Below are 115,343 nucleotides of genomic sequence, written 5' to 3'. Positions count from 1 at the left end.
TTTCTAATTTGTGTCTAGCTTGTGAGAAATGCAATATCAAAAAAGGTACTCAAGATATTGAGAAGTTTTTAGCAAAAAAGCCTGAGTTGTTGAAGCAAATTTTATCCCAAGCCAAGCGTCCACTAAAAGATGCGTCTGCTGTAAATTCAACGAGATGGGCTTTATTTAATAAGTTAAAAGAAACTGGATTACCTATAACAACAGGTTCAGGAGGTTTAACTAAGTTTAATAGAACTCGTTTAGGATTGCCTAAAACTCATTGGATTGATGCTGCTTGTGTAGGAAAAGTTGAAACTCTCAAAATACTGACAACAAAAATTTTAACAGTAAAAAGCACGGGGCATAGTTGCAGAAGATTCTGTAGGATCAATAAATTTGGTTTTCCTTGCACTGAGCCTAAAAAAATATTCACTCATGTTTCTACAGGAGATTTTGTTAAGGCTACTTTGCACAAAGATCGTAAAAACATAACTTCTGGAAAGTATGTAAGTCGTGTTAAAACTCCCACAAAAAACGGATGTGAGATTGTTATCAATGGTTTTAGAGTTGAATTTTCAACAATGAAAGATATTACTAAGGTTCATTGTAGTGACGGGTATAGCTACGTTTGACTACGGACAACTACAATTTTATGAGATTAAATGCAAAGACAACTGAGGCAATGGAATAATACGCCACCCTCACCTCCTCTTACTATTCGTGAGGGACTTCCAATTAAAAAATACTCAACCATCTAACGCAAAAACCTCTGAAACTTTTATTCCTCCGTGTCCTCTGTGTCTGGTGTGGTATGCGCTTCGCGCACGTTACGCTAAAGCGTAGCTTTTGCTTTAGGGATAGGTTCAATTGGAGAATTTATTTCTTGGAAGTCCCTGAGACATAAAGCCCCCGTCATTCATGTCGGGGAGTATGTCAATTTCATTGTTGAGGACTATTTGCAACTAAACCTATCTTTTTGCCGAATATTGGGGCGCTGGTTTAGCGATCGCATTTTTTACCCTCACAGCATTAGGAAATGTAATACATCTGCGTTCCATTGCCGTTCCCTATTGGAGAACTGATCGCCAAGTTAATGCTGATTTTTTTGGGTTTATATTGAGAAATCTTCTCTAAATTTTGCTAATCTAGGTGGTGAATGAACGAAAACTGAAGCAGGGTTTTCGGCAAATATTTGGGACTACAGTTTTTGGCTACCTGCATGATCATCGCATGGAACAAGCTAAACAAATGTTAGCAGAACAAAAATTGTCTGTTGCCGAAGTTGCCCATGCTGTGGGCTATTCTCACCTGAGTCACTTTGCATCTGTCTTAGGAGCTACTGTGTACACAAAAGTCGAAGTAAACTACTAGGGGCTAATATGTACACACAAGCTTACTAAGGAGAGGGGTGAGGTTTTTATATGTATCTCATGCACCTAGTAAACACTATGCTTTCTCAATACTCGCGTAGCGGCCTTCCCGGAGGGAAGAAGGTACATTTCATGCCTGTGTAGCAGTGATTTTCACTCGCCTGTGGCAAGATGCAAGCGCTTATCGCGCAGCTTTTATAACTTCTGCAACGTCTAATTCCAGTGCTTCTGCTACCTGCTCTAAAGTTAACCCCAACTTCAATAACCGAGGTACTGCTTCAAGTTTACCTTCAAGTTTACCTTCAAATTTACCCTCAAGTTTACCCTCAAGTTTACCCTCAACGCGCCCCTTACGCTCTCCGTCTTCCAAGCCTTCTTGGTAAACCCTTGTTTGTTTCAAATCGCCTAATCCTAACATTGCCTGAATCTCCGCTTGACTCTTTTGAGGAAACTTATAAACAATGATTGTCTCTATTAATTCTACTAATTTTCTACTCACCTGTTGATCAATAACTTGTCTACTCCTCTCAATTAAAATCCGCGCTTTTACACTGGCTTGTTCTGGTGGTTCTAGTACCAACGTAAGAGTTGCTAAACCGATTGACTGATTAGCCAAGTCTCTCAACTCATCTAGGTAAATGACTTGCACTCGTTGACTATCAAAAAACTCCCAGTAGCGCATCGGTACACCAGGGTCGAGACGGCGACTCATCCAGATAACAGTTCCCCGCCAATCGTTGAGTATTTCCGTTTTATCCAGATACATAAAAATTTCCGTGAGGAGACGGGAATAAAGTCCGGGATCAGGTTGAAATTGAAATTCAGTGAAATGAATCGGACGGTCTAATTCTGGTTGTTTCGGCAAAAACGCTCCATCAATCCGAAAAGCCGTTTGTTTGACTTCCACTGATAAAAATTCATAGGCTTCCGCTTCAATTGGAGATTGACCCAGCAGTTCAAAGAAAACACCGGGAAACGTTTTAAACAGTCGATAGAGAATTGAATCAGTTTTCACTTACTCAAAAAAGCAACAAAGATCAATACATATATCAAGATATATTCGCATTAAATAGGCATAATTAAGCGTAAAATAGGATAATTAGCTAAAAATTATTCTCTTTTCTTCTCCACAATCCGCCTTGCTGACCGCTAAAGCTTTATGAAAATTGGACTACGGCAATACTGGAATTTACTTGTAGATTATCTTCAACCCCAAAAGGGCAGGGTTCTTAAGTTTGCGATCGCACTCTTAGCCAGCATCGGACTACAATTAGTCAACCCCCAAATTCTGCGCTATTTCATTGACACAGCCGTAGCAGGAGGTTCTGGGCGAAACCTACTCATATCAGCCCTACTATTTATAGGTGTAGCCTTAATAACTCAACTAATCACCATTGCTGCTACCTACTACGGTGAAAACGTCGCCTGGAGAGCCACCAACGCCTTACGCGCTGACTTAGTTGAGCATTGTTTGCAACTAGACTTATCCTTTCACAAATACACTACACCCGGTGAATTACTAGAGAGAGTAGATGGTGATGTTCAGACTCTTTCGCAATTCTTCTCCAAATTCACCGTTTACATCTTGGGCAATTTGCTGTTGATGTCAGGTGTCATTGTAGTGCTATTTGCTGAAGATTGGCGTGCTGGGATTGCGATCGCCTTTTTTTCCCTGACAGCATTAGGAACTTTAATACGTCTGCGTTCCATAGCCGTTCCCTATTGGAGAACCTATCGCCAAATTAGTGCTGATTTCTTTGGTTTCGTCGGGGAACAATTAGCCGGAATGGAAGACATTCGCGCCAATGGTGCTAAAAGCTATGTGATGCAACGCTTCCACAAAATTTTGCAAGGCTGGCTACCCATCTTTCATCAAGCCCGCTTTGCCAGTACAATTCTTTGGAGTACGACAAACGGTATCTTTGCATTAGGAACTGCGATCGCTTTAACCGTTGGTGCTTACCTTTGGAGTCAAAATATTATTACTATCGGCACAGTATATTTACTATACTACTACACAAACTTACTCAGCGAACCCATTGAACAAATTCGCAACCAATTTGAAGACCTGCAACAAGCAGAAGCCAGTATTTACCGCATTCAAGACTTACTGCAAGAAAAATCCCAACTCAGTGCAGGAGGAGAACAAAGACTTCCTCAAGGCGCACTTTCGGTAAACTTTGATCACCTTTCCTTTAGCTACAATGACCGAAAATCCCAAGATGAAGATTTGGTACTGCAAGACATATCCTTTAATTTACCTGCTGGACATATCTTGGGTTTATTGGGGCGGACAGGTAGCGGTAAATCTTCCCTAGCACGGTTATTACTGAGATTGTATGACCCAAAATCAGGCTCAATTCACTTGGGTGGCGTACCAATTAACCAGACATACTTAACAGATTTACCTCAAAAAATAGGATTAGTCACCCAGGATGTACAACTGTTTCAAACAACAGTACGAAATAATCTCACCTTTTTTAACCAGAATATTAGCGACGAACGCATCTATGAAACCTTAGAAATATTAGGATTATCACAATGGTTGCATTTATTACCCCAAGGCTTAGATACAAATTTGGGGACAGATAGTAGCGGCTTATCTGCGGGACAAGCGCAGTTACTCGCATTTACGCGCGTATTCCTCAAAGATCCTGGTTTAGTCATATTAGATGAAGCCTCCTCACGCCTTGACCCCATTACCGAGAAACTAATTGAAAAAGCCGTTGATAAATTACTAACTGGACGTACAGGCATCATTATTGCTCATCGTTTAGCCACCGTACAAAAAGCAAATCAAATATTAATTTTAGAGCAAGGTCGAATTAGAGAATATGGTCAACGAGAAGAATTACTTAAAAATCCCGAATCACGTTTTTCCCAGTTACTACAAACTGGCTTAACCGACTTATTAACCTAACACCGCAGCGCGGAAGTCAAAAATCAAAAGTCAAAAGTCAAAAATTTGATTTTATAGGCTTTTCATCAGATGAGAATAGTTGATTTATTTACGCCCTCCCTTCTTCCTTTGTGTAGTTCTCCCAAAGGGAGAGGCTAGCGCCAATGCGTACTTTGCGGTTCGTAGTTCTCATATAATTCATCCAGCACAGCCGCAAAAAAATCATGCTCCCTCTCCTTACTAAGGAGAGGGCTGGGGTGAGGTTCTTCTCTTTACTAACTATCATGACAACAACAAAAAAGCCTAAACATTGGGAACTAATATGGCAACTTATTCGCTACAAACCAAAACTATATATCCTTGATAGCATCTACTGGATATTAATTATGGGTTTGCCAGCCCTACCCGGCTTAATCATCCGCGAATTTTTCAACCGTTTAACAAACGAGACACAGTTAGGACTATCACCTCTAGCCTTAATTGCATTATTACTAGCACTGAACTTAGGACATATAGTAGTTATATTTGCGGGGCGAGTTACCAAAACCCAACACCGTTTTCTGATGCGGTCATTACTGCGCCATAATTTGTTAGACCGCCTGTTTGAAAATCCCACATCACAGCCAATAGTTGTGAATGAAAATTCAGAAAAAACCGTATCTCAAGGTGAAATAATTAGCTATTTTCGTGATGATGCTGAACAAATAGAAGACAACGTAGCATGGATATCAGAAGTTTCAGGAGAAGGAATATTTGCTGTTATTTGTTTAGTAGTTTTATTGACTATTAATGTGCGGATGACACTGTTTGTATTTCTGCCTTTAGTAGGAATGGTAGCAATTCTGCAACGAGCCGAAACGCGGATCAAAAAGTACAGAAAAGCCAGCCGCAAAGCCACCGAAAAAGTTACAGGAATATTAGGTGAAATATTTGGTTCAGTTCAAGCGATTAAAGTAGCTGGCGCAGAAAAAAATGTGTTGGATTATTTTCGCACCTTAAATGACCAACGCCGTCAGACAATGATTAAGGATAGTTTGTTTAACGCTATTCTCAATTCTTCCTTTCAAAATATGGTTAATTTGGGGACAGGAATAATTTTGCTGTTAGCTTCTCAATTAATGCAGAGTGGTGTGAATCAATTAACAGTAGGCGACTTTGCTTTATTTGTATATAACCTCTCATTTGTAACCAGCTTTTTTACTTCTGCTGGTGGTTTTATGGCGTTGTCTAAGCACACAGAAGTGTCTTTTGAAAGAATGGCTAGTTTACTCTCTGGTGCATCAGTATATATTTTAGTAGCTCCCAATCAACTTTATTTAAATGATTTGAATGGTCTTCAGAAAGATTTACCAGTAATAAAACAACCTGGTAAAAGTGAGACAGATAATCTCCAATCTTTGAGAATATCTCATCTAACTTATATTTATCCTGGTACTAACCAAGGAGTTACAGATATCAGCTTTGAAATTCAGCGTGGTAGTTTAACTGTAATTACTGGTCATATTGGTGCTGGTAAAACTACATTACTGCGTTTGTTATTAGGATTGTTACCTAAACAAAGTGGGGAAATTTACTGGAACGGGAATATTATAGAAAATACCGCCAGTTTCTTTGTTCCACCTCGCAGCGCTTATACTCCCCAAATTCCGCAACTATTTAGCTATACCCTGCGCGAAAATATTTTGTTGGGCTTGTCTAAAAATGAAATAGATATCGCCACAGCTTTAAATATGGCTGTATTTGAACAAGATTTAGCTACTATGAATGAAAGCTTAGAAACATTAGTTGGTTCCAAAGGTGTGCGACTTTCTGGTGGACAAATGCAACGAGTAGCAGCAGCGCGAATGTTTATCCGTCAACCGGAATTATTAGTATTTGACGACCTTTCCAGCGCTTTGGATGTGGAGACAGAATTGGCGTTATGGTCGCGGATATTTGTGAATAGTTCTGAACAGCAAGATAATTCTTGGACACCAACCTGTCTTGTAGTTTCGCATCGCCCTTCTGTGTTGCGTCGCGCCGACCAGATTATTGTCTTGAAAGCAGGAAGAATAGAAGCCCAAGGTAAATTTGATCAAATTTTCCAGTAAGAAGGTTTGTAGTAAGGACTTTAGTCCTTTCCATACTGGGGTGATTTCTTCGGGTAATTTGTTTCCAGATAAAACCCCACCCCTAGCCCCTCCGGTGCAAGCGAGGAGGGGAGATAAAGCAAAAGTTTGGCAAGTTTTCGCGTTTCGTAAGTATTCAACCGGAATTGATATAATTTACCTTGTCTCTGGTGTGGGAGGGATGCGGACTAAAAGATGAGAACGAAGTGTTCCAGGTAATTTCCCAGGTAAAACATATCCATCTTGACTCTCTTGATAAAGCTGGCTGAATTGAAACAAATCAGTGATGCTGTTCTGTGTCAAATCCACAAAGTGATATGTATATTTTTGCGGACAAACAAAGCTGACAGCACAAGAATATTTTTTAACGCAAGTCCACAAACACCCCACCGGCTGTATATTGAGAGTGCTGTAAATTGAATCGTTTTTTTGCACTTCCAGCAGCTTCAGCAATAGTTGATTTCCTTCGGCGCGTTCGTCTGCTTCTTCGTGAGAGAGAACAGCACTACACGATTTACAAACAAATAAGGTATGAAGTGTCATGGCGACTTGATAAAAAATAAATAAACAAAATATTTAACCCTAAATTCACATAAATAAAGCTTTCATCAATATTATGATTGATTAATGAGATACTTAAATAAATCATCAATAATTGCGTTAGCAGCTAACATACCACTACCAATCCAGTATCTTGGGACTAAATAAACTTTATTTTCTTGCACAGCTTTTAAATTTTGCCACAGGGGATTTGATTTGAGATTTTCTAAATTTCTTTGCGCTGTTAGATTGCCTTTAGCATCACTTTCTTCATTTGTCCAGATAAATATAACATCACCATCGGCTTTTTCGATTAATTCTTTACCTATAGACATTTGAATCGGATTACCAAATAATTTTACAGACTCTGAAGCAGTATAATTTTGGGATTCTGGACGAGATAATCCAGCATCTTGCAAGACTGTTCCGCAGAAGGAATCAAGTAGGTAAAGGTTGATTTTATCTGGATAGACACGCACTACAGAAACTTTGATTTTTGATAAATCTTTGCCCATTTGCTGCTTAAAATCTTCAAGGCGACGGTAATAACTCTCTATTACTTCTTGAGCAGTTTTTTCCTTATTTAATGCCACACTAGTATTGTTAAATACCTCTTTCCATGTACCACTATGTGGAAATCCCAACAAAACTGTTGGTGCTATTTGTGAGAATAAAGAATACAATGATTGCTGATAGGCAAACCCTAAAATAAAGTCTGGTTTGATGCCAAGAATGCTTTCTAAATTAGGCTCACCACTTTTGCCGATGTTATTGACTCCTATTAGCTGATCCTGGAAGTATGATGAGAATTCGGAAATAACAGCACCAATAGGTTTAACCCCTAATGCGATCGCATTTTCTAAGGAAGCATTATCTAAAGTCACCAGTCGCTCAAATTTTTCGGGAACACAGGTGATTCCCACAGCGTGTTTAACATCACGACAAGCTGTGTTTGTTATTTGTTCATTAACAGGTAGAGAACCACCATGATGACAAGCTACAGTTAGCAATAAAGTACAAAATATTGCGATCGCCAATCGCCAGCAGCGAGTTAAGCGTTTGAATTTGATATAACTGTCATTCATGATGGTTACTAAATACCTGATTTTCCTCAGAATTAAAATGTCACAGAAAAACTACCAATAACTGTTAATGGTGCGCCCGGTTCTATGGCTACTCTCCCAAAATTTGCTCCTTGGAAATACTTTTCATTAAACAGATTTTGGATATTAACCCCAGCCCGCCAATTATCACGTTGATAGTAAATTGCTGCGTCTGTTCTGAGATAACCAGGGATGATATAGGTATTGTTGAAGTCACCTTGGCGATCGCCTACATAAAATAAACCAAAACCAAAACCTAACCCTTGCAAATCACCCTGTTGCAATTCGTAAGTTGTCCACAAACTAGCTGTATTAAATGGGACATTAGCTGGACTATTTCCCAGCAAACCGTCATTATCTTTGGTAATCTCGGCATCAATATGGGAATAAGATGCGATCACATTCCAACCAGGACTAATTTCTCCTGCCACATTGAGTTCAATACCTTGGTTGCGTTGTTCACCTATAGAATTGAAAAAGTCTGGATTAGCAAGATCAGTTGTGGCAATATTTGTTTTTGTAATACGATAAGCTGCCAAAGTAGCTGCTAATCTACCATCCAAAAATTCACCTTTTACTCCTACTTCATACTGAGTTCCCCGTTCAGCTTCTAGAATTGAACCATCTGGTCTTGTACCAAAGTTTGGTTGAAATGATTGGCTATAACTAGCATAAAGAGAAATAGGTTCAATAGGTTGATAAACAATACCCAATCTGGGAGTGAAAGCGGAATCATAGCGACCAAATTCAGAACCATCCCGTAAATCTGTACTGTTTTGATCGACAGTATCAAACCGTCCACCGACAAGCAATTTTAAATTATCTGCAAACGCTATTTGGTTTTGCAAGAAAATTCCTAGACCATCGGTGCTACCCTGGCTATTACGCACAACGTTAGTTAATTCGTCTAAACCAGGTCTAGGTGCGGCGTTGTAAACTGGATTGAATACATCAATACTGGGTGTAATTCCTCCTGGCGCTCGGCTTTGAGTTCCTCCTGATGTGGATCTAGCTAAGTCAACACCAAACAAAAGAGTATGATTAATCGAGCCTGTAGCAAACTTACCAACTACATCAGTTTGTAAAGTATAATTTTCTTGATAATCATCATTGGATCTAAAGTTCCGTGTGAGAATGCCTGTTGTTTCATTTAATCTGACAGGTTCAGCACGATAATCAGAAGTATCTGAACTTTGATATCTGAAAGCATTACGGACTTTCCAATTATCGTTAAAGTTATGCTCTAAACGATAGCTCAAACCTATTTCTTCAATTTTGCTAACATCATCTGGTTCGCCCAATATTCGTTCTAAAGGTATATCCAGAATACCCTCACCAAAGGCTAAAAATCCCCGATCAAACGGACGCTCATCGTTGAGATAGTCAAATTGAACCGTTAAGTTAGTTGCTTGCCCAATTTCCCATTTTAAAGTGGGTGAAATAAAGAATCTTTGAATATCTTGATCAAAATCACGGAAACCATCGGAAGTTTCGTAAACAGAATTGAGCCTATAGAGCAGAGTTTTATCAGAATTTAGTGGACCAGAGATATCAATACTAGGGCGGAATGTGGAGAAACTACTCACTGACAATTCAGCATTATAGTAGGGATCTTTTAGAGGCTGCTTTGTAATTAAATTAATTACTCCTCCCGGTTCAACACCACCATATAAAATTGAAGCTGGACCTTTAAGAACTTCTATCCGTTCAACGTTGGCGGTTTCTCTAATACCACGTCGTCCATCTTTAAAACCATCAGTTAAAATACTTCCACCCAAAGTACCACCAGCAAAAAATCCCCGAATGCCAATTTGGTCTGATGTACCACCAAACCCACCATCTTGAACCACACCACCAATATTCAGCAGCGCATCTCTTAAACGAGTGACTCTTTGATCTTTGATCACTTGTTCAGGAACTACTTGAATAGTCTGAGGAATGTCTCGGATGAGAGTATCAGTTCTAGTTCCAGTGGAAGCACTGGGTACACGGTATCTATCTTGCTCACCTGTGACTAATAATTCAATCGGTTCTTGAGTTTCAGTAGTTGCTTGTTCTTCTACTGGTGGTGTTTGAGTAGTAGACACAGTTGAAATAACACCAAAAATCAAACCTTCGTCACTATCAAATAACTGAACTTGTGGCGCACTAGCTTCACCCGTTACAGTGACGCGAATTGTGTTCGCATTCAAATTGCTAACTGTAAATTCAGTGATTCCCGCAGTGGGGTTTTCTTGACGGACAACATCACCATTAGGTAAGCTTAATTGGGAATTAAGAAGATCAACAATATAGCTATTGCCTTCACTCAGATTTGTGAGTTGGAGTTTATCTGATTGATTAGTTACTAAGATTACTTCTATCCCTGTGTCTGTTGCTTGTAAGTTGACACCCGTTACCTGAATCAGAGACTGAGCCAGCAACTGCTGAATACTTGTCGCAGATTGTTCTATGTTATTTAATTGAGAAAGTCTGCCTATTGGTTTTTGGTTCTCTTCAGCCGAAACAGGTGGGTTAACCAATACCAAAGCTAAACTGACCATCCAAGCTAGTTTTTGTAACTGATTTGACATCACTCTACTCTACTCACCACACAAATAGGTAACTGGGGGTAAAGGACTGGGTACTGGGGACAGGAATTAAGAAGTCCAATTAATTAATATCTAATATCTAATACCTAATACCCAATAACCTTTACTTTTCTAATTTATAATTCCTATCAAGAAGCTTACAGGAAATCTCTCGAATGTGGATGAGTGCTTTGAACGCTAGACGGAATTTTTTGAACGCTAGACGGAATTTTGGCATTTTTTGTTGTATAGCTGGGGAGTGGTCCGTGGTCCGTGGTCCGTAGGGTAAAAACCTTTCGGTGTCTAACTTTTATGATCAGTTTATTTCCTAACGTCCTTGGCGGTTGCTATAAAATCACCTTATGCTTGTATTTGCATATTTGAATTTATGCGTAAAGTTTAAAAACTAAAAATAAAACTGTTTATTTAATTTTCCTGTCCTTACACTGCCAATTCATCAATTTTAAGAGATAATCGTGAATTACGAGTTAAAAATTCTTTGGGATTGATGCCAAATTTTTTTCTGAAAGCAGTAGCGAAGTAACTACGGCTAGAAAAACCAACGCTACGAGCTGCTTGAGAAATACTTAATTCTCCTGCTGCTAATAATTTTCGTGCTTGTTCTAATCTATGATGATGTAAATAGCCGAATACTGTCGTATCAAATATCAAACGAAAGCCACGTTTGAGAGTGCAGTCATTTAAGCCGACCTGTCTTGCTAATTCCAATAAAGAAGGAGGATTATTTAAATTTTGCAATAAAATTTCTTTGGCGTAGTGAATACGTTCCACATCATCAGGCTTGAGTGCAAAGGTGTCATTTTTACCTTGACGTGCGGTCAAATCTTCTTCAACCAGCAATACCATTAGTTCCAAAACTTTACTTTCTAAGTACATCCGTTTCATCATTTCCTGATAGGGACAATTTAAAATTTGCTGTAATACTACTTGCATTGCTGGAGTTGTAGTCCCAGGACGAGAATAATATTCTTGATGAGGCTTTCTCACTAAATGAGTTAATTCTGGTGGAAGTTGCTGCTGTTCTTTACCCATGAACAAGCAAAAAATTTCCGGTTTCATGTGAACACTAATCTCAATAAGTTTTTCTGACTTGAATGATTTAAATTTCTCTTTTGGTGCTAGTCCACTACCCCATAATCTGTGATTTCCGCTACTAACAGAAAAATGGTTATCTTGTTGATATCCTGAAAGATAAAAATTGTATTCTAAAGGATGCTGTCGTTCTGGATTCTGCATAATTAAATCGTCATATAATTGGACTTCTGAAAATGCTAAAGATAATCCATTCCGAAGTTCTATTTCTCCCCAAATTCCTGTACCTAATTCTTTTGGGAATTGACAAATAGTGTCAAATATGTACCAGCGATCTTGTAGGATGTTACATAGCCCATCGGACTTTTTTTCCGTTTCTGGTATTTCTACAAATAAATTCCAAAAATCTTTTTGCGAAATTGTGATTGTCATCATGTATTAGCGATAAATTTTCAGTTTTTGCCAGTTTTTAACTATGATTTCTCATCCCTAAGCACAAGCAATGCAAAGTCAATAGGACTTACGCAATAACTCTCTGCAACCCTCTTTCCTTCGTGTCCTTCTCCCTTGGCGCTAGCCTCTCCCTTTGGGAGAAGGGGAGAGGCTAGCGCCAACGCGTTCTTCTCCCTTGGCGCTAGCCTCTCCCTTTGGGAGAAGGGGAGACGCTACGCGAATGTGGTTCGTTTTTTCATGATTTTGCGTAAGTCCTGGTCAATTTGAGCAGTATTTAATTATAAATACTGCAATTATCGGCTTATTGAGATATATTAGCACTAATATGATGAGAATAATATATTTTTATACCGCAAGTTTGTGATTAGATATACAAAAAATTATATAATTTTCTCCGCTATAGCAGTAGAACAATACTTAATTATGGAAACTGCACAAGAGGAGATATGTCAATGGAAAATAAAAAACAAGCGATGCCTGAAGTAGGCATCGCTTACGCCCAAATTTAACTCAGGCGATCGCTTATTTTTCCTATTTAAAAATCTAGCTTAAGTAGCCACAGATTACAACAGTTTCAGGTTAGAGAAAACAAACTCTTGAGTAGAAGTTTTTCCAGATGTTTCAGTGCGAATCTCCCGACGATTTAAAATGAAATATTCACCAACTTTTTCATATTCATCAGTAAACTCACTTCTACCACCCTTTTGTTCCCCTGTTTTCGGGTCATGGTATACAGAGTCATAGGTGTGAGACAAATAACCTGCTCCGGTATCATGACTGCTGAAAGTGTCAATGGTCACAAAAGTACCGTGGATTAAACGGTGAACGTGGCAAACTTCGTTATTGCGAACTTTATATTTATCGCCTTCACCTTTACCACCGACTAAAATTTCAGTTGCACCAGTTTCATCAGTGTTACCATAGCTGAATTGATTGGCGCTGTGGGTATCTTCAAAGCTGCGACGGACACGGTGAATGGCAATTTCCCAAGCTTGACCGTGGATGGCTTTTTTTGCAGCCTCATCTTCTACGTCCAAAACTTCCGCCTTGAGTTCACCGTTAATGACTACTTTACCTGTAAATACTTGGTCATCATATTTATAAGTAATATCTGCGGTATAACCGGGAAAAGATTTGTCCCAAGTGTAGCGATTTTCATAAGCAGCCCGGAAAAGTTCCTGAGCAGAAAGTTTTGTAATTGTCATCAGCTTCTCCTAGCGTGACTAGCTATATTAGCGTTTTATCTTTGCTGGTATTAGCATAGAAGTAAATATGAAGCTTCGCATAGTCCCCAAGTGGGTACACTTATGCCTAATTCTCTTTACATTGTATTTCAAGCGATCGCCAATGTCAGCAACGAGCAGCAACTAAGACTAGCTCTCATGGATAAAATTGGTGAGTATTTTGGCGTACAACATTGCGGTATCTATCTCATCGATGAACAGCCAAGTTCGGAAATTAATGTTCAGACTATTCCCGCAGTCTGTATGGAGAACAACCCAGTCGGGCGCTATGTGGTAGAACGACACGCTCCCACCCATGAACAATTAATATTATCACCCGGAGACTGGAAACATTTCTGTTCCCGTCATGACCATGAACACGTAATGACGGGGCCGATTGTGTGTGATGGTCAGCTTGTGGGAACATTAAACTTAGCCCGCAATCAAGGAACTGAAGCTTTTAATGCCGATGACATCGCTGATTTAAGCGCTTTGTGTATTCATTTATCAGCCAAACTTGCGACTCTGCGAGCCAAAGAAGCAAGAATCTCCAACTCGCTGTTAGTCAGTCCTTTAACCGCCCGTGAGCTAGAAATTGCTGAGTTGGTAGCACAGGGGCTAACGAATGCCGAAATTGGTCGCAGATTGTGGATAACGCAAAATTCAGTTAAGCAAGCCTTGAAACGGATGTTTCGTAAGCTTGGTGTTTCAGCGCGGAGTGAGATGGTAGCAAAACTACACTTGATAGCTCTTAATTAGTCAATTACCCTGGGGGTTGAGCAGTCCCCCAAATTTTGACACTACGGGGGCTTGCGTCATTTTAATTAACCGATTTGTTTTCATGTAATTGTTGCATGAAAAAATCTTCTAAGGAATGACGAGATAATCTCATAGAAATAATTTGCCCCTTCATCAACCGGAGACTAGCCAGAAAATCATAGTAATCTTCTTGTAATGTCCCTTGCCAAGAACCATCACCCTCAAAAGCGAGATTATGTATCCACTGTTTCAACACCTCAGAGTCACCACCGCGACCTTTGATGTAGTATGTTTGATCACTGCCTAATAGTTCCTCTAGAGAACCAGAACAAATAACTTCACCTTTAGAGAGGATAGCAATGCGATCGCAAATTTGTTCCACTTCACTCAGAATATGGCTATTGAAGAAAATCGTTTTACCTGCGGCTTTCAGCGATAGAATAATTTCCCGCATTTGGTAGCGCCCTATAGGATCTAAACCAGACATGGGTTCATCGAGAAATATCAATTCCGGATCATTAATCAGCGCCTGTGCCATACCCACACGCTGTAACATTCCTTTAGAATAGCGACGCATCTGCTTTTTCCGAGCATCGACTAGGGATAAACCGACTAAATCCAGCAGTTCGGGAATGCGTTGACGTTGCACACTTGGGGGAATTTGGAACAAGCCCGCAGCTAGCTGAAGAAATTCCCAGCCAGTCAGATAGTCATATAAATAGGGATTTTCTGGAAGGTAGCCAATAAGTTGCTTAGTATGGCGATCGCCTAATGGCTTACCCAATAATAAACCCTTTCCCGAACTGGGGCGGATAATTCCCAACAACAGTTTTAAAAGGGTCGTTTTCCCAGCCCCATTTGGTCCTAATAACCCAAAGGTTTCCCCTTTGTAGACCTGAACAGAACAGCTTTTGAGAGATAAAACTTTTTGATTCAGCCAAAAACCCGTGCGATAAACTTTTCGCAAATCAGCAGTTAGGACTACTGGCGGGTTATCAATAGTATTCAGTTGATTATCAGGGATGTCTACACCAGTCTTCATGTCACAATTACCACCAACTTTGTCAATCATCACAAATTGAGTAGCTCAGTGGTTCCTTTAGCCTCACTATCCTATAGGATACCCTTAGAACTGGGAATTGTACCAGCACGACGGGGGTCAATTTCCACCGCCATTCGGGTAGCCCTAGCAAAAGCTTTAAATGTCGCCTCAATAATATGATGGGAGTTAATGCCATCCAATTGACGAATATGCAGTGTCATTTGGCTATGGTTGACCAATGCTACAAAGAATTCGCGGACTAGCTGGGTGTCATAGGTTCCCACGCGCTGGGTAGGAATTGCCAAACCATAGCTCAGATGAGGTCTACCAGAAAAGTCCAGCGCCACTTGCACTAAAGCTTCATCCAATGGAGCCAGAAAATTACCAAACCGAACGATACCTTTTCTGTTACCTAGAGCTTGACTAAAAGCTTGTCCTAAAGTGATACCCACATCTTCATTCGTGTGGTGGTCATCAATTTCCCAGTCTCCTTGGGCTTGGACATTTAAATCAATCAGCCCGTGGGAAGAAATTTGATGCAACATATGATCCAAAAACGGAATCCCGGTGGCTGCTGTACAGATACCTGTACCATCCAAATTGATAGTAACTTTTATATCAGTTTCGCCCGTGGTGCGATGAACAGAGGCAACACGAGCAGTGTAACTTGAATTTAGGCGATCGCTTGTTTGCATAGCTGGGGAATTTTAGATTTTAGATTTTAGATTTTAGATTTTGGATTGAACTGCAATCTAAAATCGCAAATCCAAAATCCAAAATTGATTGACCAATGACTACATCCCCATTATTTCATAGCCTGCATCTACGTACAAAACTTGCCCTGTAATGCCACTAGCTAAATCGCTAGACAAGAAAGCCGCAGTATTGCCTACTTCTTGCTGCGTCACAGTGCGTCGCAGGGGAGCTACTTCTTCTACATGGTGAATCATATCTAAAATTCCGCCTACTGCCGAAGATGCCAATGTGCGTATCGGCCCAGCAGAAATGGCATTTACCCGAATGTTTTGCGGTCCGAGTTCCGCCGCCAAATAACGTACACTAGATTCTAAGCCGGCTTTCGCGACTCCCATGACGTTGTAGTTAGGAATTGCCCTCACACCGCCCAAATATGTCAGGGTAATGATGCTACCTCCTTCTGTCATCAGAGGTTTAGCCGCACCACTTAACTGCACTAGCGAATAGGTGCTGATTTCTAAAGCAGTTTTGAAACCAGAACGTGAGGTTTCGCTAAAACCACCAGTCAAATCGTCTCTGTTAGCGAAGGCTAAACAGTGGATGAGGATGTCCAATTTTCCCCACTTATCCCGGACGGCTTCAAAGGTAGATTCGACCTGTGCGTCGTCTTGGACATTACAGGGAACAAATAAGCTGGGGTTGAGTGGTTCTACCAATTCCGCCACTTTTTTCTCCATTTTGCCTCGCTCATCTGGTAGGTAAGTAATACCCAAGTTGGCTCCGGCTTTGTGCAGTTGTTGAGCAATCCCCCAAGCAATGGAGCGGTTATTGGCAATTCCTGTAACTAAGGCGTTTTTTCCAGTCAGATTAAGCATATAAATTATGAATGTGATCAATCATTAGGAGCATATTTACAATACTAGAATCTGAGGCGAGTTTGTCTTGCTTCTGCACATAATTTGCAAAAATGATCATCAGGAGAACTGTTTTCTGAAAAGTTTCTCCAGATAATCCTGAAGATATTCTCAAGATATCGTGAACTTTTTGGGAAAAAACCTGACGACCACAACTGTGCGAGAACTTATAACAACTACTAGCTAAAAACAGCAAAAATTATGTATCATTATGAACAAATAACTATGAAGTTATGGATTTGAGTATAGGAATGTACAGAAAGGTTGACGGTGCTTTATTGATTTTTCAGGTGTATTCTTAGGTAATCAGTTTTTGTTTTTCCGGCATTGGGTAGGGGAAGGGAGATGATCGTGACACAAGATAAAGCCCTAGCAAATGTATTTCGTCAGATGGCGACCGGAGCATTTCCTCCAGTTGTAGAAACGTTTGAACGCAATAAAACAATATTTTTTCCCGGCGATCCTGCTGAACGAGTTTATTTTCTTTTGAAGGGTGCTGTGAAACTTTCCAGGGTGTACGAGGCAGGAGAGGAAATAACGGTAGCACTGCTGCGGGAAAATAGTGTTTTTGGTGTGCTGTCATTACTGACAGGAAATAAGTCAGATAGATTTTACCATGCAGTGGCATTTACGCCTGTAGAGTTACTGTCAGCGCCAATTGAACAGGTAGAGCAAGCGTTTAAGGAAAATCCAGAATTATCAATGTTGATGCTGCGCGGCCTTTCTTCGCGGATTTTACAAACAGAGATGATGATTGAAACCTTGGCTCACCGGGATATGGGTTCGAGATTGGTGAGTTTTTTGTTAATTCTTTGTCGTGATTTTGGTGTTCCTTGTGCAGATGGGATTACGATTGATCTGAAGCTATCTCATCAGGCGATCGCTGAAGCAATTGGTTCTACTCGTGTCACCGTGACTCGCTTACTAGGGGACTTGCGTGAAAAAGAGATGATTTCTATCCACAAAAAGAAGATTACTGTGCATAAACCTGTTACCTTAAGTAGGCAGTTCACTTAAAAGCAATCTCGGAGGTGGAGTGGCAAGTGTTGTGTTCTTAAAAATGACACCCATAGCTGGAGGTAAGTCTACAATCGTGAGTAATTTCAGCTATTGCCTATTTTCCATCCTCTGCAAGGTAATGAATGAAAGTAGTAGGCTGTATCTGGAACCAATTCGGTAGCTAAAGATGACCACCGGGTACATCCTGATCGCAGCGATTTTAATTTTGGGGGGCGTAATTGCCACCGTGGGCGATCGCATTGGCACACGAGTTGGCAAAGCACGCCTCTCACTGTTTAACCTGCGTCCTAAAAAAACGGCTGTATTGGTAACAATCTTTACGGGGGCATTGATTTCGGCCTCAACATTAGGCATATTATTTGCTGCTGATGAAGGATTGCGGCAGGGGGTATTTGAGCTAGAAGATATTCAAAAAGACCTGCGAAACAACCGGGAACAGCTCCAAATTGCGGAAACTGAGAAAAGTCAGGTAGAGACTGAGTTAAGCACCGCTAGAATTGAAAAAAACAAGGCACAGCAAGCGTTGCAGGTAATTAATCAGTCTTTGCAAGCAGCTAACGCTAAACAAAAAGCAACAGAAACTCAACTTCAACGTACCCAAAAGCAGTTAGGTGAAGTAGTAAATCAATATAAACAAGCCTTAACTGAACTGCAAAGCGTTTACGATCAAAGAGAGACTTTGCAGGGGGCTATTGAAGAACTGAAGGCAGAACGGGAACGACTTTATGCCCAAGCGAAAACAGCCATTGAGGAAGCTAAAACAGCTATTGACCAGCGCGATCGCAAAATTGCCCAACTCGATGGACTAATCAAACAACGCAATCAAGAAATTGCTTCGCGAGAGCAAGTGATAGCCACAAGGGAATCTCGCCTGAAAGAATTGGAAAAACAACAGAATTATTTAGAACAAGAAGTGGCAAGGCTGGAACAATATTATCAGTCATACCGTGACTTACGTCTAGGTAAGCTCGCCCTAGTTCGCAATCAAGTGCTAGCTGCAAACCTGGTTCGCGTCAATCAAGCCAGTGCAGCCCGTCAAGCGGTAATAGAACTTTTGCAAGCAGCTAACCAAAATGCCAACATTCAATTAACTGAACCTGGGGAAAATCCCACAAATAAAGAGCTGCTGCGCGTTACCCAGGAAAGAGTAGAACAACTCAGCCAGCAGATTAACGATGGTCAAGAGTACGTTGTGCGAATCTTTTCTGCGGGTAATTACGTGAGGGGAGAAAACCAGATAGAATTTTTTGCGGATGCAGCCCGAAATCAATTAATCTTTTCCGAAGGCGAGGTACTAGCTACAACTACTGCTGACCCCAAAACTATGACATCCTACCAGCTATCACAAAGACTGGATTTGGTGATTTCTGCTTCGGAATTTCGGGCGCGTAATGCCGGAATTGTCGAGGGTGTGTTAAGAGAAGGTTCTCATTTACGCTTTTTCTTACAATTAAGACAGTATGAGCAACCGTTAGAAATTAAAGCGATCGCCAGGGAGGATACTTATACCGCAGGGCCTTTAAGAATAAAGCTATTGGCAATTTTCAACGGTAAAGTGATTCTTAGCACCTAAAAATTTAAAAATAATTACATAAAAATATTACTCGAATTTAAGTGTATCTATTATGACTTTTAGTGAATTTTCACCAACACAACCAGTGATCTTGGGCTTCGATCCCGGTAAAGATAAATGTGGTCTAGCAGTCATGGGACTAGATAGGCAATTGTACTATCACCAAGTGGTGACGGCACAAAAGGCGATCGCGACCATTGAAACACTGCGTCAACAATTTCCCGTTTCCTTGCTAGTCATGGGTAATCAAACCACATCTAAACAGTGGAAGCAACAACTGCGAGAAGCATTGGTAGAGCAACTAAGTATAATTTTAGTAGATGAGCGCTACAGTACCTTAGAAGCACGCGATCGCTATTGGCAGATGTACCCACCCAAAGGACTCACAAAACTCTTACCACAGGGCATGAGACAGCCACCACGACCCATAGATGACATAGTTGCCCTCCTCCTAATTGAAAGATACTTAAATCGCCTAACTAGCAATAACCAATGACCAATGACCAATGACTAATGACTAATGACTAATGACCAATGACCAATGACTAATGACCAATGACTAAAGTTCAGCCCTAATAGTAAAAGCATAATCTCCCCCAGGTTCTAGCTGATAATCCTGTTTTTCTAAGAAGCGACCGAGTGGTTCTTTAATCAGGGCGCGACCTTGGGAAGGCTTAACAGACAGTTCTCCTCGGCGAAAATGCCATTGGAAATGCCACTCGAAGTTACCCGCACTTACTTCCCCCTCAAGAAAGCCGAGTTGCCACGATTGACGGATAATTCTGACATGGGCGGTAGTTTCTGGCAGACGTTTGGCACTCACAATGCTTTTTGTCACGTGTGGGATCACAGCCAAATAAATAGGCTACTTCTTTTATTTACCAAAAATTTGGGTTTAAAGCCTCTCTGCGAGACGCTACGCGAACGCCCTTGCAGGGCGACTTTCATTATGTTATCTTATTTTGCGTAGGAGATGTTGACGCAAATGATAGTTTTAGAATTTAAACTACGAGGCAAAACAACTCAATATGCTGCTATAGATGAGGCGATAAGAACGGCTCAATTTGTCCGCAACAAAGCTATCCGGTTTTGGATGGATAATAAAGGAGTAGGACAAAAAGAATTATATCGTCTAAGTAAAGCTATCAGACAAGAGTTTTCTTTTGCTAATTGTTTAAATTCTAGTGCTTGTCAAGCCGCGATAGAAAGAGCTTATAGCTCAATATCCCGTTTTTATGACAATTGCAAAAAAGGTATTCCGGGGAAGAAAGGTTATCCAAAATTTCAAAAAAATAACCGTTCAGTGGAATACAAAACTTCTGGATGGAAGTTGTCAGAAACGAGAAAACAAATAACTTTCACAGACAAGAAAGGAATTGGCAAGCTTAAGCTAAAAGGAACGTGGGATTTAAATTTTTACCCCATAGAACAGGTAAAACGAGTTAGGTTGGTACGTCGCGCTGACGGATATTACACCCAATTTTTAATTAGTGTAGAGAACAAAGTAGAAACAGATCCAACTGGTAAAATCATAGGCTTGGATATGGGTCTGAAAGAGTTCTACACTGATAGTAATGGGCATAGTGAACCTAATCCTAGATTTTATCGCACAGGAGAAAAACGATTAAAGTTTTATCAACGTCGTGTTTCTCGTAAAAAGAAAGGCTCTGCTAACCGGAAAAAAGCCATTAATAAATTAGGGCGAGTACACCTCAAAATAAGTAGGCAACGTCAAGAACACGCCAAGCGAGTGGCGCGTTGCGTAATCCAGTCTAACGATTTGGTAGCCTATGAAGATTTGAGGATTAAAAATTTGGTGAAAAATCATTGTCTCGCTAAATCTATTAATGATGCTGGTTGGTATCAATTCAGGAAATGGTTAGAGTATTTTGGTGTTAAGTTTAGCAAGATAACTGTAGCTGTTAATCCTGCTTATACTTCTCAAGAATGCTCTAGTTGTGGGGCAATGGTCAAAAAGTCTTTATCAACAAGAAGTCATATTTGTGAATGTGGGTTTGTTTTAGATAGGGACTGGAATGCTGCTATCAATATTCTGAAATTAGCCTTGAGTACCGTAGGGCATACGGGAACTTGGATGGATGCTGACCGAAGTCGAAGCATAGATCCGAACGCTTTGGGAGATTCGACCGCTACTCATGTTGGAGAAATCCTGTATGAGCAAGTTGGGTCTGTGAACAAAGAATCACCGCGCCTTTAGGCCGGTGAGTGTCAACAAACTTATCTAAAATATACAAATTGACATGGACAAGACCGTAGCAGACCTTCGCAAAGATTACACCTTGGAAGGTTTGAGTGAAACCGAGATTAACCCTAATCCCTTTATTCAGTTTAAAAAATGGTTTGAGCAAGCATTAGCAGCCCAACTTCCTGAACCGAATGCTATGACTCTGGCTACTGCTACACCAGATGGTCAGCCTTCAGCCAGAATGGTATTGCTGAAAGATTTCGATGAACGGGGCTTTGTTTTGTTCACTAATTACAACAGTCATAAAGGACAAGAACTAGCAGCAAATCCCCAAGCAGCTTTAGTCTTTTGGTGGGCGGAATTGGAACGTCAAGTCAGAATTGTGGGGACAGTCGAGAAAATTTCCCCAGAACAGTCTGATAGTTATTTTGAAATGCGACCGCCCAATAGTCGTTTAGGTGCGTGGGCTTCTAATCAAAGTGAGGTAATTGTGGGGAGGGAAGTTTTAGAGCAACAATTGCAGGAATTTCAGGACAAATATAAAAATCAGGAAGTTCCCCGTCCACCTCATTGGGGAGGATACCGAGTCATCCCCAGAGAAATTGAGTTTTGGCAAGGTCGCTCCAGTCGTCTGCATGACCGCTTGCTGTATACTCGCGGCAATAATCACAATTGGAAAATTGAGCGCTTATCACCTTGAGTAGTAGGGGCAATTAATTTTGGATTTTGGATTGGCAATTTTAGAAGTAGGGTGTGTTGTCGCGTAGCGCAACGCACCATCCTAACTTATCGGTGCGTTAGTCCTAACGTCCATAACGCACCCTACCTGCTCACCCCTGCTTCTTACTCGGTCGCTGCTACTTTGGTATCAGGTGCAAATTGAACTCTGGGATCTGGCATAAAAGTATATCTTAGGTAAATTCCTCCCCAGATGAACAGGATAATTAATAAACCACCAATACCGAGGGGATTAGGTAACCAGAAAACTACTTCTATATGGTTGAGTTCACCGGGTTTGAGCTGCCATACTAACTGCTTTCCTTGCTTTTGGGGACTGATAGCAGTTTCGGTTTGTTGCATATTTCTGGCTCCCCAAGGGGTTTTTAAGCTAAATTTGAGGTTGAGAATTGATTCAGTATCAGACAGGACGTTACCTCGGCTGGCAATTAAGGAGAGCGATCGCAAGTCTAAATCATAAATTAAGCGATTCTTCACTAACAGCACAAAATTGTTTTGATCTATCAGTAAATTAGATTCAATTTTCGGTGTTGCTGATTCAGGTGCTTTCTGCACAGCCTCTGCTTTTTGATTAGTCCGAGAGTTAAAAAAATCGTTGAATTTCTCTTGCAACTCTTGACCATTACTGAAGGGAATTTTGACAATAATTTCTTCTGGAGAAATCCGTTGGGTTTTGCCTTCTAGTTGACGGGCGCGACGTTCTATGCTGTGTAACCATTCATATACATAATCACCACTAAAGCTGGTGAGTCGTTCTCCCAATTTAATATGCTGTACTATTTCGCCACTATTTGAGTTATTAAACTTCACTCCTGCATCGTAATCGACACAACCAGTTAGCAGCAGTGACGATAACAGAACCAGCCACAAAATAGGATTTTTTATCGGAAAGATTCGATGAATGAGATTCCGACTCATCAGCTTGATGAATAATCTTATTTTTATGAACACAAAACTCAAGGCTCTAATGAATTTCAGTAAAATCTTTCTGAAAATAGAAGCATTCATTATATATCTCCCAAAAAGTCAAATATTCGTAACTAATCTTGACTAATACTAATTCTGGATGATAGCTTGTGTGGCTTAATGGAAAATCCTAAAAACTTAACCAAGCCAAGTATGAGAGTGTTAGCACAATCACAATTAGTGACACCCAAATAAAGCGATTATCTTGGGTATTCACCTGGCTGAGGTCTACTAATTCTGGTTCAGCAGGTGCTTGGCGAGCCGATTTCGGGGAATTTCCAGATGCTCTCATTTTGGCATCATTATCAGACAATGTGCCTAAATCGGGGATTTCGGTCATCCACTCACTGGGGCGTTGGAGTTTCGGAGCTTTTAAAATATAAAGTAAATCCTTTGCTTGTTTGCTCGTTTCTGGGAAAGGATGACGTTGGAGTTGTTGACAAAGAGCGATCGCTTCTTCGGTCTGACCGGCTGCTTCATAAGCTGTTACCAGCCAAATTTCAACTTCACCCCCAAGGCGAGAATTTCGAGATAACAGGGCGCTGGCTTTTTCCAGATTTTCCACAGCTTCTCGATATTTCCCATTTTCAAAGTTAAGTTTTCCAGCCTGATAACGACTTCTGGCAATTTCTAAACTTTCTGTACTCACGTTTTACACACCAATCAGCACTGCTTTAAATTTTGCCATTTCAGCCAACTTTTGAGAACTTTATTAAAAGCTGACACAATGGAAGTTGATAAACGTTTAAAATTCTAACTAAGTAGCTACGGATATTTACTGAGAAACAATTCAAATTATCAAATACAGGTAAGCAAAAATATGCTAAAAATCAAGCATTTACAACTGAATTGGCTGGTAATAGGAATAATTTTCCCTGTAATCAGCGCTACAATGACCCCGGCTGCTGCCGGGAGCGTTATTATCATTAATAACACTGTGAGAATTAATCAGCCGCCTGCTGTTGGTTCTTTTATTTATGGTAGTCCGATTTCTACCCCCATGCCTGTAGATCCAAGAACCGGGCTAATTCCCACCAGACGCAGCGATCGCGATTATCACTCCTATCCTGTAGTTAAGCCGAATGTGAACCCTAATTCTGGGTTGATTAATCCAACTTTAATTAATCCCGTAATTCAGAACTCAACCCTAGTTAATCCAGTGATTTTCCATAATAATTCACAGCAACGTACATTATTGAGAGGGCGATCGCAGGTGAAGATGAATCGGCATCGTGTAAGATCCACAGGGCGCTCACGCGTAATTTTCAACTATCCCAGGTAGGTAAAAATCAGAATCCTCCCGGTTTTACGTAAACTGAGAACCAAGGATCATCGTCCCAATACCACCATCAGTAAATACCTCTAGTAATAGAGCGTGGGGAATGCGACCATCAATAATATGTGCCGCACTTACGCCTTGGGCAAGCGATCGCACACAACAATTCACTTTTGGAATCATCCCACCGCTAACGATACCATTAGTAATCAGTTCACGGGCTTGACGAATATCTACCTTCGGAATCAAACTAGATGGATCTTTGTAATCCTTAAGAATACCTGGCGTGTCAGTCAGTAAAATTAACTTTTCCGCACCCAAAGCGGCCGCAATTTCCCCAGCCACAGTATCAGCGTTAATGTTATAAGCTTGACCCTTCTCATCAGTAGCTACACTAGACACCACCGGAATATAGCCATTACTAGAGAGAGTTTCCAAAATTTTGATATTGACACCACTCACTTCCCCCACAAAACCGATACCTTCTTGATCCTGGGGACGGGCTGTAATCAAATTACCATCCTTACCACAAAGTCCCACCGCCAAACCCCCAGCGCGGCTAATCAGAGAAACAATTTCCTTATTAACTCGACCAACCAAAACCATCTCCACCACATCCATAGTGGGCGCATCTGTCACCCGCAGACCATTTTTAAATTGTGCTTCAATACCCAGTTTAGTTAACCAACTATTGATTTCCGGTCCACCACCATGTACCAGAATGGGACGTAAGCCAACGCAGGATAAAAAGACAATATCCCGCATTACTTTGTCTTTGAGGGTGCTATCTTTCATAGCTGCACCACCATATTTGACAACAACAGTCCGACCCACAAATTGTTGAATGTAAGGTAGTGCTTCACTGAGTACACGTACACGAGTAGCTTCCGTTTCCCTGATATATTCCGAATCGTTATCCATCACGAGGAGCTATTGAGATTTAAAACTTATTTAGTCAGTTTAGAAGAAATTGGAACCTGCAACAATCTTTCAGCATTCCTGGTTCTTCTCTGGGGCTTCCTTTGCTGCGAGGAGAGTTTTCCATTACAGGATTAGAAAAGATTCCGGCTCCCTCTCCTTACTTTCGCGTAGCGTCTCCCTTTGGGAGAAGGAGAGGGTTGGGGTGAGGTTGTCTAGGGATTTCTACAAAATCCAGATGCTCCCAATCCCATCAACCGCCGCCCATATTCATCGCTGCTAACATAGCTTGCTGACTCACCTGTTTATAAACAGTATCTAAATATTTCGTCACCACATCAGCATTGGTTAAACTGACTGTACTTTCTTCAGTTTTGGCTAAAGGAATCGCCCCCAATACATCTAATACCGTTTCGCTACCCGACGGCGTAATCACCACTAAGGAAGACTCTAGAGGTTCATGATATTGCCAAAAATCATTAAGGTTAACAGAGGTTTGGGGCTGAGTCGTCGGCTGTGTAATTTCAGATGTCTCCGGTGCTGTGACTTCCACCTTAGCACCGCGTAATTGACGTAAATCGCTGATAATTTGCTCTTTAGTGCGTCCGCGTAACTGAAACAGCACAAACGGGTCTTCACTGAAGCGATCGCCTAACTGATAGTATACAGCACCAATATGTTTACAAGGATTTGCCTTATCAGGACAAGAGCATTTACTGTGAACATCAGAAAGTGTAAACGGAAACAAAGACAAACCATTGGCTGTAAACACCTCCTCAATATTTTGAGGCATTTCCCCCGCTAACAGCTTCGCTGCAAAAATAGCTCTTTGGGACATAGTTTCAATCACATAACCCCATTCCTCCTCAGTAAAATGGTCAATAGAAAGAGAAACCTTATAAGGTTCAGGTTCACTACCTTGAACTCTCGCTAAAACCTTTGCCCCTTTAAACTCAATATTTAAAACATTACCCTGACGAGAATAATTCCTCGCCCGTTCCAAACGCTTTTTAAACCGATAAGAATCCAGTAACTCTAGCCACTTTTGTGACCACCATTCTCTACTTGCTTGTAAGGTATCGTTATTCATAAATAAATGCCAACATTTGGTTGGATCAGGTATACAAGCAAAATCCTAGCAATATAGCGGTATGCACTAGAATGAATTACATCATAGCCCCCTCCTCGCTTGCGGGTGGGGTTCTTATATATATCTCACTTAACTGATAACCGCTATAAAATGATTTGACTCTATAACAAAAGGCTTATGATCAGCAATATCTACCTATTCTAAACTTGTTATAAATTATTTACCCAACTTTGCAAATTTTCTACAGTATTTAAATCAAATATTGCCTCTCCTAAAGCCTCAATAACTTCTATATTTAAACTTCTGATTTCAGTTTCTAATTCTCTATCAATTTCTCCAAACTTTTTATTAATTAACCTGAGAATCAAATTTTTTTCTCTTTCAATGCCTCTTTCAATGCCTGTCTCAATTCCTTCTTCCATCCAACTGGTGACAATTTGCATAACTTCCTCCTTCTCTTCTTTGATTAATGTACCTATTTCTGCTTGAAATTTCTCTTCTTCTATTTTATTCAATCTCAAATACGTGTCAATGAACCCTGATATCAATTGCATTTTGGCTGGATTTAATTTTAAGGTAACTAATAACCTTAAACATTCCGCTTTGACTTTTGGCCTATCTTCTGGTGCTATATTCATTTTTGACATCAAAGCCGATGCAACTGGATTTGGACGAATTAAAAAGTCTCGCCAGTTGAGTTGATTCAGTTGCACTACTTGATAATTAAATTTTAGCACTTCAAAATCGGGAAAGTTGATTTGATAGTTATTCACGGCTACGGTTTTGGGTGAGTCGTAGGAAAATATAACTATCGGATATATTGGTAAGTCCAATTTTTCATCTAATCTCGCAAAATAACGAAACATTCTTTGATTAAATTTCGGTCTTGCACCTGATTCAGCTTCAATATGAATCACAAAGTAAGACGGTTGCCCTAGAAATTTTACTTTAACTATTAGGTCTGTTTCATATTTGTCTCCTGCGGTGACATCCGTAAATATTTCTTTGTCTAAAAATGTAATTGATGTGGTGTCTATATATTCAATCACTTGAGGAAAGAATAATTCTATAAATTCTATGAAAAAGTTTGATATTAGTTCTTTGAATAAGCGGTCATGGTCTATCTTGTTTGTCATCTTGTTTTCTGAGTAAAGAAAATTGGAAAAAAAGCTTTAATTGCGGTGCTATTTTCATATAGCTTTTCCTAATCATATAAGGTATATCATAGCCCCCTCCTCGCTGGCGGGGAGGGGGTTGGGGGTGGGGTTCTTATACTACTTTATTATTCTTTAAACTTCATCCTCATCAATTATGGCACTGCGATCAAGAATGAGTAAATCACGCAATTGGTCAGTATTCATTTCAGTCAGCCACTCCTCACCAGCACCAACTACTTGTTCCGCTAATTGTTTTTTACTTTCAATCATGTCATGAATTTTTTCTTCTAATGTGCCAGTACAGACAAATTTATGCACTTGCACATTCCGGGTTTGACCAATACGAAATACTCTATCTGTCGCTTGATTTTCCACTGCGGGATTCCACCATCTATCAAAGTGAAATACATGATTAGCCCTGGTTAAATTCAAGCCTACCCCACCCGCTTTTAAAGAAAGAATCATAATCGGAGGTCCTTGGGGGTCATGTTGGAAACGGTCAATCATTTCCTCGCGTTGTTTTTTACTGCTACCACCATATAAAAAGAATATTTCTTTCCCAAGTGTTTGTTGTAAATGAGCTTTTAATAACTTACCCCATTCAGCAAATTGAGTGAAAATTAAAGCCCTATCTCCTTCCTCCAAAGCTACCGTTAACATTTCATCTAGCCGTTGCAGTTTAGCAGAACTATGTTCTTGTAATGTCGCGGCTTTCAAATATTGGGCTGGATGATTACAGATTTGTTTAAGTTTCACAAGTAAAGCTAAAATCATCCCTCGACGTTGCAAACCCTCAGCAGATTCAATTTCTACTAAAGATGCTTCAACTACTTGTTGATAAAGTGCAGCTTGTTCAGCCGCAAGCCCACAAAAAACCGTCATTTCTTGCTTTTCTGGCAAATCTTGAATAATATCACGATCTGTTTTCAGACGACGTAGAATAAACGGTTGAACTAAACCCCGCAATTGATTTAAAGATGCTGTATCACCATACTTTTCAATTGGCATAGCAAACCGTCTCTGGAAAAATTGACGATTTCCCAAATACCCAGGATTAAGAAAATCTAAAATAGACCACAATTCTTGCAGTTTGTTTTCTACTGGTGTCCCTGTTAAAGCTATGCGAAATGTAGTTTTTAATCCCCTCACAGCCTGCGATTGTTTAGCTTCAGGATTTTTCACATTCTGGGCTTCATCTAATACAACTGTTTGCCAATCGACACTCTGCAAAGATTTAATATCCCGGTGAACGAGTGAGTAACTGGTAATAATTACATCGTGTTTTTTGACTGCTTCTACAAACGCTTTACCTTTGAGACGTTTATCGCCGTGGTGCTGTAAAACTTTGAGAGTAGGAGCAAATTTTTTAATTTCCCGTTCCCAGTTACCTAAAATAGAAGTCGGACAAACAAGTAATGTGGGATTTTCCAGTGCGTCTTGTTCTTTGAGGTGCAGTAAAAAGGCAATTAACTGAATTGTTTTTCCCAGCCCCATATCATCAGCCAAACAAGCACCTAAACCCCAACGTTCTAAGAAAGCCAGCCAAGCCGCCCCTCTTTCTTGATAAGGTCGTAACTGTCCTTGAAAATTTGCAGGTGTTGGGAGGGGTGAAATGGCTTGATTATTGGTTAACGCCCCAATTAACTCTTGCAATGTCCCAGATGCTTCAAAACTGACCACAGGTAACTTTTCAATCGCTTGGGTATCGCCAGAACTGAGGCGTAAAGCATCTTCCAAAGAAAGCGTCATTTCGTCTTTACGAGAAGCAAAAAATGTCTGTGCTGTTTTAATATCCTGGGGTCGCAATTCCACCCATTCGCCGTTAATTTCTACCAGTGGGCTATTTAAAGCTACCAGTTTATTAAACTCGGTTTTAGAAATTGTTTGTCCACCAATTGCCAATTGCCATTGAAAATTCAGTAAACTTTGTAAACCCAAGCGTCCCTGTTTTTTCTTTTGAGTTTCAGCACTAATTTTTAACCCCAAACGGTTCGCCCATCCTTCGCGGTTAGTCAAACTAGGAGGTAAAATTACCCCCAAACCACTATCTTCAAATCGCCAAGCTACAGACTTGATAAATTCATAAGCTTGTAATGGGTTGAGGCGACAACATTGGGGATATTCTGTTTCTAAACTCGGTGTAAGAACTGGATATAATCGCGAAGCTAAACCCAAGCCCCGCAATAAAGTTTCTTGGGGTTGATCAATGGTGCGATTTTGATAAACTAATTGTTCAACTGGGTGATGCCAAATAGTTGCCGCATCCACTAATAAATTTTCATCATCCGCAGCTTGGAGAAAATATGCCAATATCCAATCTGTTGCCCCAGAAGCAGGGGGAAGCAGTTGAAAACAGGCGCGAAACGAGGGTTTTCCTACCAGTTGATATTGCAACGGCATAGTCCAAGATTTCAGGGCTGCTTCTAATCTTTCTACTTCCATTGCATCTGCATTCACTGTGTGAGATGCACTGGTTAAACCTTGCAACCACTGTCGCACCGCAGATGGTAAAGATGCCATCACTCTAGTTTCTAGTAGAGGTTGAGAAGCTAACATTTCTCGCACTTGGGCATCTATGGTACTGTTGAGAAATCCTAATAATAGTTCCTGGGGTTCAGTTGGAAAATCTACATACATTATGGATGGGGAAGATTCCTCCCCACTCCCCACTCCCCACTCCCCACTCCCCATTCCCTTCCGATAAGTACGACAAGCTAATGGCATTTTTGCAGAAAATTTTTCCAGGCGTGTTCCATCTATTGCACTGTCTAAAAGCACTTGCCACCTAGCAACAATAGAACTATCAAACTGTCTTTGAATAGTTGGCAAAAACTTACACCGAGAGATTAAATCCAAACTCCAACGGGCAATTTGTGACCAAAAACGTAAATCTCCACCGAACAAAGTATCTTCTTCTCTAGCAGCATTTAAAGGAACAGCAGCGAGAAATTTTATCGCTTCAGTGGGGTTGAGACAAAAACCCTCGACTCGCCACGGTTGGAGATATTGGGGTGAATTTATTTCAGAACCCAAAGTAGCAGAATGCAAAGGGGAAATAAATTCTATTTCTTGGGGATTATTTTCTGAGATATGAGTTGGTAAATCAATGATTAGAGAGTGAGTTGTCCAGCTAAATTTAGTAGTACTTGTACTTTTACGAGTTCGCCCAGTGCCAGATAAAGCAACTTGGGATTGCTGTATTAAGCTAGGAATTTTGATATTATGATAACTTAACAACTCACTCAAATCAATTGGTGACATTACCAATGGATGTAGTGGTATATCTTGAGATACATTCAGAGCAAAATCGACTCGTGATGAACGCCAAGTTTCACCCCAAATAAATAAACAACCATTTTGATTTCTTACTAACCAATTACCGTGTAAAATTGCCATGTACTAACTACTCAAACTTTGATTAAACTAAAATTATTAATTATCTAATTTTTCTGTAATATGAATAGACATAATTACTTCTATGTTGTAGACTTTGCCTAATGGAAAAATAAGTAAGTGGGCGAGGATAAACGTAACTATAGCAATCCTAAATCATTTCTGAACCTCTTTACTTGTTCACTTGGCGATCTTCTCCCTTGGCGCTAGCCTCTCCCTTTGGGAGAAGGGGAGACGCTACGCGAAGGCGACTTGGCGGTATGCGCTTCGCGCACGCTACGCGAACGATAAATTCATAAATCAAATAGGATAGTTATATGTGAAGCAATGTGAAAATATTGTTATTTAACCCTTAATTCAGGACTAAAGTCCTGACTACAAGCCTTGAATAATTTACGACGAATTACTGATTGCATATCGGACAAAATACAAAAATTCAAATGTTGGATATGGTAAATTCAAGTAATAATCAACATTCATAAAATTTGTTGCTAATGAAATTCCCTTTTGAAAAAGTTTTAAAAAATGACTTAGCCATCGAACTAGATTATATGAAACCCGAAGAACAGGAGGAAGTGAGGTCATTACTAAATTGCGTAATTAATGAAGGCAAAACCTACCCCCAAAATAAACCTTTGTCGCAGCAGGCATTTGCAGCTTACTGGTTGAGTCAGGATGCCTTCGTGGTGAGGACATCTGCTCAAGATACGACACACAAGCCAAAAGAAGTGCTAGGGGCATTTTATCTAAAGCCTAACTTCCCTGGTATGTGTAGCCATATTTGCAACGCTGGTTTTATTGTACAACCTGGGTTACGCGGTCAGGGTATTGGACGGTTAATGGGCGAGGCGATGCTAGTCATAGCAGCAAACCTGGGGTACGAAGCAGTGATGTTCAATTTGGTCTTTGCAACTAATATACCTTCAGTTAAACTTTGGCAGTCCTTGGGATTTGATATTATTGGCAATATTCCGCGTGCAGTGAAGCTAGGAGATGGACAGGTAGCAGAGGCGCTAATTTTCTATCGGGCTTTGCGTTGAACGACTTGTTTATCTTTGTGTGTACCAGAAGTCAGTCTGAGGGCAGAAATGTTAGGATTGCCACAGAAAGAGAAAAGCGAAAGAGAAGGAAAAAAAACTGAATGGCAGAAGTTGATAAGTCAATATCCTTCGATGGCAGGGATATTAGACTGAAAGTAGGCTTACTAGCTCCCCAAGCTGGTGGGTCGGTTTTAATAGAATCAGGGGACACATCTGTTTTAGTGACCGCTACTCGTTCCAAGGGCAGAGAAGGAATTGATTTTCTTCCCCTGACAGTAGATTACGAAGAAAGATTGTATGCCGCAGGTAGGATTCCCGGAGGAATCATGCGGAGAGAAGGTCGTCCACCAGAAAAAACAATTCTGACCAGCCGTCTCATAGACCGCCCCATGAGACCTTTATTTCCTACATGGTTGCGGGATGATCTGCAAATTATCGCCTTTACGCTGTCGATGGATGAGTTGGTACCACCTGATGTCCTAGCAGTGACTGGCGCTTCCATTGCTACCTTGATGGCACAAATTCCGTTTAATGGACCAATGGCCGCAGTGCGAGTTGGTTTAGTGGGTGATGATTTCATTATTAACCCCACCTATGCCGAAACAGAGAACGGAGACTTGGATCTGATTGTGGCTGGTTCACCCCACGGTGTAATCATGGTGGAGGCGGGAGCCAATCAATTGCCAGAGCAGGATATTATTGAAGCAATTGATTTTGGTTATGAAGCGGTAAGAGATTTAATTCAAGCGCAACAAGATTTGTTAGCGGAAATGGGTCTGAAAGTTGTGCAAGAAGCACCACCAGAGGAAGACCCCACTCTGAGCAATTATATCCGCGATCGCGCCAGCGATGAAATTAAGAAAATTCTGTCTCAATTTGAATACACCAAAGCCCAACGGGATGAAGCTTTGGATGTTGTCAAGGAGCAAGTCGCGAGTGCAATTAATGAATTGCCAGAAGAAAACGAAGTGCGAGCTGCTGCAACGGCAAACAGCAAGGCACTTGGTAACACCTTTAAAGACATCACAAAACACTTCATGCGCCGTCAAATCGTTGACGACAACGTGCGCGTTGATGGTCGCAAACTCGATGAAGTCCGTCCAGTTTCTTGTCAAGTTGGTGTGTTACCCAAGCGAGTCCACGGTAGTGGTTTATTTAACCGGGGATTAACCCAAGTATTATCCACTTGTACCCTGGGGACTCCTGGAGATGCTCAAAACCTCAACGATGACCTGCAAACAGACCAATCCAAACGTTACCTGCATCATTACAACTTTCCTCCGTTCTCAGTTGGGGAAACTAAACCGATGCGTTTTCCAGGTAGGCGCGAAATCGGTCATGGTGCTTTAGCAGAACGAGCGCTGGTTCCTGTGCTACCGTCAAAAGAAGCATTTCCTTACGTGATTCGCGTAGTCTCAGAAGTGCTTTCTTCCAACGGTTCCACTTCGATGGGTTCAGTGTGCGGTTCCACTCTATCTTTGATGGATGCTGGTGTCCCAATCCTCAAACCCGTAAGCGGTGCAGCAATGGGTTTGATTAAAGAAGGTGACGAAGTGCGAGTCCTGACTGATATTCAGGGCATTGAGGACTTCTTAGGCGATATGGATTTTAAAGTCGCCGGCACAGATACCGGGATTACCGCCTTACAAATGGATATGAAAATATCCGGTTTGTCGTTGGATGTAATTGCCCAAGCTGTGCATCAAGCGAAATCAGCCCGGTTGCATATTCTGGATAAAATGCTCCAGACTATCCAAGAACCACGGGTTGAAACCTCACCCTATGCCCCACGTCTATTGACTATCAAGATTGATTCAGACATGATTGGTCTGGTCATTGGACCCGGAGGTAAAACCATCAAGGGCATCACTGAAGAAACTGGTGCGAAAATTGACATCGAAGACGATGGGACCGTGACGATTTCTGCTGTGGATGAAAGTAGAGCTAAGAAAGCTCGTAACATCATTCAAGGTATGACTCGTAAGTTACACGAAGGTGATGTTTATGCTGGGCGTGTGACTCGGATTATCCCTATTGGTGCATTTGTAGAATTTCTGCCTGGAAAAGAAGGCATGATTCACATTTCTCAATTAGCTGACTATCGCGTTGGCAAAGTTGAAGATGAAGTAGCTGTTGGGGATGAAGTCATTGTCAAAGTGCGAGAAATTGACAATAAAGGACGAATAAATCTCACACGTTTGGGTATCCACCCAGACCAGGCGACGGCGGCGCGAGAAGCTGCGGCAGTGAATCGATAAATCGATTGGGGATTTTAGATAAAAATCTAAAATCCGCGATGCCTAGTTTCAAGGCATCGCCGTGGGTTTCTGAAATTTAAAATAACAGCCGAAGGACTGAAGTCGCGCCATAGAAACAAAGCCTGCTACACAGGCTCGCTGCATTTAAATTAGCAAAACATAACTCTTGACCGGAACTATAACAGGGATTGTTTAGCGATCGCTCCAAATCACTTACTGTATATATAGTAATCCGCTTTGATTTTTGATAGCTTGCGTGGCGTAGCCATACTTACTTGCGTAGGTGGGGAGTGGTCCGTAGGGAGTGGTCCGTGGGAAACAGCTTTTTGAGTTGTAAGCGCAAAGCGCAGGCTACGCCAACAGAAATCAAATAGGAGTCCTATATATTCAGAAAATCTTTCATTAAGGTTTTTGTCAAAATTTTATGCTTGCTTCCGAGTTATTAGAAACAATCACACACCTGATTGCTCAGGCAGAACAAGGCGACATCGATCCTTGGGATGTGCAGGTAATTGAGGTAATTGACCGTTACTTAGAACTAATGGCACCGGTGGCCACAGTTAAAGGAGCTATTGAATCCGACTTGTCGCAATCGGGACAAGCTTTTTTGTCAGCATCAATGCTAGTGTTATTCAAAGCTAACACTTTGATGCAATTGTCTACAGTAGATAACCTACAGGATGATGTGGCAGATGATGCCCTCTCTCTAAGTGAAAATGGGTTATTACATCATGCTCATCGTCTACAATTAGAGCGACACCTGAGCCGCCGTCCTTCAGCAATGCCACCACCAAAGCGTCGTGTAACTCAGCAAGAGTTAATCAAGCAATTGCAAATTATGGCGAACCAGCTCAAACTTGTGCAGAAATCCAGCAAACCTGTTCGCCCCAAGCGTCAGTCCAGCGACCAAAATATGCGACAGGCGCTAGAATTAGCTCACCAAGAAAATCTGACGGAAGTAGCTGGGGAACTAGAGCAAGTGTTGCATTGTTCCGCAAAACAGCTATTTCTAGAACAGAATTGTTTAAATCTAGAACAGCTGGTAGATTTGTGGACTCAAAAAAAACAACCACACCAAAATAATTCGCCTCATGAGTCAGAAAATAGCCACATGGTTAGTGTTTTCTGGGCGCTACTACTGCTCTCATCTCAATCTAAAGTCGAGTTATTACAAGACGAATTTTACCAGGAAATTAAAATTCGGCTACTTACAGATTGAGCTAATTGACATCGGGGGAAAATGGAATATGCGTTTCCACTATTATGAGTATAGCAGCATATTGGTACACTAATGAATTGAAAGCCGTCGTTTTACGACGGGGTTTTAAACCCAAATTTTCGGTAAACTGGCTTGTGTTTGAGGAATAAAATTTTATGAAAGCCATGATTCTCGCGGCGGGTAAGGGTACTCGTGTGCGTCCCATTACCTATACAATTCCCAAACCGATGATTCCTATCCTGCAAAAGCCAGTGATGGAATTCCTCCTGGAACTTTTGCGCCAACATGGATTTAACCAGATTATGGTTAATGTTAGTCATTTGGCGGAAGAAATTGAAAACTATTTTCGTGACGGTCAACGGTTTGGCGTAGAAATCGCTTATTCTTTTGAAGGTAAAATTGATGATGACGGCAAACTAGTCGGAGAAGCCATTGGTTCGGCTGGTGGAATGCGGCGTATCCAAGACTTTTCACCATTCTTTGATGATACCTTTGTGGTGTTGTGTGGTGATGCTCTGATTGACCTAGATTTGTCTGCGGCTGTGAAATGGCATAAATCCAAAGGGTCAATTGCCACCATCATTACAAAATCTGTTCCACTCGAAGAGGTTTCCAGTTACGGTGTAGTAGTCACTGACGAAGATTGTCGTGTGATAGATTTCCAAGAAAAACCCTCGCAAGAGGAAGCTATTAGCACCAACATCAACACTGGTATTTATATTTTTGAACCAGAAGTGTTTGAGTACATACCTTCTGGGGTGGAATTTGATATCGGTGGCCAGTTATTTCCCAAATTGGTCGAAGTTGGCGCTCCTTTCTACGCCATTGCTATGGACTTTGAATGGGTAGATATTGGTAAAGTACCAGACTACTGGCGGGCAATTAATGGTGTACTGCTAGGCGAAATTAAAAATGTGCAAATTCCCGGCAATGAAGTCGCTCCTGGTATCTATACTGGCTTAAATGTGGCGGTGAATTGGGACAAGGTGGATATCACAGGCCCAGTGTACATTGGTGGCATGACCAGGATTGAAGACGGGGCTAAAATTGTTGGACCGGCGATGATTGGCCCGAATTGCTGGATATGCAGTGGCGCAACTGTCGAGAACAGTGTAATTTTTGAATGGTCGCGATTAGGCCCAGGAGTCAGACTGGTTGATAAGTTAGTGTTTGGACGTTACTGCGTAGATAAAACGGGTGATGCCATAGATGTTCAAGCTGCTGCTTTAGATTGGCTGATTACTGATGCTCGTCAGACTCCGCCTTCTGAAACACCTTTTGAACGGCAAGCGATTGAGGACTTGCTGGGAACGAATGTAATTTAGGGAGTAGGGAGTAGGGAGTAGGGACTGGGGACTGGGGACTGGGGACTGGGGAATGTGGGATATAAGGCTACCTCTTCCCCCCTGCACCCTGCACCAGTACCCCCTGCCTCTTCCCCCCTGCACCCTGCCCCCTGCCCCTCTGCCTCTTCCCCCCTGCTTCTTGAATCCTCTAGCTATTCAGATAAGTATATCTTCCTAGACTCTGCTCGTAGGTTTGTAACAGGCGCTGAGATTCAGCTAGGGTGATGTGTTTTTCTTCTAAGGCTTTCTCACAACGTTGACGGATACTTTCGACCATATCTTCAGAGTCATACTGCACGTAGCTGACTACTTCGCTCATGGTGTCGCCTTTGACAATGTGCTGAATTTGGTAGCCTTTGGGTGTCAACTGAATGTGAACTGCGTTGGTATTACCAAATAAGTTGTGCAAATTACCCATGATTTCTTGATACGCTCCATTGAGGAACATTCCCAGATAATAGGGTTCTCCTGGCTTGAAGGTATGCAGTTCTAAAACTGATTTGACATCGCGCAGGTCTATAAAGCGATCAATTTTGCCATCACTATCACAGGTGAGGTCTGCTAATATTCCTCGTCGTATGGGTTCTTCGTCGAGGCGGTGTATGGGCATGATGGGGAATAGTTGGTCTATTGCCCAACAATCTGGTGCTGATTGAAACACTGAAAGGTTAATGTAATAAATGGAAGCCATAATTTTTTCTAGGTCTTCCAATTCATCAGGTACGTATTCCTGCTGTCTAGTGATGTTCAGAATTTTTTGACAGCAAGCCCAGTAGAGTCGCTCGGCTTTGGCTCGTTCTTGGAGACGCAAAATTCCTAAGTTGAATCGGCTGATGGCTTCTTCTTTAAATTGGGCTGCGTCGTGGTAAAATTCTTGATAATTATCTTGGTTGATTGATTGGTAGGTTTCCCACAAGTATTTGATCACCGGGGATTCTTCTTCTTCTGGGGGTTCTGGTAATTCTAGTGGTACATCGCTAGTGCTGAGAACATCAAAAATTAGTACGGACTGGTGGGAGGCGATCGCACGTCCACTTTCGCTAATCAGTGTTGGTACGGGAATCTGCCGCTCTGCACAAGTATCTTTTAACTCTGCCACGATGTCGTTGGCATAGTTCTGCATATTGTAGTTTTTCGAGGCGTAGAAGTTGGTTTGGGAACCGTCGTAATCTACACCCAAGCCGCCGCCAACATCGAGGTATTTCATATCTGCCCCCAACATGGCTAACTCTACGTAGATGCGGCTAGCTTCTTGAATGGCATCTTTAATCACATTGATGGCTGAGATTTGGGAGCCAATGTGAAAGTGCATCAACTGCAAACAATCCAGTAAATTAGCTTCACGCAGCTTGTTAACAGCTCCCATGATTTCGGGAATTGTCAGACCAAACTTAGCGCGATCGCCTGTGGAAGTTCCCCAGCGTCCCATACCTTGGGTACTCAATTTGGCACGAACTCCCAAAATCGGCTTAATGCCTAATTGACGGTGTGCCGCAATTACCAAATCAACTTCTTCAATCTGTTCTATGACGATAATTGAGGTTTGTCCTAGTCTTTGGGCTAACATTGCCGTTTCGACGTATTCCCGGTCTTTGTAGCCGTTGCAAATCAGCAATGCGCCTGGTGTATCCAACAAAGCTAGAGCAATCATTAATTCCGGCTTAGAACCGGCTTCTAAGCCAAACTGATGCGGTTTGCCAAATTTGACTAAATCTTCAATTAAATGGCGTTCTTGGTTGCACTTGACAGGAAACACGCCACGATATACCCCTGGGTAGTTATAACGGGCGATCGCTTTGTTAAAACAAGCATTCAACCGCTCAATTCTGTCTTCCAAAATATCGGAAAAGCGAATTAACATCGGCAGCCCCAAGTTACGCTGCTTCAAGGCGTTGACCAATTCAAACAAGTCTAGAGAACCGCCGCGATCGCCTTTGGGAGAAACTGTAATATGACCAGCAGCATTAATGGAGAAATATGGCTCTCCCCAACCTTCTATCCGGTATAAAGCTTCGCTCTGTTCAATTTTCCAAGACCCAGGCAAACCTCCTGTAATATTACTAGGTGGTAGCAGCTTTTTTTGCTTGTGATTTTTCAATTCCGATTTATGTCCATTGGAAGGCATGACCACCTCTTCAGATGTAGCAATTGATTCAGCACCCATTTGTCGTGACCTCTGTTTTGCACCCACGAATTAACAATTTAGCGCATTCGACTTGCAACTGATATGCACTTAGAGATAATTTCTGAGATAAACTCTGATTGGTTAGTAGTCATTAGTCATTTGTCATTGGTCATTTGTCAAGAGTGTGAAATCTTGATTACATGAACAAAAGGCAAATGACAAGAACTAAGACCAGATAAAAAACGTATTAAGTTTTGGGAGATAGCTTTGGAACGCACATTTTTAGCAATTAAACCTGATGGTGTTCAGCGTGGACTGGTAGCGGAAATCATCCGTCGCTATGAAACTAAAGGTTTTACCCTCGTTGGGATGAAATTCATGAAAGTCAGCCGCGAATTAGCTGAACAGCATTATGATGTTCACAAGGAACGACCATTTTTTAGCAGTTTAGTGGATTTCATCACCTCTGGCCCTGTCGTAGCGATGGTTTGGGAAGGTGATGGTGTTGTGGCTTCTGCGCGCAAAATTATTGGTGCTACTAACCCCTTAACGGCAGAACCTGGAACCATTCGGGGCGATTTTGGTATTAACATTGGTCGCAATCTGATCCACGGTTCTGATGCTTTGGAAACTGCACACAGAGAAATAGCTTTGTGGTTTAAAGAGGAAGAATTAGTTAGTTGGCAACCACATTTAACACCTTGGTTGCAAGAATAATTTAGGGAATGGGGAGTGGGGAATGGGGAGTGGGAATAAGGGAACACCAAAGAATTAATTATCCGATATTGTGGGATGGGCATCTTGCCCGTCCTTGGTGATTAGCGGGCAATCTTTGCCCGCTCCACAAGAAATTTTTGGGTATTTTTTTTGTTTGTTAATCCCTGATTCTCTAGCCTCTAGTCTCTACTTCACTCTTTTCGGGTTCTACTTCGGGTACTTCTTCAATCTCATTACGCACAGAGAATCCCCAAACTAGAATGATCGCGATCGCTGAAATTACGATCCATTCTGGTGGAACTAAGTTTTCGTTGATGACTCTCATTAACAGGCGCAAACCGACAAAGGCCACAGTGATATAGCCTGCATCTTCGAGGTTTTTAAATTCATCTAACCACCGGATAAATAAACCGGTCATAAATCGCAGGGTGATGATCCCAATGGTTGCACCGGTCAGAACTAGCCACTTTTCTTGAGAAACCGCGATCGCAGTTGTCACACTATCCAAGGAAAATGCTAAATCTGTAAAGGCAATTACAGGGATGGCTTGCAACAATGAGTTAAACCGGGGGCCATGATGATGGTCGTCTTTGGCTTCTTCTGAGGTAAAGTGTTGAAATACCAACCACAGCAGATAGGCAGCACCTAGTAATTCAAATTGCCAATATTTCTGTATCCAAGTGGCAGTGAGAATCAGGCTAATTCGCAACACATAAGCAACGACTAAACCGAAGTTGAGGGCTTTGCGTTCGAGTTCCTTGTCTTCTAATCCTTGGGCGATCGCAGCGAGGGCGATCGCATTATCAGCAGATAGCACAGCCTCTAATAAAACCAGGATTAGCAGCACTATCGGGGCTTCAACGCTGAAATGAAAGTGAAGATAATCAAAAATTTGGTCTAGCATTCCGGGTTTCTCAAGCAGGAAAAATAAAAATTATCTGAAAAGTGCAACAAAATGCTACTCTTATCCAGCTTAACGCGTTGGTGTTGCATTCTCATGGGGAGGATATCCAGGCGATCGCTTTACGGTTCAGGATTTATAAGTATTATTCAATACACCAAAAGTTTTAACATTTACTTTGCGGTGTAAAAAGTGTAAAAAGATCCCCGACTTCTTCAAGAAGTCGGGGATCTGAGCCTCGCGGTGTTTCCAAATCAAATATGATTGCTATCAAAGTTTTCAGATTGAGGACTATCACTCAAATTAGCCCGAAGATGTGCTAAATTTTGGCGAACAGTCACCGTCTTTGGATGGTCAACTCCTAACACCTGCTGACGAATTTTAAAAGCTTGGAGATACAGGGGTTCGGCTTGGTCGTACCTTCCTTGGGAATAGTAGAGTAATGCCAAGTTGTTGAGGCTGGTGGCGACATCGGGATGATTGTCTCCCAGCAGGCGTTTTCTCAGTTCTAAAGCTTGGAGATACAGGGGTTCGGCTTGGTCGTACTGTCCTTGGGAATAGTAGAGTAATGCCAAGTTGTTGAGGCTGGTGGCGACATGGGGATGATTGTCTCCCAGCAGGCGTTTTCTCAGTTCTAAAGCTTGGAGATACAGGGGTTCGGCTTCGTCGTACCTTCCTTGGGAATTGTAGAGTCCAGCCAAGTTGTTGAGGCTCATGGCGACATCGGGATGATTGTCTCCCAGCAGGCGTTTATAGAGTTCTAAAGCTTGGAGATACAGGGGTTCGGCTTGGTCGTACCTTCCTTGGGAATTGTAGAGTCCAGCCAAGTTGTTGAGGCTAGTGGCTAAGTCGGTTTCTAAACCGAATTCTGTTTGCAAATTAATCGCTTGTACATAATATTTAATAGCTAGATTCTCTTCTTGTTGATAATCTTGTGCTTCTCCTTTTTCTACTCTTCTTCTATAAATTTTACCTAACTGCGAATATAAACTAATGAGTAGTTTTGGGTCTTTGTGATTATCTTGCTGTTCTAATTGCTCAACTAATCTTTCCAAATCGGCTATTGGTAAACCCGAATATTTACTATCATCTAAATTTGATAACTCACCATTTTCTAATATATTCCTAATTTGTTCAAAGTCTTGAATATGAACAATATTTTTAGGTTTGCAAATAAAATGAAATACACCATTGCGCCAACTCCAAAAATCGGGGGCTTTTTTAATTAAGTTAACTAAAACTTGATTTGTTACCCAAAGGACAATTGCAAAGGGAAATTCTCGCAGTGCTTCCCTTGTCCATTGCAAATAACCAAAAAACTTTTCTTGTTCAGATTGTGACTCGCCTAGCCTCAAAAAATAAAGTTGTTCTACACCCGTAACTGTAATCACTGCGGGTTGATGTTGCTGTAAATATTCTTCGCTTTCAACTAATTGCTGAATTGCAGCTTTTAAACTGGGTTCATTTCGTGCTAAGGTGACATGATAGCAACGGATATCTGGTTGTAATTCCGCTTGATAACGAGAAATAATTTCTTGACGATAATTTTCATAATCGCAAACTGCAATTAATAAATTTAATCGTCCCACACCAGCTTCAATGGAGACAATTAAATCATCGTAAGCATCCTGATTTTGCTCATCTAGATTATTTGATGCTGGATTTGTCATTATATCAAACCCTCATCGCGCAACAATTCCACCACTATGGGATGTACGTCATACCAGTTTTTACTATTGCGATATTCCAGAACGTACAAACCATGTAATAAATCGAGAAATTCTTGTTCTTTGGGGTCTTCAGGTTTAAAATTTTGATAAGTATTTTGCAATATTTGATATTCTGCACTACCCAAAGGTAAAGAAAAGTCGTTGCGGATTTTATTAATGGCTTGATCTAAAATATCTGCATTAATCACCACAGTTTCGTTTGATTGGCGACGAATTAACCGCAAACAAATTCGGCAACATTCGTTAGCAATCCGAATTAATTCCCGCAGTACACCACCACTATTTAAAGCAATATTTTTGGCTATTTCCGGTTCAATTAACTCTGAGGGAATACGTTTTTGTAGAATTTCACAGAGAATATCAAACGTTTCTTGACGTGGTTGGGCATCTGGCTGGCGACTATCACCTTTAGCAAATAACTTTAAAACAGGCATAACCACAACTTGGTCATTCGTTTCATTTTCAATAATTGGCTTGAGTGCAGTTTCTCGCAGTGCCGCAATCGGAATTGTGTAGATAATCCGAAATCCTGGTAAACACAGGGCTTTAATGTTATCCTTGTAAATATTATTAACAACACTCAAGTCAAGTTTATCTAAATCATCGATAATCACTAAGACATCTTTTTTATATGCTGCTTGAATCGATGCAGCGATAATATTTAACTGGGCAACTAATTCAGATATTTTGCGTTCAAATTCCTGTTTAATTTCGTAGCGAATTGTCGAATCTACTTTTAATTTAGTGCTAAGTATTTTTAATATACTGTTGTCGCTAGTTGCTTCAGCTTGGATGCTATTAGCTTCAGTGCGAGTGCGGGTAGCAAACCATTTTTCTAAAGCATCTTTTGTAGATTGGGGAATATTGACTTTACGTGCTTCTGCCTCTAGCATTAAATTAAGGCCGATAGCAAACAGAATGTTGATGTGATTCACATCAGACATTTCGATAGTGTCAGCAATGGAGAAAAACACCACAAAATATCTATCGTGAATGTTACGGCTAAATTCCGCCAGCAAAGTTGACTTACCACAACCCCGATGTCCGGTAAAAATAATTTTGCCATCACTGCTAGGGCTATCTTCCACTAGCTGTTCTAATTCATCAATAGTATCCCCACCATAATCAACCCGGAAATCTCTTAAATCTTTTTCCTGGGACAAAGGAAGCAATTCTAAGTTGCGGTAGGCTTCTTGAAAGGACTTTAACAAATCTTTAGACATGGAAATACAGCTTTTAAAATGGCTATCTATTCATATCATGGCGGCAAACGTCGTAAAAATAGTAATTTAATAAATTTATTGTAGAACTCATATAATAGATTCCTATTCCTGCTCCCTCTCCTTACTAAGGAGAGGGTTGGGGTGAGGTTTCATGAAACTCAGTGAAAAAATGAGATGCTTCCTTGTTCTCTCAGCTTCCTTGACGTTCTTGGGGGTATGCGCTACGCTAACGTTAAAAAATATAGAGAGGACTGAAGTCCTCACTACTAACTTTCACTACTTACTCAGAAAACTCTGCCAATTTTCCCAACAGACTCTCTGCTAAATTTAATAATTCCCCATTATTTAAATCAACATTGTCCTCACCAGCCAATAGATTTCTCACCAGACATAACCTGTCATTTATTTCACCAATTCTCCAACATACTTCTAGATTTACTGCTAAATCAAACAGAGAACGCTCTCCTAAATTTTGCCTGACTCTGATAGCTACATCATCACTGCTGACTAAAAACTCCTTAATAGCATCTAATAACTTATTAGCTAAAATTTCATCATCTCCCCAACTTTCTAACCAATTACTATCTGCATCTTCAACATAAAAATGAACATAATCTACCCCGTAAGTTAGCCAGTCATGCTGCATTCTGCGGGCTGTTGTTAAAGCTTGAGCAAATTCTTCCACAGAAGTTTCGTAGCTTTGAGTTTCTTGTAAGTTAGCCATAAAAGCTGTGATGATCTGATGAGTATGTAGGGGGACAAACACAAATATTGAAGTATTGAACTGTTGAGAGCATCAATCAAATTTCAAATACTTTCCACCAGAAAGATAGTCACTATTGTGCAGTGCTATATTGACTAACTGCTTAATGAAATTCGCATCTTTGGGATTGTAACTTAAAAATATTCCTCTCTCTATCTCCCATGAATGCAATGTATTTTGCCAAAAATGATACTTTTGATGATTAAACTCTTCGGACACGCTGGTAACTTGAATACATAGTGGTTTGTGCTGACGACTACTAACAATCAAATCTGTTGCCATCGAAAGGTCGGCAATATAACGCTTCCACACACTACCTTCACGCTGCACGATATCTTGGGCTATAGCTTTAATGATATCATCATCTCCCTGATTAAATTCCCCTGCCATGAGTTTTTGTTTCCAAATGTAAAATTTGGAGTCGTTTGCATTTATCCATCTGGGAAAAAGATAGCTATACCAATATTTCTCATTTGGGGTCATCTGATCGAACTTAGCTTTTTGTTCTGCTTCCGAAGATGATGATTTAATCATCAGCCAAATGGTAGAATCTGTAATTACTTCTAGGAGAAAGGCGAGGACAAAGGGTTTAGCAGTCAAAGAACCTGGCCTAGTATTTTTTACCCAACGATTAATTTCATCTAATTTTTTAGACAAGTTAGGGTCTATCGAGGAAGCTTGCTCGATGAGGGATTTTAACTGCTCCTTAATCTCTTGTGCTTGCAAACGATGCCCTACTTTCAATAACTAACGCTTGGTTGAATAATTTACAACTAACTGATCTGGTAAATGTCTCTGTTAAAAAAAACAACACACCATAGATTGTATATTCTATTCTATTCTGGGTATGACAACGATTGTTGCTTTAGCCCCCTCAAGAATTTTGGGCTAATTGCTACACCATATCGGTTCGTTGTGGAAGTGCTTATGCCTAGAATACTGTATCTCTTAACGAAACTCAAAGCAATTCAGCATAACTTTGCGTATAAAATAGTTCTCAGTTACAACGCGATTACAGAGAAAGGTGAATTATGTCTCAGCCAACCATCGAATCAATCCTACAAGAGAAGCGCTCGTTCCCTCCCACAAGGGAATTTGCCCAGAATGCCCAAATCAAAAGCTTGGCAGACTATCAGCGCCTCTATGAGCAAGCCAAAGCCAATCCGCAGCAATTTTGGGCGGGATTAGCGGAAACTGAATTAGAATGGTTCCAAAAATGGGACACGGTGCTAGATTGGCAACCTCCTTTTGCTAAATGGTTTGTCGGTGGTAAAATTAACATTTCTTATAATTGTCTGGATCGACACCTGACTACTTGGCGTAAAAATAAGGCGGCGCTGATTTGGGAAGGAGAACCAGGAGATTCCCGTACACTAACTTATGCTCAATTACATCGGGAAGTGTGCCAGTTTGCCAATGTGCTGAAGCAATTGGGAGCGAAAAAGGGCGATCGCATTGGGATTTATATGCCGATGATTCCCGAAGCGGCGATCGCCATGTTAGCCTGTGCGAGAATTGGCGCACCCCACAGCGTCGTATTTGGTGGTTTTAGTTCCGAAGCTTTGCGCGATCGCCTCAACGATGCAGAAGCCAAAATAGTCATTACTGCTGATGGTGGTTGGCGTAAAGATGCGATCGTTCCCCTCAAAGTAGAAGTAGATCAAGCCTTAGCCGATAACGCTGTCCCCTCCATTACAGATGTGCTAGTAGTTAAACGCACCTGTCAAGAAACACACATGGAACCAGGGCGTGACCATTGGTGGCATGATTTACAACAAGGCGTATCAGCCGATTGTCCGGCGGAACCGATGGATAGCGAAGATATGCTGTTTGTTCTCTACACTTCTGGTAGTACCGGCAAACCAAAGGGTGTTGTCCACACCACTGGTGGTTATAACTTATATAGCCACATGACCACCAAATGGATCTTTGACCTGCAAGATACAGATGTATACTGGTGTACTGCCGATGTCGGTTGGATTACTGGACACAGCTACATCGTTTACGGACCCCTTTCCAACGGTGCAACAACTTTAATGTACGAAGGTGCGCCCCGTGCGTCTAATCCTGGCTGCTTCTGGGATGTAATTGAGAAATATGGTGTAAATATTTTTTATACAGCACCTACAGCAATTCGGGCATTTATCAAAATGGGTGAACACCATCCCAAAAGCCGTAATTTGTCTTCTTTGCGTTTGTTAGGAACAGTCGGCGAACCCATTAACCCAGAAGCTTGGATGTGGTATCACAAAATCATTGGTGGTGAACGCTGTCCCATTGTGGATACTTGGTGGCAAACAGAAACCGGCGGTATTATGATTACACCATTACCCGGAGCCATTCCCACTAAACCCGGTTCCGCAACTCTGCCCTTCCCTGGTATTATTGCAGATATCGTTGATTTAGAAGGTAACACCGTACCCAACAACGAAGGCGGTTATTTAGCGGTACGTTATCCTTGGCCGGGGATGATGCGGACAGTTTACAATGATCCAGAACGCTTCCGCCGCACTTATTGGGAACATATCCCCCCCAAAGATGGTAACTACATCTACTTTGCTGGGGATGGCGCGAGACAAGATGAAGACGGTTATTTCTGGGTAATGGGTCGGGTTGATGATGTCTTGAATGTCTCAGGACACCGCTTGGGAACGATGGAAGTCGAATCAGCATTAGTTTCCCATCCAGCCGTTGCAGAAGCTGCTGTAGTGGGTAAACCGGATGAAATTAAGGGTGAGGAAGTTGTGGCTTTTGTGACTTTAGAAGGCACATATCACGCCAGTGAGGAACTGAGTAAAGAACTCAAGCAGCACGTTGTTAAAGAAATTGGGGCGATCGCCCGACCGGCAGAAATTCGCTTTACAGATGCTTTACCTAAAACCCGATCTGGTAAAATAATGCGGCGCTTGTTGCGGAATCTCGCATCTGGTCAAGAGATATCTGGTGATACTTCCACCTTAGAAGATCGCAGTGTTTTAGATAAATTGCGCGAAGGCGCTTAAATAACCTGCAAATCGAGTTTTTCACCCTGCAAAATCTCCCCTCTCCTTAGAAAGGAGAGGGGTTGGGGGGTGAGGTTCATCGCTGATTCTTCTCGCCTACCCCATATCTACTCATTTTGAATTTAACATGGGTATCAGAACATCATTGAGGTAAATAGCCAAATGAAATCAGCATTTGTTTCCACTCTGAGCTACATAACGCTGAGTATCATCACTACAATTGCTATATCACCATTAGTGTTAGCGCATCCTGGAAAAGTCGCGGTAAATTCACCCGAACTGGTAAAAAGTAGAGTTGAAAAACTAGCACAATCTCGCGGGACACCAGAAGAAGAGCGATCGCAACTCATACAACAAGCTAAGACTTTATCCAGTCAAGGGGATTTCACAGGAGCAGAAGAAAACTTACGCACATTAATTAAAAAATTCCCCAGATACGCCTTTGGACACTTTGAATTGGGAAATGTGTTGTTTCGACAAGAAAAGCCAGAGGAGGCTATTAAGGCTTATCGAGAAGCCATTCGCCTCAATTCAAATCATGCTCTGGCTTACAACGGTATCGGTCTGGTTTATGCTAGTCAAAGTCTTTGGGAAGAAGCTATTGCAGCTTATCAGAAAGCTTTAGAAATTAATCCTAATTATGGTGATGCTCTGGCTAATTCGGCTGTTGCATTTTTACAAACAAATCAAGAAAGTGAAGGGATCGCTTCTTTAGAAAAAGCTTTAGATGTCTTTAAATCACAAAGTAGAAATGAAAGGGTTATTCAAATTGAACAAATTTTGCAGAAGCTCAAAACTTTAGATCAGCCTAGTATTTCATGAAAATTGCTGATTCCGCAGGTTTCACTTCCTATATATACAATTATTTATCTGGAAGTGCTTTGAATTAGTACAATATTTTTTTGCTCATAAACTGCCCGGATAGTTTGTTTTAATACGGGGAGTTTTCTGTAAAACAATATAGACCCTAAAATACAAACTATTCCATCAATAGCTAATGTATTGGGTGCGCCGATACGATTTGCTAAAAAGCCTCCTAGTAAATGTCCTAAAGGTAATATTCCTAAAAATGACATGGTGTATAAGCTCATCAATCGCCCGCGTTTATCATCTTCGACAATTGTTTGGAGAAATGTATTGCTAGCAGCAACTTGCAAAAATGTTCCTAAGCCCACAAACAGCATGATAAATAAAGACAGTGGTAAAAAGCGAGAATAAGAAAAGGCTATTAAAGCAATTCCTAAAATTGCTGGTGCTAAGGCGATTAATCTGCCAATTCCTAGTATGCTTCTGCGTGTAGCTAGATAAATACCCCCGGTGGAAGCTCCTACTCCCGAAGCTACCATTAAAAATCCCAATGTTTCGGCACTACCTTTGAGGATGTCTTCTGCAAAAATTGTCAGCAGAATCATATATTGCAGTCCCATGAAGCTGACTAAAGCTGATAATAATAAGATGGCGCGAATTGATGGAAAGCTAAAAGCATAAATAAATCCTTCGGCTACTTTTTGGAAAGGATTACCAATTGTCATTACCATTTGTCTGGGTTTAATATTCATTACTAATAATGCTGTGATTACAGCAATATAGCTCAATCCATCAATTAGGAAACAATAAGCAGCACCAATACTGGCTATCAGTAAACCTCCCACTGCTGGACCAATTAATTGCGCTGCATTAATCATAGTTGAATTTATGGCGATCGCATTAGCTAAATCTTCTCTACGTTCCACTAATTCCGGCGCAAATGCTTGTCGCGCAGGTGAATCGACTGAATTAATCAATCCTTGAAACAAGCTTAATCCGATAATATGCCATACCTGAATCGTACCAGTTAACGCCAGCACTGCTAAAGCTAATGACTGAATCATCGAAAATATTTGTGTCCCAATTAAAGTCCGATATCGCGAAAACCGATCTACAAAAACTCCCCCAAAAGGCGCAAGAAAAAAACTAGGAATTTGACTACAAAATCCCACAATTCCCAACATGACTGGGGAGTTTGTTAAGTAATATACTAGCCAAATTGTAGCAATATGTGTCATCCATGAACCAATCAAGGAAAGGCTTTGTCCGGCAAAAAACAGACGATAGTTTCTTGACATCAGCGCTGGTAATAGAGGCTGCTTTGGGTTTGCGTCTGTATTAGCCATGCAATATTTCCTATTTGAATCAACTAGGTGATACTTTCTGCTGTAATTTTTCACGCCTGATTCATTGATGGAAAACCCTTTTTAGTATCTGTATTCAGCCATTTTTTCATCAAGGGAATCAATAAACCAGAAAAAAATTATCGGTGAATGAACTGGACTCGATTTTTGTTTAATGGTAGAATGATAAAAATATACTCACCTGTAAATAATCTATCTATGGTCAGAGTACCTCTCCACCGCAGTTCTCTATTTGGCTGGGCTTCTAAGATAGTGGTTTTCCACTTCATTCCTCCACTGTCTGAAGGCTGAATAAAAACTGTCTATTTTTGTCCTTTGTTTATCTCACCCTGTGCTTTCCGCATAAATAAATCGATTCCATTGGGGATAGCTGTCAAATTTGGTGAGTAATTGCTATAGGGTTTCAGAAGTCCCATTAATTCCGATTTCAGTTGTGATTCTTCGGAAAACTCACTCAAACTATATTTGACTTAGGTCAGTTGAATGATTTTGTAATGATCTTAGGAAAGATTAGCGATCGCACTATGCATATATGAGAGAATAATTCACACTCAGGGTAGGAAATGTTCCGGTTTTGCGCCGCAATAGTCAACGCGGACAAATCCTGTGGAAATATCAAAAAATTAAAGCCAGCAGTCGGATTTGAACCGACGACCTTCCGATTACAAGTCGGATGCACTACCACTGTGCTATGCTGGCGGGCATGGTTATTGCTTTCAAAGCCTTAACCGACATCCTATTGTAGCATACATAATTTAATTGTCTATAGTCAAGGCCAAAAAAACTGAATCTGCCGGAATAACTACTAAAAGCGCAGTCAACCCGAAAAAAATTAGTGAATTTAATGACTGATAAAGTTGCTAAATTAATATGCATAGCAAAAACTAACTCAAATACTGGGCTGGATGCCAAAATATATGGTACTGGTTTAAAACTGTACTTTTTTTGACCCAGCTAGGTCAAGGAACAGAAATCGATGATTGTTCTTTATAGATCAAAAGCATGGTAGCGTTGATAGGACGAGATTTATTAAGCCTAGCGGACTTCAGTCCCCAGGAACTTCAAGAACTCCTGCAACTCGCAACTCAACTCAAATCACAAGAGTTGAAATTGCATTGCAACAAGGTGTTGGGTTTGTTATTCTCTAAAGCCTCAACTCGCACGCGAGTTAGTTTTACAGTAGCAATGTACCAATTGGGTGGACAGGTAATTGATCTTAACCCTAATGTGACTCAAGTTAGCCGTGGGGAACCTTTGCAGGATACCGCACGGGTATTAGACCGATATTTAGATGTTTTAGCAATTCGCACCTTTGCACAGCAAGATTTGGAAACTTTTGCTAGTTATGCCAAAATTCCTGTAATTAATGCGCTGACCGATTTAGAACATCCTTGTCAGATCTTAGCTGATTTATTGACAATTCAAGAATGCTTTGGTGATATCTCTGGCTTAACTTTGACCTACGTCGGTGATGGCAATAATGTTGCTAATTCTCTGATGCTGGGTTGTGCTTTAGCAGGTATGAATGTGAGAGTTGCTACCCCTAAAGGATATGAACCTGATTTGAGTATTGTAGAACAAGCACGAGCCATTGCAGGTGATAAAACTGAAGTGATGCTGACTGATGACCCAGAATTAGCCGCCAAGGGTTCTACTGTACTTTATACTGATGTTTGGGCTAGTATGGGGCAAGAAACAGAAGCTGATAATCGCTTGCCAATTTTCCAACCTTATCAAATTTCCGAAGAGTTATTAAGTCTTGCAGACCCAGAAGCAATTGTTTTACACTGCTTACCAGCCCATCGTGGTGAAGAAATTACCGAAGCAGTTTTAGAAGGTTCTCAGTCACGAGTTTGGGAACAAGCCGAAAATCGTTTACACGCCCAAAAAGCTTTACTCGCTAGTATTTTAGGCGCAGAGCAAGTCCTAAGTTGACAATTTCATAGACAAAACTATACTTATATTGACAAAAATCAATATATATTTTAGGAAAAAATCAACTACTTGATATATAATACGGTGATATCAAGTATTGAATTGAGACTATTGCCGACGCGAAAACCAAGCAATGATGGTGGTAGTCTTTTTCAGAAACTTAATTGGAACACAATCGCGTCTGGCTAAGGCGTGAAAGTCTACTGAGGGATAACTGCTCCCATGCTCCCGTTGAAGTAGAAAGTAAAGTCTAGTTTTGTCTAGGTTTTATATAGCAGTAACAATCTATAGGGCAGAAGCAAAGAGATTTGTCTTGCTTTTGCCTTTCATATTTTTACTTTCATCTTGTGATTTGGGATTTTTTGTAGTACTAATGTTCTAAAGACATTTGTATTTAATTCCCAATAAATTTATGGAACGTCTCACAGAAGCTCAACAACAATTATACGATTGGTTGGTAGAATATATTAAAATTCACCAGTATTCTCCTTCAATTCGGCAAATGATGGAAGCAATGAAGCTGAAATCACCTGCACCAATTCAAAGTCGTTTAGAGCATTTACGTACCAAAGGTTATATAGACTGGAATGAAGGTAAGGCGCGAACGATTCGGATTTTGCATCCTGTGAAGCAAGGTATCCCAATTTTAGGCACAATTGCGGCTGGTGGTTTAATTGAACCTTTTACTGACGCTATAGATCATTTAGACTTTTCTCATGTTTCCTTACCTCCTCAAAGCTATGGTTTACGGGTAGCCGGCGATAGCATGATTGAAGATTTAATTGCTGATGGCGATTTAGTATTTCTGCATCCAGTGTTAGAACCAGACCAGTTAAAAAATGGAACTATCGTCGCTGCGAGAGTTGATGGCTACGGTACTACTTTAAAACGTTTTTATCGCCAAGGCGATCGCGTAACTCTCAAGCCTGCCAATTCTAAGTATAAACCCATTGAGGTACTCGCTACACAAGTGCAGGTGCAGGGTTCTCTAGTGGGAGTTTGGCGCGGTTATTAAATAGGGAGTGGTCCGTAAAGAATTTTGGATTTTGGAGAAAGCGATTTTAGATTGTAGTCTAATCCAAAATCTAAAATCTAAAATCTAAAATTGATTGACTAATGACTAATTATCAACAACAATCTACTTTTAGGCTAAAATTTCCATTTGTTCGGGAAGGTAAGGGGAGTTATCAAACTCGTCAGCCATTACCAGGATGCCCAATTTTGCCTGCATCTCTGCAATTACGTCCATATCAGCGACAGGCTATTACTAGCTGGTTTGCTAACAATGGCAGAGGAACGCTAAAAATGGCTACTGGTAGTGGTAAAACTATTACAGCTTTAGCGATCGCTTGTGAATTATACCAGCAAATTAATTTACAAGTGTTATTAGTGGTGTGTCCTTATCGTCATCTTGTCACCCAATGGGCGCGAGAATGTGAGAAGTTTAACTTACAGCCTATTTTAGCTTTCGAGAATTTACGCACTTGGCAAAGTCAACTATCTACCCAACTGTATAATCTGCGTTCCGGTTCGCAAAACTTTGTTACGGTAATTACTACCAATTCCACATTAATTGGTGATGGTTTTCAGTCTCAACTTAAGTATTTTCCCCCTAAAACTTTAATTATTGGTGATGAAGCGCATAATTTAGGCGCACCGAAATTAGAGGAAAATTTACCTCGTCGGGTGGGGTTACGACTGGCTTTATCGGCGACACCAGAAAGGTATTTCGATGATTATGGTACGCAATCGTTATTTGATTACTTTGGTTCAGTGCTACAACCAGAGTTTAACTTAAAGGATGCGATCGCTCAAGGGGCTTTAGTACATTATTTGTATTATCCCATACTTGTAGAACTGACCGAAACGGAAAGTATGGCTTATTTAAAGTTAACTAAAAAGATTGGGCGATCGCTATTATATAGAGAACGAGAAAATAGCCAAGGGGGAAACTTTGAAGACAACGAAGACTTAAAACCATTATTAATGCAACGCGCCAGGTTAATTGGTACAGCAGAAAATAAATTAACCGCTTTGCGAGAATTAATGACAACTCGGCGAGAAAGTACCCACACACTATTTTATTGTAGCGATGGTTCCCAAGAAACCGGACAACGTTCATCCTTGCGTCAACTCAAAGCCGTAGCCAAAATCCTCGGTGTAGATTTAGGATATAGAGTCAGCACATACACAGCCCACACCTCCCTCAAAGAACGGGAAACCTTACGCTGTCAATTTGAAAGTGGAGAATTACAGGGTTTAGTAGCAATTCGTTGTTTAGACGAAGGAGTTGATATACCAGCCATTCAAACAGCCGTCATATTATCAAGTTCTGGAAACCCGCGCCAATTCATACAGCGCCGGGGGAGAGTATTACGTCCTCACATTGGTAAAGAACGCGCCACCATATTCGATATGATAGTCCTACCACCAGACTTAGATAGAGAAACCATAGAAATAGAACGCAACCTCTTAAAAAAAGAACTCCGCCGCTTCGTAGAATTTGCCGACCTAGCCGATAACGCCGGCGAAGCTAGAATGAAACTACTAAACTTACAAAAACGTTACGGATTATTAGATATTTGATAATACTTCCTCCTCCTCCTCCTCCTTGGCGTTCTTTGCGTCTTGGCGGTTCGTTCCTCTTTCAGGACTTACGCAAAATTATGGAAAAACGAACCACGTTCGCGAAGCGTCTCCCCTTCTCCCAAAGGGAGAGGCTAGCGCCAAGGGAGAAGGACACGTTCGCGAAGCGTCTCCCCTTCTCCCAAAGGGAGAGGCTAGCGCCAAGGGAGAAGGACACGAAGTTAAGAAGGTTTCAGAGAGTTCTTGCGTAAGTCCTACTCTTTAACAAAAATTTTTTTTAAATTTGTAGTAAATAGCAGAAAGTGTGGGAGAATAATATTAAGGTTGATCATAATCGGCTGTACCTTGCTCTAAAAATTTAGCTTATACACGATTATAATGTAAATCCATCTTTAATTTACCACACCCAAAACGCAAAATCAAGCATTCTTTTTGCCGAATAAATTGCAAAAATTCCAGCCAGACCTCAAACCAAGAGTAATAGTAGCTTCACGGATGTAAATGCAGGACTTATAGCAGCTAAAATATAAAGAAAACCTATTGAAAAGCCGCCAAATGCTCCCAGACACAAATATTGAAGATGTGCAGGAACCAATTTCCAGTGCGTCGCCAGAAGTGCGACAGATTATTGAGCGAGTTTGGAAATTGGAAAAAGGCAGACTAGATAAAAAAATCAATAGCCATATTAACGAAGAGATATTAGATATTGTCAAGGAAGAAGTGCAATGAAGCTAACTTCAATTAAGCTGTGCAACTTTCGCTCCTTTTATGGTACAACCCCAGAAATATTCCTCGCCGTGGGAGATACCCTGAACACCACAATTATTCATGGTAATAACGGTTCTGGAAAAACCAGTTTACTCAATGCCTTCACTTGGGTATTATATGAAAAATTTAGTGCCGCTTTCGCCTCCGCCGAACAGTTAGTTAATAAACGTTCCATAGCTGAAGCCCAAAAAGGTCAAGCTGTAGGATGTTGGGTAGAAGTTGGCTGGGAACACGAAGGTAAACGCTATAAAGTTAACCGTTCCTGTCGGGTTTATAAAAATGACAGCGACTTTGAAGCTGGTAAAACAGAATTACGGATGTGGGTAGGTGAAGACGATGGTAGCTGGTACATACCACAACAACAACCAGATGATATTATTAATCAAATTTTACCTGCAAGTTTACATCAATATTTTTTCTTTGACGGTGAACGCATAGAAGAAATCGTGCGTTCTGATAAAAAAGCGGAAATTGCGGAAGCGACTAAGATTTTCTTGGGTGTGGAAGTAATTAACCGTTCTATCCGACATTTAGGAGAAGCGAAAAAAACTTTAGAGAATGAGTTGAAAGCCATTGGTAATGCAGAAACAAAGAAACTGCTAAAACAGCAAGAACAGATAGAACAAGAAAGTGAACGCATCACCAACCGCCAAACAGAAATTAAACAAGAGTTAGAATATCAGCAAACCTTTAAAAAAGAGACAAGTAACCGTTTATTGGAACTTGTTAAAGCCAAAGAAATAGAAGACAGGTGGCAAAATTTAGAATTGCAGAAAGCCGAAAACCAGGAAGCATTCAAAAAAAATAAAGAAGCCCTGAAAAAAATCATTTCCTCACGGGGTTATACAGTGTTACTGGGGGAGACGACATCACAATTTCGGAAAATTGTTGATGATTTAAAACAGCGAGGTGAGTTAACCTCTGGAATTTCGCGGGAATTTGTCAACGAATTATTAAAAACTCAACGCTGTATTTGTGGTGCAGACTTAAGCGCAGGTACTGATAATCATGAAAATGTCCGAACTTGGCTAGATAAAGCTGGTTCTTCAGCCGTAGAAGAAACCGCTATTCGCATGGGTGTTCAAGTCGATGAAATTGATAAACAAGCTGGGGCTTTTTGGGAAGAAGTTGATAGAGAACAAGCCAGAATTAAACAGTTAAGAGAAACTATATCCCAAGTTGAAGGTGAATTAGATAACCTTCAAGACAAACTACGAAAAGATGCAAATGAAGAAATTAGCAGCTTACAAAAACGCTTAGATGAGATTTCCAGCAAAATTGACGAACTAAATCGAGAACAAGGTGCAAACCAGCAGAAAATTATTCAATTAAAAACACAAATTGATGCTTTAGGTAAACAAATATCCAAGCAGAAACTAAATGAAGAACGACAAATTTTAGCACAGCGACGCATTAACGCTACTCAAGATGCAATTGAACGGTTAACCGAAGTTAAAAATCGGCAAGAAAAACAATTTCGTCTGCAACTAGAAAAACGAGTCCAAGAGATATTTAACCAGCTTTCAGTCAAACCATATATTCCCAAAATTAGCGAAAAATATGAATTAACCTTAGTAGAACACACTGCGGGAATAGAAGCACCAGTTGCAGCTTCTACAGGAGAAAATCAAATTCTCAGCTTATCCTTCATTGCCAGCATCATAGATAAAGTGAGAGAGTGGAGTCAAAAGCGCAAAATGATGATGCTTCCCGATAGTAGCACATTTCCTATTGTTATGGATTCCCCCTTTGGCAGCTTAGATGAAATGTCACGGAGACATATAGCGGGGACAATTCCCAAATTAGCTAATCAATTAATTGTCTTAGCCAGTAAAACTCAATGGAGAGGTGAAGTAGAAGAAGAAATGACAGAAAGAATTGGTAAAGAATACGTACTTACCTATTATTCCTCAAAACCAGATTGTGAACAAAATTATATCCAATTAGCAGGACAAAGATACCCCTTAGTCAAGCAAAGTCCCAACGAATTTGAATATACCGAAATCATAGAAATAATTCGTAATTAACAGTTATCAGTTATCAGTTATCAGTTATCAGTCAAAAGAATTGATTGACATTCTTTCCCACTGTACGCTTCTCTATTCTTCTCTGCGCCTCTGCGCCTCAGCGTGAGACAATCATGAACCAATATACCCTAGCAATACTCACCTTTCTTCTCACCTTATCCCACACCCACACCCTCGCCTTTTTTGACACCCAAAACCACTGGGCAAAGGCGCGGAGGGAAGAGGTAGAGTTAAGATGGGTGGTTGTTTTTGAGGTGGGGTTATGATTGCGAGTCGAGAAGGAAGTTATATGTCTCCCCAGGAGTATTTGGAATGGGAGGAGACACAGGAGGTTAAGTATGAATATATCAATGGTGAAGTTTTTGCCATGACTGGGGGGACTATTCCTCATACTACTATTGCTCTTAATTTAGCTGCGGCGTTAAAAGGACATTTACGAGGGGGTAAGTGTCGTGCTTTTATGGCAGATGCAAAGCTGGGTGTATCGGAAAATGGCCCCTTTCATTACCCGGATGTGATGGTGAGTTGTCATCCCAGGGATAAACAAGCTATTAAGTTTATTCAGTATCCTTGTCTGATTGTTGAGGTTCTTTCCCCAGGTACGGAAGCTTACGACAGAGGGGGTAAGTTTACGCAGTATCGTCGGATAGCAACTTTGCAAGAGTATGTGCTGATTGATGCTCAAAAAATGAGTTTGGATTGTTTTCGATTGAATGATAGGGGTTTATGGGAGTTACATCCTTACGCTGAGGGGGATAAGGTTCATTTAACTAGTGTTGATTTTCGCTTTCCTCTGTCTCTGGTTTATGAGGATGTGGAGTTGACGAACCACAGAGGCGCAGAGGACACAGAGAGGAAAGGGGAATAGGCGATCGCATCTAATATTCGGTTAAAATAGTCACAATATAAATATCATTATTATGGCTGCAAACAGAATCAGGGTTGCTAAAGATAAGGCTGAGTTGGTGAAACAGTTATTAGCATCAAAAGACACAACTGGTCCTTTTCAAACTTATGTAGAAGTAATGGTATTTGCCGCAGCTTTGGGAGTCAAACATAAAAAACGTGTTCCTCTAGGCGAATTTACAAAAAGGGAACCTTCGCCAATTCCACAAGAAAATTTTGCCTCTCTAGGACATGACCTCATTATCAACTTATTAGGAATAACTGAAACCAAAGATATACAAATACTTTCTTCTAGAGAAGAAGAGTATGAAGATCAACGTACCCAAATATTTGAAGAGTATGCTAATGGAGGGCTGGAAATTTTACAAAATGAATTACGAGGAGCCGTTGATTATTCAGAACGTCTGTTATTGCTTCTCATTTCCGAAAAAGATGCTCAAGAACAGTCAGACGAAGAATTTGATCTTAGTAAATTTTTAAGTTAATTTATTTCTTCAAATAAAGCTTTAAAATGAAAAATTTAGAACATTATCGGCAAAAATTTTCACAATTAAATGTTAGCGTTAGCCGGAAGCTTGGGAATGCTTTATATAAACCTATATTACTTTTATCTGTAGTTGACTTAATTAGCAGAGGTATTATTAACGATAATAAAATTTATATTTCAGACGAATTAATTAAAACATTTACGAATTACTGGAATGTTATAGGATCTGCGTATCACAAAGGTGGTTTACACTATCCTTTCTACCATCTCAAAAATGAAGGATTTTGGTACTTAGCGTTTACACCTCATTTTAATGGGTTGCGTCCAAAAACGACTAAAAGACTGAAAGAAACTATTGAATATGCCTATTTAGATATTGAATTATTTAACTTCCTCCAAGATGAAACTTCTCGAAAATATTTAATTGATGCACTCGTGGTAGCCTTCTTTTCTGAGAATGAAAGTGATATAGAAGTTATTTTGAAAATCAATGAGACTTTTGATGACCAAACTGTAGAAATAGAAAAATTACTTAAATCTGAAAATGCAGATTATGAGCCAAGATGGCAGTTAAAGCGAGCAGCAATTAGAAATGCTTTTTTCAGGAAAGCTATTGTATATGTTTATGATTCTAGGTGTGCTTTTTGTGGACTGAAAGTAACTAAAGCCATAAATCAAAATATTATTGATGGCGCACACATTAAACCATTTTCCCAGTTTTATGACAACAGAATCCATAATGGAATAGCACTGTGTAAAAATCATCATTGGGCATTTGACCGTGGTTGGTTTACCATAGACGAGCAATACAAAATCATTGTGAGCGAAGATTTGGCAGAAGTTTCTCCCTACGCTAAACCTATGAAAGATTTTCATGGGGAAAAAATACTTCTACCAAATACAGAACAATACTTTCCAGAATTAGAAGCACTTCAATGGCATCGCCAAAATATATTTCAAGCCTAATTACAGCACTGGTGGAAGTCCTACTTGCTTGGGTTCGACAAACTTACCATCAAAACCTATTGTTTTATTTTCTATAGTTCTCGCATCAGCCAAAGCCTTACGCAGTTCAGCGCGTTCCATTTGATCCTGAACTCCACCCAGAATATAAATTAGTAACTTCGCCGCTAATTCCCGTCCAGAAACCTGGACTCGCTTTTTATTGGGGTCATACAAAACGCCATACCATAAAGACTGGGGATACTCCATACCACTTAAACCGCCTTGTTGGTCGAATTTCCGCAACTTTTTAAAGACATTTGCTAGTGTAAAACCTTTTTGAAAAACCAAGATTCCCAAAGCTTGCGCTAAAGCCACTTGTGCAACAGGACGAAAAAGCAGATTTCCTTCTCCCCCATCCTTTTCAAAACTAAAGCGTCGCAAAGTTGGAGTGTCTTCTTCATCCAGCAGCTTATAACTGGGAAGGCTGGCTAAATGATCAAATAAATTGCTAAATTCCGCAATTCCCTCCTCAAGTTCTTCATCCTCTGGACGCATGGGAATTAAGCCTTTTTCCAGAGGTTTCCAGTGAGGGAACTTTTGCCCCAAATATCGCTCACACATATCATGGAGAGCTTGCAGGGTGGTTAAAACAGTAGAATTAGATGCCACTGTTCCACTATTCCAATTAACACGAGGATTGCGCTCTTTTCGTTGTTCCAAAAGCGGATGAGTAACAGCAATTTTTCTCGCCACAATGGAAAACCCATCATCCTCATTTAGCTGTGCTAACTGACCTTTAGTCAATGGTGCAGCCATTAAGTTAACATGAACAAAGATAGACCTTACTCTTCGCCTAGCTTCGGTGCGAGTTTCCCCAGCCGCAACCGCACAGATAAATTCAATTCCTATTTTTTCTTTGGGTAAGCTTTGCAAGTAATCAAGGTCTACTTGGTACTTATCTCTCAAATCATCTAAGGTAATAGAATTATCATCAGCAGTTTTATCTTTTTTATAGCGCTGCAATTTGCGAGTTTTGATTAACTCCATCAACCCTTGTACACTCATGAGTCGGTGCTGACCATCCAAAGCATAAATTGTCACATTTTCTTCAGAAATATTCAGCAGACCAACTTTACCATCTTTATCTAAAGGGGTGAAATCAGTAGTAGATTTTAAAGCTATTCCCTGACTATCCCACTCAGCCGCTTTGGGGTTATCTACCCAAGGTTGATTAATTACTACCAGCACAGGTGGGAATTTATGACTTTTCCGCGCTGCTAAATACTGTACTAGTGGTGCTTGACGTGTCCAGTCAATGGGACGTTGCTGAATTTCATCAATGCTATCTGCGTCAATCTCAATGTTACCAGTGTCTGGATTGTACTTTTTCTCAAGCAAGGGTAAACCAGAGGCGAAGTGAACACGACCAGCCAACCATTCCAAGGTAACAGAACCAACAAAAGCCTCAGTACCGCCCATCTCGGTTTTTTGGACTAAAATCTGGTCTTTCTTCCCCATGAACTTCTCTAGCAGTAAGGCGAGTACCTGTTTATCCTTGTTTTCCCGTTCCAGATACTCTTGAGCGATGTCAGCAGTTTGATCTGATACATTCTTCTTCATATTAATTTTTAAAAAGTAAATGGTGTTAGGATAGTCTAATTGTCTAAAAATTGAGTAATAGTAGTAAGGTTTTTAAAAAAATTTTGCACCGACATAGGTAAATTTTGCCTGTATACCAGCTAATTCCATTCACTGGGATACTAAAAATCAAGTCACACCCATATTTAAAAATATAGAGAGATTATGACTACAGCACAACAACCAGAAAATAAAGTTCCGCAAACACGTACTGTAGCAGAGTTAGTGGACTATATCCAAGTTCTCACCACTGAAATACAAGAATTATATTGTTTAGACGAGATACCTTGGGTTGTGGGGTATTCCGGAGGTAAAGACAGCACGGCGACCTTACAGCTTATCTGGAACGCAATACATGAACTTCCACCAGAAAAACGGATTAAACCAATTCATGTAATTACAACTGATACAGGTGTCGAGAATCCTTATGTTGCTACTTGGGTACGTAATTCATTAGAACAGATGAAAGTAGCGGCTCAAGAGCAAAAAATGCCCATAAAACCGCATTTATTGAAACCAGAGACTAAACAGAGTTACTGGGTAGGTTTGATGGGTAAAGGCTATCCAGCACCACGTCACAAATTCCGTTGGTGTACCGGAAGATTGAAAATTGACCCTTCTAACAACTTCATTCGTGATGTTGTCCGGGCTAGTGGTGAAACAATTGTAGTCTTGGGAACTCGCAAGACGGAAAGTACTAATCGTGCGGCTATTATGGCCAAGCGTGAAATTGGTAGAGTCCGAGAGCGCCTTAGTCCTCATCCTAGTCTGGTTAACTCACTGCTTTATACTCCCATCGAAGATTGGCGTACTGATGAAGTTTGGCTGTATTTGATGCAATGGTCAAATCCTTGGGAATACAGCAACAAAGACTTATTTGCTATGTATCGAGGTGCAACAGCAGATAATGAATGTCCTTTAGTAGTTGATACTTCTACTCCTAGTTGTGGTAGCTCTCGTTTTGGATGCTGGGTCTGTACATTAGTTAATAGTGATAGGTCTATGCAAGCCATGATTCAAAATGATGAAGAGAAAGAATGGTTGCAACCTCTGATTGATATTCGTTTAGAAGAATTAAATATTGACCAAGACCGAAGTAAGCGAGACTTTCGCCGCATCTGGGGAGAAGTTCAACTATTTGAGCGCAACTTGGAAGGGGAAGTTTCTATTGAACCAATACCAGGCCCCTACGTTAAATCTTGGCGAGAACATTTGTTAAGAAAGTTACTAGAAGCACAAACTAAAATCAGGCGTACAGCACCAGAAAATATGCGCGACATTACGCTAATAAGTCCAGAGGAACTTAGCGAAATTCGCCGCATCTGGCTAGAAGAAAAGCACGAATTTGATGATAGTTTACCGCGCATTTATCAAGAAGTGACTGGTGAAGTTTTCAAAGACCCCCGTCCTGGTGCTGGCTACAGTCTACTGGGTAGCGATGAATGGGAAGTGTTAGAGGAAATTTGTGGCGATGATGCTATGCACTTAGAACTGATGTCTAAGCTGTTAGATACAGAACGCCAGTATCGGAAAAAAGGTCGTCGGGTGGGAATATATGACAGTTTAGAGAAATGTTTTGTCACCAGTTCCCATTCTCCAGAGGAAGCGATTAAAAATGCTCATTTGAAACGTGATTTAAAAACAGCCGTTGACCAAGGGGATGTGAAAAAGGTCAAGCAGTTGACTTTGGGCGACGCTGTGGATGAAAGCGACGACGCAAGCGATAAACCGCCAAGTTGGGGAAGTATGAAGTTTAAAAAGAGTTAAGTAAAAATGAATATTGATTATAAAATACCGGGTGAATTCATTCGCCCGGTCTTCTCTCGCCCCGTATCTTAAAAACTCAAAAATAAATGATATTTCTTGAACTCGTATTACAAAACTTTGGCCCTTACTGTGGTCGTCAGGTAATCAACCTTGACCCAAAAATTGATCAGGAAAATTCCTATCCAATTATTCTATTAGGTGGGATGAATGGGGGCGGAAAAACTACCCTGATGGATGCAATTCGCCTAGCATTATATGGACATCGCGCCCAATGTTCTACCCGTGGGAACTTGAGTTATAATGATTTTCTTAACCAATGCGTTAATAGTCACAGTTCACCCACTGAAGATACTCGCATTGAATTAGTTTTTGAACATATTGAAAATGACCAACCAGTAAAATATAGAGTTGTTCGACGCTGGACAAAAAACCCTAAAGATGGTAAAGACCAATTAGGGATTTTAGATGCTCAAGAATGGCTGGATACGGCTTTAGTTAATATTTGGGATGAGTATATCGAAAATCTCTTACCTTTAGGGATTTCTAACTTGTTTCTATTTGATGGTGAACAAGTTAAGGAACTCGCAGAACAAGAAACACCTCCATCGATTGTAGTTGATGCAATTCGCGGACTTTTAGGTTTAGAACTAGCTGAACGTTTAGGCGGTGATTTAGAAATTATCGTCAACCGCAAGCGCAAAGAAATTGCGGATACTCAAGATTTGGCTAATTTAGAAGAAATTGAACATCAACTCAAGTTAGAACAAAAGGAATATCAGGAAGTTGAAGTTCAATTAAAGGAACTGACTGATAATTTAGTAGTAGCAGAAAAGAAGCAGCAAGAAGCTGTGGATAAATTCATCTCTGAAGGTGGTAAAATTGCAGGCGATCGCACTTATTTAGAAAAACAAAAATCTCAAATAGTTGCTGAGTCAGAAAATAGCCGTCAAGCCATGCGCGGATTAGCTGCTGATATTTTACCGTTAGCTTTAATTGAACCTTTGCTAAATCAAGCTTATCTCCAAGGACAAAAGGAATTTCGGACTCAACAAGCTAAGGTAGCATATAATTTATTATTAGAACGAGATCACCGCTTAATTGAATTAATTAAACAATTAACTATTGCTGACCAACAAGTAGAAAAAATTCAAGATTTTATTGACGAAGAAAATAATCTCATTAAGCAAGATACTACAGGGGAAGTTTGGCTATTATCTGATACAGAAACTCTGCATCATTTAGATAATATTATTCATCATTATTTACCCTATACAAAAAATGCTACTCAAAAGCAGCTAGAACTACACCAAACTCAAGAAGAAGAAGTTATTACCCTAGAAAGACAAATTCAAACAGCCGCATCTCCAGAAGATTATCAAAGGCTGGTAGATGAATTGCAAGCAGCCCAAAAAGAAGTTGCAGAAGCCCAAGCAGCTTGTGAAATAGCGAAACAAAATTTGAATGAATTAGACACTCAAATTCGGACTACTAAAAAAACCTTAGAAAAATATACAGAAACTAATATTGACCGCAAATATAATGAACATATTATTACGGCAACGGCTAAAGTTCAAGATACACTCAAACTTTTTCGGGAAAAACTGACTCTCCGCAAACTGAATAAATTAGAAGTTGAAGTTACAGAATGTTTCCGCTACCTGCTGCATAAATCAGATTTAGTGCATCGTGTCGCCATTCATACAGATAGTTTCAGCCTCTCTCTGTATGACTTTAATGGTAAACCAGTTCCCAAACATCGACTTTCAGCCGGCGAAAAGCAACTTTTAGCGATCGCCTTTCTCTGGGGATTAGCGCGAGTCTCTGGACACCGCTTACCTGTAGCCATAGACACGCCTCTGGGGAGATTGGACTCATCCCACCGGGGAAATCTCGTAGAACGGTATTTTCCATCCGCTAGTCATCAAGTAATACTGTTGTCTACTGATACTGAAATTGGTAAACACGAAGTAGAAACACTGAGAAATAATGAGGCGATCGCTCGTGAATATCTCCTCAAATACGACTCCTCCACCCGCCAAACTACAATCATAGAAAATAAATATTTTTGGTAGTAGATGTTGTTTAAAATAATAGATATCTCACTCACAGGTAAAAATCGCTAGTTAATTATGATGTCATCAAATTTACGAGAAATCGAACGTGATTTAAGTGGTTTGTCATTAGAAGAACTAGAATGGCTTTTAGAACGTATCCAAAAACAAATGAAAGAAAAGCAGCAAACATCAGATATATTTATAAATATGAAATATATGCAGGAACAACTAGCTGCAATGGCTATAGATTCAGATATACAAACAGAGATATCCACTATTAATCAGGAATTTTTTGTTACTGAGATGGATGGATTATCACAGCCGTGAGGATCGAAAGAGGGCAAATTTATTTTGTTAATCTTAATCCAGTTATAGGTCGAGAACAGTCAGGGACAAGACCTGTATTAGTTTTATCTGTAGACGCTATTAACCAATTACCTTTGGTAGTGACTGTAGTTGTAGGGACGAAAGGCACAAATATTAAGCGCGATTATCCTACTAATATTAGAGTATCTCCCAGTGACAGTGGATTGCTGATAGAAACTGTATTTTTATGTTTTCAAATTCGCTCTTTAGATCCAAATCGCTTTGCTGCTAAATCAACTGGCAAAATTTCTGATTCTAAGATGCTTGAAGTTGAAGCGGCGGTTCGTTACTGTTTGGGTTTATGACTCAAGTAATAATTAATATAGGAATTATATTTGAGTTTTGAACGGGATTTTTTTAACGTTAGCGGAGCGTGGCGTTAGCCATACCACAGAGACACAGAGATCACAGAGGAAGAGAAAAAAGAGATAGGATCGCTATATTATGGAATTATTATGGAATCTCCAATTGAAAGAATTAAACTTTCTCAAACAGCCAAAGACCAACTTCTTAAACTCAGACGCACTACAAAAATTGACCAATGGAACATTTTATGTCGTTGGGCTTTTTGTCGTTCCCTAGCTGAAGCAACTGCACCCTCACCCGTACTAATTCCCCAAGATAGCAACGTGGAAATGACCTGGCGGGTATTTGGCGGCGAAATGTCTGATATCCTCCTCCTCGCCCTCAAGCAACGCTGTCACAACGACGGCTACCCCATTGATAAAGACAGCCTCGCTAGCCAATTTCGGCTGCACTTGCATCGGGGAATTGGTTATTTAGCGGGTGATCCAAATATCAAGAAAATTGAAGATTTAATCCAACTCGCGCTCAAAGATGGAAAGGATATTAATAACTGTTAACTGTTAACTGTTAACTGATAACTGATATGCCTGAATCTTTAGAAATCGAGCGTCATCGAGCTGCGATCGCTCGTAATGATATATCTCGCCCCGTGCGGTTGGCAATAGAATGGGCTATCCTTCATCAGGAAACCTCATTCTTTGATTACGGCTGCGGCTACGGTGGTGATGTGCAGCGAGTCGGCAATTTAGGCTACACCAGCGCTGGTTGGGACCCTTATTATTTTCCCAATGAATCAATGACCGCCGCCGATGTGGTCAATTTGGGTTATGTCCTCAATGTGATTGAAGACCAAGAGGAACGCCGCCAAAGTCTCATCCATGCTTGGGAACTTACTCAACAGGTTTTAATTGTGGCGGCTCAAGTATTAATTAATGCCCCTAGTAAAGCACAACTAGCTTACAGCGATGGTATTGTGACTCGCCGCAACACCTTTCAGAAGTATTATGAACAACAAGAACTGAAAACCTATATAGATGAAGTTCTCAACGTTGATGCAGTCCCAGTAGCTTTAGGTGTCTATTTTGTTTTTCGTGATGAAGCTGCTAAAGAAAGTTTTAAAGCCATCCGCTTCTTTTCTAGCACTGCTACACCCAGAGTTCGTATCCCCAGTAAGCGCTTTGAGGACTACCAAGAGCAATTACAACCACTGATGGACTTTTTTGCCAAACGGGGCAGATTACCCGTTAAAGGCGAATTAGCGAACCAAACAGAATTACTCAGTGAATTTGGAAACTTCCGCCGGGCTTTTAATGTGGTGTTACAAGCTACCGATGAACCTGAATGGGATGCGATCGCCTATCGTCGTTCTTTAGATATCCAAGTATATCTCGCCCTCAGCCACTTTGATCAACGTCCGTCATGGCAAAAACTAGCCCCAGAGATGCGTCACGATATCAAAGCCTTTTTCGGTAGCTATGAAGAAGCTTGTCAAGTAGCCGACCAAAAACTGTTCAGTTTAGGTGATCCCAAAGTTGTGCAAACAGCTTGTGAAAAAAGCAAAATTGGTAAACACACACGAGGCGCACTATACGTTCATGTTTCAGCACTCCCAGCACTAGATCCTTTATTACGAATTTATGAAAGCTGTGCTAGTCGTACTATTGGGCGTGTCGATGGAGCCACATTAATTAAATACAACATTGAAAAACCGCAAATATCCTATTTGTTTTACCCAGATTTTGACAGTGATCCCCATCCCGCTTTAAAAGCCAGTATCACAATTGACTTAAAAACTTTATACATAACTCACCGTGATTATGCAGAAAGAACGAATCCGCCAATTCTGCACCGCAAGGAAAATTTTGTCACTCCTAACTACCCCCGCTATGAGGAATTTGCTCAACTGACTCAAAAAGAACAGCAATTAGGGCTACTCAAGCAGAAAAGCGAAATTGGGACTCGTGCAGGTTGGGAAAAATGTCTGGCTGCACACGGGGTAGAAATTAACGGTCATCAAATTGAGCAAATTCAGGAAAATTAAGGGATTAGTGCGGCTGTGAAACTTGTTTTTATGATTGGAATGGATAAACGAACCGCAAAGGACACAAAGGACACTAAGTCAAGAGGGTTTCAGAGATTTCTTGCGTAAGTCCTAACTGTATCTCAGTAGAAAAAACCTGAGCAAATTTATATGTTTGCGTAGAATGTCACAGCAGCTATGGCAAGATAACTGCAATTCACAAGATTTAGAGGAACCTGCACAACATGAAACCAGTGCGATCGCTGTTGACAGTTTTCGGTAGCCGTAAAATGGCGGCTTTGACATTAATCGGTTTTTCCTCCGGTTTACCATTGTTCTTAACCAGTAGAACCCTGCAAGCTTGGATGACTGTCGAAGGGGTGGATTTAACCGCTATTGGTTTATTTAGCCTTGTGGGTCTACCCTACTCGTTGAAATTTATCTGGTCGCCTTTAATAGACAGGTTTACAGTACCAATTTTGGGGAGGCGACGCGGCTGGTTAATAACACTGCAAATTGGGTTATTGATTGCGATCGCCCTCATGGCTTTCCAACAACCCAAGCAAGCACTACAATTATTAGCGATTAACGCAGTAGCGATCGCCTTTTTAAGTGCCAGTCAAGACATTGCGGCTGATGCCTACCGCACCGACGTTCTCGAAGAATTAGAATTAGGAGCCGGTGCTGCTGTTTTCGTCTTAGGTTATCGCATAGCACTGTTATTCACCGGATCTTTAGCATTAATCCTTGCCGATAATTTACCTTGGCCATCAGTCTACTTATTCATGGCTTTGGGCATGGTAATTGGGATTATTGCCACCTTATTTGCCCCAGAACCCAAAGAAACCAGCCCCCCTGAATCTTTAGCGGCGGCGGTAATTTTACCCTTTGGGGAATTTTTCCAGCGTCAGGGTGTAGTTCAAGCCATTTTAATGCTGGTATTCATCGTCCTGTATAAATTGGGCGATTCCTTTGTCAACAATATGTCTACACCCTTTCTGTTGCAAACTGGATTCACCCAAACCGATATCGGGGCTATTCAAGGTGGTATGGGGTTAATTGCTACCATCGTTGGTACGCTCTCAGGTGGCGTGATTTTGAGTAAAATTGGTCTGAATCGCTCACTTTGGCTATTTGGGGCTTTGCAAGCAGTCAGTAATTTAGCTTATTATGCTCTAGCCAACGTAGGTCAAAACTACCCGGCTCTAGTATTAACAATCAACATCGAAAACTTTTGTGGTGGGTTGGGAACAGCAGCCTTTGTGGCCTTTTTGATGAATATGTGTAATCAGCGCTTTTCTGCCACCCAATATGCTTTATTATCCAGTTTTATGGCTGTCAGTCGTGATATTCTCGTTGCGCCAGCTGGCACTATAGCAAAAAGCACAGGTTGGCCATTATTTTTCATTATTAGTATAGTCGCTGCTATCCCAGGACTACTGCTGTTACCATTGTTTGCCCCTTGGAACCCTAAACCAGTGGCAATATCCAGACCAGGACTTGAGGAAGACGATGAGGATTTATGGGGAACCAAGTAGTTATTATTGTCGGCACATTTATTCTCTTAATCACCGGCTTGTTACTCGGCTATGTTCTCTCACAGTTGGTTTTAGGATTTCTAGAGTTTAACCTCCTAACTCTCTTCGGTACATTCAGCCTATTTTTGATTTTTGGTACACTCTATTACGTTTTATTTTGGCAGCTACGCAGAGAACAATTGCAGGTAGAACCAGAACAAAGACCAGAGCCGGTACAGGAACCAATCAACGAGCAAATTACCGAGCAAATCACCGAGCAAATAGCCGATAACCATCTCAAAAACAAACTAATTGCCAAGTTAGGAGGTGATGTTGCCGCAGCCGAGCGCTTAATTGAGCAGGCAAAGCTCAACTATCCGGGAATGGCAGAAATTTGGTATTGCGAAAGAGTAATTGATGATTTGGAACGCGATCAACGTTAACCATGCCCAAAAACCGCTAAAATAAGTCAAGAAAAGTTCACAAATCTTCAGCTAGATTTTTAAACAAAATCCTAGCCGATTTCAATTAAACTATGACTATCATTCGTCAATACATTGCCCCATTGCTGGCAGTGTTGGTATTCTCCTTAGCCCTTGTGGCAGTCAGCGCTCGGATTTTTTTACCTTCTGATATGGCAGCACCCGCACCCATTGAAGATAATGGCGAGATAGGACAATGGGGAAATGGGGACTCAGAATTATTTGCCTTTTTTGCACAACCTCCACTGCTCTCATAAAAATGGAACCTGAGTTTGTCTGAGCAACTGCTACCGAGTTACTATCTTCGTTGCGGTTCAACGCTAGAGCGATCGCTGCTAGTCAAGTTCATGCAGCAAACTTACCAGGAGCTATTTCCGCAGCAAAATTTTGCCCACTTAGCCCGAACCGTTGAGCAATATTTCTCCCAGGACACGCCTTTGTGGTGGGTAGATTTTTTGGGTGAGGGAGATTCTCCCCCATCTCCTATTGCTTGTCTGTGGGTAGGAAATGCCATAGATCAAGTGCAGGGCGATCGCCATGCTCACATTTTTCTGCTCTACGTCGTCCCAGAACATCGGCGGCGGGGTGTGGGTAAAGCTTTGATGCAGTATGTGGAAAATTGGGCAATTCAAAGAGGCGATCGCCAAATCGGCTTGCAAGTTTTTCAATCTAACTCAGCCGCCTTAAATCTTTACAATCACTTAGGTTATCAAACCCAATCCCTATGGATGCTCAAATCACTCCATAGCCATAAATAAGCTGATATAGATGTACAATATTTGATATCTATGAAGTTTTGACCAATAGTTTCTTAATGGTACAAGCCCCCAGATTTATCTGTGGAATCAATCCAAAATCCAAAATCCAAAATCTAAAATTGTTTGACTTATTAGCACGGGGGGTTCAATGAAATCCTACTCGCGCATTTAAATGAAATATGTACGACGAAGAAGACCTAAGCTTACTTGATGCCGAGGTGGAACTAGAAAGCCCCCTGGATAAAATAGAGCCGCTAACTGCTGAATCTGAAGTGGCAAAACCCGATCCAGAAGTGATGCTAGCGCTTTTGGAAAATCATCAACCCCAGCAACGGATGCTAGCGGCTCGTGCTTTTTGCGATATTGAAGATAAACGAGCTACACCCCATTTAATTCGCCTATTAACTGATACTTGTCCCTTAGTAAGAGTTAGTGCAGCCTATGGGATTGGACGCAATCCCAGTCCAGAAGCAGTGGAACCGTTAATCACTCAACTCCACAAAGACTGGAATGGCTATGTACGTAAAGGTGTAGTGTGGGCTTTAGGAAACTGTCGCGATCGCCGTTCTTTAGCCCCCCTAGCAGATGCCTTAAAAACTGATATTTCCGCAGTGCGCCTATGGTCTGCCAGTTCTTTAGCCCAAATGGCAGACGTGGGTTATGAAGCCGTTGTGGGAGCCATCCCGTCCCTAATTGAAGCGTTAGTTCAAGATCGAGTGGCAGCTGTACGGAGTAACTGCGCTTGGACAATTGGGCAATTGTGCCGAGAATTGCCATCTAACATAGTTTATGCTACAGCCATCGATGCGCTGATTCAAGCCTTTGCCGAAGACCAAGATTTAGGAGTCCGGGAAGACGCTAAAGCCTCACTATTAGGCGTAGGTGATCCTCGTGGTTTGCAGTTGATTGAAACCCTAGAACAAGAGGGATGGTTTTAATACATAGCCCAGAGAAACTCACAAAAATTTCCGAGGTAAAACCCTAAAAATGAGAATCATTTAGCCACATTAGCTACAATAATAACTCTAAAAGTTCCTCAAGCTCAAAAATACGATAAAACACGCTTATTAGGGGTTAAAATGTGGAGGGTGCGTTAAGTACAGCTATAACGCATCATTTTTTTTATGTAGATTAAGTGGCTGCTTATCTTAACTAACCGTTACATAAAACTTACTCAAACTTACCTATTTAGACTTTTCTATAATAGATAACTTGTACTAGATGGGGTTTGAAGTTTACTTTCTGCTTCATCCTGGTAATGTCGGCATTATCCAGTCCACAGACTAACACTGTCTAACTGACAGCTTTTGACAAATCAATTTTTGATAAATTGATAGCTGCGTTTAAATCTCTATCACACTCAAAACCGCAATTTTCACATTGAAAAACTCTTTCGTTAAGTGTGAGATTTTCTTTTTTAGTTCCGCAATTAGAACAAGTTTTAGAACTGGGATACCATCTATCAACCACGACAAGTTCAGAACTATACAATTCACACTTGTAGGTTAGTTGACGACGAAACTCATGAAATCCCATATCGGAGATTGCTTTTGCTAATTTCCTGTTTGCCAACATTCCAGATACGTTTAAATCTTCGATTACCACTTTGCCGTGGTTCTTGGCTAATAAAGTAGTAAGTTTGTGTAATGTATCTTTACGAATGTTGGCAATCTTCAGATGCAATTTAGCAATTTTTAGTTGTGCTTTTCTCCAATTGTTTGAATTGATAACTTTATTTCTGTTTAACCATTGCAACCTGCTTAATTTAGATTCATATTTTTTGTAAGACTTTGCACCTTCTATAATTTCACCTGTTGATAGAGTAGCTAAATTTTTTACACCTAAGTCTACTCCCACAACTTTGAGGTTTTTATTATCTTGTTTTTCTACATCAAATCTAAAACTAATAAACCATCTATTAGCCTTACGACTAATGGTTACTGATTTAATTTCTTTTTGAGGTAGTCTTTCATAAGTTTGGAGAACTCCTATCTTCGGTACTTGTATTTTATTTGACTCTAAATTTTTGACACTACCCTCTAAGGTAAAGCTATCATGTTTACCCTTTCTCTTAAATTTAGGCACTCCTGATATTTTTTTAAAGCACCTATCCCATGCTGTTTTTAAAGCTCGTAGAGCTTCTTGTGGTGCTGATTTTGAACATTCGTAATACCAGGGATTTTCACTTTTTACTAATGCTACTAACCATTTATGTAAATCAATAGCAGTAGGAAATTTTATTTTGGAATTAGGATTTAACTTATTGTGATCTAATATCTGTTTGGTAAGAGCTAATCCCCAATTCCAAGCATGACGAGCAACACCACAATGTTGAAGTAGTTGGGTACGCTGATGGTTATTGATTTTTAACTCAGTTTTAAAGCCGAACAGCAACTTCTTTCAACTCCTCTATAATTTTCTTGTTTTTGTGACTTCTAGATCCATACAGTCTGGCACTAAAAACTGTAATTATTTCTAAAACATCTTGAGCTAAGTCTTCTTCAAAAGTTGAGTCTTCAGTTCTATTGATAATTACTATTTCTGTTCCAAAATGTTCACACAAACTAAAAATTAATTCACTACCAAATCTCAATAGTCTATCTTTATGGGTTAAAACAAGACGTTCAAGTTTACTATCAACAATTAATCGGATTAATCTCTTTAATCCTTTTTTGCTGTAGTTTAAGCCTGAACCTAAGTCTTCTATAATTTCAAATTGCCAACCATTTTGAGCGCAAAATAATTCAACAACTTGCTTTTGTCTTTCTAGGTCTTCTTTTTGGTCATGGCTAGAAACTCGACAGTAACCAATGGTGTAAGATAAATCAGGCTTGATTCCTAACAATTGAGCTAAATCATATCTTCTATGACCACTAGCTGTTCTTTCGGGAATTAATTTACCTTCTGTTTCCCATCTTCTGAGTGTGGAAACACTTACACCTTTTAACTTTGCTGCTTCAGATATAGATAACTTACTCATATAACTACTATAGCATAGCATTTAAGTAGTTATGAGTAAGTATGGATAAATATTTCTAATCAGTTCCCAACCCCTACTAACTCAATTTTCTATGGCTAATCAACTGTTGATCGCAGCTGCTTTTATCGGATTTCTTGGTTTTATTGTCCTGATTGGCATATACTCTGCAACCTACAGGCAAAACACCACTGCTGATTACATACTAGCAAGCCGATGTGTGAGTCCTTGGCTGACAGCCCTATCAGCCATGTCCACGGGTCAAAGTGGCTTGTTATTTCTAGGTCAGGTTGGTTTCGCCTATAAAATAGGAATTTCTTCCATTTGGCTAGTAATTGGTTGGGCAATTGGAGATTACTTAGCTTGGTTGTTTTTTTTCAAAAAGCTCAGACAAATTTCCGAAGAAACCGCTTCTGATACAGTCTCTGCCTTTCTATCTCAAAATTTTTCTGGTGCTCGCTGGATTTCTATTATTTCATCTGTCATTATTATCGCTTTCTTGGGTTCCTATGCCGCATCACAACTAATAGCCGGAGGTAAAGCACTTAGTGTGGTATTTGGATGGGACTATTATCTGGGAATTATCCTGGGGGCGATCATCGTCATGATTTACTGTTTTTCTGGAGGTGTCCGCGCTGAAATCTGGACAGATGCAGCACAAGGAATAGTCATGATTGGTTCGTTGTTGTTGCTATTAACAGTTGCAATTGCTAACTGTGGTGGTCTCGGAGAATTGTGGACAAAACTTGCCCTAATTGATACACAACTAGTTAACTTCAGCCCCAAAAATCTCCCTTTAGGCTTTTTACCTTTTTTAATTGGTTGGATAGTTGCTGGGTTTGGTGTAGTTGGTCAACCACACATATTAATACGGGCTATGGCGATCGACTCACCAAAAAGCATCAACCAGGCTCTTAACATCAAAACAGCTTGTGGTCTGATTAACTCTTTTTCTGCAATTGGCATAGGCTTGACCGAAAAACGAGACGCAAGCCCCTGACTTTAGGCATGGGGAGAAGGCGGTAAGAACTTTTAAGTTCCGTCAAACGATTGCGTGGCTTTAGCCACAGTGTTAAAATAGATTAGCGAGAAAACAAGTAGGAATAACCTTCAGCGCATTGAAGTATCCTAGTACGGAGCAATCCCGGCAACGGACATATCCGACTCGATTCGGAATAGTTAAAGGGCGAATAATGGCAGGATATGGAGCGTTCATCTTTAAAATATGAAGGACTCAGAAAGTATGCGCGAATGAGAGCAAAAGCTCTTTGAGTGAGTAGAGGGATACTTGAATGTCCCGTTGTCGCCTTTTTCAGGTAGGCAAGAATCCCCTGGCTTTAGACGTGGGGAGGTTCAAAGCCAGAATTCTCTTACCAGAGTTGATCTCAGCAGGAGATCCAGAACTGGCACTACCTTATTTAGCACAAGAATTATTACCAGATATCTTTGTAGGAATCATGTTATCTGGAGTGTTTGCAGCCACCATGTCTTCCGCAGATTCTCAAATCCTGTGTTGTTCGGCAGCACTGACCCAAGATATTTTTCCTCAGTTTGCTAACTCCTATAAAATAGTTAAGCTCGGAACTCTTACTGTAACAATGATCGTTTTGAGTATTGCCCTAGTAGGAGATAAAAATGTATTTCTGTTGGTTACCTTCTGTTGGTCTGCCTTGGCTTCCGCTTTAGGACCATTACTGATACTACGTGTTTACAAAATACAAGTAAATACATTTACGGCAATATTAATGATGGGTGTTGGTATCGCTACAGCCATGATTTGGAATCTCACACTCGGGTTATCTTCCATAATTTACGAAGTACTACCAGGGATGGCTTCTGGAATTTTTATTTACTGGCTCACTCGCTTTTTTACGTCTAATTCATTATTTTCAATCGGCAAACGCAAGTAAACAGCCTTTTGATATCATGTTCGCTTGATTACTTATCATTAAAACAGGGAACAGTTTGCTTGATTACTTAATAATTAAACCGGAATCACCCCACCTTGGCATAAAAATAAGTGATTTACCGAACATGATATGACTTGCGCTCAATTTTTACCAACCATGGATTTTGTCTGAGATGGGTTTACATTCCCATCTCAGACCTCATTTACTTTTCATGAACTTTTTTAGTTTCTGTCCCAGGCTTAATTAAATTCAGTTCATAGGGACGTTCTGTGTCATCCTCTCCCAAATACTCACCATTTTGAATTTCCAGAATAACTAAGGGAATCTGTCCTGGGTTGTCTACCTTATGCAGAGTAGCTGCGGGAACAAAAGTTGATTCATTTCGATTCAGTAATTTTTCTTCTTCTCCACAAGTTACCTTAGCTACACCGGACACCACAACCCAATGTTCATTACGGTGATAATGGATTTGTGGTTTAATCCCATGTCTAGGATTGATTTCAACACGACTAATTCTATAGCTTTCTCCCTCCTCTATCACCTCTACATTACCCCAGTATCTTGCACCTGAATGGGAAGAGGTTTCATTGATATTTGATTGAATATCATTCTCATTATGAGACATAAATAAATTTCTCCTAACTATCACTATCAATCAGTAATTTAGCAAATTTGACTCTTCAGCAAATAACAAATCTAAAATATTTGTGATTTGGAACTATTGGGACTAAGTTCACCTCGACCCAGTATGTAGAACCATCTTTATGGTAATTAATCAATTCTGTCCTGATTGACAAACCGCCTTGGAGTGCAGTCCGCATTTTATCTCATTCAGGGCGAGAAGTTAGCTCACCCTGGAGAATACGCGGTGTTTTACCAATCACTTCAGCCGCAGTGTAGCCATAATTGACTTTAAACATCGTAGCCAGGGAGGCTGAGGTAAAGCTTGCATAGAGGATTTTCAGAGCTATTCTCAAAAAAAATAATTAAAGCCGATTATTTATTTATCATTCAACATACCCATAAATTACCTCCGAAAAATAACTGATGTTTGCTAACTAAACTAAAACACCTTCAGCAATACACTTATTTATCAATTCTTCAATCCCAGCAACTGGAAATATTTCTGTATGGAGTTTTTCAGCTACTTCTCCAACAGTCATATCATCTAAAAATACCAATTCACCATTTTTCAACATGACTTTTGGCAGCAAAATCCCATCACCCAAATCTTTTCCTGAGAGATGTAAAAGTAAATCATGACCTGTAATTAACCCAGTGACACTAATATTTTGTCCCCAGTAATCACTAAATAAAGCCTGCATATTGACTTCTAAACCCTCAACGGCATTTAAACGTTGTAAAATCGGTTGAAATGCTTTTTCTACAGCATTACCAACTACCCAAGTTAATTTTTTTTGATGATAAAGTTTTTGCGGTAATAATTGTGAGGCTGTAGAGGCAAATTGCTTAATAAATAAACGAATGGAACCCACACCATTATCAATTTGCGGATATTCTTCATATTCGGCTTCGCTGGGTAATTCCTCACCTGCAATCAAAAACCACTCATCGGCTAACCAAGCAAAGGCGGAACCGAATTGTTGACGAAACTGCCCGGATATGCTATTCACTTGAGAAATCACTTCTTGAGCTTTTTCTCTGGTGACGGGGATGAGTTCGTCTTCCTCTGGGCGAAACCGCGTCAAACCCACTGGAACTACTGCTACTGATGCCACAGCAGGTATTTCACCACTATGAAAAGACGCTAAATCTTTGAGGGTTTGTTGCAGGTGTTGACCATCATTTATACCAGGACAAACGACTACTTGGGCGTGAATTTGCAGTCTTCGGTCTTGGAACCATTTAATTTGTTGTAATATTTGTCCGGCGCGCTGATTTTTCAGCAGTCTAATTCTGATTTCGGGTTCGGTCGCATGAACAGAAACAAACAAGGGAGACAGGCGCATTTGTTCAATACGTTCCCATTCTTTTGCTGACAAATTGGTAAGAGTTAAGTAGGAACCATATAAAAAGCTGAGACGGTAATCATCGTCTTTTAAATATAAGGTGGAACGCTTACCTGGTGGCTGCTGGTCAATAAAGCAAAATGGACAATGGTTATTACATTGAATTAATCCATCAAATAGGGCAGTTTCAAATTCTAGCCCCAGGTCTTCGTCGTAATCTTTTTCTATTTCAATGTGATGAGTTTTACCAGATGCGTCTAAAACTTCTAGTTCGAGAACTTGATCAGCACATAAAAATTGATAATCAATTAAATCACGGGGTTGTGTGCCATTGATAGCAACGATCGCATCCCCCGCGTCAAAGCCAATTTCTGCGGCGATGGAATCGGGTAATACTCTGGTGATTTGGGCAGGACGGATGGTAGACATGATTAGGGATGGAGAATTTTAGATTTTAGATTTTAAATTTTGGATTGAACTGCAATCTAAAATCGCAAATCCAAAATCCAAAATTGATTGACTATTAACTATTTTTCAACAGTCCGGCGCTGATTGCACCTAAGATGACTACACCAAAGGCTAGGCGATACCAAATAAATACCCAGGTGCTTTGGGTTTTGAGAAATTGTATTAATCCAGCGATCGCTATATATGAGAATATCCCAGATGAAATTGTCCCGACAACCATAGGAACCATACCGACATTACCTACGCCTACTTCTAAAAAATCTTTTAACTCGACTAATCCGGCGAGGGTGATGGCGGGAATTCCCAGCAAAAACGAAAATCTCGCGGCTGTTTCTCGTTCTAAGTTCATAAATAGCCCCCCTGTGATGGTGGAACCGGAACGAGATACCCCAGGGATTAATGCTAAAGCTTGAGCTAAACCCATCAATAGCCCATCTTTCATGCTTAAATGCTCAAAGTCACGTTGACGTTTGCCGAATTTTTCTGCTATTCCCAATAACAGCGACATTAATATCGAGGCTATGGCGATCGCTATGAGGCTTCTCAAGGGTGAATTATCGTAGTCTGGGATAAATCTTTTAATTAACAGTCCAAAGACAAGAATCGGAATTGTTCCCAAGATAATTCCCAGAAATAGCTGCAAGTCTTGGCTTTCGTAATCTTTAAGAGCGATCGCTTTTGTTGTTCCTTTGATAATTTGCGTCATGTCACCCCAGAAATACCACAGCACGGCGACAATACTACCAAGCTGAATAATTGCAGTAAACGCTACTCCCGGATCGCCCCAACCCAACGCTACAGGCACAACTTTTAAATGTGCTGAACTACTAATGGGGAGAAATTCCGTCATTCCCTGCACAAAGCCTAAAAAAATGGCTTGCAAGATGTTCATTTGTTGCTGTACCCCGTCTAATGCGGGGTTAGCTTGGGTACTTAAAACCTTTGTCGGAAAGGCCGCAACTGAGAACATGGCAGATGCTGCACTTAAGAGCATGAACCATTGACGTTTTGATATAGCCATTTAATTTACCTCTGATAGCGAAGCCGATAGCGTTCGCTTTGATTACAACCAATTACACAAACAGCTATCTGGGTAACTGTCCAGGAAAAAGTCATTAGTCATTAGTCATTAGTCATTGGTCATTTGTCATTGGGAAGTTACCGTCTTCTCCCCCCTGCTCCCTGCTCCCTGCCCCCCTGCCTCTTCTCCCTACTCCCTACTCCCCACTCCCCACTCCCCAATCTAGGCAAAATCTCGGTACAATAAAAATGCCCTGGGGGGGGATTTTAAGTGTGATATCTTAAATAAGATAAAGTTTAGTAACAAATATTAAAAACGTTGATTAATAATACCTTGTCTTCTTACACAACTTCTAGCACTCCTATGAATACTGATTTACCCGCAACTGAATTTGGGCAAAAGAGCATCAGGGAGTTAGAATCTACACTCGCCTTCTCGCCTTCTATCCCCATATCTACGGCTGTACGAGAAACTTGGTTAGTGTTGGCTGCGGCTGTGTTTTTGGTATCAGTACCAGTATTTATAGAAGCACCATTAGTGCGATCGCTGCCAGTTGTGAGCGTAGCAATCACAGGATTTTGGGTATGGCTGAGTTTGACATTAATGTCAAGTCCTAAAACTTATCTATGGGGAGATTTGCTCTTCGGCTTTAGCTGGAGTTGGTTAGCCGGAGCGATTTACTGGGGTTGGCTACGTTGGGAACCTTTATGGCATTTACCAATAGAGTCTATTGCGTTACCATTTGCTTGTTGGTGTCTGCTCAAAAATTGGGGTAAAGTTGGTAACTGGTTTTATTTAGGTTCTTTACTCGGTACAGTTTTGACTGATGTGTATTTTTATCTAGTAGACTTGATGCCCTATTGGCGACAAATTATGCAAGTCGAACCGAATAGAGTGCCTTCAATATTACAAAGTGCTTTAATCCAAGTACAAACGCCTTGGGGACAAGGTTGGGCAGTCATGTTGGCTCTAGCGTTGTTCACAGCAGGAGTTTTACCTTTACGTACAAAACAAACACATTGGTACGCCTTTAGTGGAGCAGTGTTAAGTACAATTTTAGTAGATAGCCTATTCTTAATAGCTGCAAATGCTGCCTAAAAATTTTATCCAGGCAAGTATGGTAGTAAAAATTACATAAAGAATAGTTTATCTATCCTAGCTATGTAGATAATTGTGTCTTGAGACATAACTTTTTGTAAAAAAAATAGCAAACCCAGTAGCAGCAAATATTGCGGGTATTAAACGCTGTATATTAGTTTTTGATGACTGCTGTGTGTTGACGAAGCCAGAAGCTCTCAAACCCAGGTGAAAGAGCCAGGATGTAGATAAACTCAAGGTGTCTATTCTCAGGCTAGAACCAAATAGAAGCTGACAGTATTGATGTGGTTGACTTCATAGGTCTGAATTTAGCTGAGAGTTGATAGCATTTGGCTTAACGTCGTTATTTTAGTTTGATGGAAAGAGGGAGAAAAATTGTGAAAACATTGCTGCGTTTATTAACAGTATTTAGCTTGTTGCTTGGTAGTTGGGGATGGCTGGGAACAACTCAGATCGCCACTGCGGCCAATATCAACAGTTTTGCTTTTAGGCAAGTTCCAGTTTTGGCAATTGAGAGGCAGAATAGAGCTGATGCTAAGTTAGGGACAGCATTTGGTCAAAAACTTGATTTGAATAATACTAACGTCCGAGCTTTTCAACAGTTTCCAGGGATGTACCCTACCCTAGCTAAGAAAATTGTGATCAATGCTCCTTACAAGAATGTCGAGGATGTCTTGGATATTCCGGGATTGAGCGATCGCCAAAAACAACTTTTGCAAGCCAACTTAGATAACTTCGCTGTCACCGAACGAGAAGTTATCTTCAACGCCGGAGATGATCGCTTTAACAACGGTATCTACAGATAACTGTATTGGCAGTTTATGTGATTAAACATACCAAAATCAGCCCACTTCCCATAGTAGGGAGTGGCGCTTTTTCTCAAAATATAGACGAAGAAGGTAAGGGTGACTCTACTTACCCTCCCGTAAACCCCCGCCCCCTGCTACCCAAATCTCACCTTGCTTCAAATAGATATTCCTAGCGAATTTGATGTTTTAGTAGTCGGTGCTGGCGCTGCTGGACTGTACACAGCATTGTGTCTACCAGAGAACTTGCGAGTCGGCTTGATTACCAAAGAAACTGTTACCCTATCTGCCAGTGATTGGGCGCAAGGAGGGATTGCGGCGGCCATCGCCCCGGAAGATTCGCCTTCACTGCACATTGAGGATACATTGCACGCAGGTGCGGGTTTGTGCGATCGCCCAGCCGTAGAATTCCTCGCCCAAGAAGCCCCTCGGTGTATTCAATCCTTGGTTAACTTGGGAGTAGCTTTTGACCGTCACGGTCAAGCTTTAGCTTTAACTTTAGAAGCAGCCCATTCTCGTCATCGCGTTCTTCATACTGCCGATACTACAGGTAGGGAAGTCACCACTACCCTGACAGCACAAGTATTGCGCCGCCAAAACATTCAAGTCATCCAGCAAGCTTTAGCTTTGAATTTGTGGCTAGAACCCCAAACCAAGAAATGTCAGGGAATTAGCCTATTTCATCAAGGTAAAATCACATGGGTAAGAGCCAGTGCTGTGGTTTTAGCAACCGGTGGCGGTGGTCAGGTATTTGCCCAAACCACTAATCCAGCCGTCAGTACAGGAGATGGGGTGGCGATCGCCTATCGCGCCGGGGCTATTCTCCGGGATTTGGAATTTGTGCAATTTCATCCCACGTCCCTGACTAAACCCGGTGCAGACCATTTTCTGATTAGTGAAGCTGTACGCGGCGAAGGCGCACACCTTGTGGATGACACAGGGCGGCGTTTTGCCTTTGACTATCATCCTGCGGGTGAACTAGCGCCCAGAGATGTAGTCAGTAGAGCTATTTTCAGCCATCTACAACAGACCGCCGTCGATCTAGCCACTGCCCATGTTTGGTTAGATATGCGCCCCATACCCCCGGAAAAGATTCGTCATCGCTTTCCTAATATCGTCAAAGTTTGTCAACATTGGGGTATTGATGTCTTCCATGAACCCATTCCTGTAGCCCCTGCGGCACATTACTGGATGGGTGGTATTGTAGCTGATTTGATGAATCGCACGAACATTCCCGGTTTGTACGCAGTGGGAGAAACCGCCAGCACTGGAGTACATGGGGCTAATCGTTTGGCGAGTAACTCTCTGCTCGAATGTATTGTGTTTGGAGCGCAGATGGCGAAGATTGATTTGGCAGATACTACACTATCCTCAGCAGTCCCAATATTGCCATTACGAGAATTTAGGGCGAATGTCAGTGAATGGCAAAGCCAAAAAACACAGATAGAAATACTTAGAGAGAAGTTACCGCGTTTGGTTTGGCAAAGTGCGGGGATTTGTCGAGAACAGTCAAGTTTAGAAACTGCGATCGCTACAGTGGAATCTTGGCAACAAGATTTTGCTGCTTTACCTTTGAGTCAATTCTTACTGTCTTTAAATCCCAACGAACCCGTTAATTTCGACATCCCAGATGTGGAACGACAATTACGACTTTGGGCAGAAAGCCGTAATTTACTAGATGTCGCCCATCTAATTCTCAAAAGTGCCGCCTTTAGAACTGAAAGCCGTGGCGGACACTACCGCCTAGACTATCCTCAACCAGACCCCGATTGGCAAGTTCATACCTTGGTACAAAAACACCAATGGCAGAAATCTCGGATCTTGAAAAATTAGACATTTTTTCTTGACAATCTCCGTGGTTCAGTCCGGAGATTGTCAGCAATTATCGGAAATACTTGAAATTCTTAGGGCCTGTATAACCAGAAATTCTGGCTAATTGCTCAAGATTTTGAACTCCGCTATAGGTTTGACCATTAATAATCCAACTGGGGAAGCCGGTGATTTTCGCTGCTTGACACACTTCTGGTTGACCTTTAGGGCTATCAGCAGCACATTCCACGATAATCTGCTTCTTTTGAAGAATTTTGTAAGCTTCTTTACCAAAGAGTTGTTTTTGCTCGTGGCAATGAGGACACCAATAGGCAACATATTCCTTAGCATCTACAGTCCCCAGATGGCGTGCTAGTTCAATTTCTGCCTCACCAGAGGTAGTGGTGATTTCCCAACCAAAAGCTGGATCAGGATTTACTTGAGGAGTAAAGCTAATTCTTTGAGGTTCTCCAGGAGTTGCATCTGATGTCACACCAGATGTATTCACGCCAGCATAGACACCTAAAGTCCCAATCAGCGTTACCATGCCCACAATAATCGCGGCAAAGAAAATTTGCCCTATATCCTCCCAAGCACGACCGATAATCGTCAAGACTAAAAGACTCACAGAGAATAAAGCCGAAGCAATACAGTAATAACAGACGGCTTGGATTTGGAATGCCAGTAAGTACATTAAATACCCACTGAAAACCGACATAGCGATCGCTCCTACCAACAGCAACCACCAAGTTAAGTTTTCCAGTTGTTTCTGGCTATTTTTATCATCTGGTTTCCATGCTAGGGGAGCAAAAGCCAAAATCACCATACTCACATAAGCCAAAAGCCCAAATAAAGCTAAGGGAACCGACCCACCAAAGATGGGTATGGTTGCCCAAGGGCTGGAAAGTACATCATTACAGCCTTTGGCACCTGCTTCGGCTACACAAGCGGCAGTGCCTCCTGTGAGCTTTTCTATGGCGATATAACCTGTAGTTAAGGCACCAAGTCCAGCGATCGCCCCAATCAATGGACGCGACCATTTATGAATCCAAGGAGTAGTACGGCGGCGAATCATAAACTGCTATTGGTCATTGGTTATTGGTCATTAGTCATTGGTCAATCAATTTGGGATTTTGGATTGGCGATTTTAGATTGCAGTTCAATCCAAAATCTAAAATCTAAAATCTAAAATTCTCCAGTCTCCTAATAATGTAATTTCATTGGCCCAGAAATAGACGGAATTTCACCAGGAGAATCCCAACGACTATGGGCAGCTTCTACAAATTGACTGACGCGAATCGGGTCAATTGGTTGCTCGATGCGACCGTGACGCTTGAGGGAACTGGAAACAATTACACCATTTGCTGCCTGCATCAGTGTAGCAATATTTTCCCAGTTGGCTCCACTACCTATGAAAACAGGAGTTTCATTTGCTGCACCACAAGCTAGTTCCAAGTCTTCTTGATTAGGAGGGCTACCGGTAGCCCAGCCAGACAAAATTACGGCATCTGCTAAACCTCTTTCAATTGTGTCTTTCACGGCAACTGTGAGATTCGGGGAACCTAATGGACGGGCGTGTTTCACCAACACATCAGCGAGAATTTTGACATCGCTGCCCAATTCTCGCCGATAACGGAGTAATTGATGCGCTTCACCTTCAATTAATCCTTGGTCAGTGGCCATTACTCCTGTCAATACATTCACCCGAATGAATTGGGCTTGGGTGCTGTAGGCGATCGCCATTGCACTTTTGCCATCATTCCGTAAAACATTTAAGCCTATGGGCAGTGCCACCAAATTTTGGATGCGTTGTACCACCACAGTCATGGCACTCACAACTGCTGGATCAACTTGGTTTTTGGCAAAGGGCGCGTCAAAAAAGTTTTCCACAATAATGCCGTCTACCCCGCCACTGGCTAGGGCGGCTGCTTCTTGTTCCGCACGGTTAATTACCGCTTTGAGATTACCTCCCCAACGGGGCGAGGTGGGCAGTGGTAGTAGATGAACCACGCCAATAATCGGTGTTCGAGTTTTAAATAGCTGATATAAGTCCACGTCTTTAATCCGCTTTGCGGGGTCTAGTGTCCACCAGTCGAGAGTCTAGAATTTGTTTGACTATTGACTATTGAACGCCAGTCACCTCAAGTCAACCGAACCTGCTGATGATGCTGGCTCCTGTTGACTTTTAACTAACTAGTCAAATGTGTTTTAAGTTGGTTGTCTTACTACCTCTTCCCTAGGATGGAAATTATCGTAAAACCTCCCCTAAGATATGTTAAGATAAAACTAGGCTAGAAGAGGAGTTTGCCACTCACAAGACGCAAGGCAGCTTTCCCCGGTTTAGGCACCTCGTCCACGCATAGTCGTCGGACAAGCTTGAGCATCAGGGCAGCATTATTGCTTCATTAGGCGTGGTTTCGTACTCCTGGGTCGAAATAAACGACGCAGAGAGCGCGGTTTCCCTGAGGGTAGCGACTTCTCACAACCAGCCCTTTGGGCGGCTTCCCGACGGGTAAATTAACAACACACACGCTGCGGTAATGAAAAATACCACCAGAAAACTTGTTAAAAAAAATACAGGTGTCAATTGTACTCAAAGACACTCACCTTACCCTGGGACATAGACTAAATAGTACAAATATCATAACATGGCCGGAAACTATCCATGTCATATATCGGCAGGTAGTAGCTGGCAGTTAAAACCTGTTATTCTAGCCCTTGACTGTGTAAAGGTGTGTATCACAAGAAGCGAAATCATCGCTGCTTGCGTATCTGACTACAAAAAACAGAAAATGTTTTCAAAATATGGGTGAAAAGCCAACGATTGCAGTTTCGCACCTGGGTTGCGAAAAAAATCGAATTGATACAGAGCATATGCTAGGACTGCTTGTAGAAGCAGGCTATAGTGTAGATACAAATGAAGAGTTAGCCGATTACGTTATAGTTAATACTTGTAGTTTTATAGAAGCAGCAAGACAGGAGTCTGTCAGAACTTTAGTAGAACTGGCAGAAGCCAACAAGAAAGTCGTGATCACTGGCTGTATGGCACAGCACTTCCAAGAACAATTATTGGAAGAATTGCCAGAAGCGGTGGCACTGGTAGGCACTGGTGATTATCACAAAATTGTTAATGTAATTGAGCGTGTAGAACAAGGCGAGCAGGTAAAAGAGGTTAGTCTAGAACCAACCTACATCGCTGATGAAACTACACCGCGTTATCGCACTACAACCGAAGGCGTTGCCTATCTGCGGGTAGCCGAAGGATGTGATTATCGTTGTGCATTTTGTATTATTCCCTATCTCAGAGGGAACCAGCGATCGCGTACTATTGAATCTATAGTTGCTGAAGCGGAGCAGTTAGCTAGCCAAGGGGTGCAGGAAATTATCTTAATTTCCCAAATCACCACCAATTACGGGTTAGACATCTATGGAAAGCCAAAGTTAGCCGAATTACTTCGCGCTTTGGGTAAAGTAGATGTACCGTGGATCAGAATGCATTATGCATATCCCACCGGGTTAACCCCAGATGTGATAGAGGCAATCCAAGAAACCCACAACGTCTTACCATATCTAGATTTGCCCCTTCAACATTCTCATCCAGATATTCTTCGCTCAATGAATCGTCCCTGGCAAGGACGGGTAAATGATGGGATTATTGAACGCATCAAAGCAGCCCTACCAAATGCGGTACTCAGGACAACATTTATAGTTGGTTTCCCCGGAGAAACCGCAGAGCATTTTGAGCATCTAAGAGAATTCGTCCAGAGGCACGAATTTGACCATGTTGGTGTATTCACCTTTTCACCCGAAGAAGGAACGCCCGCTTACAAGCTAGCCAATCAGTTACCCCAATCCGTAATGGATGAGCGGTGGCATAAATTAATGGCGCTTCAAGAGCCGATAGCGGGTAAAAAAAATCAACAGGAAATCGGCAAAATTGTTGAAGTCCTGATTGAGCAAGAAAACCCTGAAACTGGAAAGCTCATAGGTCGCTCAGGTAGGTTTTCCCCAGAAGTCGATGGTCAGATTTATGTCGATGGGGAAGCAAAATTAGGAACCATCGTACCAGTAGCGATCCATAGCGCTGATACATACGACCTCTACGGTCAAGTTGTCAATAGTTACCAAAAGTAGAGGCCGCAGGGTGAGTCCAGCACTGCGTAAAAGCAGGTTTTGGACAGAAGAGAAGTCATGTCTTGCCCAAAGGGCATCGCTGACCCTCTTTCCTCACTATCGCGTGTCTAGAACACGCCACGCTAACGCTAATCGCGTAGCACCCTCTGACAAATGAGGGTTTCACACACTTACTTTAAATCTGGCCACTGAATGCAACTGCTGTATCTGAGCAAATGCCGTCAGATTTAAAAATTACCAACCAAAAAACAAAATCTAGGAGAATTAATGACTCTTTCCTTTCAAGAATTAGGTCTTTCACAAAAGCGTGTTGAGCAATTAGAAAACATCGGCTTTACCACACCTACAAATATTCAAACTCAAGCCATTCCCCAACTGCTAGCAGGTAGGGATGTCGTGGGTCAATCTCAAACCGGAACAGGCAAAACAGCAGCATTTTCCCTGCCAATCTTAGAACAGCTAGATGTTAATCACAAAGCTGTACAAGCCTTGGTACTAGCCCCAACCCGTGAGTTAGCAATTCAAGTTCACGATGCTATCAACCAATTTGTCGGCGACGAAGGATTGCGGATTCTGGCAATTTATGGCGGTCAATCAATTGAACGCCAAATGATGCAACTCAAACGTGGTGTTCACATGGTTGTGGGTACACCAGGGCGGATGATCGACTTACTAGATCGGGGCTGTTTGAAGCTCGATCAAGTTAAGTGGTTTGTCTTGGATGAAGCTGATGAAATGTTGAGCATGGGCTTTATTGATGACGTGATTAAAATCCTGTCTCAAGCCCCGAAAGAACGCCAAACAGCTTTATTCTCGGCGACCATGCCACCATCGATTCGCATGATTGTCAACAAATTCTTGCGAAACCCGGCTACAGTCACCGTTGAGCAGCCAAAAGCTTCACCCAACAAAATCAATCAAGTAGCTTATCTCATCCCTCGTCATTGGACAAAAGCCAAAGCATTGCAGCCGATTCTGGAAATGGAAGATCCAGAAACAGCTTTAATCTTTGTGCGTACCAGACGGACAGCCGCAGAACTGACAAATCTACTGCAAGGAGCAGGTCATAGTGTGGATGAATACCACGGCGACTTGTCTCAACAGGCGCGGGAGCGATTATTGACCCGATTCCGGAATCGTCAAGTGCGCTGGGTAGTAGCAACTGATATTGCGGCACGGGGGTTAGATGTCGATCTACTATCCCATGTAATTAACTTCGACTTGCCAGATAGCGCCGAAACCTATGTTCACCGTATTGGTCGGACTGGGCGCGCGGGTAAAGAAGGTACAGCAATTTCGTTAGTACAGCCCTTTGAACGCCGCAAACAGCAGGCATTTGAGCGCCATAATCGCCAAAATTGGCAATTGCTGTCGATTCCGACACGGGCGCAGATTGAAGCGCGACATATCCAAAAATTGCAAGAACAAGTTAAAGAAGCCTTGACTGGTGAACGTCTAGCTTCATTCTTGCCCATAGTCAGCGAATTGATTGAAGAATATGATGCTCATGCGATCGCCGCAGCTGCATTACAAATCGCTTATGATCAAACCCGTCCCGCTTGGTTGCAATCAGGCGTAGATCCCCAAGATGATGCACCTTCCACCAAGCCCAAATTGGCCAAGCGTCGTGGTGGTGAATCTTCTAACGATAGAAACCGTTCCTGGAACAAACCAGACAGCAATGGTGGTAGTCCCAAGCCCAAACTACGGACAAATACCAATAATCGCCGCGACACTTCTGTGTCATCTTCAAATGCTGGTAGAGAATAAGTTTCTGAGTCATTAGTCATTAGTCATTAGTTATTAGTTATTACTAGCTACTAAAGACTTATGACTAATAGCTGTTAATTAAGCCAAGGACGACTGACTTGTTCTAGTTGCGCGATTTCATCGGTGTTTAATCTCCAGCCCAAAGCGCCTGCATTTTGTTTTACGTGCTGGGCAGTTTTGACCCCAGCAATAGGAATCACATTTCCTTGAGATATTAACCAATTGAGGGCTACTTGGGCAGGAGTGCGATCATATTTTTCTCCCAAAGTGTTGAGTAAAGAAATTACAGGGGCAATTTTTTGTAACCCTTCTTTACCAAATCGTGGGTCTATCTTCCGCGCACCACCGGGGGTTTCAGCCCTATCTGGTGTATATTTACCAGTGAGTAATCCCTGAGCTAAGGGACTATATGCCAAGATAGTTACACCCAACTCACGAGCAGTAGCTAAAATCCCGTTAGTTTCTATTTGACGCGTGAGCAACGAATAGCGGACTTGGTTTACAGCTAAAGGGACTCCACGCGCAGCTAAAATTTGCTGCGCCTCTCGCATTTGAGTAGCTGAATAATTACTCACCCCGACTGAGCCAATTCTACCCTGCTTCACTTCATCTGCTAGGGTATTCATCAAAGTTTCTTGACTTAAAAAGAAAGCGAACGGCCAATGGACTTGATACAGTTCAACTCGCGCTACTTGTAGGCGTTTGAGACTGTCTGTTAACGCATCCGAGACAGATTGACCTGTAAATCGCCAAGGTAAAGGGCCAAATTTCGTCGCCATTTGCACAGGTTGTTGGGCTTTTTGCATGAATTGCCCTAATAACTCTTCTGACAGTCCCAAACCATAAATTTCCGCAGTATCAAAGAAATTTATCCCAGCTTCTAATGCGGCTGTAAAAGCTGCCTCTAACTGTTCTGGACCATAGCCATCGCCATAATTCCAAAAGAGTTTATCGCCCCAAGCCCAAGTACCAATGCAAAGGGGTGTAACACTGGGGCCATTTTGTCCTAATGTGATATTTTCCACGTGGCAATATGTATTTTATTTACATTTCTTTACCTTTATAGTTTATCGTTACAAATAAAAGTGAGGACAGGATTTAATTAAAGAGCAAGTCCTAAGTTGACAATTTCATAGACAAAACTATACTTATATTGACAAAAATCAATATATATTTTAGGAAAAAATCAACTACTTGATATATAATACGGTGATATCAAGTATTGAATTGAGACTATTGCCGACGCGAAAACCAAGCAATGATGGTGGTAGTCTTTTTCAGAAACTTAATTGGAACACAATCGCGTCTGGCTAAGGCGTGAAAGTCTACTGAGGGATAACTGCTCCCATGCTCCCGTTGAAGTAGAAAGTAAAGTCTAGTTTTGTCTAGGTTTTATATAGCAGAGTCTAGATTTTGGAAATCATCCGAAAAAGTAGCTATGGCAAGCGGTGATATATTTGATACCCAAACAAAATCCTTAACTGTGCCAAGGGTTAACCTGATTACTATGTTCCGGTTGGGCTTATTTCAAATGGGACTGAGCATGATGTCTATCTTGATTCTGGGTGTACTCAACAGAGTCATGATTCAAGAAATAGCAATTCCAGCAATATTGGTGTCCCTAGTGTTGGCGTTACCTGCATTTGTTTCCCCGGCTCGGATTTGGTTTGGTCAAATGTCAGACCTCAAACCGATGTGGGGTTACAATCGTACAGTTTACGTTTGGGTGGGCGCAGCAGTATTTGCGATCGCCTCATTTTTAGCAATACAAATACTTTGGCAATTAAATCTAGCAGCTAACAGCACAGATGGCTGGGTATGGACAACCCAAACCATCGGCTGGACAGCATTACTATCTTTAGTTTTCGCCATATATGGTTTAGCAATTTGTGCCAGTGGTACTGCCTTTGCGGCTTTATTAGTGGATATCTCCCAAGAAGATAACCGTTCTAAAATTGTTGGCGTTGTTTGGTCAATGCTAATGGTGGGGATTATTGTGGGAGCGATCATTAGTTCCAGTTTGCTCAGACAATTAACCCCAGAAGCACCCATAGAAAGTTTACAATCAGCTATTAATAGATTATTTTTTATCGTTCCGGCTATTGTCTTTGGGCTGGCGATCATCGCTACATTCGGCGTAGAAAAAAAATATTCCCAATATTCCCGCCGTTCTACCACTGAGAATCGAGACGACAGCGTTGGACTGGGTAGAGCTTGGAAAATTTTGACAGCTAGTCGCCAAACAGGTTTATTTTTCGCATTTTTGCTGGTAATGACTATCAGCTTATTTATGCAAGACCCTGTTTTAGAACCCTATGCGGGTCAGGTATTTGGTATGCCTTTGGCAGAAAGCACCAGATTGAATATTTTTTACGGTTTTGGTATCTTGATAGCCTATGGTGTCACAGGTTTTTTCATTGTGCCGCGTTTGGGTAAACGCAGAACTGCACGCTTAGGCTGTGTATTAGTAGCAATCTGTGCATTATTACTGGGTATGTCAGGATTTACAGCGAATGTAGCTTTTCTGAAATTTAGCTTGTTTTTGTTTGGTTTAGCTACTGGTTTCTTAACTACCGCAGCCGTTAGTTTAATGTTGGATCTGACAGCAGCTGAAGCCGCAGGTACTTTTATTGGGGCTTGGGGATTAGCTCAGTCTGTGTCTAGGGGAATTGCCGTACTCATAGGCGGTACGATATTAGATATTGGTCGTAATTTGCTACCGAGTTTAGAGTTAGCTTATGGCATGGTATTCTTTCTAGAAGCTTTGGGGATGGTTGTTTCGATTTGGTTTCTCAACCGAGTCAATGTCAAAGAATTTCAAACTAGTGCCAAACAAGCGATCGCATCTGTTCTCGAAAGTGATTTAGACTAATTTCTTGGCTCAGAAGCATCTTTGCGAGAGAATTAATTAATGAATGATTTTTGGACAACAATTCTCGACTTTGCCGAAACCACCACTACCAGAGTGGGAAAGCAACTGATGCAAGATTTTGGTAAAGTCCAGGCTTCTCAAAAAGCTGACGGTAGTTTAGTCACGCGAGCCGATAAATGGGCTGATCAGGAAATTCAAGATGCGATCGCCTCTCGTTTTTCTGGTTATGGTATTTTGAGCGAAGAAAGCGACAAAGTATTTCCGGGTACAGAGTGGTGCTGGGTAATCGACCCTCTCGATGGTACTACCAACTTTACTAGAGGTCTTCCCATCTGGTCAATTTCGATGGGATTACTGTATAAAGGCACGCCTATTTTTGGTTATGTTTACGTACCACCACTGAGTCAAGCTTTTCATGGTTTCTGGGCGGGTGACTCTGGTTTAACAACACCCTCCGGCGCATTTCTCAACCATCACCCCATCCATAGCAGTAATGATGCTGTGAGTAAAAATCACTTTTTTAACCTCTGTTCCCGCAGCACTTCCGTGATTCAAACAGACTTTCCTTGCAAAATTCGGATGCTGGGTGTAGCAAGCTATAATTTTCTCACAGTTGCGACTGGAGCGACACTAGGCGGTATTGAAGCCACACCAAAGGTTTGGGACATCGCCGGGGCTTGGGTGATTGTTCAAGCTGCTGGTGGTAGTTGGACATCTCTCAAGGATCAGCCATTTCCTTTATCTACAGGGGAAGATTATAGCGATCGCTCTTTTCCCACCCTGGTTGTCAGTAGCCCGGAAATATTACCAGTATTTACGCCATTTCTCAAACATTTAAATCTTTGAAATAAAGCAACCGTGGTTTTACTTAATTCACAACTATACTTATGTAACTAAAATCGCACATTTCTGCATTTCTTTCTTCCTTTGCGCCTACCCTTCGGGAACGGCTTCCCTTCGGGACGCTGCGCGAACGCCGAATGCGGCTTTGCGTGTTAGCGTAGCGGGGCGTAGCCCGATATAAAGATGTGGTTCATTTAGTTGAAAATCGCTGTAAGGGACTTCAAAAAAATAAATTATCCAGATAAAGGAACCACAGAGGCGCAGAGGACACAGAGTTATGAGACTTTGAGAGATTTTTTAGATTAGATGATTGAGTGTTTTTTATTTGGAAGTCCCTAAAAGTCAATAAACTGTTTCATCTTCTTTACGCCATGCTGGATCTACCATACAAATAAATACCAAAGGTTCGCTACCAGAATTACGAATAAATTGCCGTGTATTGGGGGGAATATACACCGCGTCTCCTGGTTCAACTATCTGAGTTTCATCATCAATATGCATTTCTCCTTGACCATTCAGAATATAATAAACTTCTGAAGTGGTTAGTGAGTGGGGTTGAGAAGTTTTCCCCACTGGTAAAGTTGCGTGAGCCAAACTATAGCGTAATGCCAGGGGCTGTTTATCGGGATGTAGTAGTTCCCGTAGAATGGTATTATCTCCAGCAATAAATTCTTGACAGTCGTTAAGCTTTTGAACTAGCATCAGTCAATTTTTGATTTTAAGTTTTCAAGTTCCCTTTCTAGTAGAGCATAGGATTGGTCTTTGGTTGATAGTCGCAACAATCAATAGCCTCTTCTGTACTGGCAGTGGATGGGTGTACAGTGCATTTTAAACGGTAATTGTCGGTAAAAAATTGGCAATTAGGGCAGGGAATTTGATGCATTTGTTTGGCTGTGGTGACACCATCTCGAACTGCTGTCCAAAGACTTGAAGCAAAGAGAATAATTACAGTCCAAGCAGCAACAAAGCAAATAGGGACTAATAAGGGTTGAATTCCCCCAATGAGAAAATTTGTCAATTCTAACATGGTAAGTCCTGAGAAAAATTCAGAGTTAGAAGTATTTTAACTCCTAACTCCTCATTCTTTACTTCTGACTACAGAGGTATAAATTTGGTGTAGGAGAAAAGTTTGCTCCCCTTGACCAATGACCATTAAACGCCAGCATGACCGAGGGCTATACCAGCTACGAGCATTCCTAAGACTAGGAAGGGTTGAGCGCTGGCTTGATATTTGACATCATTTTTCAGGGGGTCACGCAGGAAATACATATCCTGGAAGGTGATTTGGGGGATGATTAATAGCAGCAAAATTGCGGCATACAAGTTTTCGTGAATAGTGATCAGATAAACTGCAATCACAGCTTGAAATACATCAATCATGGCTGCACAAACCCAAGCTGCTCTGGTGACACCAAACATCACAGGTAATGATTTTAATCCGAACTGGCGATCGCCTTCAACACTCTTAAAATCATTCACAATGGCAATACCCAAACCAGCCAAACTATAAACCACAGTAATCACCACAATTTTCCAATTCAGTTCGCCAAACAAAGCATGACCAGTACACCAAGGAAAAGCCATATAGCTCGCACCAAGAGCATAACCGCCTAACCAACCGTTTTGTTTCAGCTTTAATGGGGGCGCAGAATAAATATAGGCAATAAAGGAACCCAGAATAGCTATAGTTGTGATTGTGGGATATTCATTACCCGCCCAAACATCCAGTGCAACAGCCAGAGCATTTCCCGAAATTAACAATACCCAAATTTGTGTAATGACTTGAGGTAAAGGAATTGCACCAGAAGGAATGGGACGGTAAGGTTCATTCACCGCATCAATTTCACGGTCATAATATTCATTTAAAGTTTGGGTATAACCTGCGAGTAAAGGCCCTGAAAGCAACATACAAGCTGCCGACATCAACACATTTTCTAGTGTCCAAGTATAGTTACCCGAAGAAGCCGCACCACAGACTACACCCCAAATCAGGGGAATCCAGGTGATAGGTTTCATCAGTTGTAGGCGAATTTTCCAGATGGATTTTTCCCCTGGTGCTGCCCCTTTCATGCCTAATAACTGCCGAGCCTTGGCGCTGCGATCGGCAACTGCTGTAATTTCCTCGTTAGGTTTAACTGAATCTATAGCCTCTACCGGCTGAGAATTAGGGTTAATAGGGGTTGATTCTGACATAACACTATGAGTAGGAAGAGGGAGTAGGGAGTGGGGAATAGAGGCAAGGTGCAGGTGAGAAATTTGTTCTTGCCTAATACCCAATCTGTAGGGTGGGTTAGGCGGCTATAAAACCTTTGAGCATGAAAAAATTTCTTTCCGCCGTAACCCACCGAAAGTCCTTAAAAAGAAATTATCAAATAATTATTTTGAAATTTGGCTCCAGTAACTTGTCTGCCAGTGAGTGCTGGGGGTAAGAAGAGATTACGCCGTTGATCTCCGGCTTCTACAGTGACTTCTGGCCCGTACTGCGTCAGTTTGACTTGCTTTTTGTCAAAACTTGGCAAGAATAAGCGGACTTGACGATTGTGGATGTCAATCTCTATGGGTTTGGGAGCCTGTCGTGCTTGTTCAACAAAGTTGGGTAGAGCATCTATCAAAGGTTGCCATTCACCTGTGGGAGCATCGGGAACAACGCTCACAGTCAGAGGTGCAAATTCTTCTGACAGGTTGACCTTTGGCTCAGGTGAGACCAAAATCACACCACCAACGGTTAAACCGATTTGTTGAGCGCTACCCCACAAATAACGAGAACTAGCGACTTCTAGGGGGTCTGGTGTACTCACTAAGAAGGCCGCAACGCGATGAGGATCTGCAAGGGCGGCTTTTCCTTTATCTAAAAAACCATTCACTTGGTTGGTGGGGAGAGCAAAATTATCTGCTGTCCAGTTGACATTAAAAAAGCTGCTAATTAGCGGCTGAATTAAAGGCGATTCCGCAATAGTCTTTCCCAAATCTGAGTTGACAAATAATTGCTGAAATCGCCGCACATACCAACTCAGAGATTCTGGCATCCCTAACATTCGCAGGGTGAAGGAATCACCTGTGCCATCGTAGATAATCGCGTCATATTTGCCACTGGCATCATATTCGCGGATCGCATTCAAGGCCAGGGCGCTGTCCATCCCTGGTAATACTACCAGTTCTTGACCATAAACATCTTTGAAGATGGGCGTGCGGAGGTATTGCGCCTCCAGTTTTTTCACTTCTTCCCAGTTGCGTTCTAGCAATACAGATGATTGAAACTGCACAACTTGTAAATTGGGAGCAATTTCCTGGGGGTCAGCAGTCAGGGTCTGATCCAGTAAAATGGGTAAAACTGGTTCTGCCAAACCTGCGAGAAGTACACGCTTGCCTTGGCTTGCCAATAACTTGGCGGCAGCGATCGCAATTTTAGTCCGCGCTACACCGCCTTTGCCCAAAAATGTCAATATCAGGGACATTACTTGATTCCTATATTCACCGCCATTCTATTCCACTCCAACTTAGCACTAGGCAAATACTCTTAGCTTCCGCGTGGAGTTTTATCTATTACACAAGTTTGATTTCATCTTCAAAAAACCAAGTGGAAGAATTATCGTCAAACAGCACCACTACACCGATTCCACAGCCATCGGTGACTTTGTAGCCTTGAATGATGCCTATTTGTCCGAGTTTTTTCGCAATAGCAGCAGATACGCGATCGCGCAGACGAAAAACTTTAACCTTTTGTCCGATTTCCATGCCTAGTCACAATGCAATAAACCAAGTTTCAGTTTAGCCGAATCGGTGTCCCATCTGTTTAAAATTAAATCAACAAGCAATCAGGTAAATAATTATGTTTGTCACAGCGCAACAGCTAGAACAACAAATGCCCGATGCAACTCGGTTGTTAAGTGATGAGCCGGAAATGGAAAGTTCTTTGCACTATATGCAGCTACTGCTGTTAGTCACTTGTTTAGAATGGTTGTGGCGCGATCGCAATGATTTCTTTATCGGTGCAAATCTGACAATTTTTTTCAGCCGTCAGCAGTTACGCAATCGAGATTTTCGTGGGCCGGACTTTTTTTTTGGTGAAGGACACGGAAAAACGCCCCCGCACTTCTTGGGTAGTTTGGGAAGAAGATGGTCGTTATCCTGATTTGATTATTGAATTACTTTCCGAGAGTACAGCTAATATTGACCGAAATTTAAAGAAAAGTTTGTATGAGAATCGATTTCATACCCCTGAGTATTTTTGGTTTGCGCCGGAAAGTTTAGAATTTGTCGGGTTTGAATTAGTAGGCAATAAATATCAGGAAATTACACCAAATGAGCAAGGATGGCGCTGGAGTGAAGTCCTGGGTCTGTATTTGGGTATCCAAAATAGTAAATTACGCTACTTTACACCTGATGGTGTTTTAGTGCCGACACCAGAGGAAGCTGCTATGGCAGTACAGCAGATGGCGATCGCAGCGCAACAACAGGTATCTGAGGCGCAAAAACAGGTATTAGAGGCGAAATCACAGTTACAAGCGGAACAAATGCGATCGCAACAATTGGCAGAACACTTGCGATCTTTAGGAGTTGACCCAGATAGTTTGCTTAGTTAGATTAGGTAAAAACTATGACTACCGCCATCAATTTAGTAGATACAAACATTGAATATCCCAGTGCTGATGGAGAACCTGTGGCAGAAACCTATATACATCTTTATGCAATTTTAACTACATTGGAAGTCCTGAAACAATACTTAGCAGGTAGACAGGCGACGGTACTAGCAAATCAATTTCTGTATTATGCTCAGGGTTTTCCTAAATTAAGAGTTGCACCAGATGTCATGGTAATTTTTGATGTGCAGCCTGGGGGTAGAGATAACTATAAAGTCTGGGAAGAAGGTCAAGTGCCACAAGTGGTATTTGAGATGACCAGTAAAGGTACTCAAAAGCAGGATCAAGAGCAAAAGAAACTTTTGTATGAACAATTAGGTATTTTAGAATACTGGTTATTTGACCCCAAAGGCGAATGGGTTAACGAAAAATTACAGGGGTATCGTTTACAGGATGAAATTTATCACCCAATTACTGACAATTTATCTCAGCCTTTAGGATTGCGCCTCGAAGTAGAAGAGGAACTTTTGCGATTTTATCGCTTAGATACCGGGGCGAAATTACTGATACCCACCGAATTAGCGGAATTGGCGGAACAACAACGACAACGGGCGGAACGACTAGCGGAACATTTGCGTTCTTTAGGAGTTGACCCAGATACTTTAACTTAAGTCAGAAAAAATACCTTCATCCAAACAAAATCATCTGGATGAAGGTATTTTTTGTAGTAAAGGTATATGTGTGTATAGTTTATTAATTCTTTCAATCCTTTGTTATAGCTATTATTTATACACGTATAAAAATTGAAGAAATCTTCATATAATATTGCGATTAATTGATGATAATTAAGTGTGAGTGTGAGTAGTGAGCGAGGAAACAGGCATTGGTACGGATAATGCAAAATGCTGTAAGTAAGGTAGGGAAGCTGAGGCGAATACTGCCAATAAACCAGCAATTGTGGGCTAAGTTTGATTTATTGAGAACTTTAGTACGGCGAGATTTAGAGGCGCGGTATAAGGGTTCTGTTTTGGGAAATTTGTGGCCTTTGGTAAATCAGCTTTCACAATTACTGATTTATACTTATGTGTTTTCCATTGTTTTAAGGGTAAAGCTCACTCTCACAAATTTGCCAGAAAATAATTTCACTTTTGGATTGTGGTTATTTGCAGGTTTGCTTCCCTGGATTGCTTTTTCAGGTGGATTAATGCAGTCTGCTGGTTCGGTGGTAAGCCAGCCAAATTTAGTCAAGAAGGTGGTATTTCCTCTGGCTTTGTTACCCTTAGTGCCAATTTTGTCAACGTTCATTGAAAGTTCTTTTGGTTTAATGGCGTTGATTTTTTTTGTAGCAGTAAATACTCATACTTTACATAGTACGTTGGCGCTGTTACCCTTAGTCTGGTTAACGCAATTAGTGTTAACGGCAGGTTTGGGTTACTTAGCGGCGGGATTAACAGTTTTTCTGCGGGATATTCCGCAGACACTGGGAGTAGTTTTAAATATTTGGATGTATTTAACACCGATTATTTATCCGGCTTCAGCAATTCCCGAAGCATGGCGGAATTGGGTATTTTGGTTAAATCCGTTGACGGCGATCGCAGAAGTTTATCGTGATTTAATTTTAGTAGGAGAGGTAAAGCATGGGGGAGAATGGGGAGTTGCGAGTGCGATCGCATTGATTATATTTTGTCTTGGGTTGGCAATTTATAAACGCTTGCGTCCGGCTTTCGCGGATGTACTGTGAATATGTTATTGAAGTTTCATTTTCCTGATTATTTGAAAAGTGCGAGGAGTGATATTAAAAACATGGGAGAAGAAATTGCAATTTCTCTCAAAACTGTATCGAAGTGCTTTGTGCGATATGCTCATCCTGTAGATCGCTTAAAAGAGATTTTATTACCTGGTAAAAGTATCTCTGAACAATTTTGGGCGCTGAAAAATATTAATTTAGAAATTCCTAAAGGACAAACAGTAGGAATTATTGGGCGCAATGGTTCTGGTAAAAGTACACTATTGCAAATTATCGCAGGAACCTTAACCCCAACAACTGGAGAAGCACAGGTAAAGGGTAGAGTTTCTGCTTTATTAGAACTAGGAAGTGGTTTTAACCCAGAGTTTACCGGACGACAAAATGTATTTTTTAATGGTCGTTTATTGGGGTTAACTAAAAGAGAAATTGAAGACAAGTTTGATGAAATTGCCAGATTTGCAGATATCGGCGACTTTATCGAGCAACCTGTTAAAACATACTCAAGTGGGATGTTTGTTCGTTTAGCTTTTGCTGTAGCGGTGAACGTGAATCCAGAAATTCTCATTGTTGATGAAGCACTAGCTGTAGGTGATGTTGTATTTCAACATCGATGTATGCGGCGGATGCGAGATTTAATGGATTCTGGCGTAACAACTTTATTTGTTTCTCACGATTCCGGAGCCATCAAAAATTTGTGTAATTCCGCAATTATGATTCATGATGGGCAAATACACACTTCAGGTTTACCCAATGCAGTCATAATTGAATATTTAAAACTTGTGACTGATTTAGAATTGAATTTATCGCCGAAAGAGTTGGATCATCAATGTCAACAGCCAACAGATGAAATTAATGTTGTTAACAATCAATCATCAGAATCACTAGATGTTGACATCCTATCAGCTAAGGAATCTTCGGGAAAACTCAAACGCAGGGGAAGTGGTAAAGCTCGCATTCAAAAAATCAGATTGTTGAACCAGTTAGGAGAAGACGCTGGAGAAAGCCCAATCTTTGAATTTAATGAAGAAGTGACTTTATTGATTCAAGTAAAAGCTTATGTCGCTATTAAGAGTTGTATTATTGGATTTTTCGTATGCGACAAAAACGGCAATGAATTGATCGGAAGTAATACATTTGAAGAAAATATCAAAATTGATAACTTAGAAACTCAAGAAGAATTAGAAATTAGATTTAAATTCAAATTACCTTTAAGATCAAACTCTTATAGTCTAACGGTCGCTGGCTCAGAAAACTATGAAGCCGTGACTTTTGATTGGATTGATAATGCAATAGTTTTTCAAGTTTTACCTCCAGAGTCAGGAAAGCGTATTCATGCTTTAATTGATCAACCAATGATTGTTGAACTTAAAAGAAATCTGTTGCCAATAATAGCTATACCAAATTAAATTATCTCAAAATTATGCATAAAAATTGGTCAAAAGATTATCCATCCCCTGAAGGGCTGACAGAAGAAGTTCTGGATGAGAATAGTAGTCTCAAAAAAATGTTGGACTTTATTGGCTCAGATAAAACAGTAGTTGACTTTGGTTGTGCAACAGGTTACTTCGCAAATTTACTTCAACAAAAAGATTGTATAGTCACAGGAATTGAAATCAATCCAGATGCAGCAAAAGTAGCTGAAAAATACTGTCAAAATGTCATAGTAGCCGATCTAGATTTTGTATCTATTACAGAAATTTTAGCTAATCAGAAGTTTGATGTGGCGATATTTGGCGATATTCTGGAACATCTCCGCAACCCGTGGAAAGTTTTAGAAGAAACAAAAAGTATTTTAAAAGAGCATGGCTTTGTAGTAGCGTCTATTCCTAATATCGCTCACGGAGCAATTCGTTTAGCATTACTTGAAGGCAAATTTGAGTATAGGAAGTTAGGAATCTTAGATGATACACATTTGCGGTTTTTTACTCGTGAAACAACTGAAGAATTGTTGCAAAAATCTGGATATTTAATTGATGAGTTAGAGCGGACAAAATTACCATTATTTTCTGATTCTGATTTAGTCCCAAAACTTAATGAAAATCACTTTAGCAAAGATGTTATTCAATATCTCCAACAAGATCAAGATATTGATACTCTCCAATTTATAGTCAGAGCATTTCCTTTATCTCAAGAGGGTGAGCATAGTTTACTGAATACCAGATATCACAAGGTTTTAGTGGAACGTGATTTCATACAATCGCAACTACAACAAACTCAGGCGGAACTAGAGCGATCGCAATGTCAATTACAAGAAACACAGGCGGAATTAGAGGAAATTCGCAGGCGATCGCCACATATACCAGCAGAAATAGAAGTTGGTTTACAACCGTCTGTAGAAGAAGTAGAAACATTGAAATTGCAACTCCAAAATACTCAGACAGAATTAGAGCGATCGCAGCACATAATCACAGCAATGGAAAGTAGCAAATTTTGGGAAATTAGACAAATTTGGTTCAAATTAAAAAAAATTATAGGTGGGAGTTAATCATGCAGAAATGATATTATCTATAAAATAGACATGATTTAAAAATGGCATTCAATCATTCCACTACTTATCAATATAGAGGATTTAAAATATGCTATTTAACCAAAATAACCTACAATATATACTTAGCTTATTAAAATGCCCCAAATGCCACCACTATCACTTAAGAATTAAAACAGACTATTTGGAGTGTACAAATTGTTCAGCACAATACCCAATACTGAATAAAGTTCCAATTTTTTTAGAACATCCAAATACTGTTAAACTAATGCCAGTAGACCATATTAGTAATCAATTGCCGATTGAAATCCTTAACTGGCTAGAAAAGTTAGATGGTTATAGCTTGAATATAGGCGCAGGTGCAACAAAATCACCAATACCTAAATGTATAGAAATAGAGTATTCCATATGGAAAAATACAACTGTTGTGGGTGACGCACATCAACTTCCCTTTCAGGATGAAATTTTTGATGCCGTAGTTTGCTTGAATGTATTTGAACATTTATATAATCCAAATTTAGCAGCAAAAGAAATTTTACGAGTATTAAAACCCGGTGGAAAATTAATTCTTCAGACAGCATTTTTACAACCTTTACATGAAGAACCTATACATTTTTACAACGCAACTAAATATGGTTTACTTAATTGGTTCTCCGAATTTAACATAGACAAGTGCCATGTTTCAGAAAACTTCAATCCTGCTTTGACATTAGGGTGGTTATCCTCTGAATTAATCCACTCATTAAATCAAAATTATCATTCTAGCATCGGTACAGACTTATCAAAAACCACCCTTCAAGATTGGAGCGAAATTTGGGCTGATCCTGATAAACGAGATGGTTTACTATGGGATTCCTTATTAAGATTACCTCAATCTAGCCAAGAAAAATTTAGTGCTGGCTTTGAACTTCAAGCCAGTAAACCAAGTAAAATTAAAATGATTGAACCCGTCGAAAATAACACAACAAAAGAAGCGGTTATGGAACTAATAAACCAAAATACATCAGTGGAAATACAACAATTACCAGATGAATCAATCAGTGAAATTGACGAAAAAAGATTATTAGTTATTTCTCGGCTAGAAAGTGCAACCATCTGTGAGAGAATGGGCAATAATCCCTGGCAAACAATGTCTAATGCTGCCTATGAATCCAGTAAAAATCCTTGTATAACTGTAATTATTTCTTTGTATAACTACTCTAAATATATATGTGAATGTATAGACAGTGTGTGTAAATCTAACCTACATGATTTACCAGGAAATATTGAAGTATTAATAATTGATGATTGTTCAACAGATAGTTCAGCCAGCATAGTAGAAGAATATATAAAAGAAGCTAACATACCTATTTCTTTAATCAAGAAATATTTTAACACAGGTTTAGCTGATGTGAGAAACATAGGATTAAAACTGGCACGTTCTCCTTATGTATTCATCCTAGATGCAGACAATTGGATATTTCCCAACTGCTTACCAGTTCTTTATCGGGAAATTAAACAATCTCATTGTGCAGCAACATACGGAAAAATCAGAAGATTTGATAATGAAACTAATCAAGATATCGATACAGTATCCTCTAAAGAGTGGGATGTTAGTTCCTTAGTAAAAGATCCATACATAGATGCTATGGCTATGTTTGATAAAGAAATTCTGCTGAAAGTAGGAGGATATTCGACTGAACTAATTGAATATGGTTGGTTTGGATGGGAAGATTATGACCTTTGGCTGAAATTAGCTCACAATGGATACTCATGTCAGCTAGTTCCAGAAATTCTCAGTTCCTATAGGTTACATCCATCTTCAATGATAAATACTACTGGCAGATATATACTGAATATGTCCAGATATTTTCATCATAAATTTTCAGAATTGGCTCAATTAGATACTCACTCAGATAGACTATTTGGTTCTTGGCGCAGTGACGTTTGTTCAGGAACATACGCAAAAATCAGACCGAGGTTAAATGCAGTTCAATCAGATGAATTACAAAAGGCTCATGCGACTATTGAGGCTATTAAGTCCAGTAAATTTTGGAAATTAAGAAACAAGTGGTTTCAACTTAAGAAACTTTTAGGTTTAACTAAAGATATTGGCATTAAAGTTTAATTTCTTAGTGGGGGATAAATTCATCAAAATGAGATTTATTGTTTAAATTTATGGATTATCAAGTAATAGCATATATTACTGCTTACAAAGACCTACAAGCGGTAAAAAAATGTTTAGAACTACTCAAAAATCAGTCATATCCCATACAGGAAATTTTTGTAGTTGACAATTCTCCACAACAAATCATATTCTCGGAAGATGGATTATTAGTTAAACATTGTCCGGAAAATATAGGAGTTGCTGGAGGCTTGAAGCAAGCAGTTATTTGGGCTAAAGAAAAAGACGCTAATTTCCTTTGGGCTTTTGATCAAGATAGTGAACCAGATGAAGATTTGCTAGAAAAGCTCTTATTAAAATATCAATCATTGTCAACTAATGAATTTCCGATTGGAATAGTTGCGCCTCTAGCAATAGATGTACAATCTCAGAGCAACATTCACGGGTTAATATTTAGCGGATACAAATTTGATTTACCTTCAGAATTACAAACTCTTACAGATTACTATGAATGTGATGCTGTGATTACATCTGGGAGTTTAATTTCTATAGATGCAGCCAGAAGTGTTGAATTACCAAGAGAAGATTTATTTCTAGATGCTGTAGATTACCTGTACTGTATGAATTTTAAAAGCCAGGGATATAAAATAGTCGTGATCAAAGATGCTATTCTTAAGCATCATTTAGGCACATATCGCCAAGTTAAATCACCAAAGACAAAAACAGAAGTTTTTACTTACACTTGCTCACCACTTCGCTACTATTACAGTTGTAGAAATCATACTTTTCTGGAAACTCGTTTATCAACAAAGTTGATGTTGTCCAAATCTATCATCTGTAGATTAAATGTTGTCAGAAACCATTTAAGGCATATATTTTATTATGAACCAGACTTGACTTTGTTAAAAGCTTGGGCTTGTATTACTGGGACTATTGAAGGTTTTTTTGGCAGACTGGGTAAAACTTGGTAACTACAAATGTTAAGTATTTCAGCCGCTTTGCTGAAGCTCACAGGTGGAGAAATAATCCGTGCTAAATTATTCTTGCTGATAGCAGTAAAATCAATACCCGTGAAACTTATACCCACTGAAATCTCTGAAGTTTACCTCATCGAACCGCAAGTATTCACCGACTCTCGCGGCTTTTTCTTGGAATCCTACAATCAGCAAAAATTCACAGATAAACTAGGTATCACCGTCAACTTTGTCCAAGATAACCACTCAGCTTCCCAGCAAAACGTCCTCCGGGGACTACACTATCAAATTATCCAACCCCAAGGTAAACTCGTTCGGGCTGTGGTTGGTAAAATCTTTGATGTAGCTGTAGATATTAGAAAAAGTTCCCCCACCTTTGGACAATGGGTAGGTTATGAACTCAGCGCTGAGAATAAACGCCAATTGTGGATACCACCAGGCTTTGCTCACGGTTTTCTAGTGCTGTCAGAAGTTGCTGAAGTTACTTACAAAACGACAGATTACTATGCGGCTCAAGGCGATCGCACCATTCTCTGGAATGATCCAGATTTAGCGATAAATTGGCCTATCAAACAACCACCAATCTTATCAGATAAAGATAACAAAGGTCAACCATTTAAAACTGCCGAAGTATATGAATGAATCAATTTTACTACTGGGTAGCAACGGTCAAGTAGGTCAAGAACTCGAAAAAATCCTTTCACCCAAACACAAAATAATCCCACTGGCGCGCCCTAAAATTGACCTGACTCAACCCGATAACCTGCGTCAAATCATCAGAGAAATCCAACCACAAATCATCATTAACGCCGCCGCTTACACTGCTGTAGACAAAGCCGAAACAGAACCCGAACTAGCTACCGCCATCAATGCGAAAGCCCCCCAAATTATCGCCGAAGAAAGCCAAAAACTCGGTTGTTTCTTAATTCACTTTTCCACAGATTACGTATTTGATGGACAGCAAACTCGCCCATATCAAGAAACTGATAGAACCAACCCTTTAGGCGTTTACGGACAAACCAAACGAGCCGGAGAAATAGCAATTGAGCAAACTCATCCCCATCATATTATTCTTCGCACAGCTTGGGTTTACGGCACATTTGGTAAAGGTAACTTTGTCAAAACCATGCTGCGACTGGGTAAAGAACGCTCAGAAATTGGTGTAGTTACAGATCAAATTGGTAGTCCCACATGGGCGCAAGATATTGCTGATGCGATCGCCCACATTATACCCCAATTAACACCAGAAATAGCTGGAACTTACCACTATACCAATAGTGGCGTAATTAGCTGGTACGACTTTGCTGTGGCGATTTTTGCAGAAGCCCAACACCTGGGTTTTCCCCTCACACCACCCCAAGTTATCCCCATCACCACCGCCGAATATCCCACCTTAGCCCGTCGTCCAGCCTATCCCGTCCTAGCTTGTGGGAAAATATCACAGCTTCTAGGAACATATCCCCCCCATTGGCGACAAAGACTTAGGCTAATGCTCAAAGACTGGTTCTCCAAATCATAATTATGAAAGCACTGATTCTCTCTGGTGGTAAAGGTACACGTCTACGCCCACTCACTTATACAGGCGCAAAACAACTCGTCCCAGTTGCCAATAAACCAATTTTGTGGTACGGGATTGAAGAGATGGTTGCTGCGGGTATTACCGATATTGGGATTATTATTAGCCCAGAAACCGGACCAGAAGTCCAAAATAAAACCGGAGATGGCAAACTTTTTGGGGCTAACATCACCTATATTGTACAAGACCAGCCAGCCGGTTTAGCTCATGCAGTTTCAGTTGCGCGTCCTTTTTTAGCAGACTCACCCTTTATCATGTATTTGGGTGATAACCTGATTCAGCAAGGTGACTTAAGTTACTTTCTTCAAGAATTTATCCAACAACAACCAGAAGCGTTAATTCTCTTGCGTGAAGTTGTTAATCCTAGCGCCTTTGGTGTAGCTAAAGTAGACGAAACAGGGCGAGTATTAGAATTAATTGAAAAACCCAAAGTTCCCCCATCAAATTTAGCCTTGGTAGGGGTTTATTTCTTTTCCCCGATTATCCATGATGCCATTTCTCGTATCCAACCCTCAAAAAGAGGCGAGTTAGAAATTACCGATGCGATTCAATGTTTAATCAACCAAAAAAAACAAGTTGTAGCTTGTAAACTGGATGGTTGGTGGCTAGACACGGGTAAAAAAGATGATTTACTAGAAGCTAACCGTTTGATTCTTGATACTTATTTACAAACATCCAATTTAGGCGAAGTTGATGCCAATAGTCAAATTATTGGGCGCGTCCAAATTGGTACGAATTCTCAAATTATCAATTGCACAATTCGCGGTCCAGTTGTGATTGGCAATGATTGTTATTTAGAAAACTGCTTCATTGGTCCTTACACTAGCATTGCGAATCATACAAAGCTTATTGATACCGATTTAGAACACAGCGTAGTTTTAGAAGGTGCGAAAATTGTGGGAATTAATCAGCGTATAATTGATAGTGTGATTGGACAACGCGCACAATTGACTGTTGCTCCTCGTCGTCCTAAAGCCTTACGGTTTTTGATTGGTGATGATTGTCAAATTGAACTGACATGATTTACTTTTTAACAGTTAACTATTATTCTACGAATCTGTTAACTAAATTAATCAATTCATTCCCCACAGACCAAAATATTCCTTACAAAGTTTTAATCATCAATAATTCTCCTGAAGATACTGATATTAATCAGATTCAAGGTCAATCTGTGCAGATTATTCATGCTGAAGGTAATATAGGCTTTGGTAATGCTTGCAACTTAGGAATTGAATATATTTTCAATGAAGATCAACAAGCAATTATTTGGATAATTAATCCTGATGCTTATTTGCCAAAAAATTCTTTAGCAGAAGTTAATATTTTTTTTGATTCTCATTCAGATTTATCAATTGTTGGTACTATTATTTATACACCTGAAGGTGAAGTTTGGTTTGCAGGTGGTCGCTTTCTTCCTAAAATAGGTGCAATTATTCAGGAAGACTTGTTAACATACACAGATAAACCCTATGTGATTTGTGACTGGGTTTCAGGCTGTAGTTTAATGATTAATTTACGGAATTTTTCGGAAGTTCCTTTGTTTGACCCGGTTTACTTTCTATATTATGAAGATTTTGATTTTTGTCAACGCTATGCTAATCAAGGATATTTAATTGCTGTAACGAATCAGGTTAGTGTAATTCATCAACCATCGTCAATTACCAATAGAAATGTTTTTCTCAAAATTAAATATAGTACATACAGCTATTTAATTACATTAGAAAAATATACAAATTTGGCAATACAAATAATCAGATTAACTAGGCTGATTCTGTACGCTATTATTTTGATTGCTATCAAACCTCAAGTATCACTAGGAAAAATTCAGGGGGTGTTAATGTATTTGCGGAGATGTCTAACTCCCAGAAACTAGTAGCGCTCCGCTTTCGTCAAAAGTCAAAGCAGGAAAAACTCCCCACCTGATTTTATATTGGCAGTTAGGAGGCGATCGCATCTACAATTCATTTAAATTAGTTGTTTAATAGCAAAATTATCACTGTGACTAAAAAAGCCCTAATTACTGGACTAACTGGACAAGACGGTTCCTATCTCGCCGAAATCCTCCTCACCAAAGGTTACGAAGTATTCGGACTAGTGCGCCGTTCCAGCACCAGCAATTTAGAACGTATTAGCCACCTTTCCGGCGAAGTTAAAATAGTATCCGGTGATCTCCTCGATCAATGTTCCTTAATGGACGTAATTACAGACTCACAACCAGATGAAATCTATAACCTCGCCTCTCAAAGCTACGTCCCCCTGTCTTGGACTCAACCCTCCCTCACCGCAGAATACACAGCCCTCGGTGTTTCCCGTCTCTTAGAATCAATTCGTCGCTGTAAATCCGATGCAAGATTCTATCAAGCTTCCAGTAGTGAAGTTTTTGGTCAACCCGACGAATCACCCCAAAGTGAACGCACCGCTTTTCGTCCCCGTAACCCCTACGGTGTTGCTAAAGCTTACGCCCACTGGATGACTGTTAACTATCGCCAAAAATATGACCTCTACTGCTGCTGTGGTATTACCTACACTCATGAATCGCCCCGACGTGGGACGGAGTTTGTATTTCGTAAAATCACCCACGCCGCAGCCCAAATTAAACTCGGTTTGGCAAATGAATTAAAATTAGGTAATTTAGAGGCTCGTCGTGATTGGTGTTATGCCAAAGATGCTGTTTATGCTATGTGGCTGATGTTACAACAAGAGCAACCCGAAGATTATATTATTGCCAGTGGTGAAACTCATTCGGTCAAAGAACTCGTTGAATGTGCTTTCAATTATGTTGGTCTAAATTGGCAAGATTATGTTGTAGTTGACCCTACATTTTACCGTCCTGATGAACCAGTGCAGTTAGTTGGTTCCATTGATAAAATTAAAACTGAGTTAGGTTGGCAACCTCAACATAGTTTTGAGCCAATGGTTGAGTTAATGGTTGATTATGACCTCAAAAAATTGTGCGCTGACAGTAGGTCGGCGTAAATAAGGTGATTTGTCATTTGTCATTTGTCATTGGTCATTTGTCATTAGTAAGGGTTTCGATCCTGTTTAGGAGTCGTAACATAGTTTGGTTTATTCAGCAAGCCCTACTTAGCTAGGACTTACGCATAATTTACGTTTTCTTGGCGTTCTACAGCCCTTGCGGGCATCGCTGCGCGCGGGCGACTAAAGCCCTGGGGGCATACGCTGCGCGAAGGCGGTTAGATAAATCAAGATTTTGGCAATTGTTGCGTAAGTCCTGTTAGCTTAAAAACTTGAATCTAAAATTCAATTAATCAAGGTAGTGAAAGAGCAAAATTATTTGACTGGTCAAGAAATATAAAACCAATATTACAACTTATTTAATGAATATATCCGATAATTCTGGTTCTCATCAATTAATTATTAACTTATCCATTCTTTTACCTCAACCCACAGGTATTAGTAACTATGCTCAAAATATTTTTCCTTATTTAAAATCTCTTGAACCTACTTTATTAACATCACAAAAATCCTCGGAATTTAAATGCTATCCGGTTCGTGATAATCTGACTCCCGCTCAAGGGACAAAAGGGCATTTGCGCCGCTTATTGTGGACACAATTTCAACTACCGCAAATCTATAAAAATCTTAAATCAAAACTGTTATTTTCCCCGTTACCCGAAGCGCCTCTTAATAGTAACTGTCGTTTTGTGGTCATGTCTCATGACTTAATACCTTTGCGCTTTCCCAAACGCTTCTCGCCGTTAACACCTTACCATCGTTACTACATTCCCCAAGTCCTCAAACAAGCGCAACACATAATCTGCAATTCCCAAGCGACAGCCCAGGATATAATCGATTTTTACCACGTTTCCGCCAGCAAAATTACGCCGATTCCTTTGGCTTATAATTGCCAACATTTTCGCCCGATGAGAGAAAAACGGCGAGAAAATCAGCGTTATTTTCTCTACCTGGGACGACACGATCCCTATAAAAATTTACATCGACTCATAGCTGCTTTTGCGGCGCTACGAAATAGGGATGAATATGAATTATGGTTAGCTGGTCCCATCGATAAGCGTTACACTCCAGTTTTACAAGCGCAGGTTGCAGAACTGGGAATAACTCAGTTAGTAAAGTTTCTCAATTATGTATCGTATAACGAATTACGAAAGATTATTCATGGTGCGATCGCTTTAGTGTTTCCCAGTCTGTGGGAAGGCTTTGGTTTGCCGGTTGTCGAAGCAATGGCTTGTGGGACTCCGGTAATTACTTCTAACCTTTCTTCTCTCCCAGAAGTTGCAGCCGATGCTGCGATTTTAATCAATCCTTATATTATAGCAGAAATTACCGACGCTATGCAGATGATAGCTGAAGATATGGCAGTGCGATCGCACCTCTCCACCCTAAGTATAAAAAGAGCCAATCAATTCAGTTGGGAAAAAACCGGACTGGCTACCGCCGAAGTTTTATCACGCTATTTATGAATGTTAGGCTAAAGTAATCTGGCTCAAAACCTTACCAAGAAATCCTATGGTTGTGCAAACTCCCCCCCGGCAATATTCTATAGAAGAATACCTAGCACATGAAGAGACGGCTGAGTATCGCAGCGAATACCGTAATGGAGAAATTTTACCAATGACTGGAGGCTCGATTAATCATAATCAAATTATTGTCAACTTAGTAATTGCTCTAGGTCTTGCTCTGAGAGAACGAGATTACCACGTTTATACTAGCGATTTGCGTTTATGGATTCCTCATTACCGAGAATACACATATCCTGATATTCTAATCATCAAAGATGAAGCTATATTCCAAGAGGGACGCACAGATACAGTGCTAAATCCGAGCATCATTTTTGAGGTACTTTCTAAATCTACCAGTAGTAGAGATAGAGGCGATAAATTTACCTATTACCGTTCCATCCCGGAACTTCAAGAATATATATTAATTGACCAATATCAAATTCATATTGAGCAGTTTAGTAAAACTCCAGAAGCTAACTGGCTATTAAGAGAATCTGACAATGAAGACGGAGTTTTAACTTTAGCTTCCGCAAATTGCCAAATTCCCCATCGCCAGATTTACGAGAGAGTGAAATTTGAAAATCAACCAGAGTAGATGGTTCCAGCAATTACGAATTACAAATTAAGGAGTTCCCACTGCTCCAGAGTAAACCAAACCCCGTTGCAGATCCAAAGTTACAATTGCGCCATCATGAATTACTGACGTTGCTGTCTTCACACCCACAATCACAGGGACACCGAGACGTAAAGCAATGACTGCCGCGTGACTTGTTAGACTCTCATCTTCAGTAATAATACCAGCAGCTTTCCGAATCGCCTCGACAAAATCGGCATCGGTGCGGGGTGCAACCAAGATATCTCCAGGATTAAAATTACTCACCTGCATAGCAGTGTGAGCCACTCTCGCACGACCACTGACAGAACCTTGTCCCAAACCAATACCCTGACCTAGAACAGCTGTGACAACTTCCACCTTGACCAAATCCGTTGAGCCTGAAACACCTTGGAGTGTACCAGCAGTCATCACCACCAAATCACCCTCAGATAGGTAATTATGCTCTTGCGCCACATTGATAGCTGCTTGAAATGTCTGCCCTGTGGAAGGTAGCCCCAGCACTAATAAGGGTTTAACTCCCCAAACCATTTGTAACTGTCGTGCCACATTTACATGGGGTGTCACAGCTAAAATAGGCGTATGGGGACGAAATTTGGAGACATTGCGAGCTGTAGCTCCTGTTTGCGTCAGGGTCATAATTGCCGCAGCTCCTAACTGTTCAGCAATTTGTCCCACGGCTTGACTAATAGCATTGGGAATAGAACGCCGATTATTGCGCTGTGGAGGGACGACTGAATGCAGTACTTCTTCCTGTTCCATGCGTTCGGCAATTCTGGCCATTGTGGCGACGGCTTCCACGGGAAAGTCGCCCACAGCAGTTTCATTCGATAGCATCACGGCATCTGTGCCATCTAAAATGGCATTAGCTACGTCTGAAACTTCCGCACGAGTGGGGCGGGGGTTGCTCACCATGCTATCTAACATTTGGGTAGCGGTGATGATGGGAATCCCTAAGCGATTGGCTGTCGCAATCAGCCGCTTTTGCAATACAGGGACATCCTCAGCCGGGAGTTCTACACCTAAGTCCCCTCTAGCAACCATTACGCCATCACATAAAGCCAGAACTTCTTCCATTTGTTCAATGGCTTCATGTTTTTCAATTTTGGCAATGACTGGAACCTGCTTACCTGTGCTAGAAATTAGCTCTTTAATTTCGATCATGTCCTGGGGGTTGCGGACAAAGGAAAGTGCTACCCAGTCTACACCTTGATCTAGACCAAACATCAGGTCATCGCGGTCTTTGTCGGTCATGGCCTTGATGGATAGGTAAACACCGGGAAAGTTGACACCTTTGTTGTTCGACAACTTACCAGGGACTGTGACAGAACAATGTAAATCACCTTTGTCACGGTTAATATTTTCTACGAGCATTTCTACTCGTCCATCATCAAGGAGAATTTTTGCACCTACAGGCACTTCTTCTGCCAAATGATCGTAGGTAACACAGCTAATTTCTTGTGAACCGATAACTGGGCGATTTGTCAAGGTGAAGCGATCGCCTTTTGCTAAAATTATCGACCCATGTTCAAACTTACCTAAGCGAATTTTTGGCCCTTGCAAGTCTTGGAGAATGGCCACGGGCTGATTTAATTCAAAGGCAGTTTGCCGAATTAAGCGAATACTACGCTGATGGTCGGCATGAGTACCGTGGGAGAAGTTGAGCCGCAGTGTCGTTGCACCCGCTTCAATAATCGCCTTCAGCATTTCTGGGCTGCTAGTGGCAGGCCCAATTGTAGCAACAATTTTTGTCCGGCGTAGAGAGTCTCTTAATTGCATAGGGGCTGATTCTAGGGGGCTATCTCTATCTAGAGATTCATAGTAAGTTAAGGGGCGTTTCGTTTTCAGTCACTGCTATATCCATAACCAACAGAGGCAGAGGATGAATGGGGGTGTGAGAGTCACTTTGAGCAGCAATTATTTATTTTCCCCTGCTTATTTCCCAAGTGTTGTGAGATAGAGTAGATATCGTACACCAAACTTGGTGACATCCGGCTTCAGAGAGATTTTTTTTATCAACTCTTTGGTGGTTGCCTAGCACATCCTACTGATCAGCAAAAACTTATCTCTCGTCTGGAATCATAGCGCTATTCATCTCCTCTTCAGCAAAGATAAAGTTAAATATTCCTAAATAAAAGCTTACAAAAGTTTATTATCTGCTCATCTTTGTCGTATATTTGTAATGTTTGCTCAAGAAAGGAGTTACAAATGCTCACATTGGAGGCACAGAAGTCACTGAAAATCCCCCCCAGGGAATTTTTAGCGCCTCCTGGTGATTTTAATCCGACACTGTTGCTGTTTTTATCGACGGTAACAATGTTGGTCTTATCTAACTTCGGTTACTGGCTATGGCAATGGCCAGACTGGTTGTGTTTTACCATTAATACCATTGCTTTACATTGTGCTGGCACTGTGATTCACGATGCTTGTCACCAATCTGCCCATCGCAACCGTGTGATTAATGCCATGTTAGGGCATGGTAGCGCTTTGATATTAGCTTTCGCTTTTCCAGTATTTACACGGGTACATTTACAGCATCACGCCCATGTGAATGACCCCAAAAACGACCCAGATCATTACGTCTCTACAGGGGGACCGTTGTGGTTGATTGCGGTGCGTTTTTTGTATCATGAGGTGTTTTTCTTTCAACGGCGACTGTGGCGCAAGTATGAATTATTAGAATGGTTCGTCAGCCGCTTAATTGTCGTGACAATTTTTTATATTTCGATTCAGTATCACTTTTTAGGCTATATTCTCAATTTTTGGTTTATACCGGCGTTTTTGGTGGGGATAGCACTAGGATTATTTTTTGATTATTTACCACATCGTCCGTTTGCGGAGCGCGATCGCTGGAAAAATGCCCGCGTCTATCCTGGTAAACTACTGAATATCCTGATTTTGGGACAGAATTACCACCTCATACATCATTTATGGCCTTCGATTCCTTGGTATAATTACCAGCCTGCTTATTATGCGATGAAGCCGTTATTGGATGAAAAAGGTAGTCCTCAGACATCGGGGTTATTGCAGAAAAAAGACTTTTTTGAATTTGTGTATGACATCTTTGTAGGAATCAGATTTAATCGTCATCACGAATAGTTCCACAGTGGCGTTAGCGTAGCTTATTCTATGTATCGTATCGTCTAATCATGGCAGATACAGGAAAGCTACCTAACAAAAAAATGACCAATGGGAAGGTTCACAGTCAACTGAGTGCGATCGCGGAAATTCAAATTTTTGAATGTGTTTCCTGTGCGATCGCCCTGCGGCAATTCCTCATAAATCAAAAAGTTTCCGGTAAACAGATTAGCCTATCTACAGGGACTACAGAAGATCCCTTCTGCAATATTTATCATGAACGCCTCCAACAAAACATCTCTATCAACGGAAGACATGAAGCGATCGCTGTAGAAATTGATGGACAGGAACTCATCTTTGACAACATCCACCCCGAAGGAATTTCCAGAGTAGAGAGCATAAATAAACGGAGTAATCTGTAGTTTATGTGAACCAAACCACTCAAAACATGAGTAAACGTTATCTAGGTCATAACACCTTGGGATTCGCTAGTCCCCTGCCATGTTGCTACTTATTAAACAATCCGCAAGGATAGTGTATTTAGCATAACAAGCTCAGATAACAAGGTTGAAGCAAACATTACCCTGAAAAGGTGAAATTTAAATGTCTAATTTTGTTCTAGTTCTTGATACCAACAAAAAACCACTTACTCCAATTCATCCAGGAGATGCACGTTTTTTATTAAATCAACAAAAAGCTGCTGTATTTAGAAGATTTCCATTTACCATAATTTTGAAAGAACCTAAATCTGAAGTTCCAACTCAACCGATTGAATTAAAAATAGATCCAGGGAGTAAAACTACAGGTTTTGCGTTAGTTCAAAATAATAAAGTCATCTGGGGTATGGAATTACAACACAGAGGTTTAGCTATTAAAGAAAGCCTAGAAACTCGAAAAGGAGTAAGGCGAGGAAGACGTTCTAGACATACTCGTTATCGTCAAGCTAGATTTCTTAACCGCACTAAACCTCAAGGTTGGTTAGCACCTTCTTTAAGCCATAGAGTTTTAACTATTAACACTTGGGTTAAAAGATTATGTAATTTTGCCCCAATAACTGACATAGTTGAAGAGCTTGCTAGGTTTGACCTACAGCAGCTAGAAAACCCGGAGATATCAGGCTTTGAGTATCAACAGGGAGAGTTACAAGGGTATGAAGTCCGTGAATATCTTTTGAATAAATGGAATAGAAAATGTGCATACTGTACTGCGGAAAATGTCCCTTTACAAGTTGAGCATATTAAACCAAAAGCCAAAGGAGGAACTAATAGAATTTCTAATTTGTGTCTAGCTTGTGAGAAATGCAATATCAAAAAAGGTACTCAAGATATTGAGAAGTTTTTAGCAAAAAAGCCTGAGTTGTTGAAGCAAATTTTATCCCAAGCCAAGCGTCCACTAAAAGATGCGTCTGCTGTAAATTCAACGAGATGGGCTTTATTTAATAAGTTAAAAGAAACTGGATTACCTATAACAACAGGTTCAGGAGGTTTAACTAAGTTTAATAGAACTCGTTTAGGATTGCCTAAAACTCATTGGATTGATGCTGCTTGTGTAGGAAAAGTTGAAACTCTCAAAATACTGACAACAAAAATTTTAACAGTAAAAAGCACGGGGCATAGTTGCAGAAGATTCTGTAGGATCAATAAATTTGGTTTTCCTTGCACTGAGCCTAAAAAAATATTCACTCATGTTTCTACAGGAGATTTTGTTAAGGCTACTTTGCACAAAGATCGTAAAAACATAACTTCTGGAAAGTATGTAAGTCGTGTTAAAACTCCCACAAAAAACGGATGTGAGATTGTTATCAATGGTTTTAGAGTTGAATTTTCAACAATGAAAAATATTACTAAGGTTCATTGTAGTGACGGGTATAGCTACGTTTGACTACGGACAACTACAATTTTATGAGATTAAATGCAAAGACTGG

Annotated in this window: 102 protein-coding genes, 1 tRNA gene and 1 pseudogene (1 of these 104 only partly in view); 64 read left to right on the top strand and 40 right to left on the bottom strand. The window is 40.8% G+C overall.

Going from position 1 to position 115,343, the window contains the following annotated elements; genetic code table 11:
• Together iscB (NSP_RS01225) and NSP_RS01220 are read left to right on the top strand one after the other, a co-directional pair.
• Positions 1-611, top strand: the 3' end of a protein-coding gene (gene iscB / locus NSP_RS01225; RefSeq protein ID WP_006194169.1) for an RNA-guided endonuclease IscB. 667 nt of this gene lie to the left of the window's left edge; the window shows 611 of its 1,278 coding nt (coding positions 668-1,278); the start codon falls outside the window, past its left edge; it ends in the stop codon at positions 609-611.
• 520 nt (positions 612-1,131) lie between these two features.
• Positions 1,132-1,350: a helix-turn-helix transcriptional regulator gene (locus NSP_RS01220; RefSeq protein ID WP_231859518.1), complete on the top strand. Its 219-nt coding sequence runs from the start codon at positions 1,132-1,134 to the stop codon at positions 1,348-1,350.
• 180 nt (positions 1,351-1,530) lie between these two features.
• On the opposite strand, the gene NSP_RS01215 is transcribed toward NSP_RS01220, so the two are convergent.
• Positions 1,531-2,364 (bottom strand): Rpn family recombination-promoting nuclease/putative transposase, encoded by an 834-nt coding sequence (locus NSP_RS01215; RefSeq protein ID WP_006197935.1) that lies wholly within the window; start codon positions 2,362-2,364, stop codon positions 1,531-1,533.
• Between the two features lie 144 nt (positions 2,365-2,508).
• Between NSP_RS01215 and NSP_RS01210 the strand changes: the two genes are divergently transcribed.
• Positions 2,509-4,269 carry an ABC transporter ATP-binding protein gene (locus tag NSP_RS01210; RefSeq protein ID WP_006197936.1) on the top strand — a complete coding sequence of 587 codons (1,761 nt, stop codon included), beginning with the start codon at positions 2,509-2,511 and terminating at the stop codon, positions 4,267-4,269.
• A 263-nt stretch (positions 4,270-4,532) separates the two neighbouring features.
• Positions 4,533-6,338, top strand: coding sequence for an ATP-binding cassette domain-containing protein (locus NSP_RS01205; RefSeq protein WP_017803724.1), 1,806 nt, complete (start codon positions 4,533-4,535; stop codon positions 6,336-6,338).
• Between the two features lie 174 nt (positions 6,339-6,512).
• On the opposite strand, the gene NSP_RS01200 is transcribed toward NSP_RS01205, so the two are convergent.
• The 5 genes from NSP_RS01200 to NSP_RS01180 form a co-directional block, all read right to left on the bottom strand.
• The gene (locus NSP_RS01200; RefSeq protein WP_006197939.1) at positions 6,513-6,899 is read right to left on the bottom strand and encodes a DUF1636 domain-containing protein; all 387 of its coding nucleotides are present in this window, start codon (positions 6,897-6,899) and stop codon (positions 6,513-6,515) included.
• A gap of 71 nt (positions 6,900-6,970) precedes the next feature.
• Complete coding sequence (locus NSP_RS01195; protein ID WP_006197941.1) at positions 6,971-7,981, bottom strand: iron-siderophore ABC transporter substrate-binding protein; 1,011 nt, start codon at positions 7,979-7,981, stop codon at positions 6,971-6,973.
• Between the two features lie 32 nt (positions 7,982-8,013).
• Positions 8,014-10,572 carry a TonB-dependent receptor gene (locus NSP_RS01190; protein ID WP_017803723.1) on the bottom strand — a complete coding sequence of 853 codons (2,559 nt, stop codon included), beginning with the start codon at positions 10,570-10,572 and terminating at the stop codon, positions 8,014-8,016.
• 438 nt (positions 10,573-11,010) lie between these two features.
• Complete coding sequence (locus NSP_RS01185) at positions 11,011-12,054, bottom strand: helix-turn-helix transcriptional regulator (RefSeq protein WP_017803722.1); 1,044 nt, start codon at positions 12,052-12,054, stop codon at positions 11,011-11,013.
• A gap of 584 nt (positions 12,055-12,638) precedes the next feature.
• Entirely contained in the window at positions 12,639-13,280 is a 642-nt protein-coding gene (locus NSP_RS01180; protein ID WP_017803721.1) for a DUF3386 domain-containing protein, read from the bottom strand.
• Between the two features lie 102 nt (positions 13,281-13,382).
• Here NSP_RS01180 and NSP_RS01175 point away from each other — a divergent pair, with 102 nt between their 5' ends.
• Positions 13,383-14,057: a LuxR C-terminal-related transcriptional regulator gene (locus tag NSP_RS01175; protein WP_006198911.1), complete on the top strand. Its 675-nt coding sequence runs from the start codon at positions 13,383-13,385 to the stop codon at positions 14,055-14,057.
• A gap of 61 nt (positions 14,058-14,118) precedes the next feature.
• Here NSP_RS01175 and NSP_RS01170 read toward each other — a convergent pair whose 3' ends face one another.
• From NSP_RS01170 to fabI, 3 genes are all read right to left on the bottom strand, one after another.
• The gene (locus tag NSP_RS01170) at positions 14,119-15,099 is read right to left on the bottom strand and encodes an ABC transporter ATP-binding protein (RefSeq protein WP_173403325.1); all 981 of its coding nucleotides are present in this window, start codon (positions 15,097-15,099) and stop codon (positions 14,119-14,121) included.
• Positions 15,100-15,170: 71 nt separating this feature from the next.
• Positions 15,171-15,794: an imidazoleglycerol-phosphate dehydratase HisB gene (hisB, locus tag NSP_RS01165; RefSeq protein WP_006198913.1), complete on the bottom strand. Its 624-nt coding sequence runs from the start codon at positions 15,792-15,794 to the stop codon at positions 15,171-15,173.
• 99 nt (positions 15,795-15,893) lie between these two features.
• On the bottom strand, positions 15,894-16,670 hold the full coding sequence (gene fabI / locus NSP_RS01160; protein WP_006198914.1) for an enoyl-ACP reductase FabI: 777 nt from the start codon (positions 16,668-16,670) through the stop codon (positions 15,894-15,896).
• A 384-nt stretch (positions 16,671-17,054) separates the two neighbouring features.
• On the opposite strand from fabI, the gene ntcA reads away from it, so the two are divergent.
• The 3 genes from ntcA (at position 17,055) to NSP_RS01145 (ending at position 19,798) form a co-directional block, all read left to right on the top strand.
• On the top strand, positions 17,055-17,726 hold the full coding sequence (gene ntcA, locus NSP_RS01155; protein ID WP_006198916.1) for a global nitrogen regulator NtcA: 672 nt from the start codon (positions 17,055-17,057) through the stop codon (positions 17,724-17,726).
• A gap of 169 nt (positions 17,727-17,895) precedes the next feature.
• Complete coding sequence (locus NSP_RS01150; protein WP_006198917.1) at positions 17,896-19,302, top strand: DUF3084 domain-containing protein; 1,407 nt, start codon at positions 17,896-17,898, stop codon at positions 19,300-19,302.
• A gap of 52 nt (positions 19,303-19,354) precedes the next feature.
• The gene (locus NSP_RS01145) at positions 19,355-19,798 is read left to right on the top strand and encodes a pre-16S rRNA-processing nuclease YqgF (protein ID WP_006198918.1); all 444 of its coding nucleotides are present in this window, start codon (positions 19,355-19,357) and stop codon (positions 19,796-19,798) included.
• Positions 19,799-19,861: 63 nt separating this feature from the next.
• On the opposite strand, the gene NSP_RS01140 is transcribed toward NSP_RS01145, so the two are convergent.
• Positions 19,862-20,125 (bottom strand): DUF3146 family protein, encoded by a 264-nt coding sequence (locus NSP_RS01140; RefSeq protein WP_042203042.1) that lies wholly within the window; start codon positions 20,123-20,125, stop codon positions 19,862-19,864.
• A gap of 162 nt (positions 20,126-20,287) precedes the next feature.
• Here NSP_RS01140 and NSP_RS01135 point away from each other — a divergent pair, with 162 nt between their 5' ends.
• Together NSP_RS01135 and pdxH are read left to right on the top strand one after the other, a co-directional pair.
• Entirely contained in the window at positions 20,288-21,520 is a 1,233-nt protein-coding gene (locus tag NSP_RS01135) for an RNA-guided endonuclease InsQ/TnpB family protein (protein WP_017803719.1), read from the top strand.
• Positions 21,521-21,563: 43 nt separating this feature from the next.
• A complete protein-coding gene (pdxH, locus tag NSP_RS01130; RefSeq protein WP_006198922.1) occupies positions 21,564-22,208 on the top strand; it encodes a pyridoxamine 5'-phosphate oxidase in 645 nt (214 codons plus the stop codon).
• A 143-nt stretch (positions 22,209-22,351) separates the two neighbouring features.
• Here the strand turns inward: pdxH and NSP_RS01125 are convergent, their stop codons facing one another.
• Together NSP_RS01125 and NSP_RS01120 are read right to left on the bottom strand one after the other, a co-directional pair.
• The gene (locus NSP_RS01125; protein WP_006198923.1) at positions 22,352-23,254 is read right to left on the bottom strand and encodes a DUF3153 domain-containing protein; all 903 of its coding nucleotides are present in this window, start codon (positions 23,252-23,254) and stop codon (positions 22,352-22,354) included.
• An 88-nt stretch (positions 23,255-23,342) separates the two neighbouring features.
• A complete protein-coding gene (locus NSP_RS01120) occupies positions 23,343-23,861 on the bottom strand; it encodes a tetratricopeptide repeat protein (RefSeq protein ID WP_006198924.1) in 519 nt (172 codons plus the stop codon).
• A 171-nt stretch (positions 23,862-24,032) separates the two neighbouring features.
• On the opposite strand from NSP_RS01120, the gene NSP_RS01115 reads away from it, so the two are divergent.
• A complete protein-coding gene (locus NSP_RS01115; RefSeq protein ID WP_006198925.1) occupies positions 24,033-24,494 on the top strand; it encodes a hypothetical protein in 462 nt (153 codons plus the stop codon).
• A gap of 24 nt (positions 24,495-24,518) precedes the next feature.
• Here the strand turns inward: NSP_RS01115 and argB are convergent, their stop codons facing one another.
• The 4 genes from argB to NSP_RS01095 form a co-directional block, all read right to left on the bottom strand.
• A complete protein-coding gene (gene argB / locus NSP_RS01110) occupies positions 24,519-25,412 on the bottom strand; it encodes an acetylglutamate kinase (protein ID WP_173403246.1) in 894 nt (297 codons plus the stop codon).
• Between the two features lie 247 nt (positions 25,413-25,659).
• Positions 25,660-26,496 (bottom strand): SWIM zinc finger family protein, encoded by an 837-nt coding sequence (locus NSP_RS01105; RefSeq protein ID WP_006195384.1) that lies wholly within the window; start codon positions 26,494-26,496, stop codon positions 25,660-25,662.
• A 209-nt stretch (positions 26,497-26,705) separates the two neighbouring features.
• A complete protein-coding gene (locus NSP_RS01100) occupies positions 26,706-27,632 on the bottom strand; it encodes a DUF4351 domain-containing protein (RefSeq protein ID WP_006195385.1) in 927 nt (308 codons plus the stop codon).
• Between the two features lie 153 nt (positions 27,633-27,785).
• Positions 27,786-31,049 (bottom strand): DEAD/DEAH box helicase, encoded by a 3,264-nt coding sequence (locus NSP_RS01095; protein ID WP_006195386.1) that lies wholly within the window; start codon positions 31,047-31,049, stop codon positions 27,786-27,788.
• A gap of 491 nt (positions 31,050-31,540) precedes the next feature.
• Between NSP_RS01095 and NSP_RS01090 the strand changes: the two genes are divergently transcribed.
• The 4 genes from NSP_RS01090 (at position 31,541) to NSP_RS01075 (ending at position 36,888) form a co-directional block, all read left to right on the top strand.
• Entirely contained in the window at positions 31,541-32,086 is a 546-nt protein-coding gene (locus NSP_RS01090) for a GNAT family N-acetyltransferase (protein ID WP_006195387.1), read from the top strand.
• A 101-nt stretch (positions 32,087-32,187) separates the two neighbouring features.
• Positions 32,188-34,344 carry a polyribonucleotide nucleotidyltransferase gene (locus NSP_RS01085; RefSeq protein ID WP_006195388.1) on the top strand — a complete coding sequence of 719 codons (2,157 nt, stop codon included), beginning with the start codon at positions 32,188-32,190 and terminating at the stop codon, positions 34,342-34,344.
• A 424-nt stretch (positions 34,345-34,768) separates the two neighbouring features.
• Positions 34,769-35,563, top strand: coding sequence for a segregation/condensation protein A (locus tag NSP_RS01080; RefSeq protein WP_006195389.1), 795 nt, complete (start codon positions 34,769-34,771; stop codon positions 35,561-35,563).
• 155 nt (positions 35,564-35,718) lie between these two features.
• A complete protein-coding gene (locus NSP_RS01075; protein ID WP_006195390.1) occupies positions 35,719-36,888 on the top strand; it encodes a nucleotidyltransferase family protein in 1,170 nt (389 codons plus the stop codon).
• Positions 36,889-37,057: 169 nt separating this feature from the next.
• Here the strand turns inward: NSP_RS01075 and speA are convergent, their stop codons facing one another.
• Positions 37,058-39,073 (bottom strand): biosynthetic arginine decarboxylase, encoded by a 2,016-nt coding sequence (gene speA, locus NSP_RS01070; RefSeq protein WP_006195391.1) that lies wholly within the window; start codon positions 39,071-39,073, stop codon positions 37,058-37,060.
• A gap of 228 nt (positions 39,074-39,301) precedes the next feature.
• On the opposite strand from speA, the gene ndk reads away from it, so the two are divergent.
• Positions 39,302-39,751: a nucleoside-diphosphate kinase gene (gene ndk / locus NSP_RS01065; RefSeq protein WP_006195392.1), complete on the top strand. Its 450-nt coding sequence runs from the start codon at positions 39,302-39,304 to the stop codon at positions 39,749-39,751.
• A gap of 172 nt (positions 39,752-39,923) precedes the next feature.
• Here the strand turns inward: ndk and NSP_RS01060 are convergent, their stop codons facing one another.
• The 5 genes from NSP_RS01060 to NSP_RS01040 form a co-directional block, all read right to left on the bottom strand.
• Positions 39,924-40,655, bottom strand: coding sequence for a TerC family protein (locus tag NSP_RS01060; protein WP_006195393.1), 732 nt, complete (start codon positions 40,653-40,655; stop codon positions 39,924-39,926).
• Between the two features lie 251 nt (positions 40,656-40,906).
• Complete coding sequence (locus NSP_RS01055) at positions 40,907-42,322, bottom strand: tetratricopeptide repeat protein (RefSeq protein ID WP_006195394.1); 1,416 nt, start codon at positions 42,320-42,322, stop codon at positions 40,907-40,909.
• Positions 42,322-43,605 carry an ATP-binding protein gene (locus NSP_RS01050; protein ID WP_006195395.1) on the bottom strand — a complete coding sequence of 428 codons (1,284 nt, stop codon included), beginning with the start codon at positions 43,603-43,605 and terminating at the stop codon, positions 42,322-42,324. The genes NSP_RS01055 and NSP_RS01050 overlap by 1 nt, the downstream gene beginning before the upstream one ends.
• Positions 43,606-43,885: 280 nt before the next feature.
• Positions 43,886-44,329: a hypothetical protein gene (locus NSP_RS01045; protein WP_017803717.1), complete on the bottom strand. Its 444-nt coding sequence runs from the start codon at positions 44,327-44,329 to the stop codon at positions 43,886-43,888.
• Between the two features lie 72 nt (positions 44,330-44,401).
• Positions 44,402-45,094, bottom strand: a complete 693-nt coding sequence (locus tag NSP_RS01040; protein WP_173403324.1) for a hypothetical protein — start codon at positions 45,092-45,094, stop codon at positions 44,402-44,404.
• Positions 45,095-45,399: 305 nt separating this feature from the next.
• On the opposite strand from NSP_RS01040, the gene acs reads away from it, so the two are divergent.
• Positions 45,400-47,370, top strand: coding sequence for an acetate--CoA ligase (gene acs, locus NSP_RS01035; RefSeq protein ID WP_006195403.1), 1,971 nt, complete (start codon positions 45,400-45,402; stop codon positions 47,368-47,370).
• Positions 47,371-47,532: 162 nt separating this feature from the next.
• The gene (locus tag NSP_RS01030; protein ID WP_006195406.1) at positions 47,533-48,192 is read left to right on the top strand and encodes a tetratricopeptide repeat protein; all 660 of its coding nucleotides are present in this window, start codon (positions 47,533-47,535) and stop codon (positions 48,190-48,192) included.
• Between the two features lie 44 nt (positions 48,193-48,236).
• On the opposite strand, the gene NSP_RS01025 is transcribed toward NSP_RS01030, so the two are convergent.
• The 3 genes from NSP_RS01025 to NSP_RS01020 form a co-directional block, all read right to left on the bottom strand.
• Positions 48,237-49,523 carry an MFS transporter gene (locus NSP_RS01025; RefSeq protein ID WP_006195407.1) on the bottom strand — a complete coding sequence of 429 codons (1,287 nt, stop codon included), beginning with the start codon at positions 49,521-49,523 and terminating at the stop codon, positions 48,237-48,239.
• 137 nt (positions 49,524-49,660) lie between these two features.
• A complete protein-coding gene (locus tag NSP_RS25820) occupies positions 49,661-49,810 on the bottom strand; it encodes an SRPBCC family protein (protein WP_157133645.1) in 150 nt (49 codons plus the stop codon).
• A 358-nt stretch (positions 49,811-50,168) separates the two neighbouring features.
• A tRNA-Thr gene (locus NSP_RS01020) sits at positions 50,169-50,240 on the bottom strand.
• A 303-nt stretch (positions 50,241-50,543) separates the two neighbouring features.
• On the opposite strand from NSP_RS01020, the gene argF reads away from it, so the two are divergent.
• The 9 genes from argF (at position 50,544) to NSP_RS00985 (ending at position 59,216) form a co-directional block, all read left to right on the top strand.
• The gene (gene argF / locus NSP_RS01015) at positions 50,544-51,476 is read left to right on the top strand and encodes an ornithine carbamoyltransferase (RefSeq protein WP_006195408.1); all 933 of its coding nucleotides are present in this window, start codon (positions 50,544-50,546) and stop codon (positions 51,474-51,476) included.
• Between the two features lie 412 nt (positions 51,477-51,888).
• Positions 51,889-52,491 carry a transcriptional repressor LexA gene (gene lexA / locus NSP_RS01010; RefSeq protein WP_006195409.1) on the top strand — a complete coding sequence of 201 codons (603 nt, stop codon included), beginning with the start codon at positions 51,889-51,891 and terminating at the stop codon, positions 52,489-52,491.
• Between the two features lie 101 nt (positions 52,492-52,592).
• On the top strand, positions 52,593-54,062 hold the full coding sequence (locus NSP_RS01005; RefSeq protein ID WP_006195411.1) for a DNA phosphorothioation system restriction enzyme: 1,470 nt from the start codon (positions 52,593-52,595) through the stop codon (positions 54,060-54,062).
• Between the two features lie 555 nt (positions 54,063-54,617).
• Positions 54,618-54,791, top strand: coding sequence for a hypothetical protein (locus NSP_RS26165; protein WP_006195413.1), 174 nt, complete (start codon positions 54,618-54,620; stop codon positions 54,789-54,791).
• The gene (locus NSP_RS01000) at positions 54,788-56,857 is read left to right on the top strand and encodes an AAA family ATPase (RefSeq protein WP_006195415.1); all 2,070 of its coding nucleotides are present in this window, start codon (positions 54,788-54,790) and stop codon (positions 56,855-56,857) included. Before NSP_RS26165 ends, NSP_RS01000 begins: the two co-directional genes overlap by 4 nt.
• A gap of 113 nt (positions 56,858-56,970) precedes the next feature.
• Positions 56,971-57,123, top strand: coding sequence for a hypothetical protein (locus NSP_RS26635; RefSeq protein ID WP_159076562.1), 153 nt, complete (start codon positions 56,971-56,973; stop codon positions 57,121-57,123).
• Positions 57,120-57,725 (top strand): Uma2 family endonuclease, encoded by a 606-nt coding sequence (locus tag NSP_RS00995; protein ID WP_006195417.1) that lies wholly within the window; start codon positions 57,120-57,122, stop codon positions 57,723-57,725. Before NSP_RS26635 ends, NSP_RS00995 begins: the two co-directional genes overlap by 4 nt.
• A gap of 52 nt (positions 57,726-57,777) precedes the next feature.
• The gene (locus NSP_RS00990; protein WP_006195418.1) at positions 57,778-58,248 is read left to right on the top strand and encodes a DNA phosphorothioation-associated protein 4; all 471 of its coding nucleotides are present in this window, start codon (positions 57,778-57,780) and stop codon (positions 58,246-58,248) included.
• A 26-nt stretch (positions 58,249-58,274) separates the two neighbouring features.
• Positions 58,275-59,216: an HNH endonuclease gene (locus NSP_RS00985; RefSeq protein ID WP_006195419.1), complete on the top strand. Its 942-nt coding sequence runs from the start codon at positions 58,275-58,277 to the stop codon at positions 59,214-59,216.
• Here NSP_RS00985 and NSP_RS00980 read toward each other — a convergent pair whose 3' ends face one another.
• Positions 59,217-60,815: a DGQHR domain-containing protein gene (locus NSP_RS00980; protein WP_006195422.1), complete on the bottom strand. Its 1,599-nt coding sequence runs from the start codon at positions 60,813-60,815 to the stop codon at positions 59,217-59,219.
• A 183-nt stretch (positions 60,816-60,998) separates the two neighbouring features.
• Between NSP_RS00980 and dndC the strand changes: the two genes are divergently transcribed.
• From dndC to NSP_RS00925, 11 genes are all read left to right on the top strand, one after another.
• The gene (dndC, locus tag NSP_RS00975) at positions 60,999-62,600 is read left to right on the top strand and encodes a DNA phosphorothioation system sulfurtransferase DndC (protein ID WP_006195423.1); all 1,602 of its coding nucleotides are present in this window, start codon (positions 60,999-61,001) and stop codon (positions 62,598-62,600) included.
• An 86-nt stretch (positions 62,601-62,686) separates the two neighbouring features.
• On the top strand, positions 62,687-64,672 hold the full coding sequence (gene dndD / locus NSP_RS00970) for a DNA sulfur modification protein DndD (RefSeq protein WP_006195424.1): 1,986 nt from the start codon (positions 62,687-62,689) through the stop codon (positions 64,670-64,672).
• Positions 64,673-64,729: 57 nt separating this feature from the next.
• Positions 64,730-64,981, top strand: coding sequence for a hypothetical protein (locus NSP_RS00965; protein ID WP_231859517.1), 252 nt, complete (start codon positions 64,730-64,732; stop codon positions 64,979-64,981).
• A complete protein-coding gene (locus NSP_RS00960; RefSeq protein ID WP_006195428.1) occupies positions 64,978-65,325 on the top strand; it encodes a type II toxin-antitoxin system PemK/MazF family toxin in 348 nt (115 codons plus the stop codon). Before NSP_RS00965 ends, NSP_RS00960 begins: the two co-directional genes overlap by 4 nt.
• Positions 65,326-65,475: 150 nt before the next feature.
• On the top strand, positions 65,476-65,883 hold the full coding sequence (gene dndE / locus NSP_RS00955) for a DNA sulfur modification protein DndE (protein ID WP_006195429.1): 408 nt from the start codon (positions 65,476-65,478) through the stop codon (positions 65,881-65,883).
• Between the two features lie 26 nt (positions 65,884-65,909).
• On the top strand, positions 65,910-67,367 hold the full coding sequence (locus tag NSP_RS00950; RefSeq protein ID WP_006195431.1) for a DNA phosphorothioation-associated putative methyltransferase: 1,458 nt from the start codon (positions 65,910-65,912) through the stop codon (positions 67,365-67,367).
• 224 nt (positions 67,368-67,591) lie between these two features.
• The gene (locus NSP_RS00945; RefSeq protein ID WP_006195433.1) at positions 67,592-68,884 is read left to right on the top strand and encodes an AmpG family muropeptide MFS transporter; all 1,293 of its coding nucleotides are present in this window, start codon (positions 67,592-67,594) and stop codon (positions 68,882-68,884) included.
• On the top strand, positions 68,869-69,306 hold the full coding sequence (locus NSP_RS00940; protein ID WP_006195435.1) for a hypothetical protein: 438 nt from the start codon (positions 68,869-68,871) through the stop codon (positions 69,304-69,306). The genes NSP_RS00945 and NSP_RS00940 overlap by 16 nt, the downstream gene beginning before the upstream one ends.
• Positions 69,307-69,398: 92 nt before the next feature.
• Positions 69,399-69,602 carry a hypothetical protein gene (locus NSP_RS00935; RefSeq protein ID WP_006195437.1) on the top strand — a complete coding sequence of 68 codons (204 nt, stop codon included), beginning with the start codon at positions 69,399-69,401 and terminating at the stop codon, positions 69,600-69,602.
• Positions 69,603-69,692: 90 nt separating this feature from the next.
• Positions 69,693-70,103 carry a GNAT family N-acetyltransferase gene (locus NSP_RS00930; RefSeq protein WP_006195440.1) on the top strand — a complete coding sequence of 137 codons (411 nt, stop codon included), beginning with the start codon at positions 69,693-69,695 and terminating at the stop codon, positions 70,101-70,103.
• Positions 70,104-70,282: 179 nt separating this feature from the next.
• The gene (locus NSP_RS00925; protein WP_006195441.1) at positions 70,283-71,041 is read left to right on the top strand and encodes a HEAT repeat domain-containing protein; all 759 of its coding nucleotides are present in this window, start codon (positions 70,283-70,285) and stop codon (positions 71,039-71,041) included.
• A gap of 355 nt (positions 71,042-71,396) precedes the next feature.
• On the opposite strand, the gene NSP_RS00920 is transcribed toward NSP_RS00925, so the two are convergent.
• A complete protein-coding gene (locus tag NSP_RS00920; protein WP_017803715.1) occupies positions 71,397-72,497 on the bottom strand; it encodes an RNA-guided endonuclease InsQ/TnpB family protein in 1,101 nt (366 codons plus the stop codon).
• Positions 72,481-73,083, bottom strand: a complete 603-nt coding sequence (locus NSP_RS00915) for an IS607 family transposase (RefSeq protein ID WP_006195580.1) — start codon at positions 73,081-73,083, stop codon at positions 72,481-72,483. The genes NSP_RS00920 and NSP_RS00915 overlap by 17 nt, the downstream gene beginning before the upstream one ends.
• Positions 73,084-73,174: 91 nt before the next feature.
• Between NSP_RS00915 and NSP_RS00910 the strand changes: the two genes are divergently transcribed.
• Together NSP_RS00910 and NSP_RS00905 are read left to right on the top strand one after the other, a co-directional pair.
• The gene (locus NSP_RS00910; RefSeq protein WP_006195444.1) at positions 73,175-74,080 is read left to right on the top strand and encodes a sodium:solute symporter family transporter; all 906 of its coding nucleotides are present in this window, start codon (positions 73,175-73,177) and stop codon (positions 74,078-74,080) included.
• Between the two features lie 292 nt (positions 74,081-74,372).
• Positions 74,373-74,990, top strand: coding sequence for a sodium:solute symporter family transporter (locus NSP_RS00905; RefSeq protein ID WP_006195445.1), 618 nt, complete (start codon positions 74,373-74,375; stop codon positions 74,988-74,990).
• 202 nt (positions 74,991-75,192) lie between these two features.
• Here NSP_RS00905 and NSP_RS00900 read toward each other — a convergent pair whose 3' ends face one another.
• From NSP_RS00900 to NSP_RS00890, 3 genes are all read right to left on the bottom strand, one after another.
• Positions 75,193-75,615: a phosphomannose isomerase type II C-terminal cupin domain gene (locus NSP_RS00900; protein ID WP_006195446.1), complete on the bottom strand. Its 423-nt coding sequence runs from the start codon at positions 75,613-75,615 to the stop codon at positions 75,193-75,195.
• A 433-nt stretch (positions 75,616-76,048) separates the two neighbouring features.
• Positions 76,049-77,389 (bottom strand): TIGR03279 family radical SAM protein, encoded by a 1,341-nt coding sequence (locus NSP_RS00895; protein ID WP_006195449.1) that lies wholly within the window; start codon positions 77,387-77,389, stop codon positions 76,049-76,051.
• Between the two features lie 94 nt (positions 77,390-77,483).
• Positions 77,484-78,449 (bottom strand): undecaprenyl-diphosphate phosphatase, encoded by a 966-nt coding sequence (locus NSP_RS00890; RefSeq protein ID WP_006195450.1) that lies wholly within the window; start codon positions 78,447-78,449, stop codon positions 77,484-77,486.
• A 318-nt stretch (positions 78,450-78,767) separates the two neighbouring features.
• Between NSP_RS00890 and NSP_RS00885 the strand changes: the two genes are divergently transcribed.
• The 3 genes from NSP_RS00885 (at position 78,768) to nadB (ending at position 82,186) form a co-directional block, all read left to right on the top strand.
• Positions 78,768-79,547, top strand: a complete 780-nt coding sequence (locus NSP_RS00885; protein WP_231859516.1) for a DUF3120 domain-containing protein — start codon at positions 78,768-78,770, stop codon at positions 79,545-79,547.
• A 377-nt stretch (positions 79,548-79,924) separates the two neighbouring features.
• A complete protein-coding gene (gene psbU / locus NSP_RS00880) occupies positions 79,925-80,353 on the top strand; it encodes a photosystem II complex extrinsic protein PsbU (protein ID WP_006195452.1) in 429 nt (142 codons plus the stop codon).
• A gap of 153 nt (positions 80,354-80,506) precedes the next feature.
• Positions 80,507-82,186 (top strand): L-aspartate oxidase, encoded by a 1,680-nt coding sequence (gene nadB / locus NSP_RS00875; RefSeq protein WP_006195453.1) that lies wholly within the window; start codon positions 80,507-80,509, stop codon positions 82,184-82,186.
• Between the two features lie 49 nt (positions 82,187-82,235).
• Here the strand turns inward: nadB and NSP_RS00870 are convergent, their stop codons facing one another.
• Together NSP_RS00870 and btpA are read right to left on the bottom strand one after the other, a co-directional pair.
• Positions 82,236-83,237: a vitamin K epoxide reductase family protein gene (locus NSP_RS00870; protein ID WP_006195454.1), complete on the bottom strand. Its 1,002-nt coding sequence runs from the start codon at positions 83,235-83,237 to the stop codon at positions 82,236-82,238.
• Between the two features lie 128 nt (positions 83,238-83,365).
• Positions 83,366-84,217, bottom strand: coding sequence for a photosystem I biogenesis protein BtpA (gene btpA, locus NSP_RS00865; RefSeq protein WP_006195455.1), 852 nt, complete (start codon positions 84,215-84,217; stop codon positions 83,366-83,368).
• 750 nt (positions 84,218-84,967) lie between these two features.
• Between btpA and rimO the strand changes: the two genes are divergently transcribed.
• Positions 84,968-86,296, top strand: a complete 1,329-nt coding sequence (gene rimO, locus NSP_RS00860) for a 30S ribosomal protein S12 methylthiotransferase RimO (protein WP_006195457.1) — start codon at positions 84,968-84,970, stop codon at positions 86,294-86,296.
• 267 nt (positions 86,297-86,563) lie between these two features.
• Positions 86,564-88,066 carry a DEAD/DEAH box helicase gene (locus tag NSP_RS00855; protein WP_006195458.1) on the top strand — a complete coding sequence of 501 codons (1,503 nt, stop codon included), beginning with the start codon at positions 86,564-86,566 and terminating at the stop codon, positions 88,064-88,066.
• A gap of 74 nt (positions 88,067-88,140) precedes the next feature.
• On the opposite strand, the gene NSP_RS00850 is transcribed toward NSP_RS00855, so the two are convergent.
• Positions 88,141-89,091, bottom strand: coding sequence for an aldo/keto reductase (locus NSP_RS00850; RefSeq protein ID WP_006195460.1), 951 nt, complete (start codon positions 89,089-89,091; stop codon positions 88,141-88,143).
• A gap of 413 nt (positions 89,092-89,504) precedes the next feature.
• Here NSP_RS00850 and NSP_RS00845 point away from each other — a divergent pair, with 413 nt between their 5' ends.
• Positions 89,505-90,938, top strand: coding sequence for a BCD family MFS transporter (locus NSP_RS00845; RefSeq protein WP_006195462.1), 1,434 nt, complete (start codon positions 89,505-89,507; stop codon positions 90,936-90,938).
• A gap of 39 nt (positions 90,939-90,977) precedes the next feature.
• Positions 90,978-91,784, top strand: coding sequence for an inositol monophosphatase family protein (locus tag NSP_RS00840; RefSeq protein ID WP_006195463.1), 807 nt, complete (start codon positions 90,978-90,980; stop codon positions 91,782-91,784).
• 339 nt (positions 91,785-92,123) lie between these two features.
• Here the strand turns inward: NSP_RS00840 and NSP_RS00835 are convergent, their stop codons facing one another.
• The 5 genes from NSP_RS00835 to petP all read right to left on the bottom strand — a co-directional run bounded on the left by NSP_RS00835 (position 92,124) and on the right by petP (position 95,516).
• A complete protein-coding gene (locus tag NSP_RS00835; protein WP_006195464.1) occupies positions 92,124-92,483 on the bottom strand; it encodes a cupin domain-containing protein in 360 nt (119 codons plus the stop codon).
• A gap of 37 nt (positions 92,484-92,520) precedes the next feature.
• A complete protein-coding gene (locus NSP_RS00830; protein WP_006195465.1) occupies positions 92,521-92,808 on the bottom strand; it encodes a hypothetical protein in 288 nt (95 codons plus the stop codon).
• A 125-nt stretch (positions 92,809-92,933) separates the two neighbouring features.
• On the bottom strand, positions 92,934-93,974 hold the full coding sequence (gene chlG, locus NSP_RS00825; protein WP_006195466.1) for a chlorophyll synthase ChlG: 1,041 nt from the start codon (positions 93,972-93,974) through the stop codon (positions 92,934-92,936).
• A gap of 161 nt (positions 93,975-94,135) precedes the next feature.
• Positions 94,136-95,236 (bottom strand): Get3/ArsA fold putative tail anchor-mediating ATPase NosAFP, encoded by a 1,101-nt coding sequence (locus tag NSP_RS00820; protein ID WP_006195467.1) that lies wholly within the window; start codon positions 95,234-95,236, stop codon positions 94,136-94,138.
• Positions 95,237-95,324: 88 nt separating this feature from the next.
• A complete protein-coding gene (petP, locus tag NSP_RS00815) occupies positions 95,325-95,516 on the bottom strand; it encodes a cytochrome b6f subunit PetP (protein ID WP_006195469.1) in 192 nt (63 codons plus the stop codon).
• Between the two features lie 94 nt (positions 95,517-95,610).
• Between petP and NSP_RS00810 the strand changes: the two are divergent.
• The 14 genes and pseudogenes from NSP_RS00810 to NSP_RS00745 all read left to right on the top strand — a co-directional run bounded on the left by NSP_RS00810 (position 95,611) and on the right by NSP_RS00745 (position 110,323).
• Positions 95,611-96,364: pseudogene (locus NSP_RS00810) on the top strand (Uma2 family endonuclease).
• Between the two features lie 14 nt (positions 96,365-96,378).
• Positions 96,379-97,032 (top strand): Uma2 family endonuclease, encoded by a 654-nt coding sequence (locus tag NSP_RS00805; RefSeq protein ID WP_017803713.1) that lies wholly within the window; start codon positions 96,379-96,381, stop codon positions 97,030-97,032.
• A 224-nt stretch (positions 97,033-97,256) separates the two neighbouring features.
• Positions 97,257-98,102 (top strand): ABC transporter permease, encoded by an 846-nt coding sequence (locus tag NSP_RS00800; RefSeq protein WP_006199253.1) that lies wholly within the window; start codon positions 97,257-97,259, stop codon positions 98,100-98,102.
• A 62-nt stretch (positions 98,103-98,164) separates the two neighbouring features.
• A complete protein-coding gene (locus NSP_RS00795; protein WP_173403244.1) occupies positions 98,165-99,514 on the top strand; it encodes an ABC transporter ATP-binding protein in 1,350 nt (449 codons plus the stop codon).
• 14 nt (positions 99,515-99,528) lie between these two features.
• The gene (locus NSP_RS00790) at positions 99,529-100,593 is read left to right on the top strand and encodes a class I SAM-dependent methyltransferase (RefSeq protein ID WP_017803712.1); all 1,065 of its coding nucleotides are present in this window, start codon (positions 99,529-99,531) and stop codon (positions 100,591-100,593) included.
• A gap of 91 nt (positions 100,594-100,684) precedes the next feature.
• A complete protein-coding gene (locus tag NSP_RS00785) occupies positions 100,685-102,700 on the top strand; it encodes a glycosyltransferase (RefSeq protein ID WP_006198900.1) in 2,016 nt (671 codons plus the stop codon).
• Between the two features lie 50 nt (positions 102,701-102,750).
• Positions 102,751-103,668 carry a glycosyltransferase family 2 protein gene (locus tag NSP_RS00780; RefSeq protein ID WP_006198901.1) on the top strand — a complete coding sequence of 306 codons (918 nt, stop codon included), beginning with the start codon at positions 102,751-102,753 and terminating at the stop codon, positions 103,666-103,668.
• Between the two features lie 99 nt (positions 103,669-103,767).
• Positions 103,768-104,313: a dTDP-4-dehydrorhamnose 3,5-epimerase gene (gene rfbC / locus NSP_RS00775; RefSeq protein WP_173403323.1), complete on the top strand. Its 546-nt coding sequence runs from the start codon at positions 103,768-103,770 to the stop codon at positions 104,311-104,313.
• On the top strand, positions 104,306-105,190 hold the full coding sequence (gene rfbD, locus NSP_RS00770; RefSeq protein WP_006198903.1) for a dTDP-4-dehydrorhamnose reductase: 885 nt from the start codon (positions 104,306-104,308) through the stop codon (positions 105,188-105,190). Before rfbC ends, rfbD begins: the two co-directional genes overlap by 8 nt.
• A 2-nt stretch (positions 105,191-105,192) precedes the next feature.
• Positions 105,193-106,269 (top strand): glucose-1-phosphate thymidylyltransferase, encoded by a 1,077-nt coding sequence (locus tag NSP_RS00765; RefSeq protein ID WP_006198904.1) that lies wholly within the window; start codon positions 105,193-105,195, stop codon positions 106,267-106,269.
• Complete coding sequence (locus NSP_RS00760) at positions 106,266-107,120, top strand: glycosyltransferase (RefSeq protein WP_006198905.1); 855 nt, start codon at positions 106,266-106,268, stop codon at positions 107,118-107,120. The genes NSP_RS00765 and NSP_RS00760 overlap by 4 nt, the downstream gene beginning before the upstream one ends.
• A 125-nt stretch (positions 107,121-107,245) precedes the next feature.
• Complete coding sequence (locus NSP_RS00755) at positions 107,246-108,223, top strand: GDP-mannose 4,6-dehydratase (RefSeq protein ID WP_006198906.1); 978 nt, start codon at positions 107,246-107,248, stop codon at positions 108,221-108,223.
• A gap of 362 nt (positions 108,224-108,585) precedes the next feature.
• Entirely contained in the window at positions 108,586-109,689 is a 1,104-nt protein-coding gene (locus NSP_RS00750; protein WP_006198907.1) for a glycosyltransferase family 4 protein, read from the top strand.
• Positions 109,690-109,735: 46 nt separating this feature from the next.
• Positions 109,736-110,323, top strand: a complete 588-nt coding sequence (locus NSP_RS00745; RefSeq protein WP_006198908.1) for a Uma2 family endonuclease — start codon at positions 109,736-109,738, stop codon at positions 110,321-110,323.
• 27 nt (positions 110,324-110,350) lie between these two features.
• On the opposite strand, the gene pyk is transcribed toward NSP_RS00745, so the two are convergent.
• Entirely contained in the window at positions 110,351-112,120 is a 1,770-nt protein-coding gene (gene pyk / locus NSP_RS00740; RefSeq protein WP_017803711.1) for a pyruvate kinase, read from the bottom strand.
• Between the two features lie 429 nt (positions 112,121-112,549).
• Between pyk and crtR the strand changes: the two genes are divergently transcribed.
• From crtR to iscB (NSP_RS00725), 3 genes are all read left to right on the top strand, one after another.
• Positions 112,550-113,440: a beta-carotene hydroxylase gene (gene crtR / locus NSP_RS00735; RefSeq protein ID WP_006199227.1), complete on the top strand. Its 891-nt coding sequence runs from the start codon at positions 112,550-112,552 to the stop codon at positions 113,438-113,440.
• 83 nt (positions 113,441-113,523) lie between these two features.
• Positions 113,524-113,841, top strand: a complete 318-nt coding sequence (locus NSP_RS00730) for a papain fold toxin domain-containing protein (RefSeq protein WP_231859515.1) — start codon at positions 113,524-113,526, stop codon at positions 113,839-113,841.
• A 181-nt stretch (positions 113,842-114,022) separates the two neighbouring features.
• Positions 114,023-115,300 carry an RNA-guided endonuclease IscB gene (gene iscB / locus NSP_RS00725; protein WP_017803710.1) on the top strand — a complete coding sequence of 426 codons (1,278 nt, stop codon included), beginning with the start codon at positions 114,023-114,025 and terminating at the stop codon, positions 115,298-115,300.
• Positions 115,301-115,343 lie beyond the last annotated feature (43 nt).

It is taken from the genome of Nodularia spumigena CCY9414 (assembly GCF_000340565.2).
Classification (GTDB): Bacteria; Cyanobacteriota; Cyanobacteriia; order Cyanobacteriales; family Nostocaceae; genus Nodularia; species Nodularia spumigena.
This window is presented reverse-complemented; position numbering and strand designations above follow the sequence as displayed.

Excerpts from the sequence above, each read along its gene's own strand:
- NSP_RS01060 (WP_006195393.1), bottom strand. The coding sequence starts at position 40,655 with ATGCTAGACCAAATTTTTGATTATCTTCACTTTCATTTCAGCGTTGAA.
- speA (WP_006195391.1), bottom strand. The coding sequence starts at position 39,073 with ATGGGTGCTGAATCAATTGCTACATCTGAAGAGGTGGTCATGCCTTCC.
- NSP_RS00765 (WP_006198904.1), top strand. The coding sequence starts at position 105,193 with ATGAAAGCACTGATTCTCTCTGGTGGTAAAGGTACACGTCTACGCCCA.
- NSP_RS01085 (WP_006195388.1), top strand. The coding sequence starts at position 32,188 with ATGGCAGAAGTTGATAAGTCAATATCCTTCGATGGCAGGGATATTAGA.
- dndE (WP_006195429.1), top strand. The coding sequence starts at position 65,476 with ATGGAATCTCCAATTGAAAGAATTAAACTTTCTCAAACAGCCAAAGAC.
- NSP_RS00845 (WP_006195462.1), top strand. The coding sequence starts at position 89,505 with ATGGCAAGCGGTGATATATTTGATACCCAAACAAAATCCTTAACTGTG.
- NSP_RS25820 (WP_157133645.1), bottom strand. The coding sequence starts at position 49,810 with ATGAAGTGGAAAACCACTATCTTAGAAGCCCAGCCAAATAGAGAACTG.
- dndD (WP_006195424.1), top strand. The coding sequence starts at position 62,687 with ATGATATTTCTTGAACTCGTATTACAAAACTTTGGCCCTTACTGTGGT.
- NSP_RS01185 (WP_017803722.1), bottom strand. The coding sequence starts at position 12,054 with ATGACAATCACAATTTCGCAAAAAGATTTTTGGAATTTATTTGTAGAA.
- rimO (WP_006195457.1), top strand. The coding sequence starts at position 84,968 with ATGGGTGAAAAGCCAACGATTGCAGTTTCGCACCTGGGTTGCGAAAAA.
- NSP_RS01045 (WP_017803717.1), bottom strand. The coding sequence starts at position 44,329 with ATGGCTAACTTACAAGAAACTCAAAGCTACGAAACTTCTGTGGAAGAA.
- NSP_RS00995 (WP_006195417.1), top strand. The coding sequence starts at position 57,120 with ATGATTGCGAGTCGAGAAGGAAGTTATATGTCTCCCCAGGAGTATTTG.
- NSP_RS01030 (WP_006195406.1), top strand. The coding sequence starts at position 47,533 with ATGAAATCAGCATTTGTTTCCACTCTGAGCTACATAACGCTGAGTATC.
- NSP_RS00915 (WP_006195580.1), bottom strand. The coding sequence starts at position 73,083 with ATGAGTAAGTTATCTATATCTGAAGCAGCAAAGTTAAAAGGTGTAAGT.
- NSP_RS00905 (WP_006195445.1), top strand. The coding sequence starts at position 74,373 with ATGTCCCGTTGTCGCCTTTTTCAGGTAGGCAAGAATCCCCTGGCTTTA.
- NSP_RS00800 (WP_006199253.1), top strand. The coding sequence starts at position 97,257 with ATGCAAAATGCTGTAAGTAAGGTAGGGAAGCTGAGGCGAATACTGCCA.
- NSP_RS01055 (WP_006195394.1), bottom strand. The coding sequence starts at position 42,322 with ATGACAAATCCAGCATCAAATAATCTAGATGAGCAAAATCAGGATGCT.
- NSP_RS00840 (WP_006195463.1), top strand. The coding sequence starts at position 90,978 with ATGAATGATTTTTGGACAACAATTCTCGACTTTGCCGAAACCACCACT.
- NSP_RS26635 (WP_159076562.1), top strand. The coding sequence starts at position 56,971 with ATGAACCAATATACCCTAGCAATACTCACCTTTCTTCTCACCTTATCC.
- crtR (WP_006199227.1), top strand. The coding sequence starts at position 112,550 with ATGCTCACATTGGAGGCACAGAAGTCACTGAAAATCCCCCCCAGGGAA.
- NSP_RS01090 (WP_006195387.1), top strand. The coding sequence starts at position 31,541 with ATGAAATTCCCTTTTGAAAAAGTTTTAAAAAATGACTTAGCCATCGAA.
- NSP_RS01200 (WP_006197939.1), bottom strand. The coding sequence starts at position 6,899 with ATGACACTTCATACCTTATTTGTTTGTAAATCGTGTAGTGCTGTTCTC.
- NSP_RS00750 (WP_006198907.1), top strand. The coding sequence starts at position 108,586 with ATGAATATATCCGATAATTCTGGTTCTCATCAATTAATTATTAACTTA.
- rfbD (WP_006198903.1), top strand. The coding sequence starts at position 104,306 with ATGAATGAATCAATTTTACTACTGGGTAGCAACGGTCAAGTAGGTCAA.
- NSP_RS00760 (WP_006198905.1), top strand. The coding sequence starts at position 106,266 with ATGATTTACTTTTTAACAGTTAACTATTATTCTACGAATCTGTTAACT.
- NSP_RS00805 (WP_017803713.1), top strand. The coding sequence starts at position 96,379 with ATGACTACCGCCATCAATTTAGTAGATACAAACATTGAATATCCCAGT.
- NSP_RS00925 (WP_006195441.1), top strand. The coding sequence starts at position 70,283 with ATGTACGACGAAGAAGACCTAAGCTTACTTGATGCCGAGGTGGAACTA.
- NSP_RS00890 (WP_006195450.1), bottom strand. The coding sequence starts at position 78,449 with ATGGCTATATCAAAACGTCAATGGTTCATGCTCTTAAGTGCAGCATCT.
- iscB (WP_017803710.1), top strand. The coding sequence starts at position 114,023 with ATGTCTAATTTTGTTCTAGTTCTTGATACCAACAAAAAACCACTTACT.
- NSP_RS01115 (WP_006198925.1), top strand. The coding sequence starts at position 24,033 with ATGCTAAAAATCAAGCATTTACAACTGAATTGGCTGGTAATAGGAATA.
- NSP_RS00980 (WP_006195422.1), bottom strand. The coding sequence starts at position 60,815 with ATGAAGAAGAATGTATCAGATCAAACTGCTGACATCGCTCAAGAGTAT.
- petP (WP_006195469.1), bottom strand. The coding sequence starts at position 95,516 with ATGGAAATCGGACAAAAGGTTAAAGTTTTTCGTCTGCGCGATCGCGTA.
- NSP_RS00830 (WP_006195465.1), bottom strand. The coding sequence starts at position 92,808 with ATGTTAGAATTGACAAATTTTCTCATTGGGGGAATTCAACCCTTATTA.
- NSP_RS01080 (WP_006195389.1), top strand. The coding sequence starts at position 34,769 with ATGCTTGCTTCCGAGTTATTAGAAACAATCACACACCTGATTGCTCAG.
- NSP_RS26165 (WP_006195413.1), top strand. The coding sequence starts at position 54,618 with ATGCTCCCAGACACAAATATTGAAGATGTGCAGGAACCAATTTCCAGT.
- NSP_RS00945 (WP_006195433.1), top strand. The coding sequence starts at position 67,592 with ATGAAACCAGTGCGATCGCTGTTGACAGTTTTCGGTAGCCGTAAAATG.
- NSP_RS01190 (WP_017803723.1), bottom strand. The coding sequence starts at position 10,572 with ATGTCAAATCAGTTACAAAAACTAGCTTGGATGGTCAGTTTAGCTTTG.
- NSP_RS00965 (WP_231859517.1), top strand. The coding sequence starts at position 64,730 with ATGATGTCATCAAATTTACGAGAAATCGAACGTGATTTAAGTGGTTTG.
- lexA (WP_006195409.1), top strand. The coding sequence starts at position 51,889 with ATGGAACGTCTCACAGAAGCTCAACAACAATTATACGATTGGTTGGTA.
- NSP_RS00785 (WP_006198900.1), top strand. The coding sequence starts at position 100,685 with ATGCTATTTAACCAAAATAACCTACAATATATACTTAGCTTATTAAAA.
- NSP_RS01005 (WP_006195411.1), top strand. The coding sequence starts at position 52,593 with ATGACTAATTATCAACAACAATCTACTTTTAGGCTAAAATTTCCATTT.
- dndC (WP_006195423.1), top strand. The coding sequence starts at position 60,999 with ATGACTACAGCACAACAACCAGAAAATAAAGTTCCGCAAACACGTACT.
- NSP_RS00940 (WP_006195435.1), top strand. The coding sequence starts at position 68,869 with ATGGGGAACCAAGTAGTTATTATTGTCGGCACATTTATTCTCTTAATC.
- NSP_RS00795 (WP_173403244.1), top strand. The coding sequence starts at position 98,165 with ATGGGAGAAGAAATTGCAATTTCTCTCAAAACTGTATCGAAGTGCTTT.
- NSP_RS01025 (WP_006195407.1), bottom strand. The coding sequence starts at position 49,523 with ATGGCTAATACAGACGCAAACCCAAAGCAGCCTCTATTACCAGCGCTG.
- NSP_RS00870 (WP_006195454.1), bottom strand. The coding sequence starts at position 83,237 with ATGATTCGCCGCCGTACTACTCCTTGGATTCATAAATGGTCGCGTCCA.
- NSP_RS00745 (WP_006198908.1), top strand. The coding sequence starts at position 109,736 with ATGGTTGTGCAAACTCCCCCCCGGCAATATTCTATAGAAGAATACCTA.
- NSP_RS00790 (WP_017803712.1), top strand. The coding sequence starts at position 99,529 with ATGCATAAAAATTGGTCAAAAGATTATCCATCCCCTGAAGGGCTGACA.
- NSP_RS01175 (WP_006198911.1), top strand. The coding sequence starts at position 13,383 with ATGCCTAATTCTCTTTACATTGTATTTCAAGCGATCGCCAATGTCAGC.
- NSP_RS01125 (WP_006198923.1), bottom strand. The coding sequence starts at position 23,254 with ATGAATGCTTCTATTTTCAGAAAGATTTTACTGAAATTCATTAGAGCC.
- NSP_RS01100 (WP_006195385.1), bottom strand. The coding sequence starts at position 27,632 with ATGACAAACAAGATAGACCATGACCGCTTATTCAAAGAACTAATATCA.
- NSP_RS00910 (WP_006195444.1), top strand. The coding sequence starts at position 73,175 with ATGGCTAATCAACTGTTGATCGCAGCTGCTTTTATCGGATTTCTTGGT.
- fabI (WP_006198914.1), bottom strand. The coding sequence starts at position 16,670 with ATGCTTAATCTGACTGGAAAAAACGCCTTAGTTACAGGAATTGCCAAT.
- pyk (WP_017803711.1), bottom strand. The coding sequence starts at position 112,120 with ATGCAATTAAGAGACTCTCTACGCCGGACAAAAATTGTTGCTACAATT.
- NSP_RS00985 (WP_006195419.1), top strand. The coding sequence starts at position 58,275 with ATGAAAAATTTAGAACATTATCGGCAAAAATTTTCACAATTAAATGTT.
- NSP_RS00935 (WP_006195437.1), top strand. The coding sequence starts at position 69,399 with ATGACTATCATTCGTCAATACATTGCCCCATTGCTGGCAGTGTTGGTA.
- NSP_RS00780 (WP_006198901.1), top strand. The coding sequence starts at position 102,751 with ATGGATTATCAAGTAATAGCATATATTACTGCTTACAAAGACCTACAA.
- NSP_RS01000 (WP_006195415.1), top strand. The coding sequence starts at position 54,788 with ATGAAGCTAACTTCAATTAAGCTGTGCAACTTTCGCTCCTTTTATGGT.
- NSP_RS01150 (WP_006198917.1), top strand. The coding sequence starts at position 17,896 with ATGACCACCGGGTACATCCTGATCGCAGCGATTTTAATTTTGGGGGGC.
- NSP_RS01050 (WP_006195395.1), bottom strand. The coding sequence starts at position 43,605 with ATGTCTAAAGATTTGTTAAAGTCCTTTCAAGAAGCCTACCGCAACTTA.
- NSP_RS01145 (WP_006198918.1), top strand. The coding sequence starts at position 19,355 with ATGACTTTTAGTGAATTTTCACCAACACAACCAGTGATCTTGGGCTTC.
- NSP_RS00930 (WP_006195440.1), top strand. The coding sequence starts at position 69,693 with ATGCAGCAAACTTACCAGGAGCTATTTCCGCAGCAAAATTTTGCCCAC.
- NSP_RS01195 (WP_006197941.1), bottom strand. The coding sequence starts at position 7,981 with ATGAATGACAGTTATATCAAATTCAAACGCTTAACTCGCTGCTGGCGA.
- NSP_RS01205 (WP_017803724.1), top strand. The coding sequence starts at position 4,533 with ATGACAACAACAAAAAAGCCTAAACATTGGGAACTAATATGGCAACTT.
- NSP_RS00820 (WP_006195467.1), bottom strand. The coding sequence starts at position 95,236 with ATGTCCCTGATATTGACATTTTTGGGCAAAGGCGGTGTAGCGCGGACT.
- NSP_RS00895 (WP_006195449.1), bottom strand. The coding sequence starts at position 77,389 with ATGTCTACCATCCGTCCTGCCCAAATCACCAGAGTATTACCCGATTCC.
- NSP_RS01105 (WP_006195384.1), bottom strand. The coding sequence starts at position 26,496 with ATGAATAACGATACCTTACAAGCAAGTAGAGAATGGTGGTCACAAAAG.
- ntcA (WP_006198916.1), top strand. The coding sequence starts at position 17,055 with ATGATCGTGACACAAGATAAAGCCCTAGCAAATGTATTTCGTCAGATG.
- NSP_RS01075 (WP_006195390.1), top strand. The coding sequence starts at position 35,719 with ATGAAAGCCATGATTCTCGCGGCGGGTAAGGGTACTCGTGTGCGTCCC.
- chlG (WP_006195466.1), bottom strand. The coding sequence starts at position 93,974 with ATGTCAGAATCAACCCCTATTAACCCTAATTCTCAGCCGGTAGAGGCT.
- NSP_RS01170 (WP_173403325.1), bottom strand. The coding sequence starts at position 15,099 with ATGAAGACTGGTGTAGACATCCCTGATAATCAACTGAATACTATTGAT.
- NSP_RS00730 (WP_231859515.1), top strand. The coding sequence starts at position 113,524 with ATGACCAATGGGAAGGTTCACAGTCAACTGAGTGCGATCGCGGAAATT.
- NSP_RS00835 (WP_006195464.1), bottom strand. The coding sequence starts at position 92,483 with ATGCTAGTTCAAAAGCTTAACGACTGTCAAGAATTTATTGCTGGAGAT.
- NSP_RS01095 (WP_006195386.1), bottom strand. The coding sequence starts at position 31,049 with ATGGCAATTTTACACGGTAATTGGTTAGTAAGAAATCAAAATGGTTGT.
- NSP_RS01180 (WP_017803721.1), bottom strand. The coding sequence starts at position 13,280 with ATGACAATTACAAAACTTTCTGCTCAGGAACTTTTCCGGGCTGCTTAT.
- hisB (WP_006198913.1), bottom strand. The coding sequence starts at position 15,794 with ATGCAAACAAGCGATCGCCTAAATTCAAGTTACACTGCTCGTGTTGCC.
- NSP_RS00900 (WP_006195446.1), bottom strand. The coding sequence starts at position 75,615 with ATGTCTCATAATGAGAATGATATTCAATCAAATATCAATGAAACCTCT.
- NSP_RS00950 (WP_006195431.1), top strand. The coding sequence starts at position 65,910 with ATGCCTGAATCTTTAGAAATCGAGCGTCATCGAGCTGCGATCGCTCGT.
- NSP_RS01210 (WP_006197936.1), top strand. The coding sequence starts at position 2,509 with ATGAAAATTGGACTACGGCAATACTGGAATTTACTTGTAGATTATCTT.
- NSP_RS01135 (WP_017803719.1), top strand. The coding sequence starts at position 20,288 with ATGATAGTTTTAGAATTTAAACTACGAGGCAAAACAACTCAATATGCT.
- argF (WP_006195408.1), top strand. The coding sequence starts at position 50,544 with ATGGTAGCGTTGATAGGACGAGATTTATTAAGCCTAGCGGACTTCAGT.
- pdxH (WP_006198922.1), top strand. The coding sequence starts at position 21,564 with ATGGACAAGACCGTAGCAGACCTTCGCAAAGATTACACCTTGGAAGGT.
- acs (WP_006195403.1), top strand. The coding sequence starts at position 45,400 with ATGTCTCAGCCAACCATCGAATCAATCCTACAAGAGAAGCGCTCGTTC.
- NSP_RS00990 (WP_006195418.1), top strand. The coding sequence starts at position 57,778 with ATGGCTGCAAACAGAATCAGGGTTGCTAAAGATAAGGCTGAGTTGGTG.
- NSP_RS00855 (WP_006195458.1), top strand. The coding sequence starts at position 86,564 with ATGACTCTTTCCTTTCAAGAATTAGGTCTTTCACAAAAGCGTGTTGAG.